Annotated in this window: 92 protein-coding genes, 3 tRNA genes and 1 pseudogene; 33 read left to right on the plus strand and 63 right to left on the minus strand. The window is 64.1% G+C overall.

Annotation, left to right across the window (positions count from 1 at the left end; translation table 11 throughout):
- Positions 1-346 precede the first annotated feature (346 nt).
- Positions 347-781, minus strand: a complete 435-nt coding sequence (locus IVA82_RS30345; protein WP_247382173.1) for a hypothetical protein — start codon at positions 779-781, stop codon at positions 347-349.
- Between the two features lie 1125 nt (positions 782-1906).
- Here IVA82_RS30345 and IVA82_RS30350 point away from each other — a divergent pair.
- The gene (locus tag IVA82_RS30350) at positions 1907-2491 is read left to right on the plus strand and encodes a hypothetical protein (protein WP_247382176.1); all 585 of its coding nucleotides are present in this window, start codon (positions 1907-1909) and stop codon (positions 2489-2491) included.
- Positions 2492-2699: 208 nt separating this feature from the next.
- Positions 2700-3482 (plus strand): response regulator transcription factor, encoded by a 783-nt coding sequence (locus IVA82_RS30355; protein WP_247493670.1) that lies wholly within the window; start codon positions 2700-2702, stop codon positions 3480-3482.
- A 97-nt stretch (positions 3483-3579) separates the two neighbouring features.
- On the opposite strand, the gene IVA82_RS30360 is transcribed toward IVA82_RS30355, so the two are convergent.
- From IVA82_RS30360 to IVA82_RS30375, 4 genes are all read right to left on the minus strand, one after another.
- The gene (locus IVA82_RS30360; protein WP_247493671.1) at positions 3580-4809 is read right to left on the minus strand and encodes an HlyD family type I secretion periplasmic adaptor subunit; all 1230 of its coding nucleotides are present in this window, start codon (positions 4807-4809) and stop codon (positions 3580-3582) included.
- Positions 4810-5048: 239 nt separating this feature from the next.
- Positions 5049-6785 (minus strand): ATP-binding cassette domain-containing protein, encoded by a 1737-nt coding sequence (locus IVA82_RS30365; RefSeq protein WP_247382185.1) that lies wholly within the window; start codon positions 6783-6785, stop codon positions 5049-5051.
- A gap of 140 nt (positions 6786-6925) precedes the next feature.
- The gene (locus IVA82_RS30370) at positions 6926-7384 is read right to left on the minus strand and encodes a hypothetical protein (protein WP_247382188.1); all 459 of its coding nucleotides are present in this window, start codon (positions 7382-7384) and stop codon (positions 6926-6928) included.
- A gap of 265 nt (positions 7385-7649) precedes the next feature.
- Entirely contained in the window at positions 7650-9077 is a 1428-nt protein-coding gene (locus tag IVA82_RS30375; protein ID WP_247493672.1) for a hypothetical protein, read from the minus strand.
- 469 nt (positions 9078-9546) lie between these two features.
- Between IVA82_RS30375 and IVA82_RS30380 the strand changes: the two genes are divergently transcribed.
- The 3 genes from IVA82_RS30380 (at position 9547) to IVA82_RS30390 (ending at position 12045) form a co-directional block, all read left to right on the plus strand.
- On the plus strand, positions 9547-10293 hold the full coding sequence (locus tag IVA82_RS30380) for a hypothetical protein (RefSeq protein ID WP_247382192.1): 747 nt from the start codon (positions 9547-9549) through the stop codon (positions 10291-10293).
- Between the two features lie 86 nt (positions 10294-10379).
- A complete protein-coding gene (locus IVA82_RS30385) occupies positions 10380-10646 on the plus strand; it encodes a transglycosylase SLT domain-containing protein (RefSeq protein ID WP_346658678.1) in 267 nt (88 codons plus the stop codon).
- Positions 10647-11856: 1210 nt separating this feature from the next.
- Positions 11857-12045, plus strand: coding sequence for a hypothetical protein (locus tag IVA82_RS30390; RefSeq protein ID WP_247382325.1), 189 nt, complete (start codon positions 11857-11859; stop codon positions 12043-12045).
- Between the two features lie 9 nt (positions 12046-12054).
- On the opposite strand, the gene IVA82_RS30395 is transcribed toward IVA82_RS30390, so the two are convergent.
- Together IVA82_RS30395 and IVA82_RS30400 are read right to left on the minus strand one after the other, a co-directional pair.
- The gene (locus IVA82_RS30395) at positions 12055-12282 is read right to left on the minus strand and encodes a hypothetical protein (protein ID WP_247382195.1); all 228 of its coding nucleotides are present in this window, start codon (positions 12280-12282) and stop codon (positions 12055-12057) included.
- Positions 12283-12410: 128 nt separating this feature from the next.
- A pseudogene (locus IVA82_RS30400) lies at positions 12411-12641 on the minus strand (TIGR00645 family protein); the annotation flags it as partial.
- A gap of 827 nt (positions 12642-13468) precedes the next feature.
- On the opposite strand from IVA82_RS30400, the gene IVA82_RS30405 reads away from it, so the two are divergent.
- Positions 13469-14407: a septal ring lytic transglycosylase RlpA family protein gene (locus IVA82_RS30405; protein WP_247382197.1), complete on the plus strand. Its 939-nt coding sequence runs from the start codon at positions 13469-13471 to the stop codon at positions 14405-14407.
- On the opposite strand, the gene IVA82_RS30410 is transcribed toward IVA82_RS30405, so the two are convergent.
- Positions 14404-15360, minus strand: a complete 957-nt coding sequence (locus IVA82_RS30410; RefSeq protein WP_247382199.1) for an alpha/beta hydrolase — start codon at positions 15358-15360, stop codon at positions 14404-14406. The genes IVA82_RS30405 and IVA82_RS30410 overlap by 4 nt on opposite strands.
- 153 nt (positions 15361-15513) lie before the next feature.
- Between IVA82_RS30410 and IVA82_RS30415 the strand changes: the two genes are divergently transcribed.
- The 9 genes from IVA82_RS30415 (at position 15514) to IVA82_RS30455 (ending at position 25195) form a co-directional block, all read left to right on the plus strand.
- The gene (locus IVA82_RS30415; protein WP_247382201.1) at positions 15514-16776 is read left to right on the plus strand and encodes a D-alanyl-D-alanine carboxypeptidase family protein; all 1263 of its coding nucleotides are present in this window, start codon (positions 15514-15516) and stop codon (positions 16774-16776) included.
- A gap of 2 nt (positions 16777-16778) precedes the next feature.
- Positions 16779-17465, plus strand: coding sequence for a dTMP kinase (tmk, locus tag IVA82_RS30420; RefSeq protein ID WP_247382204.1), 687 nt, complete (start codon positions 16779-16781; stop codon positions 17463-17465).
- On the plus strand, positions 17462-18508 hold the full coding sequence (locus IVA82_RS30425; RefSeq protein WP_247382206.1) for a DNA polymerase III subunit delta': 1047 nt from the start codon (positions 17462-17464) through the stop codon (positions 18506-18508). Before tmk ends, IVA82_RS30425 begins: the two co-directional genes overlap by 4 nt.
- Positions 18509-18556: 48 nt before the next feature.
- The gene (metG, locus tag IVA82_RS30430; RefSeq protein WP_247382208.1) at positions 18557-20512 is read left to right on the plus strand and encodes a methionine--tRNA ligase; all 1956 of its coding nucleotides are present in this window, start codon (positions 18557-18559) and stop codon (positions 20510-20512) included.
- A 10-nt stretch (positions 20513-20522) separates the two neighbouring features.
- Positions 20523-21299 (plus strand): TatD family hydrolase, encoded by a 777-nt coding sequence (locus tag IVA82_RS30435; protein ID WP_247382209.1) that lies wholly within the window; start codon positions 20523-20525, stop codon positions 21297-21299.
- A 13-nt stretch (positions 21300-21312) separates the two neighbouring features.
- Positions 21313-22110 (plus strand): MBL fold metallo-hydrolase, encoded by a 798-nt coding sequence (locus IVA82_RS30440; protein WP_247382211.1) that lies wholly within the window; start codon positions 21313-21315, stop codon positions 22108-22110.
- Between the two features lie 152 nt (positions 22111-22262).
- Positions 22263-22862 (plus strand): TRAP transporter small permease, encoded by a 600-nt coding sequence (locus IVA82_RS30445; protein WP_247382213.1) that lies wholly within the window; start codon positions 22263-22265, stop codon positions 22860-22862.
- A 2-nt stretch (positions 22863-22864) separates the two neighbouring features.
- Positions 22865-24178 carry a TRAP transporter large permease subunit gene (locus IVA82_RS30450; protein WP_247382215.1) on the plus strand — a complete coding sequence of 438 codons (1314 nt, stop codon included), beginning with the start codon at positions 22865-22867 and terminating at the stop codon, positions 24176-24178.
- 39 nt (positions 24179-24217) lie between these two features.
- Positions 24218-25195: a TRAP transporter substrate-binding protein gene (locus tag IVA82_RS30455; protein ID WP_247382217.1), complete on the plus strand. Its 978-nt coding sequence runs from the start codon at positions 24218-24220 to the stop codon at positions 25193-25195.
- 72 nt (positions 25196-25267) lie between these two features.
- Here the strand turns inward: IVA82_RS30455 and IVA82_RS30460 are convergent, their stop codons facing one another.
- From IVA82_RS30460 to IVA82_RS30480, 5 genes are all read right to left on the minus strand, one after another.
- The gene (locus IVA82_RS30460; protein WP_247382219.1) at positions 25268-26917 is read right to left on the minus strand and encodes an acyl-CoA synthetase; all 1650 of its coding nucleotides are present in this window, start codon (positions 26915-26917) and stop codon (positions 25268-25270) included.
- A gap of 22 nt (positions 26918-26939) precedes the next feature.
- The gene (locus IVA82_RS30465) at positions 26940-28829 is read right to left on the minus strand and encodes a TRAP transporter large permease subunit (RefSeq protein WP_247382221.1); all 1890 of its coding nucleotides are present in this window, start codon (positions 28827-28829) and stop codon (positions 26940-26942) included.
- A gap of 15 nt (positions 28830-28844) precedes the next feature.
- Positions 28845-29864, minus strand: coding sequence for a TRAP transporter substrate-binding protein (locus IVA82_RS30470; RefSeq protein WP_247382232.1), 1020 nt, complete (start codon positions 29862-29864; stop codon positions 28845-28847).
- A 434-nt stretch (positions 29865-30298) separates the two neighbouring features.
- The gene (mdoH, locus tag IVA82_RS30475) at positions 30299-32419 is read right to left on the minus strand and encodes a glucans biosynthesis glucosyltransferase MdoH (protein ID WP_256469739.1); all 2121 of its coding nucleotides are present in this window, start codon (positions 32417-32419) and stop codon (positions 30299-30301) included.
- On the minus strand, positions 32407-33879 hold the full coding sequence (locus tag IVA82_RS30480) for a glucan biosynthesis protein G (protein WP_247382327.1): 1473 nt from the start codon (positions 33877-33879) through the stop codon (positions 32407-32409). Before IVA82_RS30480 ends, mdoH begins: the two co-directional genes overlap by 13 nt.
- A gap of 304 nt (positions 33880-34183) precedes the next feature.
- On the opposite strand from IVA82_RS30480, the gene IVA82_RS30485 reads away from it, so the two are divergent.
- The gene (locus tag IVA82_RS30485) at positions 34184-35380 is read left to right on the plus strand and encodes a Xaa-Pro peptidase family protein (RefSeq protein WP_247382234.1); all 1197 of its coding nucleotides are present in this window, start codon (positions 34184-34186) and stop codon (positions 35378-35380) included.
- Here the strand turns inward: IVA82_RS30485 and IVA82_RS30490 are convergent.
- From IVA82_RS30490 to IVA82_RS30520, 7 genes are all read right to left on the minus strand, one after another.
- On the minus strand, positions 35377-36204 hold the full coding sequence (locus tag IVA82_RS30490) for a hypothetical protein (protein ID WP_247382236.1): 828 nt from the start codon (positions 36202-36204) through the stop codon (positions 35377-35379). The two genes, IVA82_RS30485 and IVA82_RS30490, sit on opposite strands and share 4 nt — an antisense overlap.
- 86 nt (positions 36205-36290) lie before the next feature.
- A complete protein-coding gene (fsrB, locus tag IVA82_RS30495) occupies positions 36291-37580 on the minus strand; it encodes a siderophore utilization protein FsrB (protein ID WP_247382238.1) in 1290 nt (429 codons plus the stop codon).
- Between the two features lie 215 nt (positions 37581-37795).
- Positions 37796-39784 carry a TonB-dependent siderophore receptor gene (locus IVA82_RS30500; protein WP_247382328.1) on the minus strand — a complete coding sequence of 663 codons (1989 nt, stop codon included), beginning with the start codon at positions 39782-39784 and terminating at the stop codon, positions 37796-37798.
- Between the two features lie 583 nt (positions 39785-40367).
- Complete coding sequence (locus IVA82_RS30505; protein WP_247382240.1) at positions 40368-41033, minus strand: methionine ABC transporter permease; 666 nt, start codon at positions 41031-41033, stop codon at positions 40368-40370.
- Positions 41023-42075 carry a methionine ABC transporter ATP-binding protein gene (locus tag IVA82_RS30510; protein WP_247493673.1) on the minus strand — a complete coding sequence of 351 codons (1053 nt, stop codon included), beginning with the start codon at positions 42073-42075 and terminating at the stop codon, positions 41023-41025. The genes IVA82_RS30505 and IVA82_RS30510 overlap by 11 nt, the downstream gene beginning before the upstream one ends.
- Positions 42076-42396: 321 nt before the next feature.
- Positions 42397-43872, minus strand: a complete 1476-nt coding sequence (locus IVA82_RS30515) for a DASS family sodium-coupled anion symporter (protein ID WP_148738466.1) — start codon at positions 43870-43872, stop codon at positions 42397-42399.
- 166 nt (positions 43873-44038) lie between these two features.
- Positions 44039-44800, minus strand: a complete 762-nt coding sequence (locus IVA82_RS30520; protein ID WP_247493674.1) for a hypothetical protein — start codon at positions 44798-44800, stop codon at positions 44039-44041.
- 62 nt (positions 44801-44862) lie between these two features.
- Between IVA82_RS30520 and nthA the strand changes: the two genes are divergently transcribed.
- Genes nthA through IVA82_RS30535 form a run of 3 tightly spaced genes read left to right on the plus strand, consistent with a single transcriptional unit; the run spans position 44863 to position 46522 of the window.
- The gene (nthA, locus tag IVA82_RS30525) at positions 44863-45486 is read left to right on the plus strand and encodes a nitrile hydratase subunit alpha (RefSeq protein ID WP_247382247.1); all 624 of its coding nucleotides are present in this window, start codon (positions 44863-44865) and stop codon (positions 45484-45486) included.
- Positions 45483-46142, plus strand: a complete 660-nt coding sequence (nthB, locus tag IVA82_RS30530) for a nitrile hydratase subunit beta (RefSeq protein WP_247382249.1) — start codon at positions 45483-45485, stop codon at positions 46140-46142. Before nthA ends, nthB begins: the two co-directional genes overlap by 4 nt.
- Entirely contained in the window at positions 46142-46522 is a 381-nt protein-coding gene (locus IVA82_RS30535) for a nitrile hydratase accessory protein (protein ID WP_247382250.1), read from the plus strand. The genes nthB and IVA82_RS30535 overlap by 1 nt, the downstream gene beginning before the upstream one ends.
- A 186-nt stretch (positions 46523-46708) precedes the next feature.
- Here IVA82_RS30535 and queC read toward each other — a convergent pair whose 3' ends face one another.
- Positions 46709-47422, minus strand: a complete 714-nt coding sequence (gene queC, locus IVA82_RS30540; RefSeq protein ID WP_247382252.1) for a 7-cyano-7-deazaguanine synthase QueC — start codon at positions 47420-47422, stop codon at positions 46709-46711.
- 140 nt (positions 47423-47562) lie between these two features.
- Here queC and mazG point away from each other — a divergent pair, with 140 nt between their 5' ends.
- Complete coding sequence (mazG, locus tag IVA82_RS30545) at positions 47563-48414, plus strand: nucleoside triphosphate pyrophosphohydrolase (RefSeq protein WP_247382254.1); 852 nt, start codon at positions 47563-47565, stop codon at positions 48412-48414.
- A 152-nt stretch (positions 48415-48566) separates the two neighbouring features.
- On the opposite strand, the gene hflX is transcribed toward mazG, so the two are convergent.
- The 7 genes from hflX to dusB all read right to left on the minus strand — a co-directional run bounded on the left by hflX (position 48567) and on the right by dusB (position 58354).
- Positions 48567-49946 (minus strand): GTPase HflX, encoded by a 1380-nt coding sequence (hflX, locus tag IVA82_RS30550; RefSeq protein WP_247382256.1) that lies wholly within the window; start codon positions 49944-49946, stop codon positions 48567-48569.
- Positions 49947-49957: 11 nt separating this feature from the next.
- Positions 49958-50206 carry an RNA chaperone Hfq gene (gene hfq, locus IVA82_RS30555; protein ID WP_007591126.1) on the minus strand — a complete coding sequence of 83 codons (249 nt, stop codon included), beginning with the start codon at positions 50204-50206 and terminating at the stop codon, positions 49958-49960.
- A 251-nt stretch (positions 50207-50457) separates the two neighbouring features.
- Positions 50458-51828, minus strand: a complete 1371-nt coding sequence (locus tag IVA82_RS30560) for a sigma-54 dependent transcriptional regulator (RefSeq protein WP_247382257.1) — start codon at positions 51826-51828, stop codon at positions 50458-50460.
- A gap of 17 nt (positions 51829-51845) precedes the next feature.
- A complete protein-coding gene (locus IVA82_RS30565) occupies positions 51846-54254 on the minus strand; it encodes a PAS domain-containing sensor histidine kinase (protein WP_247382259.1) in 2409 nt (802 codons plus the stop codon).
- A 474-nt stretch (positions 54255-54728) separates the two neighbouring features.
- On the minus strand, positions 54729-56171 hold the full coding sequence (gene ntrC / locus IVA82_RS30570; RefSeq protein WP_148738455.1) for a nitrogen regulation protein NR(I): 1443 nt from the start codon (positions 56169-56171) through the stop codon (positions 54729-54731).
- A gap of 9 nt (positions 56172-56180) precedes the next feature.
- Positions 56181-57356 carry a nitrogen regulation protein NR(II) gene (locus IVA82_RS30575; RefSeq protein ID WP_247382265.1) on the minus strand — a complete coding sequence of 392 codons (1176 nt, stop codon included), beginning with the start codon at positions 57354-57356 and terminating at the stop codon, positions 56181-56183.
- Positions 57353-58354 carry a tRNA dihydrouridine synthase DusB gene (gene dusB, locus IVA82_RS30580; RefSeq protein ID WP_247382266.1) on the minus strand — a complete coding sequence of 334 codons (1002 nt, stop codon included), beginning with the start codon at positions 58352-58354 and terminating at the stop codon, positions 57353-57355. Before dusB ends, IVA82_RS30575 begins: the two co-directional genes overlap by 4 nt.
- Positions 58355-58631: 277 nt before the next feature.
- On the opposite strand from dusB, the gene IVA82_RS30585 reads away from it, so the two are divergent.
- Together IVA82_RS30585 and IVA82_RS30590 are read left to right on the plus strand one after the other, a co-directional pair.
- Positions 58632-59813: a bifunctional 2-C-methyl-D-erythritol 4-phosphate cytidylyltransferase/2-C-methyl-D-erythritol 2,4-cyclodiphosphate synthase gene (locus IVA82_RS30585; protein WP_247382267.1), complete on the plus strand. Its 1182-nt coding sequence runs from the start codon at positions 58632-58634 to the stop codon at positions 59811-59813.
- Between the two features lie 4 nt (positions 59814-59817).
- On the plus strand, positions 59818-60429 hold the full coding sequence (locus IVA82_RS30590; protein ID WP_247382268.1) for a CinA family protein: 612 nt from the start codon (positions 59818-59820) through the stop codon (positions 60427-60429).
- A gap of 14 nt (positions 60430-60443) precedes the next feature.
- Here IVA82_RS30590 and IVA82_RS30595 read toward each other — a convergent pair whose 3' ends face one another.
- Both IVA82_RS30595 and lipA read right to left on the minus strand, forming a co-directional pair.
- Positions 60444-60914 (minus strand): SRPBCC family protein, encoded by a 471-nt coding sequence (locus IVA82_RS30595; protein ID WP_247382269.1) that lies wholly within the window; start codon positions 60912-60914, stop codon positions 60444-60446.
- 6 nt (positions 60915-60920) lie between these two features.
- Positions 60921-61877, minus strand: a complete 957-nt coding sequence (gene lipA, locus IVA82_RS30600) for a lipoyl synthase (RefSeq protein ID WP_247382270.1) — start codon at positions 61875-61877, stop codon at positions 60921-60923.
- Positions 61878-62021: 144 nt separating this feature from the next.
- On the opposite strand from lipA, the gene IVA82_RS30605 reads away from it, so the two are divergent.
- On the plus strand, positions 62022-62636 hold the full coding sequence (locus tag IVA82_RS30605) for a DNA-3-methyladenine glycosylase (protein ID WP_247382271.1): 615 nt from the start codon (positions 62022-62024) through the stop codon (positions 62634-62636).
- A gap of 21 nt (positions 62637-62657) precedes the next feature.
- Here the strand turns inward: IVA82_RS30605 and IVA82_RS30610 are convergent, their stop codons facing one another.
- From IVA82_RS30610 to IVA82_RS30665, 12 genes are all read right to left on the minus strand, one after another.
- The gene (locus IVA82_RS30610) at positions 62658-65534 is read right to left on the minus strand and encodes a valine--tRNA ligase (RefSeq protein ID WP_247382272.1); all 2877 of its coding nucleotides are present in this window, start codon (positions 65532-65534) and stop codon (positions 62658-62660) included.
- 46 nt (positions 65535-65580) lie between these two features.
- Positions 65581-66351 (minus strand): DUF2497 domain-containing protein, encoded by a 771-nt coding sequence (locus IVA82_RS30615; RefSeq protein WP_247382273.1) that lies wholly within the window; start codon positions 66349-66351, stop codon positions 65581-65583.
- A 299-nt stretch (positions 66352-66650) separates the two neighbouring features.
- Positions 66651-68036 carry a TolC family outer membrane protein gene (locus IVA82_RS30620; RefSeq protein ID WP_247382329.1) on the minus strand — a complete coding sequence of 462 codons (1386 nt, stop codon included), beginning with the start codon at positions 68034-68036 and terminating at the stop codon, positions 66651-66653.
- 204 nt (positions 68037-68240) lie between these two features.
- A complete protein-coding gene (locus IVA82_RS30625) occupies positions 68241-68903 on the minus strand; it encodes a protein-L-isoaspartate O-methyltransferase (RefSeq protein WP_247382274.1) in 663 nt (220 codons plus the stop codon).
- Between the two features lie 137 nt (positions 68904-69040).
- The gene (locus IVA82_RS30630; protein ID WP_247382275.1) at positions 69041-69220 is read right to left on the minus strand and encodes a hypothetical protein; all 180 of its coding nucleotides are present in this window, start codon (positions 69218-69220) and stop codon (positions 69041-69043) included.
- Between the two features lie 217 nt (positions 69221-69437).
- Positions 69438-69512: transfer RNA gene (locus IVA82_RS30635), tRNA-Asn, on the minus strand.
- Between the two features lie 914 nt (positions 69513-70426).
- Positions 70427-70810 carry a RidA family protein gene (locus tag IVA82_RS30640; protein WP_247382276.1) on the minus strand — a complete coding sequence of 128 codons (384 nt, stop codon included), beginning with the start codon at positions 70808-70810 and terminating at the stop codon, positions 70427-70429.
- A 32-nt stretch (positions 70811-70842) separates the two neighbouring features.
- On the minus strand, positions 70843-73176 hold the full coding sequence (locus IVA82_RS30645; RefSeq protein WP_247382330.1) for an acetamidase/formamidase family protein: 2334 nt from the start codon (positions 73174-73176) through the stop codon (positions 70843-70845).
- 134 nt (positions 73177-73310) lie between these two features.
- A complete protein-coding gene (locus IVA82_RS30650; RefSeq protein WP_247382277.1) occupies positions 73311-74552 on the minus strand; it encodes an acetamidase/formamidase family protein in 1242 nt (413 codons plus the stop codon).
- Positions 74553-74682: 130 nt separating this feature from the next.
- The gene (locus IVA82_RS30655) at positions 74683-76305 is read right to left on the minus strand and encodes an amino acid ABC transporter permease/ATP-binding protein (RefSeq protein ID WP_247382278.1); all 1623 of its coding nucleotides are present in this window, start codon (positions 76303-76305) and stop codon (positions 74683-74685) included.
- Positions 76305-77222 carry an ABC transporter substrate-binding protein gene (locus tag IVA82_RS30660; RefSeq protein ID WP_247382279.1) on the minus strand — a complete coding sequence of 306 codons (918 nt, stop codon included), beginning with the start codon at positions 77220-77222 and terminating at the stop codon, positions 76305-76307. Before IVA82_RS30660 ends, IVA82_RS30655 begins: the two co-directional genes overlap by 1 nt.
- 408 nt (positions 77223-77630) lie before the next feature.
- Entirely contained in the window at positions 77631-77891 is a 261-nt protein-coding gene (locus tag IVA82_RS30665) for a hypothetical protein (RefSeq protein WP_247382280.1), read from the minus strand.
- Positions 77892-78152: 261 nt separating this feature from the next.
- Between IVA82_RS30665 and IVA82_RS30670 the strand changes: the two genes are divergently transcribed.
- Positions 78153-78347 (plus strand): hypothetical protein, encoded by a 195-nt coding sequence (locus IVA82_RS30670; RefSeq protein ID WP_247382281.1) that lies wholly within the window; start codon positions 78153-78155, stop codon positions 78345-78347.
- A gap of 94 nt (positions 78348-78441) precedes the next feature.
- Here the strand turns inward: IVA82_RS30670 and IVA82_RS30675 are convergent, their stop codons facing one another.
- The 8 genes from IVA82_RS30675 to IVA82_RS30710 form a co-directional block, all read right to left on the minus strand.
- The gene (locus IVA82_RS30675) at positions 78442-78588 is read right to left on the minus strand and encodes a hypothetical protein (RefSeq protein WP_247382282.1); all 147 of its coding nucleotides are present in this window, start codon (positions 78586-78588) and stop codon (positions 78442-78444) included.
- 185 nt (positions 78589-78773) lie between these two features.
- Positions 78774-78847, minus strand: a tRNA-Cys gene (locus IVA82_RS30680).
- Between the two features lie 53 nt (positions 78848-78900).
- The gene (locus tag IVA82_RS30685) at positions 78901-79110 is read right to left on the minus strand and encodes a hypothetical protein (RefSeq protein ID WP_247382283.1); all 210 of its coding nucleotides are present in this window, start codon (positions 79108-79110) and stop codon (positions 78901-78903) included.
- A gap of 28 nt (positions 79111-79138) precedes the next feature.
- Complete coding sequence (locus tag IVA82_RS30690; RefSeq protein ID WP_247382284.1) at positions 79139-79879, minus strand: tRNA-uridine aminocarboxypropyltransferase; 741 nt, start codon at positions 79877-79879, stop codon at positions 79139-79141.
- Positions 79880-79920: 41 nt separating this feature from the next.
- The gene (locus IVA82_RS30695) at positions 79921-83025 is read right to left on the minus strand and encodes an efflux RND transporter permease subunit (protein ID WP_247382285.1); all 3105 of its coding nucleotides are present in this window, start codon (positions 83023-83025) and stop codon (positions 79921-79923) included.
- Positions 83025-86174, minus strand: coding sequence for an efflux RND transporter permease subunit (locus tag IVA82_RS30700; protein ID WP_247382286.1), 3150 nt, complete (start codon positions 86172-86174; stop codon positions 83025-83027). The genes IVA82_RS30695 and IVA82_RS30700 overlap by 1 nt, the downstream gene beginning before the upstream one ends.
- Positions 86175-86210: 36 nt before the next feature.
- Positions 86211-87638: an efflux RND transporter periplasmic adaptor subunit gene (locus tag IVA82_RS30705; RefSeq protein WP_247382287.1), complete on the minus strand. Its 1428-nt coding sequence runs from the start codon at positions 87636-87638 to the stop codon at positions 86211-86213.
- On the minus strand, positions 87628-89079 hold the full coding sequence (locus IVA82_RS30710; protein ID WP_247382288.1) for an efflux transporter outer membrane subunit: 1452 nt from the start codon (positions 89077-89079) through the stop codon (positions 87628-87630). The genes IVA82_RS30705 and IVA82_RS30710 overlap by 11 nt, the downstream gene beginning before the upstream one ends.
- 630 nt (positions 89080-89709) lie before the next feature.
- Between IVA82_RS30710 and IVA82_RS30715 the strand changes: the two genes are divergently transcribed.
- Positions 89710-90939 carry a cyclopropane-fatty-acyl-phospholipid synthase family protein gene (locus IVA82_RS30715; protein WP_247382289.1) on the plus strand — a complete coding sequence of 410 codons (1230 nt, stop codon included), beginning with the start codon at positions 89710-89712 and terminating at the stop codon, positions 90937-90939.
- 84 nt (positions 90940-91023) lie between these two features.
- Positions 91024-92058: a cysteine synthase A gene (locus tag IVA82_RS30720; protein WP_247493675.1), complete on the plus strand. Its 1035-nt coding sequence runs from the start codon at positions 91024-91026 to the stop codon at positions 92056-92058.
- Positions 92059-92266: 208 nt separating this feature from the next.
- On the opposite strand, the gene IVA82_RS30725 is transcribed toward IVA82_RS30720, so the two are convergent.
- From IVA82_RS30725 to IVA82_RS30740, 4 genes are read right to left on the minus strand one after another with little or no spacing between them, the layout of a single operon-like run.
- Entirely contained in the window at positions 92267-93007 is a 741-nt protein-coding gene (locus IVA82_RS30725; protein ID WP_247382291.1) for an amino acid ABC transporter ATP-binding protein, read from the minus strand.
- A gap of 11 nt (positions 93008-93018) precedes the next feature.
- Positions 93019-94539 (minus strand): amino acid ABC transporter permease, encoded by a 1521-nt coding sequence (locus tag IVA82_RS30730; protein ID WP_247382292.1) that lies wholly within the window; start codon positions 94537-94539, stop codon positions 93019-93021.
- Positions 94536-95741 carry an ABC transporter permease subunit gene (locus tag IVA82_RS30735; RefSeq protein ID WP_247493676.1) on the minus strand — a complete coding sequence of 402 codons (1206 nt, stop codon included), beginning with the start codon at positions 95739-95741 and terminating at the stop codon, positions 94536-94538. Before IVA82_RS30735 ends, IVA82_RS30730 begins: the two co-directional genes overlap by 4 nt.
- A gap of 22 nt (positions 95742-95763) precedes the next feature.
- Positions 95764-96780 (minus strand): amino acid ABC transporter substrate-binding protein, encoded by a 1017-nt coding sequence (locus IVA82_RS30740; protein WP_247493677.1) that lies wholly within the window; start codon positions 96778-96780, stop codon positions 95764-95766.
- A gap of 393 nt (positions 96781-97173) precedes the next feature.
- Between IVA82_RS30740 and metC the strand changes: the two genes are divergently transcribed.
- A complete protein-coding gene (metC, locus tag IVA82_RS30745) occupies positions 97174-98358 on the plus strand; it encodes a cystathionine beta-lyase (protein WP_247382295.1) in 1185 nt (394 codons plus the stop codon).
- A gap of 154 nt (positions 98359-98512) precedes the next feature.
- Complete coding sequence (locus IVA82_RS30750; protein WP_247382296.1) at positions 98513-100204, plus strand: Na/Pi cotransporter family protein; 1692 nt, start codon at positions 98513-98515, stop codon at positions 100202-100204.
- 11 nt (positions 100205-100215) lie between these two features.
- On the opposite strand, the gene IVA82_RS30755 is transcribed toward IVA82_RS30750, so the two are convergent.
- From IVA82_RS30755 to IVA82_RS30780, 6 genes are all read right to left on the minus strand, one after another.
- The gene (locus IVA82_RS30755; RefSeq protein ID WP_148738423.1) at positions 100216-100554 is read right to left on the minus strand and encodes a lipid-A-disaccharide synthase N-terminal domain-containing protein; all 339 of its coding nucleotides are present in this window, start codon (positions 100552-100554) and stop codon (positions 100216-100218) included.
- The gene (locus IVA82_RS30760; protein WP_247382297.1) at positions 100551-101288 is read right to left on the minus strand and encodes a glycosyltransferase family 2 protein; all 738 of its coding nucleotides are present in this window, start codon (positions 101286-101288) and stop codon (positions 100551-100553) included. Before IVA82_RS30760 ends, IVA82_RS30755 begins: the two co-directional genes overlap by 4 nt.
- A 64-nt stretch (positions 101289-101352) precedes the next feature.
- Positions 101353-102198, minus strand: coding sequence for a phosphatase PAP2 family protein (locus IVA82_RS30765; RefSeq protein WP_247382298.1), 846 nt, complete (start codon positions 102196-102198; stop codon positions 101353-101355).
- Between the two features lies 1 nt (position 102199).
- Positions 102200-103942 carry a glycosyltransferase family 39 protein gene (locus IVA82_RS30770; protein ID WP_247382299.1) on the minus strand — a complete coding sequence of 581 codons (1743 nt, stop codon included), beginning with the start codon at positions 103940-103942 and terminating at the stop codon, positions 102200-102202.
- A gap of 50 nt (positions 103943-103992) precedes the next feature.
- On the minus strand, positions 103993-106143 hold the full coding sequence (pbpC, locus tag IVA82_RS30775; protein ID WP_247382331.1) for a penicillin-binding protein 1C: 2151 nt from the start codon (positions 106141-106143) through the stop codon (positions 103993-103995).
- 84 nt (positions 106144-106227) lie between these two features.
- Positions 106228-111432 carry an alpha-2-macroglobulin gene (locus IVA82_RS30780; RefSeq protein ID WP_247382300.1) on the minus strand — a complete coding sequence of 1735 codons (5205 nt, stop codon included), beginning with the start codon at positions 111430-111432 and terminating at the stop codon, positions 106228-106230.
- Positions 111433-111819: 387 nt separating this feature from the next.
- Between IVA82_RS30780 and IVA82_RS30785 the strand changes: the two genes are divergently transcribed.
- Positions 111820-111896 (plus strand) — tRNA-Arg (locus tag IVA82_RS30785).
- Between the two features lie 76 nt (positions 111897-111972).
- Here the strand turns inward: IVA82_RS30785 and IVA82_RS30790 are convergent.
- Complete coding sequence (locus tag IVA82_RS30790; protein WP_247382332.1) at positions 111973-113259, minus strand: hypothetical protein; 1287 nt, start codon at positions 113257-113259, stop codon at positions 111973-111975.
- A 124-nt stretch (positions 113260-113383) separates the two neighbouring features.
- Between IVA82_RS30790 and IVA82_RS30795 the strand changes: the two genes are divergently transcribed.
- The gene (locus tag IVA82_RS30795; protein ID WP_247382301.1) at positions 113384-113611 is read left to right on the plus strand and encodes a DUF2171 domain-containing protein; all 228 of its coding nucleotides are present in this window, start codon (positions 113384-113386) and stop codon (positions 113609-113611) included.
- Positions 113612-113737: 126 nt separating this feature from the next.
- Here the strand turns inward: IVA82_RS30795 and IVA82_RS30800 are convergent, their stop codons facing one another.
- Entirely contained in the window at positions 113738-113956 is a 219-nt protein-coding gene (locus IVA82_RS30800; protein WP_247382302.1) for a hypothetical protein, read from the minus strand.
- A gap of 230 nt (positions 113957-114186) precedes the next feature.
- Here IVA82_RS30800 and IVA82_RS30805 point away from each other — a divergent pair, with 230 nt between their 5' ends.
- Together IVA82_RS30805 and IVA82_RS30810 are read left to right on the plus strand one after the other, a co-directional pair.
- Positions 114187-114324, plus strand: coding sequence for a hypothetical protein (locus IVA82_RS30805; protein ID WP_247382303.1), 138 nt, complete (start codon positions 114187-114189; stop codon positions 114322-114324).
- 21 nt (positions 114325-114345) lie between these two features.
- Positions 114346-114504 (plus strand): hypothetical protein, encoded by a 159-nt coding sequence (locus IVA82_RS30810; RefSeq protein ID WP_247382304.1) that lies wholly within the window; start codon positions 114346-114348, stop codon positions 114502-114504.
- A 247-nt stretch (positions 114505-114751) separates the two neighbouring features.
- Here the strand turns inward: IVA82_RS30810 and IVA82_RS30815 are convergent, their stop codons facing one another.
- Positions 114752-114901 carry a hypothetical protein gene (locus tag IVA82_RS30815; RefSeq protein ID WP_187435713.1) on the minus strand — a complete coding sequence of 50 codons (150 nt, stop codon included), beginning with the start codon at positions 114899-114901 and terminating at the stop codon, positions 114752-114754.
- Positions 114902-115169: 268 nt separating this feature from the next.
- On the opposite strand from IVA82_RS30815, the gene IVA82_RS30820 reads away from it, so the two are divergent.
- Positions 115170-115331: a hypothetical protein gene (locus IVA82_RS30820; RefSeq protein ID WP_247382305.1), complete on the plus strand. Its 162-nt coding sequence runs from the start codon at positions 115170-115172 to the stop codon at positions 115329-115331.
- Positions 115332-115343 lie beyond the last annotated feature (12 nt).

A 115343-nucleotide genomic window follows, 5' to 3' on the forward strand; every position in this document is an offset into this window, starting at 1 on the left:
CGCACCGAGAAGGAATATCGACATCTCCTGAACGAAAACGGATTCCGTCCCGAAGCGATCTATCCTGCAGGCCGCTTTAGTGTGATCGAGGCGCGCGTTAGTTGAGAGCTATCTGACGGCCTGCAACCTGCTGCCGAATCTCAAAAGTCGCGAGAGCCGTCGATCCCCACATTCTACCTACCGGTTTTGCTAAAGCCGGCTTGATCACTTTCGTTGCTGGCACTTTCGGAGGTGACAGGCCGGACTGACGAAGTCCGTTTCTCGCCCCAATGCGAAGTGCACGATGTCCGCTATTTGGGTCGCTATCGAGGGAAAAGCGGACGTCGCACACAATCCGCGGGCGGTCTTACTGCGCTAAAAATCTGAATGCGACAATCAGTGCCACTATGCTCGCGAAAATCAGCAGTGCCGGGAGGGATTTTCGGGTCATTGGCCTCGTCGAATGGCGCGCAGCCGATTGACCGGGTTGAGGTCTAGGCGGTCTCTGGGACCGCACGACTTTGCCCTCTGTCGTTGGCGTCCGAGCCTTTGGTTCCGGCGCTGCGCCTACGCCTCCCATCTCGCTGTAATAAGTGCTGTAGACCTCGCGAACGGCTAGGGCCGTGGACTCGGCCTCGCTCATTGTCTCGAGCCGAGTTCGATAGTTAGTCAGAAAGCTTTGGGCGCTGGACGGCAGGTCATCGAAACCACCGAGCTTGGCCATCATGAGCCAGGTGGCAAAATCCGCCTCAGCCTTCATGCGCGCTTTCTTGGCGATACTGGCGTTGGAGCTAGAGGACATGGTGGTCCGATTGGTTTGAACCCGGCCGCGAAGCTGTTCATCGACACCATCCGCGCGGCGGGAAAGGCGATTGGCAATCCAATCACAGTAACGACGGCGCGGGAGAGTTCAAACGCGAGCCTTACCAACTAGTCGGCTCCTGGCCCAGGTTGAAGCGGACTGAGCAGGCTAACTAGGTAGGGCTCACCTCTGCTGATCCCCAACGGCAGTAGCCAACATGACTCGTGGTCCAGTTTGACTCCCAATTAGCACGCTCTGGATGCATGCTCTGCGACGCACCAGACGAACAGTGAGCGCGGAAACAGCGTCTGCAGGCCGATGCTTTAACGTCTGCGGATATCCACTCCTCCAAACTCGATCGACGAACGTATTGATGCCGCAGGCACTCCTCGTGGAGTCTTTCAACCAATGCTGGGACCCGATTGGCAATGCAGCCGAACTGTGCTGGTCGTGACGACTTGTTCTCACTCGACCGTTAGACCGGAATAGACGGCGGCCGCTTGCTGCACATAAGTGCGGTGGCTGTTGGTGTAGCCCGACGACCTGCGTGTTCGGGTTCATGCCAGTGCCGAGGTATTGCGCCTGGGCGGCCGTTGGAGGCGGGGTGTCGCAAATTCGGTTAGCGGACAGGTCTATGCGCGCGAATGCCTCCAGAACTTATGGGATTCACGGGATCGAGCTGCGTCTGGTGCGGTGATCCTAACCGGCGTCCGACAGTTCGCCGATTTCACCAGTGAGCCAGCGGGCTCGATCCTGTAACCACACCGTTATGAGCAGCAGAATTGGTCAACTCCGTTGATCTTCCTGCGTTGTTTACTGGTGCGGTGCTGCGAAACTGGCCTGAGAGCGGCAGCTTTTGATGGCGCAAAGCGGACCTCCGGACGGACACACAAGTTGCAGAAGGGCCTAAGAGCGGACCAAATCGGCCATGATTGCTTGCACGATTGGCCTTTTGCGGTAATTCGGCACGTGTCTAGGGCCCGATCTGATCCGCTCGTCCAGGTACGTGCGGGACAACTGCGCGCGCTTAATGGGCGTTTAACGCTTTTGCGCAACATATAGATCACCAGCGCGGAATTGGTCCTAGTTACGAGTGCGAGCCGAGCTCCCGAGGAGGGGAATCGGATGGGACTGCTTTTTGTTGGAGTGCTGGCAGGAGTGCTGATCAGCTTTGGCTGGTTCGCGCCTTCCCGAGGGTATTTCCTTGGCTGTGCGTCACGACCCTGTTTCGACAGGGTTGCAGTCGCCCGACCCGCGCAGCCAATGCCAACGGCATTGGCGCCAGATCCTGCGGTCGTCAAATCGAATTCTGCAACGCCGGCAAGGCCCGGCAGGAAATCATCGCCGAAGAAACGCGGATCGGCCGACCTCGCCAAAGCGACGTCCCCGCGGACGAGGATCAGCGTCCCGGCTTCCGAACGGCCCGCGGAAATATCAGATCCTTCCCTGGACAAGGCGAAGGTCGCGATCGCGACGAAGATGGAGGACCCAGAATCGGCCGAATTCAGTGACATGAAGCGCGCAATGCGAAAGAACATGCTTGGACGCCGAGTGGATACGATTTGCGGGCGTGTGAAAGGAAGAATCGCGTCAGGCGGCGAGACTGGAGAGAGGCCGTTTCTGTATCTCGTGAAGGAGGATGAAGCATATGTCGTCGATGGCAAGTCAGGGTCGGCGGCGTCAACCGCGTATCGAAATATCTGCAACTAACCGACTGCGTCGACTACGCCACGGCGTAGCACGTGCCCAAATGATTTGAGCGGAAAGAATTTCCACCAGGCGCCAGGCGATCCCGCAGTGGATGCCATCTAACGCCGGCGCTGCGCCGCTCTCGTAGCATTCAGGATGAATGCAGCAGCGGGGGAGACGCAATACGGAATGGGAATATCGTGGAAATTCTTTTCATCTCGAGGAAATCATGTACGACATAACCAACACCTCAAAACGGCTCAATGAATCGCTTCACTTCCCGGTTCTGGTGATCATCGAGCCGCTCGTGTTGCCTCGCACATGCATTCTGAACGTCCTCAGGCGGGAATTCGACGAACTTGAGATCCTTGACATGGCAACGGTCCAAAGCCTGGACTGCACGTCGGCCCGCGATGTTCGTCTGGTGGTGCTGAGTATCGCGGACAAGCCGATCGGCGATCCCTCGGTTGAGGACGATCTCGCCTTCGTTGCGGAGTGTTGTCCCAACGCCGCCGTTGCAGTCCTGTCAAACCATGAAGACGAGCCGACCGTTCAGGCCGCGATGCAGCGGGGCGTGCGCGGCTTTCTTTCCACCTCGCTACCGATCGAGATCGCCATAGCTGGCCTGCGCCTTGTTCTTGTCGGCGGCGTCTACAGGCCGCTGCCTGTGGCCGGGATGAACAGGATACCGGATTTCGAGCCGCCGGATGCGCGCGGGCTTGCGTCCGCATATCTGGTGAACGAGGGAGCCAAAGTGGCTATCGACAGGAGCGTGACCGATCTCACGCCTCGTGAGCAACAGGTTCTGGCGGAATTGGAGCTCGGCCTGCCCAACAAGCTGATCGCCGCCAAATTGATCCTCTCGGAAAGCACAGTCAAAATGCACATCCAGCATATCATGAGGAAATGTGCTGCGCACAATCGCACAGAAGCCGTCCTCCGCTGGCGCGGCCGGTTGCCCGCGCGGAGTCTCGATCACGACCCAGGCGCAGCTCTAATGCCGGAGACCTAAAGCATGATCCGGAAAAGTGCGCAGCGGTTTTCCGAAAAGATCATGCTCAAACAACAACCTAAAGCGCGATGACGATTCATGCCAATCTCGTCGCGCTTTAGTCCTCTCTGAATGCACCGCGGAAGCTGTCGAGCAGGGGCCTGAGCGCGTAGAGAGCCACGGTACCGCGCCCTGTCGTGATGAACACTTGAACCGGCATACCGGGGACGATCTGGATGTCGTTTACAACGATCTGCGCGTCGTCGATCCGGATTTTGGTCGCGTAGTATGGCTGGTCGGTACGCTTGTCGAGGAGCCGGTCTGCGGATACGTGCACGACGGTTCCCTTCAGGCGAGGCACGCGACGCTGATTGTACGGTACGAGATGAACCTCGGCATCGAGGCCGGGATGAACCACATCGATGTCCTCGGGCCTCAGGCGCGCGGTCACGATGAGGCGGTCTTGCCGGGGCACGAGGTCCATGAGCGGAGCACCCGCTCCGATGACGCCGCCGGCTGTATGAATCCGCAGATCGGTTATCACGCCGTCCTCGGGCGCCTTGACCTCCGTTCGCGCTAGCTGATCTCTGGCCGCAAGCAACCGCTCGCGGAGCTGGAATATCTGGTTCTGTGCTTCACGAAGCGACTGTGCGATCTCGCTCTGCCTCTCGCTCTCGAGCTTGAATAATGTGGCCTGCTGTTCACTGATGACCTGCCCAGCGCGGGAAATCTGCGCGGCGATCTCGCCGCGGCGGCCCTCAACGTCGGCCAGCTCCCGCTGCAGGTTCAGAAGCCGCGGCCGCCGTTCGAGTCCCTTGTTGACAAGGGTCGCGACCATATCCAGTTCCTCCCGGACGATGTCGATCCGCTGCCCGGCGGCGTTTTCCTGAGCCTTGAGACCTTCGATCTCCTTCTCGACTTGACGCCTTCGTTCGCGAATGACCGCAAGCTGCGACTCATGAACCTGCAGGCGTGCCAGAAAAATGAACTGCTGCGCCGACACCGCAGCGGCGGCCACCCCGTTTTGCTTGCTGTCCTGTTCCAGCGCGTCCGGGATTGCGATCCTCTCAAATCTCTGCTGCTCGGCCTGAAGCCGTGCGGCACGCGCAACTGCATCCCACAATTGGCCTTGAAGGCTTTGCATCTCCGAGCCGGCCCGGGTGTCGTCCAGCGCGATCAGCGTTTGGCCGCTTCGCACGATATCGCCATCCGAAACCAAGATCTTCCTGACGATACCGCCTTCCAGATGTTGAATCGTCTTGCGGCTCGATTCCGATTCCACGACGCCGGACGCGATCGCGGCGCTCTCGAGAGGCGCGAGGCTCGCCCATGTACCAAGCCCCAGCATGAAGCAGAGCACCAGCAGATTGCCCGCGACGGTGATACCGCGAAGCCTTCCGCGCGGAGAGGTCGGCGTGGGCGTCGAGCACCATGGAAATTCCAGAGGCTCGAAATCGTCGATTGCGGTCACCACGACGCCAAATCGCCGGGCGGGCGGGGGGCTCGCCGGCGTTCGCATGAGCTGGTCCCAGATCATGGGAAGTCTCGAGACGGCGGGAAGCTTCCAGATGGTGGGAGAATTCCAGATCATGGCGCAATCTGCGAAGTAACCTGGGGTCGGCTCAGGTGCCGTTCAAAGATGTCCTCGCTGTCGCCGAACGCGGCGACCGCACCGTCTTCCATGATGGCAATTTTGTCCGTGGCGGCGAGGAGACCCATCCTGTGAGTGACGACGACAAGGATGACGCCTGCGAGCTTCATGCGCTCGATGGCATCCAGGAGCATTCGCTCGCCCCCGTAGTCGAGGCTGGCGTTGGGTTCGTCGAGAACGATGAGGCGCGGACTGCCGAAGAAGGCGCGGGCAAGACCGAGGCGCTGCCGATACCCGCGTGAGAAGGTTGTTTCACTGTGAACCACCGTGTCGTAACCCCGCGGCAGGCGCATGATCGCCCCATGGATTCCGACGAGCTTGGCCGCTTCGACGACCTTCCGCCGGTCGGCATCTTCAAGGCGTGCGATGATGTCGTTGATCGTGTCGCCGAGCAGGTTGATGTCCTGGGGGAGATATCCGAGGCGGTCGCCGTTTCGGCCCTCGCGAAGCAGCGCGACATCGGTATTGTCGAGGAGGACACGGCCATGCGTTGGCATCGACAGCCCGGCGATCACCTGGCCGAGCAAGGACTTGCCTGACCCGGACGGACCGATAATGCCAAGGCATTCTCCGGGCATGAGGTTGAACGAGACGTCGTTCAGCAGAAGATGCTTGGTCCCCGCAAGCCTCACGCCGACATTGTCGACGACGAGGCCGCTTGGCGCCTGCAGCGGAGAAACCTCCGCGCTCTGCTGCCGGGCGACGGGGAATGCGGCGAGAAGTGCGCCGAGCCGCTGACAGGCGCTCACGGCCGTCACGAGTGATTTCCAGCCTGCGACCGCACTTTCGACCGGCGCGAGCGCCCGGCTGAACATCAACGTAGAAGCAAAGATGATTGCCGGGCTCTTCCCGTGATCGAGGACGAGCCATGCGGCAGCCCCCATGATCAAGACCTGCGACAGCGCGCGAACCGGCTTGGTGGCCAGTGAGACGATCTCGCCTCGCCGGAGTGCCACATCGTGCTCTCTGCGCGCGTGTTGCGCGTCACGGTGGATCATGCGCGCGGCGCTATCGAACATTCCCATGGCGCGGATCATGTGGATGTTGCCCGCGGCAGTCTGGAGGCGGCCGCAGCTTCTGGACAGCGCGGCGCCGGATCTGAGCAGAACGTCTTCCGTGACCAGCTCTCCCGCAACCGTGAGCGCGAACAGGAGGGCGACGCAGCAGGCGCCCACCACGCCAAGCAGGGGATGGATCAGAAAGAGGACAAGGAGGAACAAGGGCGCCCAGAGCGCGTCGAACAGCATCGGACATGCGCCGGACTCGACGAACTGGCGCAACGCGGTGAGATCCCGATATGCGCCCGACGCTTGCGTCCAATCGCTGCGAAGCGCCGATTCGAGGCCGGCCGAAAGCACGCAAGGACGAAGGCGATCATCGAGCCAGGCGCCAAGGCGTCCAAGGACGGCGCGCCGCAATGCATCGAACACGCCGCCGACGACCACTGTGATCGCGACAATGAGCGTGAGCAGGAGCAACGTGTCACCGCTCCGGCTCGACAACACCCGGTCATAGATCTGAAGAAGATAGATGGAGGGCGCAAACAGAAGCAGGTTGTAGCTGCAGCTATACGCGAATACGAGACCGAGCGGTCCCGCGCAGGACCGGAGGGCTGCGTGCAGTGGCGTCCGGATCTGCGGCAGGATAGGCAACCGAATGGGCGGCATCAGCATGATCGTCACCGCCTGAAATCGAGGTCCGGCGCACTTGACCGATGGCCAACGTCATCTGCCAACGGTATCGGCGGGGTATTGGCTCGGACTTCAGGACCGGTGGCGGCGGCACCGGTCCTGCCAGTCGGACGAGCCGGCGGTCAGAACGTATCGAGATGGAAGCTCACTTCTCCGCCCAGCGCGGCGTTGCCGTCTCCGCCATTGCCGCCGATGCCGGCCACGACCTCCTGGTGCTGGTCCACCGAGACCTTGTTGATCTGGGTCGCATCCGTATTGGCGTATACCTTGGAGGTATCGTGACCGCTGTAGGATTTCTGGCTTCCGTTCGACTCGGCGTCTCCGCCATGGGCCTTCGAGAACAACGAGGCCTTCGCGTTGGCGCCGCCGGCATCCCAATCCGCCGTCTGCTTGACGTAATCGCCGGTGTTCACGTGCACGTCGGCACCTTCCGCCTTGTTGGTTGGATCGAAGTTGAGCGTCGGCTTGCTGATGATGGCGCCCTTGAAGGTGCCGTCGCCGCCATTTCCGACGTTTTGACCACCGGTGTTGATCGATTTGAATTCGATCGAGTCCGAGATGTTGATCGCTTTGGGCAACATTTGAGCCTCCCTGTTTCTGTTGGCTTTCGTGCATCATCCATCCCGATCAGGCGGACGCGCGCGGCAAGTCTGATCCGCCCACGCGCGATGGCGATAGATGTCAATTCGGACACCATCGGGTTTGGTCGATCTAGGTACGAAAGTATGACATTCGTCGCGCAACATCGGAGCTTGAAACTTCCGGGAGGGCCCGCAGGGCGAGCTTGCATGCGCAGAGTCTCGACGCAGCTCGCGATCGGGCTTGTGCGAGCGGCGCGATGTTTCGCTAACCCATCAGGTGAAGATCCGACAGAAGATGGGAAAGATCGCCACCCAGCGCGAGATTGCCGTTACCGCCGTCCCCGCCAACTCCGGCGATCTGGACCGCACTCTGGTCGATGTGCACGTTATTGACCTGATCGGCTACGGCCGTCGAATGGGGACCTGCGATTGCGATATTGATCGGTGCATAGATCGCGACGCTGACATCGATCAGGCTGCCGGCAAAATATCCGTTGCCGCCATTGCCTGCGCCGTTCGAACCAGTGGCGATCGTGTCGGAGTCGCCCCACAGGCGGTGGGAAAGAAGGCTTGCATGGCCGCCCGCCGCGGCGTTGGCGTTGCCGCCGTGCCCGCCAATGCCGGCGATCTGAATGATGGATTGATCCACGTAGGCGTCATTTGTCTGGACCGAATGAACGTTGGAGCCATAGCCCGTGACTACGATGTTGATCGGGTCGTACAGTACGAAGGAGGTATGGACGAGCCCGCCGTAGAACGCGCCGTCGCCGCCATTGCCGGCCTGGCTTCCGCCCGTTTGAACGTCCCAGACGCTCCCTCCATTGCTTGATCCCCAGCTGGGGTCCAGCGTCATGACGCTGCCGCCGGCGGTCGCGTTGCCATTTCCGCCACTTCCGCCGATGCCCGCGATCTGAGTGGCCGATTGATCGATGTCGACCGTGTTCGATTGACTTGCATGCGCAGTACCGCCTGAGCCCGCCACCGCAATATTGATCGGATGATAGATCACCACGGGAGCGTCCACTAGCGCACCCGAGAAATAGCCGCTGCCGCCGTTTCCGGCGCCGTTGTCGCCACTCGCGATCACGCCGGCGCCCAAGGAAGTACTGATGCTGCCTCCAGATACAATGTTGTCATTGCCGCCATGTCCGCCGACGCCGGCCATCTGAAAGGCGGATTGATCGACATTCAAATTGGTGGACTGGTTGGCCAGGGCGACCGAGCCGTATCCCAGGCTCACCGAGATGTTGATCGGTTCATAGATCAACAGGGACGCGTGAATGATACTTCCGTAAAAGTGGCCATTTCCGCCGTTCCCGGCCGTGTTCGCCCCACTCTCGACCGAAGCAATGCCCATCCCGGGATAGGATGCGCCGGCAGCAGGCTTCGTGGCCGAAGCATCCAGGCCCGCCGCAGTGTGATTGCCGACGTGGCCGCCCATGCCGACCCCCGATGCGGTAGGATGGTCGGATTGAACCGGATCGGAGTCATTATGCTGGGTATTCGCGCTCGCGGGGTGCGCTCCAGGACCTGCAAATGGGCCGGGACGATGGACCAGGGCGCCACCGCCGACCGCGTCAGCCACGAACGGGGCACTCGGCGCAGGGCCCGGTTCGCCCTGGCCGTCGTACCCTTCGTGGTGATGAGAGGCGTGATGCAGCCGGATTCCATCCGACATCCGCGAAAAATCCATCTTAGCCTCCCTCATCGCAATCGCTCCGCGCGATCGGACGGGTTCTGCACTCCGGACAGAATGTCATCCTGGGAAGGTCGAATGCCCAGTCGTCAGTTCGGATATAGCGCTTCGTATGGCAGCCGTAACATCGGCTACGTCCATTCGGGTACAGTTACAGCCTTTGCAACCTTGCACCGGCGATGCTTGAAAGTGCGACCTTGAGGGGATGCGGAAAATGGACAATCGAGCTGATGGCCAGGTCGTCGTAGAGCCAGTAGCGATCAATCCCCTCAAAACCGAGGACGAGCTTAGATGGGCGCCCCTCCTTCTGCGTCGGTCCGCCCGACTGCAGAATTGGTGCGGAATTCGTGCCTGCATCTCCCCTACGGCCAAAATGAATCCATCGCGTTGCCGGATTTAAGTCGCATTGCGACCTAGGTCACGGCCAAAGCTCTTACCCGGGCAGGGCGCAACACCGGGGGTTTCCATGTCCGGTCATTTGCGATTTTGTTTCGCCGCTTTTGTACTTCTTGCAGGTCTCTCGACGTCGTCTGCGTCTTCGAACCCATTTTCCGAATTCTTCAATGCCGGTCCTGTGACAGCCCCTGCGTCCACTTCCGCGGAAGTGGAGTGCTTGCCGCGGCCCGGCAAGTCGACCGCCGACGGCCAGCACTGGGTCTATCGGGTGGAAGGCCGGCGCAGATGCTGGTTCCAGGTCGCCGAAGGGACTGAGACGGTGAGAAAGCGGGTTCAGCATCGCAGCGCCAAACATCGTGTCGCCACGGCCGAAGAGAACAAGACCGCAGCGCGCAAGCGGAAGGCGGTGGTGGATGCGCGCGCGGAGCTGCAGCGCTCCGCACCCGAGGATACGTCTCGGCTGAGCCCGTCCGCGCTCGTGCAGGTGGTTGATGCCGGTCCCGCCCTTGCTACGGGGATCGCGACCCGCGCGTCGCCGCCCCCTCTTTCCAAACGCGCGAACGACCGGCTCACGCCTGACGAGATCACGCCGCGCCAAGTCGACGTGGAGGCACTTCTGGCAGCCGCGCCGGCCGCCAGTGACGTGGTTGCCTCGGCGCCTTCGGCGGCACCGCTCGCCTTTTCCACCGCCGAGGCGGGCGATTACGGGCGGGGCTGGACCTGGCTTGGCATGCTGCTGATGGCTTTGGGGCTTCTCTCCGTCTTAAGCGTGAGCCGAACCATTCGGTGGGCCGTGCTGCTGCCCCAGCTGAGGTAATCTTTCGCTTGTCAGAGGCTGCTGCTGGTCAAAACGCGACCTCGCGGGCAGGTGGGGCAAAGCGACCATTCGGCTACGATGCCGCCGTGGCCGGTCGCGTCGGCGAGGTTGGGCTGATGCAGGTCAGGCCGGCGACCGCTGCCATCTTCGGTTTCAAGGCACCAAGGCCGAACCAGCAAAGCCCGAGTCCAACATCCACTATGGGCGTTACGTATCTTGCTAGGGCTTGGCGTTTGACGCAGGTCGATCTGTGTCGTGCGCTGATGAAATACCGGGCCGGGCACAGCGACGAGGAGACCACGACGGCGCGCTCCACAATTTACTGCAATCGCGCGCCCAGCCGCCTCTCATGAATTCGCCTTTCGCGACCCCGGGCGCGGTGGCGGCAGTCGCGCCGGATCCCGAGCTCGCGCGCGTATGTGGGTACTGACGCGCTTATCTCGATGCCAACTGTCGTAACGAAGCCGATCAATGAACCGTGGTTTGGACCGTAGATTGCCCGCAGCCGAAGCGAAAAAACCGAGCACTTCTAAGAGGGATTGACAGACACCCCTTCCGCTAGCTTCAAGCTCTCCTGAACCGTGAGAGCCAGGCTTTGCATGCCGCGACGCATGTCGGTGGCCAGTGGCGATCCAGACCCTGACGCCGCTCGGGATCGGGATCATCGTCGTCGCAAAAGTTCAACAACCCGCTGCAGTGCCTCGGTATCTACGTCCCGGTCAACGCACGCGACAGCTGCCGCCAAACTCGATCTCGATGATTCCAGTCCTTGCGCGCTGCGCAGGCGGGGAAGACGCCGGTTGTGGCGCGTCGCTCGAGATCGGAGCCGCCACCGGCGTGATCTCGACGGGAACGAGAGCTGGCCCAGCATCTCCGCCCAGTCGCCCCTGGCGCGCTTGTCGACGCCACGTGAACAGCAGGCTGTGAGCCACCCCGTGCCGGCGCGCGACGCCGCAGACCGTCTCGCCAGCCTGCAAGCTCTCTTCGACAAGGCGAACCTTCTCGTCGTAACTCCATCGCCGCCGACGCTCGGCGCCCAACACATTGACCTGCATTCGCCAGTGACCTTAAAGCTAGACTTAAGGTCAAATCCTCGGGCCACCTCTCAAACTAAACAAGGCGGCCGACGCCGGAGGGATACGGATCAATAACGCTTGGCGGAGGGTAGATCCGTCGTTGGCCTCCAGCGACGCTCCCAGGGCGGCTCGCATCTCTGCGCCCCTTGTCGATGACGTCCGCCTGATGTCTATCTCAGGATCGTCCGTCCTACGAGCGGCGCGCCGGTGACATTTTGACGGATTTTCCGAAGCTACCAGAATGCCCCTGTTTTGCCCGACGAGTCAAAGACGGCATCGTCACACAACATAAGTCATTGATCCCGCTGGTCCCCGCTACTGTGCATGGGGTTGTTTTCGACTTTTGGATTTGGCGCTGACGCGAAGACTTTAGGTCCGGATTCGCTCGCCCAATAAGATGCTGATTGCTCAGCTCTTTCGGTTGGGTCCAAATGCACCTTCGGGTGCATGGCGCGGAACTCTTCCGGCGCTCCCGCGTTGCCTCGTCATGACTGAAGACCTTTCCTTCCGACGCAAACCTCTGACCCCCGAACAGCGCCAGGCGCGTGATGCGACGCGCCGGATCGAGGCGGAAAAAGCCATGCGCGATCATGAGGAGGCGCAGAAGGCGTTTTACGCCAATCGCGAGCGGCTGAGAGCCGAGCGGCTGGCGCGCGAAGCGCGCGGCAAGAGCTGATCGGCGCTTCTACGACCTGGCGCCAACCCGCCATGCGAGTGGCGCTCGCTTGAGCGCCTCAACGGCGCCGGCGAATGCGCCGCGCGGCGGCGATCGCGCTTCGATCGCTTCAGCCGCGGCGCGGCAATCGTCGGCCACCTTCAAGAGGCCGGTCCGCGCAAGGTCCATGGTTGAGAGCGCCGCCTGCTCCAGGCAGAGCCGCTCAAGCCGTCGAAATTCCCGCAAGTCTCTGTTCATGCGTCGGCCTCGATATCCCCCAAGCGCCATGCGGCCGTGAGTCTCGTTAACAAGCGATAAACGAGCCCGCATAGCCGATCAGGCTGGTCCGGACCCGACGCCCGCGATCGGGGGGCGGTCCGACTTATTCAGCCCTGCTTGCGCATGCCGGAATCGCTGAGCTTGTCGACGAAGGCAATTCCGATCGCCGAGACCACAAAGGTGAGGTGGATCAGGACCTGCCACATCACGCCCTGCTCGGTAAAGCTGGCGCGGCCAGAGCCGAGATTGCCGGCCTCGATGAAGGTGCGCAGCAGTGCAATTGAAGAGATGCCGATGATTGCCATCGCGAGCTTGATCTTCAAGACGCTCGCATTGATGCTCGGCGAGCATTTGCGTCACCCTCGTTGGTGATGGCCTCTTGATAATGAGTGGAGGCAACGAGGGCGGAAATTCAATCAGCTAAACGGGAGCGGGGTCATCCTGGGCAAACACGACTGTTGAGTCGCGGTATGGCCATGGTCTGAAAGCAACGGAGTTGTCGTTGGTGCTCAGCCGAAGGCGAGTGCCACGAGGCTTGAGCAGAGCAGAACCAAGCCGCCGGCGGTCAATGCCAGAAAGCCATCGGATACGAAATCATGGTTGCGCATGGACCACCTGCCGCTCTCGTTTTCGATGCTCGATCGGATCGAATAAAAAATGTCCGAACGCGCCGCCGTGAAAGAGGTGATGCAATGTCTCCCGCGCGAGCGCCTCAGGCCCTCGTGCGGTAACCTTCAAACGCATGGGCCAGGAAAATCCCCGCGCTTACCAGACCCATCAGTGCCGAAACCGTCTCGATCATCGTGAAATTCCATTCGCCCTGCACCCGAGAGAACGCGTGCGGCCTTGCACAGTCAAAAGAATTCCAGTGAAAGTCGCGACAATGGGGGTGGAGTGAGGATTCGGCGCAACAGCCTGTTCAGGAGTGGCACAGAGAATTTCCGCCATGAAACCGCCCGCGATCAGTAGATAAACGGGGAAGGCAAACGTCCCATTTACCATCCCGGCGCGAACCTCGCGCGCTCCCCATTTCCGCCGTGTTCAGGTTGCGATATCGTGGCGACTTCCGATGCGGTGGTGGGCCGCCTCGGAAAAGGGGCCGGAAGGCGCTTCCTGCAGCCAAAGCGGGTTGGGTAAGTCTCCGGCGAAATGGTATTTGGGGCGAATGGGGATCCGACGGTCAGATTCGGTTTTGCGGGCCGCACGTGGCGTTGCGGCGGCCGCGACCTGCCTCGCGCTCGCCAGTTGCGCCTCGTCGGGCAAGTTCGCCAGCCGCGTCGATCCGAAATACGGCGTCTCCTCGAGCCCGCGGGTCGTGGCCCTGGGTGATCCCGTCCCGAAAGGCGGCGGCACTTATCGCATCGGCAAACCCTATGTCGTGGCAGGCCGGACCTACGTGCCCGAGGAGGACGTCAACTACCGTGCCGAGGGCATGGCGTCCTGGTACGGCGACGATTTCCACGGCCGCCTGACCGCCAATGGCGAAGTGTTCGACATGAGCTCGCTGACGGCGGCGCATCCGACCCTGCCGATGCCGTGCTACGCGCGGGTGACCAACGTCTCGAACGGCAAATCGCTGATCGTCCGCGTCAACGACCGTGGCCCGTATCACGGCAATCGGCTCATCGACGTGTCGAACAAAGCCGCCGAACTGCTTGAATTCAAAGGCAATGGCGTCGCCAGGGTCCGTGTCGAATATGTCGGCCGGGCGCCCCTGGAAGGCTCCGACGACCGCCAGCTCATGGCGACCTTGCGCACCGGCGTTCCGGCGCCGAGCCCCTCCATGGTTCGCGTCGCCTCGGCAAGACCGTTCGTGCCGGAGCTTGCGTCCCCGGGGCGGGGAGCAATCCGCGGTGAGGTCCCAATGCCGGAGGGGCGGCCCTACAACCTCGGCAACAGTTCCGCCGATGTCGCCTCGATCGGCGCAACCTCGGAGATGTCGGCCTCGAGCCGCAGCCGGGGCCGGGCGCTCCAGAACGCCCGCGCCGTGTCCTATGACGAAGATGGCCGCTACGCGACCGAGGGCGCTCGGTCCTCCGCCTATGTCTCCGACGGAGGCGCCGCCGAGGCGCGCGGCATCCTGAGCGGCCGCGGCCTGTACTAGCGCGTCGATGCCTCGCGCAGGAACGTGAGCAGCGCGTCGTTCACCTCGTCGGGCCGCTCCTGCTGCACCCAATGGCCGGCGCCCTCGATGATCAGCTTCCGCGTGAGGTTGGGCAGCACGCGCTCCAGCTCGTTGACGCGCTTGGCGCCGATCAGGCCGGTGATGACGGCGTCCTTGGAGCCGGCGATAAAGAGGGAGGGCTGGTGGATCTGCGCATCCTGCCAGGGCGCCGTCAGCTCCCAGTTGCGGTCGATGTTGCGATACCAGTTCAGCCCGCCGCGAAAGCCGGACTTGCGGAAGGTTTCGGTGAAATAAGCCAGATCAGTCTGGCTCAGCCAGCCCGGCAGCGGCTCCTCGGAGGTCGCATGGCTGAGGAAGCCCTTACCCTCCGGCACGAACATCGCGGCACTGGGGTCGGCAAGGCCGCGTCCGCCGAGCACGATGCGCATGGTGCGGGCGACATCGCGCTCGAGTTCGGCTTCGGCGACCCCGGGCGTCTGGAAATACTGCCAGTAGAAATTGGTGACGCCGCCTTGGCGGAGCAGGTCGAGCGGCTTGCCGCGGCCGCGGAACGGCGGCGGCACGCTCAGGCCCGCGACCGCCGTGAAGATGTCGGGCCGGAACAGTGCCGCATGCCACGCGACCGGCGCACCCCAGTCGTGGCCGACCACCATGGCCTTGCTCTCGCCGAGCGCCTGCACCAAGCCGACCACGTCACCGACGGTATCGAAGATCGAGTAGGCGGCGACATCAGGCGGCGCCGCACTCTGGCCGTAGCCGCGCATGTCGGGCGCGACGACGTGAAAGCCGGCGGCTGCGAGCGCCGGGATCTGATGCCGCCAGGAGTAGGAGAGTTCCGGCCAGCCATGGCACAGCACGACCAGCGGTCCCTCGCCGGCTTCGCGGATGAACAGGTCGATCCCGTTGGCCTTGATCACGCGGGTGGAAGACATCGCTTTTCCGCCTTGTTTCAGGGGTTTGGTCGCGAAACATGAGGTGGCACGATAGGGGCGCGACGAGAATCGTGCAATCTCACGAACAGGCGGCCAACCTCGTGTTGTTCGCACTGGTTCCAACTGTTAGAACGCCGCTCTCAGGGCTTGACCATGGCATGTCGTGTTTCTTCGCTTTGTCGCCCCCGGCTCACGGCTGGAGCGCTGGCGCGCGGGCTGTTCGCGGCGGTTCTGATGGCGAGCGTCGGCTGGGGCGGGGTGCTCCAGGCCGCCAACCAGAGCGTCCAGGGCGCCAAGAAAGCGGAAGAGTCCGGCTTTGACGGAGATGCCCCTACCGCGATCCTGACCGAGGCCTCCAGCGGCAGCGTGCTGTTCGAGAAGAACGCCGACGAGCTGCGCGCGCCGTCCAGCATGATGAAGCTGATGACGGCGGAGGTCGTCTTCAATGCCATCAAGAAAGGCGACATCAAGCCCACCGACGAGTACCGGATCAGCGAGAACGCCTGGCGCAAGGGCGGGGCGCCCTCGGGCGGCTCGACCATGTTTGCCGCCATCAACAGCAAGGTCTCTGTCGACGATCTCCTGCATGGCGCGATCATCCAGAGCGGCAACGACGCCTGCATTGCGCTGGCCGAAGGCATCGCCGGCAACGAGCGGATCTTTGCCGCCGACTTCATGACCAAGCGCGCCCGCGAACTCGGCATGACCAAGTCGACCTTCGGCAACTCCAACGGTCTGCCCGATCCCGGCAACAAGATGACGGTGCGCGAGCTCGCCATCCTTGCCCGCCACATCATCCTGGACTTCCCCGAATTCTACAAACTGTTCGGCGAGAAGGAGTTCACCTGGAACAAGATCCGCCAGCCCAACCGCAATCCGCTGCTCAACGCGCTCGAAGGCGCCGACGGCCTCAAGACCGGCTACACCAAGGAGGGCGGCTACGGCATGGTCGGCTCGGCGGTGCAGAACGGCACGCGGCTGATCGTCGTCGTCAACGGGCTGGAGGATCCCGAGGACCGTGCGACCGAAGCCAAGAAGATGCTGGAATGGGGCTTTCGCAATTTCGAGACCCGCACGCTGATCGCGGCCGACCAGCCCGTCGGATATGCCAAGGTGTTCGGTGGGGAGAGCCGTTCGGTGAAACTCGTCGCCAAGACGCCCGTGAAGGTGATGGTACACAAGAACGGCAGCGACAAGCTGATCGCGCGCGTCGTCTATAGTGGCCCAGTGCGCGCGCCGGTCGAGGCCGGCCAGAAGGTCGGGGTGGTGCGGGTCTGGCGCAGCGGCAACATCGCGGTGGAGACGCCGGTCTATGCGGCCGAAGCAATCGGCACCGGCTCGACCATGCGCCGCGCAATCGACGGCGCCAGCGAGCTCGTGATCGGGATGTTCCGCGCGGGCGCCGAGAAGCTCTGATCATGAGTGAAAGCGCGCTACAGCGGGCGCCCGGACGCGGACGCTTCATCACGTTTGAAGGCGGCGAGGGGACGGGCAAGTCGACCCAGATCAAGAAGCTCGCCGGCCGTCTCAGTGCGGCGAAGCTCCGCACATTGGTTACGCGCGAGCCGGGCGGCTCGCCCGGCGCCGAGATCATGCGCTATCTGGTTTTGTCGGGCATGGGCAAGCTGCTTGGCCCTGAAGCCGAGACGCTGCTGTTTGCTGCCGCGCGCGATGACCATGTCCGCACGGTGATCGAACCCGCGCTCAAACAAGGCACTTGGGTCCTGTGCGATCGTTTCGCCGACTCGACACGCGCCTATCAGGGCAGCCTCGGCAGCGTGCCGGCCGGGCTGATCAACGCGATGCAGCGGGTCACGATCGGCGATCTCAAGCCGGATCTCACAATCATCCTCGACCTACCGGTCGAGATCGGCTTGCAGCGCGCCGCCGCACGGCGCGGCAGCGACACGCCTGATAGGTTCGAGAGTGAGAACCTCAAGTTCCACGAGGGACTGCGCGATGCCTATCGCAAGATCGCTGCGGAGGAACCCGCACGCTGCGTGCTGATCGATGCCAATTCCGACCCAGACACGGTCGCCGGGCGCGTTTGGGCGGCACTGCGCGATCGCCTCCTCCCCACGCCGGCATCGGTGGTCTCAGCATGAGCCGGCGTCAGACCGAGCGCGAGACGCCCATACCGCATCCGCGCGAGACCAACCGGCTGTTCGGCCATCGCGAGGCGGAGACAGCGCTACTGGCCGCCTATCGCAGCGGGCGGATCCCGCATGCCTGGCTGATTGGCGGGCCGCTGGGAATCGGCAAGGCGACGCTCGCCTATCGCATGGCGCGCTTCGTGCTCGCTCACGGCCAACCGCTGGTGCCGACCGTGCAGCGCGCCGAGAACCTCGCGATCGATCCGAACGACGCCGTGGCGCGACAGGTGGCCGCCGAATCCCATGGCGGGTTGTTGACGTTGGAGCGCACCGCGAACGATCGCGGCGTGATGCGCACGGTGATCACCGTCGACGAGACACGCGAGACCATCTCGTTCTTCGGCTCGACCGCGGCGGCCGAGGGCTGGCGCGTCTGCATCGTCGACACCGTCGACGAGCTCAATCCGAATGCGGCCAACGCGCTTCTCAAGATTTTGGAGGAGCCGCCGCAGCAATCGCTGTTCCTGCTGGTGAGCCACGCACCTGCGCGCGTGCTCGCAACGATCCAGTCGCGCTGCCGCAAGCTGCGCCTGCGTCCGCTCACGACCGACGAGGTGATTGCCGCTGCGGCCGCAGCCGCCGATCTCGATCCGAACGACCCAGCGCTGCGTGAGGCGGCGGAGGCCTGCGAGGGCAGCGTCGCGCGAGCGCTGACCCTGCTTGGCGGCGACGCCCTGAAACTTCAGCAGCGTACGGCCGCGTTGCTCGCACGGCTTCCACAGGTCGATCCGCGTGAATTGCACACACTCGGCGATTCGCTCGGCACCAGCGACCGCGTCGCGCTTGCGGCGTTCATCGACGGCATCGACCGCTGGATCGCTGAACGCCTGCACGCGGACGAGGCCAATGCCAACCAGAACCTGCCGCGTCTTGCGCGCCTTGCGGAGGTATGGGAAAAGATCGTCCGCGCCGCACGCGACACCGAAACCTATAATCTGGAGCGCAAGCCCCTGGTTTTCTCGGTGTTCGGTTGGCTGGCGGACGCAACGCGCTAGGCGCAGGTTTGTTTCCAAATTTTCGAGAAGCCGGTAAAGGAATTCGTGGTGGCCACGCGAGCTAAGAAAACCGTCAAACACAAGAGCGGCAAGAAGGCTGTTAAGAAAGCCACGAAGAAGCTCGCGAAGGCGCGCGCCCGCAAAGCCGTGAAGAAGACCAACAAGACCAAGTCGGCCGCCAAAAAGCGCGCGAAGAAGACCGCAGCGAAACCTGCAAAGAAGGCAAAGAAGGCTGCGAAGAAGCAGGTCGCCGCCAAGAAGGCCGTGACGAAGAAGGTTGCCGAGAAGACTGCCAAGAAACCGGCGAAGGCCCCGACAAAGACGGCGGCCAGGAAGGCGGGGACGACCGCTGCCGTGGCGCCGGCTCCCGTCGCTGCACCCCGAGCCGCCAGGCCGAACGCGCCGCGCGCGCCGAAGGCAGTTGCCGCGCCGCAAGCCGCACCGCCCGTTGCGACACCTGCACGCGACAACGTCTTCTACATCACGACTGCAATCGCCTATCCCAATGGCACCCCGCATATCGGCCACGCCTATGAGGCGATCGCGACCGATGTATTGGCGCGCTTCGCGCGGCTCGACGGCAAAGACGTGTTCTTTCTGACCGGTACCGACGAGCACGGCCTGAAGATGATCCAGACCGCGCAGAACGAGGGGCTCGCCCCGGCCGCGCTCGCCGCTCGCAACGCCGGCCGTTTCAAGGCGATGGACCAGCGTCTGAACGTGTCGTTCGATCGCTTCATCCGCACCACCGAAGAGCAGCACCATCGCTCCAGCCAGGAGATCTGGCGGCGCATGGCTGCGAACGGCGACATCTATGCCGATACCTATGCCGGCTGGTACTCGGTGCGGGACGAGGCGTATTACGCCGAGGATGAGACGCGCGTAAACGACGACGGGGTGCGCCTTGGGCCGCAGAGCACGCCGGTCGAGTGGGTCGAGGAGAAGAGCTACTTCTTCCGCCTGTCGGCCTATCAGGACAAACTTCTGAAGCTCTACGAAGACCATCCCGAATTCATCGGCCCGGACTCGCGCCGGAACGAGGTGGTGAGCTTCGTACGAGGCGGCCTGCGCGATCTCTCGATCTCGCGCACCACCTTCGACTGGGGCGTCAAGGTGCCCGGCGACGAAGAGCACGTGATGTATGTCTGGGTCGACGCGCTGACCAACTACATCACCGGTGTCGGCTTTCCCGACGAGAACGACAAGAACTGGCGCTACTGGCCGGCCGACGTGCACATCATCGGCAAGGACATCATCCGCTTCCACGCGGTCTACTGGCCGGCGTTCCTACTGTCAGCCGGCATTCCGCTGCCGAAGCGGGTCTATGCCCACGGCTTCCTGTTCAGCAGGGGCGAGAAGATGTCGAAGTCGGTCGGCAACGTCGTTGATCCCTTCAACCTCGCCGACCTGTATGGCGTCGATCAGATGCGCTATTTCTTCCTGCGCGAGGTGCCGTTCGGCCAGGACGGCAGCTACAGCCACGAGGCCATCGTCGCGCGCATCAATGCCGATCTCGCCAACGATCTCGGCAACCTCGCGCAGCGCTCGCTGTCGATGATCGCCAAGCAGTTCGCTGGCGTGCTGCCGGAGCCAGGTGCGTTTAGCGACAACGACAAGGCGATCCTGTCGCAGGCCGACGGCATGCTGGCGGTGTCCCGCGAGGCAATGGCGACGCAGCAGATCCACCACTGGCTTAACGCCGTATGGGCCGTAGTGGCGGAAGCCAACCGCTACTTTGCGGGCGAAGCGCCGTGGGCGCTCGCCAAGACCGATCCTGTCAGGCAGAAGACCGTGCTCTACGTCACCGCGGAAGTCGTGCGCCAGATCGCGATCCTGACCCAGCCGGCGATGCCGACCGCTTCGGGCTTGCTGCTCGACAGCCTCGGCATCCCGGAAGGAGAGCGCAACTTTGCCGCGCTCGGCGGCACGAAGCGGATTGCGCCCGGCACGACGTTGCCGGCGCCGAGGCCGGCTTTCCCGCGCTATGTTGAGCCGGCGGCCTGAGGTTCGCGCGATGTTGGTCGACAGCCACTGCCATCTGGATTTTCCGGATTTTGCGGATGATCTCGACGGAATCGTGTCGCGTGCGCGTGCGGCTGGCGTCGGCCGCATGGTCACGATCTCGACGCGGGTGCGCAAGCTGAAGGAGCTGCTTGCCATCGCTGAGCGCTACGACGACGTCTATTGCTCGGTTGGCACTCATCCGCACAACGCGGATGAGGAGGACAGTACTTCGCCGGACGAGCTGATCGCGCTGACGCAGCATCCCAAGGTCGTCGCGCTCGGGGAAGCCGGGCTTGACTATTTCTACGACAATGGCGCGCCAGAGGCGCAGGCGAGGGGCTTTCGCAGCCACATAGCGGCCGCCCGCGCGACCGGCCTGCCGCTCGTGATCCACACCCGCGAGGCAGACGAGGATTGCGCCCGCATCCTGGAAGAGGAGGCAGCAAGCGGATCGTTTCGCGCGGTGCTGCATTGCTACACGGGCGGTCGCGAACTTGCGCTGAAGGCAGTATCGCTCGGGCTGTATATCGGCTTCACGGGCATCCTGACCTTCAAGAAGTCGGAAGCGCTGCGCGCGCTCGCGGCCGAAGTGCCGTCCGATCGTATTCTGGTTGAGACGGATTCTCCCTACCTTGCGCCCGGCAAGTTCCGGGGAAAACGCAACGAGCCGGCCTATGTGGTCGAGGTCGCCAAGGTGCTCGCCGAAACGCGCGGCGTGTCGCTCGAGGAGATCTCGCGCCAGACCACCGAAAACTTCTTCCGCCTGTTCTCCAAGGTGAAAGCTTAAGACCGGGAGCCGCATGACACTGACGCTGACGATCCTGGGTTGCGGCTCCTCGGCCGGCGTGCCGCGCCCGGCGCTCGGCTGGGGCGCGTGTGATCCTGCAAACCCGAAGAACCGCCGCCGCCGCTGCTCGCTGCTGGTCGAGCAGGCCGCCGAGCACGGCACCACGCGGATCGTCATCGACACCTCGCCCGATTTGCGCGAGCAATTGATCGATACCAATGTCGATCACATTGACGCGGTGTTCCTGACCCATGAGCATGCCGACCAGACCCATGGCATGGACGATCTGCGCTCGGTCGTGCTGCACATGCGCCGGCGCATTCCGACCTATTTCAACCAGTCGACCGCCAAGGATATTATGGCGCGGTTCTCCTATTGCTTTATCTCGCCCGAGGGTAGCGACTATCCGCCCATCCTGACCCGCCATTCGATCGAGGCGGGCGAGAGCCAGACCATCCTGGGAAAGGGCGGCGCGGTGACGCTGACGGCCTTCCTGGTCCAGCACGGCCAGATCCCCGCACTCGGCTTTCGCATCGGCAACGCTGCCTATACGCCCGACCTCAACGACATCCCGCGCGAGAGCTGGGGCGCGCTGGAAAATCTCGATCTCTGGATCGTCGACGGCCTGCGCTACACTGGCCATTCCAGCCATTTCAGCATCAACGATGCATTGTCCTGGATCGAGCGCTTCAAGCCGAAGCGCGCCATCATCACCAATATGACGGCCGACGTCGACTATGAGGTGATCCGGCAATCGCTGCCGGCAGGCGTGGTGCCGGCCTATGACGGCCTACGGCTGGAGACGCACTGAGCGTATCCGGCAGAAATTGTGCCGCAGGCCGGCATGCTCCTTGCTTTCGCTAGCCCCATCGTGTTGGTCTAACGTCTCAAAGACAGACGTTGGATGGTGGCGATAATCAAGCAGAACCTGCAATAACGCCGGGTTCGATTGAGCCGCAGAGGATGGGGACCACGTTGGCAGGGCACGGCAACGATGCGGCGGCTGTTGGATTGGTCCGACGCGCTCTGGACCTTCTCTATCTTGGCGCGGGCTACGCGGCCGGCGTCTTCCTGGTCGCGATCTTCGCGATCATGATGATCATGTCGATCGGGCGGCAGTTTGCCCTCAACATTCCAGCCGGTGACGATTTCGCGTCGTGGTGCATGGCTGCGATGGCTTTCCTCGGACTCGCCCACACCTTCAAGCGCGGCGAGATGATCCGCGTCGGTCTGCTGTTGGAGAAGTTGCACGGGCGAACCAAGCAGACCGCGGAGATCGTGGCGCTCGGTATTGCGACGGCCTTCATTCTCTACTTCACCCGGCACGCGGTGCAGATGACCTACGACTCCTGGCGCTTCAACGATGTGGCGCAGGGCGTGGTCGCGCTCCCGCTCTGGATTCCGCAGCTCGGCTTTGCCGGCGGCCTCGTCATCCTCTCCATTGCGCTCATCGATGAGTTGGTCAGCGTCATCCGCGGGGGGCGGCCCAGCTATGAGAAGGGCTCTCCGGACGAAACGCCGGACGAATTCATCGAGCGCATCTCGCAGGGCGGCGGAGGTTGACGATGGCCAATCTCGGCATGATCGAACTGTCGTTCATTCTGCTCGGCGTCATGATCCTGTTCCTGGCGAGCGGTGTCTGGATCGCGGTATCGCTCGGGCTCGTCGGCTTCGTCGCGATGGCGCTGACCACGAGCCTGCCGCTCGGCACGGTGCTTGCGACAACCACCTGGAGCGCGAGCGCGTCCTGGACTTTGGCCGCCTTGCCGCTGTTCATCTGGATGGGAGAGATTCTGTTCCGCACCAAATTATCGGAGGAGATGTTCCGCGGCCTGTCGCCCTGGGTTCAGTGGCTGCCGGGACGGCTGACGCATGTGAACGTGATCGGCTGCGGTATCTTCGCGGCGGTGTCGGGTTCTTCGGCTGCGACCTGCGCGACCATCGGCAAGATTGCGTTGCCCGAGCTCGACAAGCGCGGCTACGACAAGGGCCTCAGCCTCGGTTCGCTGGCAGGCTCCGGCACCCTTGGCCTGTTGATTCCGCCGTCGATCCCGATGGTGGTCTACGCGGTCACGGCGAACGTATCCGTGCTGCAAGTGTTTTTGGGCGGCTTCCTGCCGGGGGTGCTCGTGATGGCGCTCTATTCCGGCTACATCATCATCTGGTCAGTGCTCAATCCCAAGAAGATTCCGCCCCGCGATCCTCCGATGCCATTCCGGCAGAAGCTGCGCGAGTCGGCGCGGCTCGCGCCCTGCCTGCTGCTGATCCTCGCCGTCTTCCTCTCGCTCGTGCTCGGCTTTGCAACGGCGACCGAGTGCGCGGCCTGGGGCGTTACGGGCGCGCTGCTGCTGGCGTGGTGGAGCGGCACGCTCACGCGCAGGAACTTCCTCGAAAGCATCATGAGCGCGACGCGCCTGACCTGCATGATCATGCTGATCCTGGCAGGTGCCGCCTATACCACGGCGGCAATGGCCTATACCGGTATCCCGGCGGCGCTCGCCACCTGGGTCCAGGGGCAGGAGCTGACACCCGGCATGCTCGCGCTGTATCTGAGCATCATGTACATCATTCTCGGATGCCTGATCGACGGCATCTCGATGATCGTGCTGACCGCCGTCATCGTGCTGCCCATGGTCAGGCAGGCCGGGCTCGACCTGGTCTGGTTTGGAGTCTACCTCATCATTCACGTCGAGATGGCGCAGATCACCCCGCCCGTTGGCTTCAACCTGTTCGTGCTACAGAACATGAGCGGTCGTGATACCTTCACCGTCGCGCGGGCGGCGTTCCCGTTCTTTGTCCTGCTGCTCGCCGCGGTGTTCATCATCACGGAATATCCGCAGATCGTGCTGTTTCTGCCCAAGCTCGCGTTTCCCGACTGATCGCGCCAGGCTATCAATTTGACCGTGAGGAGAAGTCCGATGAAGTCTCGTTTATTTCGCGCAAGTTTGATCGCCGGCGTCTTGTTGGCCGCGACACCGGCGTTGGCCCAGACCAAATGGAATCTGCCGGCGGCATACCCGGCCGACAATCCGCACTCGGAAAATCTGGTCGCCTTCGCCAAGGACGTCGAAGCCGCCACCTCGGGTAAGCTCGTGATCACCGTTCATCCGGGCGCCTCGCTGTTCAAGGCGCCCGACATCAAGCGCGCAGTGATGACCGGGCAGACCCAGATGGGTGAAGTGCTGCTGTCGATCCACGAGAACGAGGATCCGGTCTTCGGGATCGACGTCGTGCCGTTCCTTGCGACGAGCTTCCCGGAGGCGATGAAGCTGTATCAGGCCTCCAAGCCCGCGATTGCAAAGAAGCTCGACGCGCAGGGCGTGAAACTCCTGTTCGCCGTGCCGTGGGCGCCGCAGGGCGTCTACGTCAACAAGCCGCTCGCCACGATCGAGGACATGAAGGGCCTGAAATGGCGCGCCTACAATGTGGGAACGGCGCGGATCGGCGAACTGGTCGGCGCCCAGTCGGTAACGATCCAGGCCGCCGAGCTGCCGCAGGCGCTCGCCACCGGCGTGGTGAATTCCTTCATGTCGTCGGGCGGCACAGGCTATGATGCAAAGGCCTGGGAGTCCTTGAAATATTTCTACGACGTGCAGGCATGGATCCCGAAGGACTACACCTTCGTCAACAAGGCCGCGTTCGAGGCGCTCGATAAGTCGACCCAGGAGGCCATCCTCAAGGCCGCAGCAACCGCGGAAACGCGCGGCTGGAAGGCTTGGGAAGAGAAGGCCAATTGGTACATCGATCAGCTTAAGGCCAAGGGCATGACGGTCGAGCCGCCGAGCCCGGCGCTGAAGGCGGGCTTTCAGAAGGTTGGCGAGCAGCTCACCGCCGACTGGCTCAAGAAGGCCGGAGCCGACGGCCAGGCGTTGATCGAGGCGTATAAGAAGATGTGAATCGGGACAGCACCTAGCAGCGCGGCGTCTATCCGGGCTTCTAGGTGAAGGCGCTCGCGACTGATGCTCGGCTCACGCCGAAATCGCCTTCGCCGATCCCACCTCGTTGCGCAGCAGGAATTTCTGGATCTTGCCGGTCGAGGTCTTCGGGATAGGCCCGAACACCACGGCCTTGGGTGTCTTGAAGCCCGACATCTGGCTGCGGCAGAAGGCGATGATGTCGGCCTCCGTTGCGCTGGCGCCGGCCTTCAACTCGACGAAGGCGCAGGGCACCTCGCCCCATTTCGGATCGGGCTTTGCGACCACGGCGGCAAACAGCACGGCGGGATGCTTGTAGAGGATGTCCTCCACCTCGACCGAAGAGATGTTCTCGCCGCCGGAAATGATGATGTCCTTGGAGCGGTCCTTGATGATGACATAGCCGTGCTCGTCGAGCACGCCGAGATCGCCGGTGTGAAACCAGCCGCCTTCGAAAGCTTCCTTCGTCGCCTTCTCGTTTTTCAGGTAACCCTTCATCACGATGTTGCCGCGGAACATGACTTCGCCAATGGTCTCACCGTCGCGCGGCACCTCCTGCATGGTCTGCGGATTGATGACGGTGACGGCTTCCTCGAGCGGGTAGGGCACGCCCTGCCGGCGCTTCATCCGGGCGCGCTCGGCGGCAGGCAGCTCATCCCAGCCTGGCTGCTCGGCGCAGACGGAGGCGGGGCCGTAGACTTCGGTCAGCCCATAGACATGCGTGAGCTTGATGCCGATGTTTTCCGCGCCTTCGAGCACGGCGACCGGCGGTGCGGCGCCGGCGATCAGGCCGACGACGCGGCGGGCCGCATCGCCTTTGGGAGCATCGGGCGCGTTGATCAGCGTGTTGTAGACGATCGGTGCCCCGCACATGTGGGTGACGCCGTGATTTTTGATCAGCTCGAAGATCTTCGTGGGCTCGACCTTGCGCAGGCACACATTGATGCCGGCAGCCGCCGCAATGGTCCAGGGGAAGCACCAGCCGTTGCAGTGGAACATCGGCAGCGTCCACAGATAGACCGGATGCTGGCCGAGTTGGCCGGCGAGGATATTGCTGACGGCGTTCAGATAGGCGCCGCGATGATGGGTGACGACACCCTTGGGATTTCCGGTTGTGCCCGAAGTGTAGCTCAGCGCAATCGCATCCCATTCGTCGTTCGGTGGGATTGCAGTGAAGGTCGGATCGCCCTGCGCGACGGCCGCCTCATATTCGATCTCACCGATGCGTCCGCCGCCCGTGAAAGCGGCGTCGTCGACGTCGATCACGAACGGTTTTGGTCCGCTCATCTGCGACAGCGCATCAGTGATAACGGCGGCAAATTCGGGATCGACCAGGATGATCTTGGCGCCGCCATGATCAAGCTGAAACGCGATCGAGGCCGCATCGAGGCGGATGTTGAGCGCGTTGAGCACGGCGCCGGTCATCGGCACCGCGAAATGAGCTTCGTTCATCGCCGGGATGTTCGGCAGCATCGCCGCGACGGTGTCGCCGACACCGATGCCCTTGCCGGCGAGGTAAGACGCAAAGCGCCGGCAGCGCGCGTAGGCCTGCGCCCAGGTAAAGCTGCGACCCTCATAGACGGCGCTGACGTGGTCGGGATAGACGGCCGCGCTGCGCGCGAGGAAGCTCAGCGGGCTCAGCGGGACGTAGTTGGCGGGGGTCTTGTCCAGGCCGACATTGTACTGGTTCTGCCGCTTACTCATCGACACCCTCCTTCACGCCGCGTCAAAGGAATCCAATCGAGATCCAGGGGAAGATCGCGACGATGATCAATCCCACCAGCAGCGCCAGCAGATAGCCCCAGATCGGCCTGATGCCCTCGGCCGGATCGACGCGTCCGATAGCGCAGGCGGCATAATAGCCGACGCCGAAGGGCGGGGCGAATAGCCCGATACCCATCGCCAGAATGATCACCATGGCGTAGTGCACCTCATGCACGCCGACGGCGCGCGCGATCGGAAACAACAACGGTCCGAACAGCACGATCGCCGGAATGCCCTCCAGCACGCTGCCGAGGATGGTGAAGGCCAGGATCGAGACGGCGATGAAGGTGGCCGACCCGCCCGGCAATCCGGTCATGGCCGCCGCCAGCGAGCGCGAGAAGCCGGATTGGGTCAGGCCCCAGGCCATGCCGGTCGCCGTGCCGATGATCAGGAGGATGGCACCGGACAGCGCCGCGGTCTCGACCAGCATCGGAAACAGCCGTCGCCAGTCGAAGCGGCGATAGACCAGGAGGCCGACGAGGGTGCCGTAGACGATGCCGATGGTGGAAACTTCGGTCGCCGTCGCGATGCCCTCGACCACGGCGTAGCGGATCACGAAGGGCAGCGCGAGTGCGGGCAGGGCGATGATGAAGGTCTTACCGATCTCGGAAGCCTTGGCGCGGCGGACGTGGCTCATGTCCTCGCGGCGGTACCGCCACCGCACCAGCATGCAGAGCGTGATCGCGAGCACCACGCCGGGCAATAGGCCGCCGGTGAACAGTGCGGCGATCGAGACGCCCGTTACCGAGCCAATGGTAATCAGCACCAGGCTCGGCGGGATGGTCTCAGTTTGGGCACCTGTAGCCGCAAGAAGCGCGACGAGATCGCCGGGGCGCGCGCCGCGCTGCTTCATTTCCGGGAACAATACAGGGGCAACGGCGGCCATGTCGGCAGCCTTGGCGCCGGAGATGCCAGAGACCAAGTACATGGCCCCGACCAGGACATAATGCAGGCCGCCGCGGACATGGCCGAGCAAGCTCGCCAGGAATGCCACCATGGCGCGGGCCATGCCGGTCATCTCGATTAGCAGCCCCAAAAACACGAATAGTGGCACCGAGAGCAGAATGAGGTGGCTCATGCCCTCGTCCATCCGCCCGACCAGCACCATCACCGGCGTCCGCGTTGTCAGCGCCAGATATCCGAAGATGGCCAGGCCAAAGCCGAACGCAATGGGAACCCCGGCAAAGACGCAGAAGCCGGCGACACCGACGAAGAAGATGACGAGGTTGAGATTGCCGAGCGGCCGCAAGGCCGGCTCCGCCAGCCAGAACAGGCCGATCACGACGGCAACCGACACCACGGCGGCCGCAACGATCTGGTAATCGGCCGCGCGCATCAGTCGCAACAGCGCAAACGCCGCCATTAGGCAGATGCCGGCCGGGAGCGCGGCGGCCCGCCACATATTCGAGATCTGGAGCGCCGGCGTGGTGATGTAGCTTTCTTCGTAGGCGTAGTCCCAGGACGGCCAGACGACCAGCGCCAGGAAGGCCAGCGCGGCGCAGGTTGCGACCAGATCGAGCCAGGCCCGCATCGCCGGCCTTGCGCTGGCGACGATCGCGGTCATGCGCATGTGCTCCGAGCGACGGAACGCCACGGCCGCGCCCAGCATGGCCAGCCACAGGAACAGGATCGAGGCGAGCTCGTCCGACCAGATCAGCGGTCGGTGCAGGCCGTAGCGCGCCACCACGCCGGCAAACAGGATCACGATCTCGGCGACCACCAGGATCGCCGCCGGGATTTCGACGATGAGGCCGAGCGCGCGTTCCAGCGAAGCCAGCAGCGTAGGTCGGCGAGGGGACTGAACAGCCGCCTCGCCCGCCACTGCGGTCACTTCAACCTCGATATGAGCCATGACGGCCCCGACGCGTTACGACAGCTTGCCGACAGCCTTCTCCAGAAGGTCCCAGGCCTGCTCGCCATATTTGCCTTTCCACTCGGCATAGAAACCCGCCGTGCGCAGCTTGTCGCGGAACGGCGCAACCGTGGGCTGGTTGAAGGTCAGGCCCTTGGCGGCCAGCTCCTGCTGCAGATTGGCGTTCAGCTTGGCCGTGTCAGCGCGCTCATTGATGGCGGCGGCATTGATGTTCTTGGCGATGACCTTGCGGATATCCTCCGGCAGCTTTTCCCAGGCGCGGCGGTTGGCCAGGAACCAGAAGCCGTCCCACATGTGGTTGGTCAGCGAGCAGTATTTCTGCACCTCGTAGAGTTTTGCGGTCGAGATGATCGCCAGCGGGTTCTCCTGGCCCTCGACGATCTTGGTCTGGAGCGCGGAATAGACCTCGCTGAAATTGATCGAGGCGGGCGCGGCGTCGAACGCCTTGAACATCGAGGTCCACAGCGGCGACACCGGCACGCGGATCTTGAAGCTCTTCAGATCGTCCGGAGCGGCGATCGGCTTGCTCGACGACGTGATCTGGCGGAAGCCGTTGTCCCAGATCTTGTCCATGACCTCGAGACCCGCCTTCTTGATCTCGCCGCGGACATAGCCGCCGAGGTCGCCGTCCATGGCCTTCCAGACCGTGTCGTAGTCCGGGAATGCGAAACCGATGCCGTTGATCGAAGCCGCCGGCACCAAGGTCGCCAGGATCAGGCCGGACAGCGTGAAGAATTCGACCCCGCCGGAGCGGATCTGGCTCAACATGTCGGTGTCGGAGCCGAGCTGGTTGTTCGGGAAGATCTGAAGGTCGAACTTGCCGCCTGTCTCGCTCTTGATCGCCGCCGCCATCTCCTTGGCGCGCACGTTCAAAGGATGGGTGTCCGGCAGGTTGTTGGCGTATTTGTAGGTGAACTCGGCGCTCTGGGCGCGTGCCACATGGGGCGCGCCGATGCCACCCAGGACCGCAGTCGCGGCGGAGGCCTTGAGAAGCGTGCGTCGGGAAAAGCTCATGGGTCTGCTTCCTCGGAAGGTTTGTTTTTGTTGTGAGACGCAAACCTATACGAACGTCGGGTCAGAAGGTCATCTGCGATCTCGCGAGGCTTCGCTTATTGCAGCCGGACAACGTCACGGCAATATCGGCTTTCGCAGCGATGGGCCGGGATTCAAAATGTGAAAAACAACCCCTGCACAGTAGCCGTCAAGAGCTGGGGGCCGATCGAGGCGCAGCGCGAAACCGGCATCCGAGCGAAGGTACGGTAGCAGGAACTTTGGCTAAATTATTGATCTGATTGTATATAAATATATTCCATAATATACCTTATGCGAATCATAGGTTAGGATGCGCAGACCAGATCCAAGTGCCGCGAATTTGCGCCCGCCCCCGCAAAACGCTGCCCTCGTGCATTCAGGCACCGGCCGACAAAATGGCGTGCGGGCGCAGCAGCTCACTGCAGTTTCATGACCTGCTCAAGGGCGACCCGGTGCTTCAGCACGGCAAATGTCTCGCGTGCGCTGAGGCTGGCTACGACCTCCTGGAAACTGTCGCTTTGCTCAATCTTCGCACGGGCAATCGCGAGGTCCACGTCGATCCCTCGCGATTTGCGCGGCGGCGGCTCCAGTGACTCCATGTGCGCTCTCAGCAGCCCGGGGTTTTGCCAGAGCGCCAACAGAGCTCCGGGAACCTCGATCCGGGGCAAGCAGGCAAGCTCTCTCGCCCGTGTCAACACTGCCGGCGAGAGATTATCCTCAGGGGTCGCAAACAGGCGCGCCATTCTCGTTGGTGCCGACGTGACGAGGCCGATCGGAATGGCAAGAGCGAGGCCAATGATCACCGGCGACATCCAGAGCAGCAGCGGCAGCGAAACGGCGTAGGCACTTGCCGCCATCGCCATCCCGCACAAACTCGGGACGGCGAATTTGCGATAGACCTCCTCGCGTCTGATCCCGCCGTCGCTTCGCCGTTGGACCTGCCAGCCGGCATCACGCCCAAGCAGGATCTCCGCCACGGCGGTCGATTGAAAGATCATCATGGACGGAGCAATCAGTGCTGCAAGCAGGCTCTCGGCGATGACCGCCGCCAGGACGCGAAATCCGCCACCAAAGGCCTGCCGTTCCGCACGTTTCGTGAGCAGAACAAGATATGCCAATAGCTTCGGCAGAATGAGGAGCCCCATGGTCGCGGCAAAGACCCAGGCGGCAAGCACGGGATCCTGTGCGGGCCACGTCGGAAACAATGCAAAACCTTTGGGAAAGTATTCTGGCTTGACGAAGTAGGCCTGCAGAGAGATGAGAATTCCGAGCAATAGAAACAGCAGCCACAGCGGGGCGGTCAAGTAAGAGCCGATCCCGGTCAACAGGTGAAGCCTGGATACCCAGTGCAAACCACGGGCCGGCAGAACGGCGAGATGTTGGAGATTGCCCTGACACCAGCGACGGTCTCTGGCGGCAAAATCCAGCAATGACGGCGGCACCTCCTCGAAGCTGCCGCCCAGTGCGGGGGCCATGAAGATCCCCCACCCGGCCCGTCGCATCAGTGCCGCTTCGACAAAATCGTGACTGAGGATGTGCCCACCGAACGGCTTCCTCCCGCGCAGTTCGGGTAAGCCCGCCTCCTGCGCGAAAGCCTTCATCCGGATGATGGCATTGTGTCCCCAATAGTTGCCCTCGGAGACGTGCCACCAGGCGTTCCCAGCAGCGATCAACGGGCCGTACAGACGACTGGAGAACTGCTGAAGCCGGCTGAACAGGGTGCGCGCATTGACGACGATGGGAAGCGTCTGGATTAGCGCGGCTTGCGGGTTTGTTTCCATCGCGTGCACCAGCCGAACGATGGTATCTCCGCTCATCAGGCTGTCCGCGTCGAGAATGATCATGCAGTCGTAAGCGCCGCCGAAGCGCCTCACCCATTCGGCGATGTTGCCGGACTTCCGAGCGGTGTTGTCGGATCGGTGCCGATAGTAGAGACGGCCGGAACCACAGTTCCGCTGCAATTCCAGGAATGCAAGCTCCTCACTGATCCAGATGTCCGGGTCCGTCGTGTCACTGAGAAGAAACCAATCGAACAACGCGGCATGTCCGGTCTCGCCGATCGACTCGTGCATGGCGCGGAGCCGGGCCGTGAGATGATGGGGATCCTCGTTATAGGTCGGCAACAGCATGGCCGTTCGGCCGGTGATCGCTGGCAGCGGACCGTGGCTGTCGATTGGCAGCACATCCTGTCGGCGTCGCAGCAGCACAACGAAGCCGGCCAGTGAAGACATGAATGAAAACGCGATCCAGGCGAGCAACACGAGGAATAGCGCAAGCACAATCCCTTCGAGCACCGTGACGCCGCCAACTTTGAGAACATCGTACATCTCAAAGGCGCCCCCAGCGGTAATCGCGATCGTTCCGCCAAAAATGAACAGGCGCCGCGCTGCAACCGCTCCGCTGGCCCGCTGTCGCGCCGGCTTTGCATCGGTGCTCCCGTCCAATTGACATGGCGGCATCGGGAGAGGCGTTTCATCCGGGAGATACCGAACGCTATGGTCAGACCCGAGCGCAGGCGAGGTCGTCAGGGCGCCCATCGGTAAACCCAAACTTCGGATAGGGGTTGATCGCCCTGCATCAAGACCGCCCTCAACTCGATCGGTGCATCCTTGACTGCGCATTGAAAGCTCAGGCGCCAGCCGCCGGTTTCGGGATTTGGCTGTGTGACCACATTGCTGATCTCGGATTTGCCCGCGCTGACGGCGCCCTTCACCTTGTCAGGATCGAGCTCCTTCAGCCTGTCGCCGCCAAGTTCGAGCACGAACAGCTTGCTGTCATCGCCTCGCGTGCCGACGCCTGTGCGGGTGAACCGGGCCAGCGAATTGGGTTTCGGCACATCGGAACCCCAGTGCAGTCGATAGGTGTAATTGTTCTCGCTTTTGGCCGGAATGGCCGCTTTCGGACGCCAGAATGCCGCGATGTTGTCGTGAATTTCCTCCTTGGTCGGGATCTCGAAAAGGACCATGCTGCCCTCGCCCCAATCTCCTATCGGTTCGACCCAGAGGCTTGGCCGACGCTCAAAGCGCGATTCGATGTCCTCGTAGGCAAAGAAGTTCTTCTCCCGCTGCATCAGGCCGAAGCCCCGAGGGTTGAGATCATTGAACGTGCTGGCCTGCAGGTCGCGTGGATTGTTGAGTGGACGCCAGAGCTGCTCGCCCTTTCCGTTGAAAATCGCAAGGCCATCGGAGTCGTGCACCGCGGGGCGGAAGTCGTCGACATTCTGCCGATCGTTCGGACCGAAAAAGAACATGCTCGTCATCGGCGCAAGTCCAGCATGTTGCAGGTCGACCCGCGGATAGAGCGCCATCTCGACGTCGAAGACCGTGGTTGCGCCAGGCCTGATCGTGAATCGGTAGCTTGCCGTTGCGCTCTTGCTATCGAGCAGCGCGTGAACCACGATGGATGTGGCACCGGATGCTGGCTTCTCCAGCCAGAAGGCCTTGAAGAAGGGAAACTCCTCTCCCTTGGCCTCGCCGGTGTCGATCGCAAGACCGCGCGCGGACAGCCCATAGGTCTCGCCTTTAGCAACGGCGCGGAAGTAGCTGGCGCCGAGAAAAACGCAAACCTCATCATAGTAGTCGGCCCGGTTCATCGGGGTGTGAATGCGAAAGCCGGCAAATCCAAGATCGACATCCGGCACCGGGCCGATCTTGTCGCCGAACGCAAAATCGTCTCGCCGGTACCGGATCGGCGCAGCTCGTCCACCCGAGACCTCGTAAAAGTCGACCCTGTTCTTGTAGAAAAAGCCGCGGTGGAAAAACTGGACCTCGAAAGGCAGTTTCTCGCTGCGCCAAAGCGCCCGCTCCGGCAGGAAGCGAATTGACCGATACTGATCGTAGTTGAGATCCTTGATCGCGTCCGGGAGCTTTTCCTCCGGTGCCTCAAACGGCTTACTCGCCATATTGCGGGCTAGCTCGCGCACATAGGAGGCCCCGAACGGGACCTCCAGCGCCAATGCCGCAGAGAATGCACCAGGTAGAGATGTCGCCAATGGCATCAGTGCCGAGGCTTCCAAGAAATGGCGGCGGTTCAATTGTTCTTCCCGTTCAGTTTCGGACCGGCAAGGCAACCGTCTCGACACGTCCGAGTTCCATCGACGCCGTCGAATCGACGCGCGCGGCGGCGATCAAGATCAAATATCGTGTGCGTGCACATTCACCGGTCCAAGGCCGGAATGCGCTGGGATCTCGCCAGGCCGGCTGAATTCACGATGCCCAAACCCTTGCCGTCGACCTACAATCAGCGTCTCACAGGAAAACAGGCCGTTCAAACCGGCCGCCATCGAGAAACGGAGGTACGTCATGCAGGAGCACGCCGCCTGCGGAGCCGAGTCCCGCGCCATTCCGTTCGACGCCGCCAAGCTCGATCGCCTGATGGAGGCCGCCGGCCTAGACGTCCTGATCGCGACCTCCAAGCACAATGTGCAGTACCTGTTAGGGGCCGAGCGCGCGATCTTCTTCGACTACATGGACGCACTGGGCGTCAGCCGCTATCTGCCGGTGCTGGTCTATCCCAAGGGCGCGCCCGGCAAATCCGTCTACGTCGGCCACCGCCTCGAGACCCATCAGCGCGCCGTGGCGCCGCCCTGGGTGCCGCAAGTCCGGACCGAGTCCAATGGCTCCGTCGACGCCGTCACGCGGGCCGTGAGCGCCTTAAAGGACGCAGGCGTGCCTATGCGGCGCGTCGGGGTCGAGATGGCGTTCCTGCCGATGGATGCGGGCCGGGCGCTTGCCGACGCCCTGCCCGGCGCCGAGCTCAAGGACGCCCTCCTAGTGCTGGAGCGGTTGCGCGCGGTCAAGTCCGCGGACGAACTGGCCAAGCTGAAGACCGCATCAGAATTGGTGATCGCCTCGATGCTGGCGGTGATCGCCGGGCACGGCCCCGGCACCACCAAGCAGCAACTGTCCGACGCTCTGCGCGTCGCCGAGGTCAACCGCGGGCTCACCTTCGAATATTGCCTGCTGGCCTGCGGCAGCAGCCACAACCGGGCGCCGTCGGCGCAGCGCTGGGAGCAAGGCGATGTGCTGTCGCTGGATTCCGGCGGCAACTATCACGGCTATATCGGTGACCTCGCACGGATGGCCGTGCTCGGCGAGCCGGACGCCGAGCTGAAGGATCTGCTGGCGGAGATCGAGGCTGTCCAGCGCGCCGCCTTCGCCGCGGTTCGGCCCGGCGCCCTTGGCGGCGACATCTACGTGTCGGCTGAGCGCCAGCTCGCCCGGATCAGCCAGCGCGACTGCACCGATTTCCTCGCCCACGGCATGGGCCTGGTCAGCCACGAGGCCCCTCGCCTGACCGCCAAGGGTCCCGTTCCCTATGACGACGTCGATGCCCGGCAGCCGCTGGAAGCCGGCATGGTGGTGTCGATCGAGACCACGATGAAGCATCCGAAGCGCGGCTTCATCAAGCTCGAGGACACTGTGGCCGTGACGCCGACGGGGTGCGAGATTTTTGGTGAGGGCGGCCGTGGGTGGAATCGCGGCGGCAGTGCGCTTTAGGGCAGCGGCAGCAGATCGAGCTGGCTCTGCGCTCTCTTGACGGCCGCCGCGAACCAGCTCTGGCTTGGCGCCGCCTTGGCGAAGCATTGGGTGTAGGCGGTCATCGCGTTGTCTTCGCGGGTCATGTCGCCGCGCGGGTCCTTCTTGTCGATGGGTTTGGCCATCATCTGATTCCAGACCTTCTCGCAAGCCGGGATCGGCGCCGTCTTCACGGCGTCCCGTGCTGCCATGAAGAAGACCTTCTCGCGCTGGATCGCGACGACGTCGATTTCGTCCGGCGGCCCCTTCAGATCGCCATTGCCGCGCACGCCCAGCACGGCGACCGCGACGCTTGCCCCCGCGGGCTTGGTGATCGGCAGCTCGGCATATTTGGCGAAAGCCGCGTCCTGGATCGCATTGTAGTAGAAGCGGTCCGACTTGAAGGCGACGCCGATCTCCTGCGGCATGCCGTCCTCGCGATGCTCGCGCAGCCAGTGCCTGAGCAGCGCAATGGTCGTCACCACGGCTTGGGTCTTGTCGGCTTGGGATGCGAAACCGAGCCCGTCGAGATGGCCGAAGCCGGAGTCACCCTTGTACAGCGTGTCCGCGTTGGACGTCCCTTCCGCCGAAAGCCCCTTGATCGTGACTGGCCCGATCAGGCCGCGCAACACGCCTGCGAGCTCCTTCAGCGCCGCATCGTGCTGCTTGTAGTTTTCGTCATTCTCCGCAGCCATCGAGAATTTTGCGATGTAGCGATCGCGTAGATCGAGATAGTGCTGCTCGGGCGCGGCTGCATTTGCGTCGGTGGCGAATACGAGCAGGCAGAGCAAGGTAAGCCACTTCATTACGATCCCACGAGGCAAGGGCCGTCTCCAGTCTTTGTGCCTTTGTCCCGCGTGAAGGTTCATCCAGGTCGGGCAGGCCCAGGCCCCTACCCCGCCGGCGTGAGCTGCCGGTTCAGGCGTACCGCGGCGCCCTCACGTACGTGGACACGCGCGCGGCGCTTGCGCCACCAGATCACGACGCCGGTGACCGAGAGCGCCGCCACCACCAGGCCCATGATTGAGATCAGGATGCGGCCGAGCAGCCCGACGATGCGGCCCGAATGCAGCGGAAATTGCGCCTGCACGAAGAGATCGGCGGCGGTGCCGACCCAGGGCAGCTTTTCGCCGATCGGGCGCCCGTCCTCGCTGTCGTAGTAGAGCTGCGCCGGGCCGACGCCGCCGGCGCCGTGGTCGTCGCCGGGATGGAAGAAGGCCGCCGCATAGACGCCATGGGCGGGGCCGTAATTGATCGAGCCGACCGGAGTGGTCCACCCGCGCGCCTTGCCGTCGGCGGCGGCGCGCGCCGCGATGTCGGCAAAGGTGACTTTTGGCTCGATGGGGTCGTCGAGATCGCGGTACGGCCGCTGCTCATACGGCGTCGGCGTGTAGTTCGACACCATCTTCATCAGCGGCGAAAACACCTCGAAATAGAGGTTTAGCGAGAACGCCGTAAAGGCAATGACGAACAGCAGCCCCCAGGTCCAGAGGCTGAAAGCGCGGTGGATGTCGAAATTGATCCGGTAGGCGCTGCCGCTTGTCTTGATGGTCCAGGCCGGCGCCCAGCGCGCCCAGAAACCGCGATCAAGCTGACGTGTGACCTCAGGCGCCCGCGCCGCCTTAGCCCTGCGCCGGGACGGCAGCGTGAGATAGAAGCCAACGAAGCAGTCAATAGTCCAGATGATGGCGATCACGCCGAGCACGCGCATGCCCCAGCGGTCGCTGCCCCAGAACTCCGGAATGTGCATCGTGTAGTGCAGCTTGTAGAGGAACGAGACGAAGTTCTCCCGCGTCACCGGCCACACCGCGCCCCAATAGCGCCGGCCGAGCTCCACGCCCGTGTTGGGATCGAGGAAGATCTGGTTGTAATCGAGCGCGTAGCGCTTGCCGGTCACCGGGTCGATCCGCGGCATCACGAAGAACCACAGCGACTCGCCCTGCTCTGGCGTCATGAAGAGATAGACCACACGCGCCCTCGGATCGCGCTGCTCGATCAGCCTGGCGAGCTCGATGGAAGGAATCGCCGCGCCATTGCTCGTGACGTCGAACAGGCGCCGGTTCAGAACGTCGTCGATCTCATGATCCCAGGAGATGATCGCCCCGGTGATGCCGGAGAAGAACAGGAATCCTGCCGTGAGCAGTCCCGCCCAGCGATGCAACCTGCCGAATGTCGCTCTCATCGTCCTAATCCCGACTCAGACTCATGGTTCGAGACGCCCGCTTTGGGCAGGCTCCTCACCATGAGGGGCTGCGATCTGACCGCGAAGAACGACCTCATCCTGAGGAACCCGCCGATAGCGGGCGTCTCGAAGGATGTGCCGCGCGAAAGCCGTCTGCCGAATTGTCTTCCATATGCGATTGCTCTGCCCATTGACGGACCATCCTCACATCGCACTTACCAGCGGTAGGTCAGCTTACCGATCGCCTTGCGGCCCTCGGCGTAGTAGCAGCCCGACAGGCTGTAGCAGGCGGCGACGTAGCGCGTGTCGGCGAGATTGGTGACGTTCAGCGACAAGCGCCAGTTGTCCCTGGTGTAGGCCAGCAGCGCATCCAGCACGGTCGCGGATCCCACCTTGAACGTGTTGGCGTCATCGCCCCAGGTCGCGCCGACATAGCGGATGCCGCCGCCGAACTGGACGCCGGCGAGCGGCCCGCCCTGGAGCGTGTAGTCGCTCCATAGCGAGGCGCGGTTGAGCGGCACGGTGACCGGCGCCTTGCCGACATTGACCGGATCCTGCGTCAGCATGGCATCGACATAGGCGTAGGCGCCACGCAGGTTCCAGCCGTCGGCGAGCGACATCGTACCTTCGAGCTCGACGCCGCGCGATTTCACCTGGCCGATCTGCTCGGCGACGTTGGTTGCCGGCAGATAGACGACGACGTTGTCGCGCGTCAGATCGAAGGCGGCCAACGTGAACAGCGCATTCCAGCCGAGCGGCTGGTACTTGACGCCGACCTCGTACTGGACGCCGGTTTCGGGATTAAGCAACTCGCCGCCCGGGCCGGTCGCAAGGACCGGCAGGAACGACTCGGAATAGCTGAAATATGGCGCGATGCCGTTGTCGAAATTGTACATCACGGCGGCGCGGCCGGTGAACGCCGAGACATCCTTCGAGACGGACGTGTTGGAGACACCGCTGTCGACCTGCGTCGTCACGAAATCCTGGCGGCCGGCGAGCTGGAACGACAGCCGTCCGAGCCTGATCTGGTCCTGCGCATAAAGTCCGAGCTGCGATTGCTTGACACCGGTGTTGTCGCTCATGGCGCCGATGGTCCAGTCGTAACCGTAGACCGGGTTGAAGACGTTGATTTCAGGGGCCGAGGTGGTGACGCCAAACGCGGTGTCGCGGAACCTGGTGTTGCGATAGTCGATCCCGACCAGCGTGGTGTGGCTGAAAATGCCGGTGTTGAACTTGCCTTGCAGCTGATTGTCCACCGCGAAGGAGTTGATGTACGAGTTGCTATAGCTGCCGAAACGCGCAAGCTGGCCCGCGGCCTCGTTGGTATAGCCGGCACCGTAGAACACCTTCTCCTCGTTGTGCTGATAGGCGTAGCGCAGGTTCTGCCGGAACGTGATGTTGTCGGTGAAGTTGTGCGCGAGCTGGTAGCCGACGGTCGCGATCTCGGTGTTGAAGGCGTCGAAGCTCGGCACGCCGGCGAAGAACGAGACCGGGATGGTGCGGCCGTTGTTCGGCCACACCGTGCCTGATGCCGGCAGGAACTGTAGGCCCCACCCTGCCCGGTCCCGCTGGTAATTGGCCAGGAGCGTGATGGTCGTATCCTCGTTCGGCTTGATGGTGATGGCGGGCGCGATGAAGACGCGGTTGTCCTTGGTGAAGTCGACCTGGGTCTCGCCGTCGCGAACTACGCCGGTCAGGCGCCACAGCACGGTTCCTTCCTTGTTGGCGGGGCCGCCCATGTCGAACTGGCCCTGATAGCGGTTGAAGCTGCCGCCTGAGATCGAGGCTTCGCCGAACTGCTGCGCGGTCGGCAGCTTGGTGACGTAGTTGAGGATACCGCCGGTGCCGCTGCCGCCGTACATCGCCGATGACGGCCCCTTGAGAACCTCGAGGCGCTCGGCACCATAGGGATCGAGGCCGTTGAAGTGCACGTAGTTGCTGGATGGAATCCGCAAGCCGTCGACGTAGAGGCCTGACATGGTCGTGTCGAAGCCGCGGATCTGAAGGGCGCCGAAGCGCGTATCCGAACCGCCATTGACGTCGCCGCTGACGCCGGCGGTGTAGCGCAAGGCCTCGCCGATCGAGACCGCTCCCTGGTTTCGCACCTGGTCGGTGGTAACGACCGAAACCGACTGCGGGGTTTCGATCAGTGGCGTATCGGTCTTGGTGGCGGTGCCGCTCCGCGTCGCGACGAAACCGCGCACCGGACCATTGGCGCGTTCGCCGGTGCCGGAATTGGCTGTGGTCGCGCTGGGCGCGACTTGTTGCGCTGGAGCACGGCGGTTGGCGCGCGAGGTGCGTGTCGTCGCGCTCCGTCGCGACGAAGCAACCGCCGCCGGACGGGTGCGCTCACTCGGCGCATCGACGGTGACGGAGGGAAGCTGCGTCTGGGCCTGCGCGGAACCGACGGGGGCGCCGAGAGCAAGTACACCGACCGCTCCGAATAAAATCACCTGAAGCGGTCGAAGTCGCGTGTCGGAACGCGAAGGAAATTGCAAGTCTGTCACGTCTGCGAGGCCCCGCACTCTGCCGGCTTTGCCGGTATCGTTTTTGATGCCTCGGCCCTAACGCAGGCGTTTTCGGAGCGCGATAGGAACGGCGTTAGAATTTCTCCAGACATGTGCGCAGCATGTGCGACCAATGCGCCCATCGGCGAGCAACGCGCATCGCGCACCGCCGAGCGCTCTATCGGAGCTTAGTGTGTCCTGAATTTGGAATACCTCTAGACGGACAAGAGCCGTCGCACGTTCGCAACGTTGGACGCATTCCCAGGTGTTGGTCGTGCTGTCAGCGATGCCGGAGCCGGCGATTGACCCGGTGCGCCAGATAGTCGCCGGCGCTCTGGACCAGCTGCACCAGGGCAATCAGCACGACGACGACGGCCAGCATCATCTCCGGCATGAAGCGCTGGTAGCCGTAGCGGATGCCGAGATCGCCGAGCCCCCCGCCCCCGACGGCGCCGACCATGGCGGAGTAGCCGAGCAGGCTGACCACCGCGAGCGTCAGTGCCAGCAGCAGGCCCGGCAACGCTTCGGGGATTAGGACCTTGAAGACGATCTGAATCGGTGAGGCGCCGAATGAGGACGCGGTTTCGATCAGGCCGGCGTCGACCTCGCGGATCGCACCTTCGACCAGGCGTGCGATGAACGGCGTCGAGGCGATCGTCAGCGGCACGATCGCCGCCGTCGATCCGATCGAGGTGCCGGCAACGAGCCGCGTGAACGGGATGATAGCGACCACCAAGATGATGAAGGGCGTGGAGCGCGTCGCATTGACGACGATGCCGAGCGCGGCATTGACGACGGGTGCCGCGAACAGCTCGCCTTTGCGGCTGGTCGCGAGAAAGACACCGATCGGCAGGCCGAAGACGGTGCCGAGCAGCGCCGCGACCCCGACCATGAACAGGCTTTCGCCGGTGGCCTGGATGATCAGATTGATGAGTTCAGGCGACATGGCCGAGACACTCCGCCGAGAATTGATGTTGAGACAGCCAGGTGAGGGTCCGGCTCGCAGCGCCCTCGCCGCCGGGAATGCCAAGAGGAATTCCAAGAACCAGCGACCCCACATGCTGGCCGCCAATCTCGTCGATGCGAGCCGCCAGCAGCGACACGTCGAGGCCGAGCTCGCGGGCCAGCCGCGCAACCAGGGTGTCGCCGGCGCCTGCGCCGCGAACCTGGACGCGGATCACGGCCTGCCCGCCGGCAACCGGCTCCGGCACGATACGGCTCGCCAGCGACACCGGCAGGCTGTCGCCGATCGCCTCGGCCAGGAAGGATTGCGTGATCGGATGCTTGGGATGGGTGAAGATATCGGCGACATGGCCGCTTTCGACGGCATGGCCGGCGTCGAGCACCACGACTTCCTTCGCAAGCTGACGCACCACGGACATTTCATGCGTGATCAGCACGATGGTCACGCCAAGTTCGCGGTTGATGTTGGCGAGCAGATCGAGGATCGCGCGCGTGGTCTGCGGGTCGAGCGCCGAGGTCGCCTCGTCCGACAGCAGCACGCTCGGCCGCGTTGCGAGCGCACGGGCGATGCCGACCCGCTGCTTCTGGCCGCCCGAGAGTTCCGACGGATAGCGGTCGTGCTTGTCGGCGATTCCGACGAGGTCGAGCAATTCGGCCACCCGCGCGCGGATGTCGGCTTTGGCCCAGCCGGCGATCTCCAGCGGCAGTGCGACGTTGTCGGCCGCCGTGCGCGACGACAGCAGGTTGAAATGCTGGAAGATCATGCCGATGGAACGCTGCGCCAGCCGCAGCTCACGGCCGGCCAACGCCGAGATGTCACGGCCGTCGACGACGACGCGCCCCGTGGTTGGCTTCTCCAGCCCGTTGATCAGCCGAACCAGGCTCGACTTGCCTGCGCCGGAGCGGCCGATCACGCCGGTGATGGACCCGCGCGGAATCGCGAAGTCGATGCCTTGCAGCGCATTGACGCCGGGCTTGCCGCGATAGGCGGGATAGGTTTTTGAGATGCCAGCGAAACGGACCATTGCATCCGGCCGGGCGGCGGGTGAAATCGCCTCATGAGGTTCGACCGGCCGTCCGATCGCGACTGATTGGTGTGCGTTCATCTCTTTCACAGGGATCGCTGCTCGCACGCCGTGGCGGACGTAAGCAAGTCGCATCAGCGACGGAAGGAAGCGACAAGGCAGGCCGTTCCAGGGGAACGTTGCACCGCAGCATGCACTATCGCCCGATGCGGTCTCTCTTGCAATTTCAGATATTTGCGAGGAGTTGGACGAAGTTTTCCAAATCCCTCCCCGGCGAAGAAAATTCATCCGCCGGGGAGATGAGCCTACGGTCCGGCCTAGCTAGCGGACCATCTGCAACCACGGCAGCACGATCAGCAGCAGCCCGCCGAAATAAAGCAGCCCGAAGATCAGGCCAAAGCCCCAGAACTGCCCCTTCCCGATATAGCCGCTGCCGAAATACATCGGCGCCGGCCCGGTCGCGTAGGGCGAGATCACGCCCATCAGGCCGAGCGAATACATGCAGAGCATGGCGAGCGTCGTGACCGGCAGATCGGGGATGCCCGACCCGACCGCAAGCACCACCGGCAGCACGGCTGCGGCGTGCGAGGTGATGCTCGAGAAGAAATAATGGATCCAGAAGAACAGCGCGACCAGGAGGATCATCGCGGTCGACGGAGCGAGCCCGGCGAGCGGCTTTGCGTATTCGGTAGCGAACCACTTGATGAAGCCGATCTCGTTCAGGCCCGAGGCCAGCGTCAGCAGCGAGGTGAAGTAGAAGAACACCTCCCAGGCGCTCTTCTCGCTGACGATGTCGGCGAACTCGATCACTCCGGTCACCAGCATCAGCGAGATCACGATGAACACGACGGTAGTGGCATTGACGAAGTTCGAGCCGAGCACGGGTACACGGATGTCCGGGCTCGAGCCCGCAATCCACAGGAACATCGCCAGCGCGATCAGGCCCAGCATGATCCACTCGTTGCGCGACATCGGCCCCATCACCCCGAGCTCCTTGCCCGCCCATTCGGAGATTTCGGGGCTGCGCTTCACCTCCGGCCGGCACACCGCGTAGCTCAGCAGCGGCACCAGCACCATCAGAAGCAAGCCGAATGGCGCAAAGCCCATGAACCATTGGCCCCAGCTCACCTCGACGCCGACCGTCTTCTTGGCGATCGCGAGCGCGGCCGCATTGGGCGCGAGCGCGGTAAAGAACAGCGAGCTGGTGACCGCGGTCGACGCGAACGCGGTCCACATCACATAGGTGCCGATCCTGCCTGCGGTTGGTCCGGGCTCGGATCCGTAGATGCGCGGAATGTTGCTGATGATGGGATAGACGATGCCGCCGCTGCGCGCGGTGTTCGAGGGTGTTGCCGGTGCCAGCAGGAAGTCCGACATCGCCACCGCATAACCGAGGCCGAGCGTGTTGCCGCCGAGCTTTTGCACCAGCACCAGCGCGATGCGCCGGCCAAGCTGGCTCTTGCGATAGCCGATCGAGAACACGAAGGCGCCGACGATCAGCCAGACCGTGCTTTCGGCAAAGCCCGCCAGCATCCAGCGCAGCGACTTGGTCGGATCGGGGTCGATATAGCCACTGATGCCGGCGACCGTGAGCCCGATCAGGCCGACCGCGCCGACCGGCATCGATTCCAGAATGAGCCCGGTGATGACCGCGGCAAAGATGGCAAAATAGTGCCACTGGTTGGCATTGAGCCCGGCGGGCACGGGCCACAGAAAGATCGCCAGCCACACCGCCAGCGGCGCAATCAGCTTCCAGCGGAACCCTTTCGCCTCAGGCGCGGTTGAACTCGCCGTCATGGGCCTTCCCCCTCAATTTCAATGGCGTTTGACCGGCTCGTTGACGGGCCGCTTTTTGTCCCAGCGCCGCGTATACGGACTGTCCGGGGCGCGATCAATGGCTGGCTTGGCATTGATGCCGTCATAGCCGGCCAAGGCAATCTCCCAGTTCTTGCCGGTCTTGTCGCTACAGATGGCCCGTTCGCCGATGCTCCGGTTGCGCACCGGGCGCCGGAAAGCGGATCGTGGTTCCGAGCGTGATCCAGTTGGAATTCGCGCCGGTGATGTTCCGGCCATAGATCAGATCGATGGAGAAGATCTCGTTGGGCCGGTAGCGCACGCCGCTCTGAAATCGCGGCTGCACCACGCTTGCGATCTCCGACGCTCCGGCCTGGCCGTACCCCTCGATCGTCCACTGCAACGTGTCGGTGAATTTCCAGTCGAAGCTGATGCCGTAGGTCAGGTAGTGACGATCGACCGTGCGATCCCAGAGCCAGCCGCCATTGATATTGACGCGCATGGTTTCGGACAGGCGAAAGGTCGCGGGAATGACGGCAAAGGCGGACAGGTTTTCGCCGGTCGCCGCATCGAAGGAGCCGCCGGCATAGGCGGACAATCCCCACCTGCCGATCCCCGTTGGAACGAAATTCGTTTTGGCCTTGGGAGCAACCGTCGTGCTCCAGTCACCATCGCTGCGGGCGCGGTTGGTGTTGAGGCTGAGCTCGATCGGCCTAAAGGGATCGACGACGCAGGACGGGTTGGCAACGGCCGAAAAGTCAGTGTTTGTGGCCGCCGACATCCAGCTTTCGACCTTGCACGAGCCGACCTCGGAAATATCCGCCGCATCGACCGCATAGGCGCCATTCGCAGCATGCGCCGCTTGAGCGGCAAGCCACGTCATTGCCGCGCAAGCTGCAGCCAATCCGATCCGTCCAGCCTCGAAGCCCATGTGACCATGCTAGCAGAGTCTTCGCCTCGACAACGCCTGGATTCTGGGACTATCTTCGCCGCATGAGCGACCATCATCATCACGACCACGATCATTCCGACCTGTCCGAGACCGAGCTGCGCGTGCGCGCGCTCGAGACGATCCTGACCGAAAAAGGCTACGTCGAGCCGGCCGCGCTTGATGCCATCATCCAGGCTTATGAGACCAAGATCGGTCCGCACAACGGCGCGCGCGTCGTTGCCAGGGCCTGGAGCGATCCGGCCTTCAAGGCAGCGTTGCTGGAGGATGGCTCCAAGGCGATCGGCACGCTCGGCCATGTCAGCCGCGTCGGCGACCATCTCGTCGTGATCGAGAACACGCCGCAGCGGCATAACATGGTCGTGTGCACGCTGTGCTCCTGCTACCCCTGGGAAATGCTCGGGCTGCCGCCGGTCTGGTACAAAGCCGCGCCCTACCGCTCGCGCGCGGTGAAGGACCCGCGCGGCGTGCTCGCCGATTTCGGCGTCACGGTGCCGAAGGATACGGAAATCCGGGTGTGGGATTCGACCGCTGAGACGCGCTTTTTGGTGCTGCCGATGCGGCCCGAAGGCACCGAAGGCTGGAGCGAGGAGCAGCTCGCCCAGCTCGTCACCCGCGATTCCATGATCGGGACCGGCTTTCCCAAGAAGCCCGGAGCGCCGTCGTGAACGGCGTGCACGACATGGGCGGCATGGACGGGTTCGGCAAGGTCGAGCCCGAGCCCAACGAGCCGACCTTCCACGCCGACTGGGAAGCACGCGTGCTGGCGATGGTGCGTGCGATGGGCGCCGCCGGGGCATTCAACATCGACACCTCGCGGTTCTATCGCGAGACGCTGCCGCCGCATGTCTATCTGTCGAGCTCCTATTACCAGAAATGGTTCCTCGGGCTTGAGGAGATGCTGCTCGCCAAGGGTTACCTCGCCAAGGAGGACGTCGCGGCTGGCCACGCAGTGCAGCCGGCGAAGCCGCTCAAGCACGGCAAGTTAAATGTCGAGGACGTCGAGCGCACAATGGTGCGCGGAAAATTCGCGCGGCCTGCCCCGGCGCCCGCCAAATTCAAGATCGGCGACCGCGTGCGCGCCAGGAACATTCACCCAGCGACGCACACCCGGCTGCCGCGCTATGTGCGCGGCCATGTCGGCGTGGTCGAGCTGAACCACGGCTGTCACGTCTTTCCGGATTCGGCGGCGATGGAGCTCGGCGAAAATCCGCAATGGCTTTACACGGTCGTGTTCGAAGGCCGCGATCTCTGGGGCGCGGACGGTGATCCGACCTCGAAAATATCGATCGACGCGTTCGAGCCGTATCTGGATCTGGCGTGATGAGCGGCATACTTGCCGCCGCTGCGACGGCGGCCATACCGAGCATTCCGCGCGACGACGACGGCCCGGTGTTCCGCGCGCCCTGGGAGGCCCACGCGTTCGCGATGGCGCTGACGCTGCACGAGAGCGGCGTGTTCACCTGGACCGAATGGGCCGCGGCTCTCGCCGACGAGATCAAGCGCGCGCAGGCCGCCGGCGATCCCGACACCGGCGAGACCTATTATCTGCACTGGCTCGCCACGCTGGAAGGACTGGTTGCACGTAAGGGCGTTGCCTCATCGGAAACGCTGCACCGCTACCGCGACGCCTGGGACCACGCTGCCGACCGCACCCCGCACGGCAAGCCGATCGAGCTGCGGCCGGAAGATTTTGCGAGGTAGTCTTTCGCGTGCGCGCCGTGTTGTGTGGGCGCTGTCGCCTCAACCAACGCTGTCATTCCCCCGCGAAGGCGGGGAATCCAGTACGCCGCGGCCTCTCCGTATCCTCGCACCGTCTCTGGAATACTGGATCACCCGCCTTCGCGGGTGATGACGGCGGAGATGGCAGGAACAGCGGAGGCAAACGCACTACGTCCGCGCCACATACTCCCGCCACCCCTTCGCCCGCAGGCTGCACGCCGGGCACTCCCCGCAGCCATAGCCCCACTCATGCTGGGCGCCGCGTTCGCCGAGATAGCAGGTGTGCGACCGCTCGCGGATGAGATCGACCAGTCCGTCGCCGCCGAGGTCATGCGCGAGCTTCCAGGTCGCGGCCTTGTCGATCCACATCAACGGCGTGTGCAGCTCGAATTGTCTCGCCATCCCGAGCGAGAGCGCGGTCTGCATGGCCCGGATGGTCTCGTCGCGGCAATCGGGATAGCCGGAATAATCGGTCTCGCACATGCCGCCGACGATATGGGTGATGCCGCGCCGGTAGGCCAGCGCCGCGGCGAAGGTCAGGAACACCAGATTGCGGCCGGGTACGAAGGTGTTGGGCAGGCCGTCGGCGCCCATCGCGATCGCGACATCCCGCGTCAACGCCGTATCGGAGATCGCGGCCAGTGTCGGGATCGACAGCGTGTGGCTCTCGCCGAGCTTGTCCGCCCAATCGGCGCGCAGCGTCTTGACGCCTGCGAACAGGCTGTCACGGCAAGCGAGCTCGATCGCATGGCGCTGGCCGTAGTCGAACCCCAGTGTTTCCACGCGCGCGAAGCGGCTCAAGGCCCAGGCGAGGCAGGTGGTGGAGTCCTGGCCGCCGGAAAACAGCACCAGCGCGGTTTCGGATGAAAATGCGTCACTCATGGCCCCGCGCTTTAGCACTGCGGACGCTGCTCGCCAATCTGACCCGCCAATCGGTGGAAATCGGTCCGTTCCGCCGGCTTGCGCTGGGAACGGCGGACCGCTTTTGGCATAAGTCTCAAGACCCAGGAGACCACCCCGCAATGACCCCTTCCCGCGACATTTCCCGCTTGATCGAGATCATGGCGGCGCTGCGCACGCCGGTGACCGGCTGCCCCTGGGACCTCGAGCAGAACTTTTCGACGATCGCGCCCTACACCATCGAGGAAGCCCATGAAGTGGTCGACGCGATCGACCGCGGCGATCTCGACGATTTGCGCGAGGAGCTTGGCGATCTGCTGCTCCAGGTCGTGTTCCATGCCCAGATGGCGGAGGAGCAGAACGCGTTCGCCTTCGGCGACGTCGTCGAGGCCATCACCCGCAAGATGATCCGGCGCCACCCCCACGTCTTCGCCGACAAGGATGGCAATCTCGCCTCCTCCCACGTCAAGGAAGTCTGGGACCGCATCAAGGCCGAGGAAAAGGCCGAGCGCGCCGCGCGCCGGCCGCCGGAGCAGACCTCGCACAAATCGCTGCTTTCGGGCGTGAAGGCCGGCCAGCCGGCGCTGACCCGCGCCATGGAGCTCCAGCGCAAGGCCTCGAGCGTCGGCTTCGACTGGAACGATCCGCGCGCGGTGCTGCAAAAGATCCGCGAGGAAGCCGACGAGATCGAGGCGGCGCTCGACCGCAACGACAAGCAGGAGCTGGCGGAAGAGACCGGCGACCTGATATTCGCGCTGGTCAACCTCGCCCGCCACGTCGACGCGGATCCGGAAGCCGCGCTGCGCGCGACCAACGCGAAATTCGAACGCCGCTTTGCGTTTATCGAACGGGCGCTGGAGGCGCAGGGTCGAACGCTGGATCAGGCGTCGCTGGCGGAGATGGATGCGCTGTGGAACGCGGCGAAGGGGAACGAGAAGCCGGCGTCAGAAGGGTGCACGGAACCTCCCCGCTAACTCAGTTGTCGTCCTGGCGAAAGCCAGGATCCATTACCCCGGCTGCATATCGTTGAAGTACGTCGGAGCCACAAGCGTGCCAATTTCTTGCCACTTGTGGCAATGGATCCCGGATCTGCGCTTACGCTTGTCCGGGACGACGTGGGGAGAGATCACGCCACGCGCGGCACGGCGTCGAACCGGTTGACCACGATATCCCGCTTGGTCTCATCCACCCGCACCGTCATGTCGAAGCGGCCGTCGTGCAGCTCTTTCGCCAGGACCTCGGCATTGCGATGCAGCCAGCTGATGCCGGCCCCGTCGGCGGCATCGATCGACAGATCGAGCGTGGTGCGTTTGGCGGCGAGCCGCTCCTCGATCGCGGCAAGCAGCGCATCGATCCCCTCGCCTGACACGGCGGAGACCAGCATCGCCGGATGATCCTCCGGCCTGCGCGCGGCGATGTTCAGGAGCTCCTCGCGCTGCTCCGCGCCATAACGATCGATTTTGTTCCAGACCTCGATGATACGGCCGGAATCGTCGGGGTTAATACCGAGCTGGCGCAGCACCGCATCGACGTCGCTCTGCTGCGCCTCGGCGTCCTCATGCGAGATGTCGCGAACATGCAGGATGACGTCGGCCTCTAGCACCTCCTCCAGCGTGGCGCGGAACGCAGCGACGAGTTGCGTCGGCAGATTGGAGATGAAGCCGACGGTGTCTGACAGCATCGCCTTGCCACCATGCGGCAGGCTGAGCGCGCGCAGGGTCGGATCGAGGGTTGCGAACAGCATGTCGGCAGCCTGCACGTCGGCGCGCGTCAGGCGGTTGAACAGCGTCGACTTGCCGGCATTGGTGTAGCCAACCAGCGCCACGACGCGATAAGGCACGCGCTGACGCCCGGCGCGGTGCAGGCGCCGTGTGGCCTGAACCTTCTTCAGTTCGCCTTCGAGTTTGGAGATGCGCTCTTGGATCAGGCGGCGGTCGGCTTCGATCTGGGTCTCGCCGGGACCGCCCATGAATCCGAAGCCGCCACGCTGGCGTTCGAGATGGGTCCAGGAGCGTACGAGCCGCGAGCGCTGGTAGTTGAGGTGCGCGAGCTCGACCTGGAGCGAGCCTTCCTTGGTCTTGGCGCGGCGGCCGAAGATTTCGAGGATCAGGCCGGTGCGGTCGAGCACCTTTGCTTGCAACTCCTTCTCGAGATTGCGCTGCTGGATCGGCGCAAGCGCGCAATCCATCACCACGAGCTCGACATCGAGGCTCTTGGCAAGCGCCGCGATCTCCTCGACCTTGCCCTTGCCGATATAGGTGGCGGGGCGGATCTGGCTGATCGGCGCGATAATGGCATCCGCGATGACGAGATCGATGGCGCGCGCAAGGCCGGCGGCTTCGTCGAGCCGGGCCTGGGCGTCGCGCAGCACGTGACTCTCCGTTTGCGTGTCGGCACTGCCCGCGCGCACCCGCAAATAGGGGCCGATGACAAGCACCCGCCTCGTCTGCTTAGCCCCGGCCGACCGTGGACGGTCGGCCTCCCCGTCGAAATTCCGGGGTTCCAATCAGATCACTCTCAAGCCGGCTGATCCTCGCCACCTTCGAACAACTGGATCGGAGCGCCAGGCATGATGGTCGAGATCGCATGCTTGTAGACCAGCTGCGAGTGACCGTCACGCCGAAGCAGCAAACAGAAATTGTCGAACCAGGTCACGATGCCCTGGAGCTTCACTCCGTTGACCAGAAAGATCGTCAGTGGCGTCTTGGTTTTGCGAACGTGATTAAGGAAGGTGTCCTGCAGGTTTTGTGCGCGGTCTGCCGCCATTGTTTTTTTCTCGCTTTGAGTTTCTTTTTATTGCGCCGGTTGCGGCCCTCTCTTGCAAATTGTGGGGCCTCGTCCGGTTGCCGTTCCTCATGAGATCCCCCTCGGAGGGACAGCATCACGATTAGAGGACAGGTCAGGTTATTAGGCAAGCTGCTTCACGTGCCAGCCCACGTCGTATTGCCCCGAAAAACTACGGAAATCGATGATTTTTCCCGCTTAATGCTCAGCTGTGGGCTGCAGCGTGGCGTCCTTCAACCGACGCCAAGCGCTTTTAGCTTCCGGTGCAACGCCGAGCGTTCCATGCCAACGAACTCCGCCGTGCGAGAAATATTTCCTGAAAAACGGCTGATCTGGGCAATCAAATAGTCGCGCTCGAACACTTCGCGCGCCTCGCGAAGCGGCAGGCCCATGATGTGCTCGCCATTGTTGCTGGTCGGCATCGCCGGCACCATCGAGCCGACGTCCTGCGGCAGCATGTCCGCGGTGATGATCACCTCCGGCCCGCCGGCGGCGAGAATCATGACTCTCTCAACATTGTTGCGGAGCTGGCGCACATTGCCCGGCCAGACATGGGATTGCAGCACTGCCATCGCATCCTGCCCGATCTGGCGCCTGGGCAGGCCGCTGCCGGCCGAAATCTGCTCCATGAAATAGTCGATCAGTTCCGGAATGTCCTCGCGCCGCTCCGACAGCGCCGGCACGCGGATCGGCACGACCGAAAGGCGATGGTAGAGGTCCTCGCGGAAATGACCCGCCGCGATCTCCTCCTCCAGGTTGCGCGCGGTGGACGAGATGATGCGCACGTCGACCTGGACCTTGCCGGCGCCGCCGACACGCTGGAACGACTGCTCGACCAGCACGCGCAGGATCTTGTTCTGGGTCTCACGCGGCATGTCCGCGATCTCGTCGATGAACAACGTGCCGCCATGGGCTTCCTCGAGCGCGCCCGGCTTTCGCGGGTGCTCGCCGTTGGACTGCTCGATGCCGAACAACTCGTGCTCCATGCGCTCGGGCGTGATCGCGGCGGCGTTGATCACGACGAACGGGCCATCGGCGCGGCCCGAGGCCATATGCAGCGTACGGGCGGTTAATTCCTTGCCGGCGCCGGCAGGGCCGACGATCAGGATGCGGCTGTTGGCCTTGGCCGCGCGTTCGATGGTCTGGCGCAGCTGGTTCATGCTGGGCGAGCGGCCGACGAGCGAGCTTGCGCTCGGTGCGAGCTGCTTCAGTTCCTTGACCTCGCGCTTGAGCCGCGAGTTCTCCAGCGCCCTCGTCGCGACCAGGATCAGCCGGTCGGCCTTGAACGGCTTCTCAATGAAATCGTAGGCGCCGCGCTTGATTGCAGCGACCGCGGTCTCGATGTTGCCGTGACCGGAGATCATCACCACCGGCAGATCGGCATTGTCCTTCTTGACCTGCTCCAGCAGTTGCAAGCCGTCGAGCTTGGAGCCCTGGAGCCAGATGTCGAGGAACACCAGATGCGGCCTGCGGTTCGCGATCTCGGCCAGCGCCGTGTCGCTGTCGCGCGCGGTCCGCGTGACGAACCCCTCGTCTTCGAGAATGCCCGCAACGAGATCCCGAATATCGGCCTCATCGTCGACAATCAGAATTTCACTAGCCATGGGTCGCGCCTGTCTTGTCAGAGGCCTGTTGAGGCTTCGATCTTCGTTGAATCATTGGTCTTTTCTTCCGGCTCTTTGGTTCCGGCAGCCGTCTGTTTTGTTTCCGGGTCCTTGGCGATCTCCGTGACCGCTTCCGTCGTTTCCTTGGTCATTTCTCCGGCGGCCGGCGCCTGCTCGGCCGCTTCGGCCTTGGCGGGATGGCCGGAGATCGCAAAGCGCATCCGCATCCAGGCGCCGCGCTGGCCTTCGCGGAAGTCGGAGGCGTCCTTCAACTCGATGCGGCCGCCATGGTCTTCCAGCACGCGGCCGACGATTGCAAGCCCGAGGCCCGTGCCCTTGGCGCGCGTCGTGACATACGGCTCGAGCAGACGCGAACGCGCGACCTTGGGCAGGCCGATACCATTGTCGATGACGTCGATCAGCACGTCCTCGCCTTGGCGCGACACCACGACGTCGATGCGGCCCTTGCCATTGTCCCTGCCGAGTTCCTCCGGCGGGACCTGCTCGATCGCCTCGGTGGCGTTCTTGACGATGTTGGTGACCGCCTGCGAGATCAGCCGCCGGTCGAACTGGGCGCGCAGCGGATCCTCCTTGAATTCAGCCTCGATATCGATCTCGGGATGGGCGACCTTCATCAGGAACACCGCCTGCCGTACGGTGTCGGCGACGTCCTCGCCCTCCATCACCGGCTTCGGCATGCGCGCAAAGCGCGAGAACTCGTCGACCATGCGCCGGATGTCGTCGACCTGGCGCACGATGGTGTCGGTGCACTGCTCGAAGATCTGCTTGTCCTTCTCCTCGGTGATGGACTTGCCGAACTTGCGGCGGATGCGCTCGGCCGAGAGCTGGATCGGGGTCAGCGGGTTCTTGATCTCGTGCGCGATGCGGCGCGCCACGTCGCCCCAGGCCGAGGTCCGCTGTGCCGAGACGAGGTCGGTGATGTCGTCGAGCGTGATGATGTAGCTGTCGTGCGGCTGGCTGGTCTTCTCGGCGCTGACACGGACCGACAGATTGCGCTCCTGCCCGTCGCGCGTGATCGTGATCTGGCCCTGCACAAGGCGCTGGGTCCCTTCCCGCGCCGCCTTCATCATCTCGTCGAGCTCGGGCAGGACGTCGGAGAGCGGATGGCCGAGCGTCTCTGCTTCGGAGTGCCCGATCAGCTTCTCGGCGGATCGGTTGAGGATTCCGACGCTGCCCGACGTGTCGACACCGATGATGCCGGCGCTCGCCGAGGACAGCACGGCCTCGATGAAGCGGCGTCGGCTGTCGATGAGATCGCTGGCATTGACGAGCTCGTCGCGCTGGCTGCGCAACTCCTGCGTCATCTTGTTGAAGGTCTCACCCAGCTGCGCGAGGTCCCCTTCCGACTGGTGCACCGGCACCTTGACGTTGAGGTCGCCGGTCGAGACCGTGTGGGCCGCGTTCATCAGCCGCCGGATCGGCGCCACCAGCGAGTTGGCGAAGTTCAGGCCGATCAGCACCGAAGCCATCAGGATGGTCAGCGCGATCACCGCGAACATCAGCGCAAAGGCAACCTGGATGCCGAGCCTGCGCGACTCGATCTGGGCATATTCGGCGACGCTGACCTCGGTCTGCTTGAGCTGATTGACGACGTTCGGATCAAGCGGCCGCGCCACATAGAGGAAAGTGTCGCTGAACGCCCGCAGCCGGATCACCGCGGCGACGAAGCTGGCGTCCGGCAGCACGGCGATCTCGGGCTCGGACTCGTTGACGTTGCTGAGGAAGTCCGGTGCAGGCGGCGAATAGGCTAGCCGCATGCCGGTGTCGGCGGATTCCAGGATGTTGGTGTTCTTGTCGATGATCATCGCCCCCGGCAGGTTGCGGGAGCTGGCGCTGGCCGCCAACATTTCGCGAAACGACCGGCGATCCTGGTCGTAGAGCGGCCGGGCATGGGCGATGTCGTTGGCCATGCCGAGAATGTCGCCGCGGATCAGCTGCGCATGATCCTGCATGTAGGCCCGCGCGATCGTCAGCGAATTCTGGATCACCTCCTTGGTCGGTCCGGAGAACAGCCGGTCGAGGCCGCGCTCGAGGGTGACGTTGGCAACGACCGCGACCATCACCGCCGGCAGCACCGCCACGATCGAGAACAGGCTGACGATCTGGACATGCAGGCGTGCCGCCGCCCTGCCCCGCCGTCGCGCCAAGATCAGCTGCCAGAGTTCGCGGACGATGATCCCAACCAGGAGGAGGATCGTGGCCGCATTGACCAGATAGAAGGTCCGAACGACCTCCGGCGTAGGCTCGATGTTCGTCAGTCCGGTCAGGACCAGGAAGGTCAGGAACGCCGACAGCAGCGCCAGCGCCACGGCAAAAGGCGCCAGCCAGCGCCGCAGCGACCAGCGCCGGGGCTCTTCGGCTGGGGCCGTGTCAAAGGATGCGGCCGAGGGATCTGCGCTGGTCATTCCGGCAATGAGGTGCTGAAAACGGGGATCCGCAAGCGGCGGATACTGATGTATTCCTACCACAATGTTGCCAAATTGCGACAATTCCGCGGCACCTCCATCGCGACGGACCGGCGCATCCACAAGGAGTTCACCGGTCACCGGGAACGGTTTTCCGCCGTTACGGCTTACTCCTTATGCAGAGGTTCTTCCTTGCGATGATGGTCTTTGCCGTTCTGCTGCTGATCGTGGCCGCGGACCTCCTGGTCAACGGGCCCGTCCTGCATCAACCATCTGTGGACGTGGCCTACGTCCCGCCGCCGTCAGGCCGGCTTGTCCGATGAGTTCGAGGCCGGCGGCCGATTGAGCCATTCGCACGGAACGTTTCGGCCCGTCCGGACTTGGGTTCACCGCGTCAGCCACAACGGCCAGCGCATCCGGACAGGCTCAGCTCCGCTTTGGTAGGGGGAGCTGAGCCACCGTTTTCCGGGACAGCTAGCCCCCGCTCCGGTACACCTGGATATCGAGATCCCGGATCTTCTTCCGCAGCGTGTTGCGGTTGAGGCCGAGCAGGTCGGCGGCGCGGATCTGGTTGCCGCGGGTCGCGGCGAGAGCTGCCGTGAGCAGCGGCACCTCGATCTCCTTGAGGATGCGGTGATAGAGCCCGGGCGGCGGCACGCCGTTCGGAAAGCCCTGGAAGTGCGAGGACAGGTACGCCTCCACCGCGCCGCCGAGATTGTCGACGCCCTGCTGAACCGCGGCTCCCGGGCTGACCGAGGGCGGCGCCAGTTCGCCGTCGATCACCGAGGCGGTGATCACGTCCTGCGGGTAGAGTGCCGCGAGGCGCCGCGCCAGGTTTTCGAGCTCGCGCACGTTGCCCGGCCAGCGATGCTGCTTCAGCCGCTCCAGTGCCAGCGAGTCGAGCTTCTTCGGTGGCAGGCCGTCCTTCTCGGCCAGTGCGAAGAAGTGACGGATGAGATCCGGCAGGTCCTCGATGCGTTCGCGCAGCGGCGGCAGCCGCAGCGGCACGACGTTGAGGCGGAAGAACAAATCCTCGCGGAACAGACCCTGCTGGATCAGGACGCGCAGATCCTTGTTGGAAGCCGCGACGATGCGCACGTCGGTCTTGATCGGGGTGCGGCCGCCGACGGTGGTGTATTCGCCCTGCTGGAGAACGCGCAGCAGGCGTGTCTGCGCCTCCATCGGCATGTCGCCGATTTCGTCGAGGAACAGCGTGCCGCCTTCGGCCTGCTCGAACCGTCCGGAGGCGCGGGTGTTGGCGCCGGTGAAGGCGCCGCGCTCATGGCCGAACAGCTCGGATTCGATCAGGTCACGCGGGATCGCCGCCATGTTGACCGCAACGAACGGACCGTTACGGCGCTTGCCGTAATCGTGCAGCGCGCGCGCCACCAGTTCCTTGCCAGTGCCGGACTCGCCCGTGATCATCACGGTGAGGTCGGTCTGCATCAGGCGCGCCAGCACGCGGTAGATTTCCTGCATCGCCGGCGAACGGCCGACTAGCGGGATTGCTTCCATCTCGGCGTCTTCGTCCGGCGTCGAGGTGCGCTCCTTCGGCTCGGCGAGCGCGCGGCCGACGATGGCGATCAACTCCTTCAGGTCGAAGGGCTTCGGCAAGTATTCGTACGCGCCGCGCTCGGAAGCGCGGATCGCTGTCATGAAGGTGTTTTGCGCGCTCATGACGATGACCGGCAAGTTCGGCCGCATCTTCTTGATCCGCGGCAGCAGATCGAAGGCATTTTCATCCGGCATTACCACGTCAGTGATGACCAGATCGCCTTCCCCCTGGCTGACCCAGCGCCAGAGCGTTGCGGCATTGCCGGTGAGCCTGACTTCATAGCCGGCGCGGGAAAGCGCCTGATTGAGAACCGTGCGGATGGCGGTGTCGTCATCTGCAACGAGAATGCTACCTGCGGGCATTGTTAATCCTCATTTTGCCCCCTGTGATGCAGACGACGACTTCCCGGCAGAGCCGTCGCGACTGCTATGATCGGCATGTTTCACCGATGTGGAATACATCGGCATCAGCACGCGGAAGGTGGTCTTGCGCGGCTGAGATTCGCATTCGATGATGCCCCCGTGATCGCCGACGATTTTTGCGACCAGCGCCAGGCCGAGACCGCTGCCTGTCTGCTTGGTGGTCACGAAGGGATCGAATAGGTTGGACAGAAGATCGTCGGGCACACCTGGTCCGTTGTCCTTGACGCAGAATTCGAGCGGCAGGGATACCCTGGATTTTTGACCGGGGACTGACAGGCGCACGCCGGGACGGAACGCGGTGGTGAGCTGGATCTCGCCATCGGGAACGTCGATCAGTGCTTCGGCGGCGTTCTTGACGAGATTGAGGAATACCTGGATCAGCTGATCCTGATTCGCCAGCACCGGCGGCAGCGAGGGATCGTAGTCCTCGACGAAACGGATGTTGCGGGCAAAACCGGATTGCGCCAGCCGCTTGACGTGATCGAGCACTGAATGGATGTTGACGGGACCGCGCACCACCGGACGTTCGTCGCCGAACACCTCCATGCGGTCGACCAGCGTCACGATGCGGTCGGCCTCGTCACAGATCAGCCGCGTCAGCATGCGATCTTCAGACGAAGCTTGCTGTTCGAGCAGCTGGGCCGCGCCGCGGATGCCGGACAACGGATTCTTGATCTCATGCGCCAGCATCGCGGCAAGCGCGATCACCGAGCGCGCGGCGCTGCGATGGGTGAGCTGGCGGTCCATCTTGTCGGCGATGGTGCGCTCCTGGAGCATCACCACGATGTGGCCCGGCCGCTCGGTCAGCGGCGCCACATGCAGATCGACCTGGCGGTCGCCGCCCATGCGCGGTGTGCCGAGATCGACCTTGTATTCGTTGACCGGAGAATTCGACGAACGCACCTGATCGATCAGGGCCAGCAAGGGGCTGCCGAATGGCACCAGCTCCTTCAGCGACTGCCGCTTCAGGAATTGCGTCGATATCTCAAAAAAGGCTTCGGTCGCGATATTGGCGGCGACGATCTTGCCGTCCGGCCCAATCAGGAGCACGGGATTGGGAAGAGCGTCCAGGATCGCCTCGCTGTCAGACGGAAGCGGCCGACGATGTTCAGCAGCCGAGCTCATGCAGCAGCGCTCCATGCGAAGTCGTCGAAGGCATCTTGCAGTGACCGGTGAACGAGGCGCGGATCCTCGGAGGTGAGAATCTTATGGCGCCAGGCTTTCAGCTTCTCCGCCGGAGCGCGGCTCGCGTCGGCCGCGACGTCGAGCGCCCAGCCGAGATGCTTTCGCGCATGCCGCAGCCCGATGCGCAGGCCGTAGAGCGCGCAGACACCCTCATAAAGCGTGCGGACATAGCCAAGCTGCGCCTCGAGTGACGGCGCGGCTTCGGCCGCCCCGCCCTTCAGGCGCCGGCCGATCTGGCCGGGCAACCAGGGCTGGCCTTGCGCGCCGCGGCCGATCATCACGGCGTCGGCGCCAGAAGCATCGAGCGCGGCGAGCGCTTTCTCATAAGACGTGATGTCGCCGTTGACGACGAGCGGAACGGAGATCGCCTCGCGGACCACGCGGATCGCGTCCCAATTGGCCTCGCCCTTGTAGAACTGGCAGCGGGTGCGGCCGTGCACGGTGACGAGCTTGACGCCGGCGGCTTCCGCGCGCCGCGCCAGTTCCGGCGCGTTGCGGCGGCGGTCGTCCCAGCCGAGCCGCATCTTCAGCGTCACCGGCACTTTCACCGCTGCGATGGTCGCGTCGATCAGGCTGACGGCATGGTCGAGATCGCGCATCAACGCCGAGCCGGACTGGCCGCCGGTGACATGACGGGCCGGACAACCCATGTTGATGTCGATGATGTCGGCGCCTTCGGCTTCCGCGATCCGCGCGCCCTCTGCCATCCAGTGCGCCTCACAGCCGGCCAGCTGGACCACATGCGCACCAACGCCGGTCGCTTCGCAGCGCAAACGCGACATCGCGCGGCCGTTGACGAGTTCGTCGCTGGCGGTCATTTCGGAGACGACCAGACCAGCCCCCAGTTCGGCGGTCAGCCGCCGGACGGGCGAGTCAGTCACTCCCGACATCGGCGCCAGGAAGACCGGGGTGGCGACATAAATATCGCCTATTTTCAACGGCTTAGAGCCTGATCTTGCCGAGCCGGTCACAATGATCTCGTTAATAGGCAGGGCCTCATCGCGTCTGCCATGACCTATCTTGCGCACAATTCTTGTGCAGTCAAGCGTCATGCCTACAGTTTAGACAGTTCTGTAAATCTTTCAAGTGCAGTGCAACAAAATGCTGTTTCCCACAATCCGGGGAAACCCCTTTTATTGCGGGCCTGCCGTGCTAGAGGCTTGCCGGCAATCACCCACTCCCGACTCTTCATCACGAACTGAGTATTTGAGTCCTATGGCGAAATCACAACGCACCGCAGTTGTCCTCGTCGCAGCCGGACGCGGCCTGCGCGCAGGTGCCGGCGGGCCGAAGCAGTATCGCTCGATCGGCGGCCAGCCCGTGATCTATCGTGCCATGGAAGCCTTCAGCCGTCATCCCGACGTGTCAGTGGTGCAGCCGGTGGTGAATCCCGATGACAGCGTCATGTTCACGGCAGCGGTCGCGGGATTGAAGCACGAACCGCCGACCGGTGGTGGCGCGACTCGTCAGGCGTCGGTGCTCGCCGGTCTCGAAGCGCTGGCCAGGCACAAGCCCGACATCGTCCTGATCCACGACGCTGCGCGGCCCTTCGTCTCGGAAGGCCTGATTTCGCGCGCGATCGAAGCGGCCAGCCGTACCGGCGCCGCGATCCCCGCCATTGCCGTCACCGACACCATCAAGCTCATCGGCGAGGGCGGCAACGTCGAGGACACGCCGGACCGGGCGCGGCTGCGAATCGCGCAGACGCCGCAATCCTTTCGTTTCGACGTCATCCTCGAGGCGCATCGTCGCGCGGCGATGGACAGACGCAGCGATTTCACCGATGACGCGGCGATCGCCGAATGGGCGGGATTGACGGTTGCAACCTTTGAAGGCGATGTTGCCAATATGAAACTCACCACTCCCGAGGACTTCGTGCGCGAGGAAGCGCGCCTGGCCAGCCTGCTCGGCGACATCCGGACGGGCACCGGCTACGACGTGCACGCCTTCGGCGAAGGCGACCACGTCATGATCTGCGGCGTGCGCGTGCCGCACACCAAGGGTTTCCTCGCCCATTCAGACGGCGATGTCGGCCTGCATGCGCTGGTCGACGCGATCCTCGGCGCGCTCGCCGATGGCGACATCGGATCGCACTTCCCGCCGAGCGACGTGAAGTGGAAGGGCGCATCCTCCGACCAGTTCCTGAAATACGCCATCGATCGCGTCGCGCAGCGCGGCGGCCGCGTCGCCAATCTCGAGGTGACGCTGATCTGTGAGCGGCCGAAGATCGGCCCGCTCCGCGACACCATGCGCGCGCGCATCGCCGAGATCTCCGGCGTCGACATCTCTCGCGTCGCGGTGAAGGCGACCACCAGCGAACGGCTCGGCTTCACCGGCCGCGAGGAAGGTATCGCGGCCACCGCGAGCGCCACCATTCGCCTGCCCTGGGAGGTGTAAAGCCATGGGCGGCAGCGACGCACGCGCCCTCTCCCGCTCGCTGCTCGATCTGTGCCGAATGCGCAAGCTGACGATCGCGACGGCCGAGTCCTGCACCGGCGGCCTCGTTGCCGGCGCGCTGACCGACATCCCCGGATCTTCCGACGTGATCGATCGCGGCTTCGTCACCTATTCCAATGATGCCAAGCGCGCGATGTTAGGGGTCGAGGCGAGCACGCTGGCGAATTTCGGCGCGGTCAGCAAGGAGACCGCGATCGCGATGGCGGTCGGCGCACTCGAGCGCGCCGGCGTCGACCTTGCGGTTGCCATCACCGGCATTGCCGGTCCCGGCGGCGCCACGCCCGGCAAGCCGGTCGGCCTCGTCCATTTCGCCGTCGCCGCCCGCGACGGCCGCATCGCCCACCGCGAACATCGTTTTGGGGCGATCGGCCGCAGCGCCGTGCGCGCCCGCTCCGTAGCCGAGGCGCTGCGCATGCTGATGGATCTCGCCCGCGGCCCGCAAGTCTCGGTCAAACCGCGTCGTGAAGCCGCCAGCCGCCTGCGTCCGCGCGTAGCGCGCTCCTCGCCGCGCCGGCACGCCGTGAAGCGGAGGCCGCCGCGGTCGCCGCGGGGGTGAAGTCCCGTCGCCGGCTACGACGATGCCAGCTTCCGTCGCCCGTAGATCGCATCTGCCCGCTTCTCGAAGGCCGCGGAAAAGCGCGCAAACGCGGCGTCGAACATCGAGCCCATCAGCAGCGCCAGCATGCGGCTCCTGAATTCATAAGCGAGGAAAAAGCCGACGTCGCAAACCCCCTCGCCCTTGGGCTCGAAGGTCCAGCGGTTTTCGAGATTGCTGAACGGGCCTTGCAGATATTCGACCAGGATCTTGAGATTGGCCCGGTCGAGCGTCACCCGGCTGGTGAAGGATTCCTTGACCAGTTTGAACGACACCGTCATGTCGGCGATCAGCACCTCGGTGCCGTCAGGCTTCGCCATCCGCTGCCGGACCTTCAGCGCGCTGCACAGCGGTACGAATTCCGGGTAGCGCTCGACGTCGGCGACCAGATCAAACATCTCGGACGCGCTGTGGTTGACGCGGTGCTTGCTCGAAACTCGGTGCATGTGAGTTCAGCGCGCGACCGCGGCCCGCGCTGCCTTTAGTCTCGCAAAGTCCTCGCCGGCATGATGCGACGAGCGGGTGAGCGGGCTCGCCGACACCATCAGGAAGCCCTTGGTGTAGGCGACCTTTTCGTAGGACGAAAACTCGTCCGGTGGCACGTAGCGCATCACGGCGTGATGCTTGCGGGTCGGCTGGAGATACTGGCCGATGGTCAGGAAGTCGACGTCGGCCGAACGCAGATCGTCCATCACCTGCTGCACCTCGTGGCGCTCCTCGCCGAGGCCAACCATGATGCCGGACTTGGTGAAGATCGTGGGGTCGAGCTCCTTGACCCGCTGCAGCAGCCGGATCGAATGGAAATAGCGCGCACCGGGCCGCACGGTGAGATAGCGCGACGGGACGGTTTCCAGATTGTGGTTGAAGACGTCCGGCTTGGCCGACACGACGACCTCCAGCGCGCCCTCCTTGCGCAGGAAGTCGGGCGTCAAAATCTCGATCGTGGTCGAGGGGCACGCGACGCGGATCGCGCGGATGGTCTGGGCGAAATGCTCGGCGCCGCCATCGGCAAGATCGTCACGATCGACCGAGGTGACGACGACGTGGGCGAGGCCGAGCTTGGCGACGGCCTCGGCGACGTTCTGCGGCTCGGCCGCATCCAGCGCGTTGGGCAGGCCGGTCTTGACGTTGCAGAAGGCGCAGGCGCGGGTGCAGGTGTCACCCATGATCATAAAGGTCGCGTGCTTCTTGTCCCAGCACTCGCCAATGTTCGGGCAGCCCGCCTCCTCGCACACCGTATGCAGGCCGTTGGCCCGCACGATGTTGCGGGTGTCGGCATAGCCACGGGTGTTCGGCGCGCGTACGCGGATCCAGTCCGGCTTCGGCGGCGAAGCGGAATCAGGCCGATTCACCTTTTCGGGGTGGCGCGGGCGCAACGGGTTCGAGATGGTATCGACAATAACGACCATGGGGTGTCCGGTCTGTTCAGGTCCTACCTAGTCGGTCTCGCCAAGCACCGCAACCCGGCTCGCCCTGCTTCGGGGAACATGGCAGATATGGGCAATATCCTGCTCTGTTCTCTGGCGATTCTCACCTCGCGATTCTCACCTCGAATGACTCCAAGAAAGCCGTCAATCTCGAATGCTTCCACACCACGGCTCGGCAAGCCGCTGAAGCGCGCCTTTTTCGCGCGCAGCGTCCACGAGGTCGCGCCCGACTTGATCGGCGCGACCATGCTGGTCGACGGTATCGGCGGCCTCATCGTCGAGGTCGAGGCCTATCATCATACCGACCCGGCGGCGCACTCTTATCGCGGGCCGACGCTGCGGAACCAGGTGATGTTCGGCCCGCCGGGCTTTGCCTATGTCTACCGCTCCTACGGCATCCATTGGTGCGTGAATTTCGTCTGCGAGGAGGAAGGCTCGGCGAGCGCGGTGCTGATCCGTGCGCTGGAGCCGACCCATGGCCTCGCCGCGATGCGCCGCCGCCGCCATGCTGCCGATGTGCACGCGCTGTGCTCGGGCCCGGGCAAACTGACGGAAGCACTCGGCATCACCGTCGCCCACAATGCCCTGCCCTTGGACCGGCCGCCGATTGCGCTGCATGCGCGGACGGTGGAGGTCGAGGTGGCTTTCGGCATCCGGATCGGCATTACCAAGGCGGTCGAACTGCCCTGGCGCTACGGCGTCAAAGGCTCGAAATTCCTCAGCAAGCCGTTTCCGAAGTGAGCGTCTGCGAAGTGAGCGTCACTACGACGCCTGCTTCAGCCGCTCCAGCGCCTCCAGCAGCTTCGTTTTGCGCGCCAGTGCCGCCTCGCGCTTTTCGCGCTCCTCCTCGACGACCTCTTCGGCCGCGTTGGCGACGAATTTTTCATTGGCCAGCTTGGATTCGGCGCGCTTGATGTCGGCGTCGGCCTTGGCGATCTCCTTGTCGAGGCGCGCGCGCTCGGCGGCGACGTCGATCACACCCTTCAGCGGCAGCGCGGCGACTTCGCCGCGCACCAGGAGCTGAACCGCGCCGTCAGGGGCGCGATCGGCGAAGGAGATGTCGGACAGGCGCGCCATGCGCTTGATGACGTCAGTCCAGCGCGGCGCGCGCTCTTTGGTTTTGGCGGAAGCGCCGACGAGCACCAGCGCCGTCAGCGTTGCCGGAGCAATGTTCATCTCGGCGCGCACCGAACGGATTTGCGTGATCAGGTCGATCACCCAGCCGATCTCGGCTTCCGCCTTCGGATCCGTGAAGTCGGCATGGTCGAAGACGGGCAGCACCCAGGCCGGCGAAACCAGTGCATCAGTCGGCCCCGTTGTCACCGCGAGCATCGCAAGCTGCTCCGGCGTCGGCCCGGTCGGCTTCAGCGGCCACGGTGCCAGCGCGAGCAGCCCTTCACGTTTGGCCGTCACCTCCCACAACTCTTCGGTGATGAAGGGCATGAAGGGGTGCAGGAGCTTCAAGATCTCGTCGCGGGCCCAGGCGACCATGGCCCGGGTCTCGGCCTTGGCCGGACCGTCCGGGCCGAGCAGCACGGGCTTTGCGAGTTCGACATACCAGTCACAATAGACGTTCCAGACGAATCGGTAGATCGCACCGGCAGCATCGTTGAAGCGGTAGGCTTCGATCGCCTCGGTCACCTCGCGCGTAGTGTGCGCGCTCTCATGCGCGATCCAGCGGTTCAGCGTCTCCTTCGTCTTCGCCGGCTCGAAGCCATCGGGCACCGCGCAGTGATTCATCTCCGCGAACCGGCAGGCGTTCCAGAGCTTGGTCGCGAAATTGCGGTAGCCCTCGACGCGGCTGGTGGCGAGCTTGATGTCGCGCCCTTGCGCCGCCATCGCCGCCAGCGTGAAGCGCAGCGCGTCGGCGCCGTATTCATCGATCAGGTGCAGCGGATCGATCACGTTGCCCTTCGACTTCGACATCTTGGCGCCCTTCTCGTCACGGACGAGGGCGTGGATGTAGATGGTCGAGAACGGCACCTCCTTCATGAAGTGCAGTCCCATCATCATCATGCGGGCGACCCAGAAGAAGATGATGTCGAAACCGGTGACGAGCGCATTGGTCGGATAGTAACGCTGCACCTCCGGCGTATCGTCGGGCCAGCCCAGCGTGGAGAACGGCCATAGCGCCGAGGAGAACCAGGTGTCGAGCACGTCCTCGTCGCGGGTGATGAAGCCCTCGCGCTTGTCGCGATCGAGCGCCATCTCGCGGCCCTGCTCGACCGTGATGACCTCCTGCTCGACGTAATAGCCGAGCGCGTGGCTGACGGCCTCTTCCTCGGTCTCGGCGACGAAGACCTTGCCGTCTGGACCATACCAGGCCGGAATCTGATGGCCCCACCAAAGCTGGCGCGAGATGCACCAGGGCTGGATGTTCTCCATCCACTCGAAATAGGTCTTTTCCCAGTTCTTCGGCACGAAGCTGGTTTCGCCTGAACGCACCGCCGCCATCGCCGGCTTTGCCAGCGTCTTGGCGTCGACATACCACTGGTCGGTGAGATACGGCTCGATCACGCTGTTGGAGCGGTCGCCGTGCGGCACCATGTGGGTGTGCGGCTCGATCCGCTCGAGGAAGCCGAACGAATCCAGCCGCTCGACGATGCGCTTGCGCGCCACGAAGCGGTCGACTTTGTGAAACTCCTCGGCGAATTGCGCGGCGCCCTCCGGCAGGCCGTGCAGGTAGTCCTCGTTGTCGAGGAGATCGAGGCAGCCTTCCTTGTCGAGCACGCTGATCTGGCGCAGGCCGTGGCGCTTGCCGACTTCGAAATCGTTGAAGTCGTGCGCCGGTGTCACCTTGACCGCGCCCGAACCCTTTTCCGGATCGGAATAGTCGTCGGCGACGATCTGCACCTTGCGGCCGACCAGCGGCAGGATGATGTGCCTGCCGACGAGCTTCTGATAGCGTTCGTCGTCGGGATGCACGGCAACGCCGGTATCGCCGAGCATGGTCTCGGGCCGCGTGGTGGCGACCACGATGAAGCTCGCCGGATCGTCCGGGCTGAATGACTTCCCCTCGATCGGATAGCGCAGATACCACAGGTGGCCCTTGACCTCGGTTTGCTGCACCTCGAGATCGGAGATCGCGGTGAGCAGCTTGGTGTCCCAGTTCACCAGCCGCTTGTCCTTGTAGATCAGGCCGTCGCGATGAAGTTCGACGAACACCTTGACGACGGCCTTCGACAGGCCCTCGTCCATGGTGAAACGCTCGCGCGACCAATCGCAGGAGGCGCCGAGCCGCTTGAGCTGGTTGATAATGGTGTCGCCGCTCTCGGCCTTCCACTGCCAGACCTGCTCGAGAAACTTCTCGCGGCCCATCTCGCGGCGGCCGGGCTGCTGCCGCTCCATCAACTGCCGCTCGACCACCATCTGGGTGGCGATGCCGGCATGGTCGGTGCCGGGCTGCCACAGCACGTCGCGCCCGCGCATCCGCTCGAACCGGCACAGGATGTCCTGGAGGGTATTGTTGAGGGCGTGCCCCATATGCAGCGAGCCCGTCACGTTCGGCGGCGGGATCACGATGGTGAAGGGCACCGCATCGCGGCGGTCGGGGCGGCCGGCCTTGAACGCAAGGCTGTCCTCCCAAACGACGGACATGCGCGATTCGATATCGGCGGGCTGGTAATTTTTCTCGATCATGGGGCTGCTAGAAAGCCGCGCGCGGGGGGCAAGTCAAACGAAAAGGTCAACGGCCGCCGCGCGAGACCCGCTCGATTTCGGCCTTCACAATGCGTTCAACGAGCCCCGGTAGGTTGTCGTCGAGCCAGGACTTCAGCATCGGGCGCAGCATCTCCTTGACCAGGTCCTCCAGCGTCCGCGCGTTGCTGCTAAGCACCGTGTGGGCCAGGGAGTTGAAGGCGGATTCGACCGCCGAGACCGTCGTTTGCGCCAGGATCGGCTGCTGCGGCGGCAGCGGTGGCGCGTCGAAGTCCACCGGCGCGTATGACGGCGGCGGCGCAGGACGAGATGGCGGCGCCGATTCGGCGAATTCGAGATCATCGCGCGGCTCGACCCTGCGAAAGCTCGGCGGAGGCGGTGTCGGCTCGGGAACCTCGACCGCCATCTCGTCAGTCAGTTCGAGAATGTCAGCTTCGGGCTCAGGCTCCGGTTCGGGCGCGCGCATCTCGGGTGCGGCGGTCGCACTATCGAGCCCGGCCAGCAGCGCGTCGATATCGTCCTGGTTGTTGGATTCGGCCGCCGCAGGCGGCGGAGGCGGCGCCGGCTTGGCGGCGGGCGGCGGCGCGGGTTTCTCGGCGGCCGGCTTCGCCGGCGGCGCGACCTTCGATGGCGGAATGTCGTTCATCGCCTGCGGCCTTGGTGCAGGCGCTGCGGGCGCAAGCGCGGGCTTCGCGGCCTCGGCCGGCGGCGGCTTGGCCTCATCGTCGGCAATGATGCGCCGGATCGAGGCCAGAATCTCCTCCATCGAGGGTTCTGTGACCTTTGCAGGCTGCGTCATCTCCGACTCCACATCCTCAACGCCCTCGCATGCGCTATTTTACACCAAGCGCGCCAGGATTGGCCGGTTCCGGACCGGCGGCTCGACATTTTCATCGTGACAGCCAGACTTGTCCCCAGATCACGGCGCAACGTACGGCCGTGCGCCCTATCCCCGGCACCCGACCTTTGCGCAAACGACGTCGGGTACGGGCGAATCGACCCGCAACTTGTTGGCAAGGCTATGTCAGGGAATTTGACGATTGCAAGCAAACCGCCGGTCGGCCTCGGCTATTCGCGAGGCCGACCTGATTGCGGCAATCAGCGTCCGTCGGGCGTGCGCACGCCGGCCCAGCTGTCGCGGACCTGGTGGTAGTGCACGCTGGGATCGTAAACCGAGGTCCCAAGGCCAAGCACCTGCGGCGACAGACGGCCGACGGCGGACAGAACGTTATAAGATGCAACGACCCGGTCATGCTGCGCGGTAACCAATGCGACTCGCGCATTGACCAGCGCCTGCTGCGCGTTGAGCACGTCGAGGGTGGTGCGCTGACCGGCCTTGGCTTCTTCGCGCACGCCGTTCAGCGCGATCTCGGACGCCGTCACCTGCGCCTGCGCGGATTGCACCTGCGCCTTGCCGGCCTGCAACGAGCCCCACCACTGCACGACGGTCGCACGAGCCTGATCGCGAGTCGTTTCGAGATTGAGACGCTGCTGCGCCAGGTTTTCCTTGGACTGGCGGATCAGCGAATATTGATTGCCGCCGTCATAGAGCTGCCAATTGGCCTGCGCGATAGCGGATGCGCTGTTTGCCCTGAATTGAATCAGGGACTGCTCGTCCGCACGCGTGGCGTTAACCTGCAGCGTGACCGTCGGCAGCAGCGCACCTTCGGCGACCTTGACCTGCAAATAATTGACGTCGATGCCAAACATTGCGGCCGTGACGTTGGGATTCTCGATCAGGCCGAGCTCGACGGCTGCAGCGAGCGTCGGAGGCAGGTACCGGTCGACCGGCGAGCCCGGCGCGAGGTTCACCGGCTCGTTGCCGATGACGCGGCGGAAGTTCGCACGCGTCGTGTTGAGATTCGCTTCGGCGGTGAGTGCCTGCGTCCTGCCGGCAGCCAGCTGCGCTTCCGATTGCGCGACGTCGGTCCGCGTCACTTCGCCGACGTTGAAGCGGTCGCGCGTCTGCTTCAGCGTCTGCTCGAGCACGCGCACGTTGCTGCGCTGGACTTCGAGCGTCGCAGCATCGCGAAGATAGTCCATGTAGGTCGTGGCTGCCTGGAGCAGCACGCCCTGATCGAGGCTGCGCAGCGCTTCGCGGGCACCGGAAACCTGGCTCTCCGCGGCGCGCGTCCGGTTGCCGGTGATGTTGCCGTTATAGAGCGTCTGCGAAGCGGTCACGCCGACGCTGCGGGGCGCCGTGGGCCCGTGGAACGGGGCACTCCCCACCGAGCTCTGCTGATCCTGGTATTGATAGCCGCCACTCGCCGTCAGCGAAACTTTGGGCCGGTAGCCCGACAAGGCCTGTGGCACGTTTTCGTCGGTTGAGCGCACCTGGGCGCGCTGCGCGTTGAGCTGCGGATTGTTCTGATAGGCGCGCACCAACGCGCCCTCGATCGTGTCCGCCAAGGCAGGCGTCGGCGCAGCCAATGCCAGCAGCAGGACCGAAACCGCAGCTCCGGTGAAGAGCTTCACCCCATGCATCCGTGAAATTCCGTTCATTCTAACGCCAAGCTCGTGCCCGCGAGCCTGGTTACCGTATCCGAGTGGAGTCGTTGCCCCGTAGCAACATAGGACGGGGTCAAGCGCGACGGAACCACCTAAGGGTGGTTCTCAGTGGAAACTCTTCACGTGCAGCATCCCGGCCACACTTCTGATTCAGAACGGGATTTTTGCACGGTTTGGCGGTCAGAAGACGAAGGAAGCGGCCCGTTCCAGCCCTGGAAGGACCGGGGCTGCGGCATCGAACAGCGCCCGATAGCCGAATTCGCCGTGGGAACGGGTGACAATCACGGCCCGTGGCGGCTTGGATTCGGCAGAGACCCCTACCAGACGCCCGCCCTCCTTCAGCTGACCGAACAGCCCTTCGGGCGTTACTTCGGTGGCACCATTGAGGACGATCACGTCATAGGGAGCAGCAGCCGCATCCCCGTCGGCGCAGGCTGCAGCCTTGCAGGTCACGTTGGCAAGCCCGAGGGTGGCAAAGGCATCCTTGGCCTTCGCGGCAAGGGCCGAATCGCATTCGGTGGCAGTGACTTGGCGCGCGAGCTTGGCGGCCAGCGCGGCGAGGTAGCCAGTGGCGCAGCCGACGACCAGCACGTTGTCGCCCTCGCCGATCTCGGCGGCCTGGAGCAGCTTGCCGGTCAGCGCCGGCTTGATCAGGAACCGCTTGGCGGCGCCTTCGCTCACGTCGAGGTCGAGATCGAGATAGGCCAGGGCTTGTCGGCCAGCGGGCACGAAGGCCTCGCGGGGAACTGCGATCATGGCATCAAGAATGCGGCGATCGGTGACGTCACTGGTGCGCACCTGGCCATCGACCATTTTTAGGCGCGCGGTCGAGAAACCGGACATTTGCGGACCCTGCAATGCGGACAATGCCGCGGACGAAATTTGGCGGCATCTTTGGAACAGGCTCCACGAAAACGCAACACGTCCGTTGCCTCGCAAGACGAGGTCGGCGCGGCTCACGGCATGAGGGGCCGGAACGCCTATTCGATCGCGACGGCGAGGCGGCCGATCAGGGCGGCGACCTCGTCCAGCCGTGTCGAATCGGGTGTCTCGACGGCACGCGCAAGGCGCGCGACGCATTCATCGTCACTGAGCTCAGGAATGCCGGACGGCAGGATCGAGGGGGCAAACTGGAAGCGGTCGACCTGGATGTCTCGCATGCGGAATCAGCTCCGTTTGGGTCCGGCACCGCAACGCTCGATCTGAATTGAGTCGATTTGGCGCCGGCCTCATGGCGCGACGGCGCCACCACACACATCTGTTTGATGCGCGATTCCAGAGCCAATTCGGTACGATGCACCATTCAGACAGTGCTGCAGCAGCATCGCTGCATCGCACCAAAATGCAACGGCAACCCATTGAAATAACGGTAAAATTTGGCTCCCCGGGCTGGATTCGAACCAGCGACCATCCGATTAACAGTCGGATGCTCTACCGCTGAGCTACCGAGGAAAAGGGCGAACCGACGTTCGCGCGCGGCTGCGTATAACAAAGCCGCTTGCGCTTGCAAAGGACGAATTCGTCATCTTCCGCAACGCGTCGAGGAAGAGACTGAGCGGCCCCTTCTCCCGGCCATCGAGGGCAGCTATTCGGCGATGAAAGACGTAGTCTTGGTATCACGGCGCGATTGCGAGGAGCTCTTGCGACGAAGCAATCCAGAATCTTTCCGCGGAGGGATTCTGGATTTGGTTCGCTGCGCTCGCAACGACGGAGTGTGGGCACGAGCATGACTATCATTCCGTGCTGCGCATCCAGGGGCATAGGTCCGCATCCTCGCGGCGAATCTCGCCCGAGCTTTGCTTGATCTCGGCTCCCTCTTGTCAGAGGACGCAGGGAAGACCGGGTGCCGGCTGGCACCCGCGGTCCACTGTGCGAAAACGCGCTACAAAAAAATTGCACAGCGGCATACAGGTAAAGCCTGGAAAACCGGCCTTCCCTGCGCAGTGGTTTTACGGCTTATGCCGAACTCTCCCCGGGGAGCGATGCACTATTGCCCCCGTCGCCTTGCAGATGGCCGATGTGCGCACCCGGTCGGGCAGCACGCATCACCGCAAGACTTGACGCACAGACCCCGGGCGCCAGGACGACACGGTTTTACCGTACGCTGACCGCACCGGTCGTGCGCGCGATGCTATCGATCACGGTTTCCCGCCCTGCGATGCCTATCGCGCCGACGCGGTCAGCGTCCACCGCCACCCATCCCACGTTTCGTGACGATCGCGATACGCCCCTCTGACTGGGGATGAGGTGCAGCCACAAATACGTCAAAGCCGAATTTCGGTAAAGCGGAATGTTTTTGCGCAAGCGGATTGACCCGCAGTTTGGGTGTTTTGCACGCTCTGCAGCACAAGGGATTGTAGCCCGCCTCACGGCCGCCGGCACACCAGGTCGATCTCGATCAGCGCATCATAGGCAAGCCCGGTGACGCCGACGCAGGTGCGGGCCGGGAGCCGGCCGGGTGCGAAGAACGCGCGGTAGGTCTCGTTCATCTCGGCGTAGTCTTCCTTGAAGCGCGTCAGATAGATGCGCGCCATCACGACGTGCTCGAGGCCGAGATCGAGGCCGGCGAGAACCACCTTCAGGTTCTCCATCACCGCGCGCGTCTGCGCGACGATGCCGTCGGGCAGCACGCCCGGCGTTTGCGGCGTATCCGGCATCTGGCCGGTGACGAAGACAAAACCATCGGTCTCGACAGCGTGGCTGAAGGGCGCGACCGGCTTCGGTCCGCCGCTGATGATGTGGAATTTCACGTTGGTTATCCCTTGGTTCTAAGGCGCGCTCTTCAAGGGGCGTCCTGGAAGATGCGCTTGCTGATGATCGCGTGCACGCCCCAATTACCGTCGACCACCTGGGTCACCCCGAAATCGACCGCCGCCGACATCAACGCAATCGCTTCATCCTCACTCAGGCCCTTCACGTTCATCAGGAAGCGTCGCATTTTCCGGAACGCGTCCTTCATGGCGAGATCCAGTGAAGATTTGGCGTAGACCTCGCTTTGGCCCTGCGCGCCGAACTCGGCGAGATAGTTCGGATGGCTGAATCCGGTCAGCACCCAGTCTGTCGCGGTCTCGATCAGGGGATAGGAGAGATCGGCGAAGGGCCGGCCGGCGAGGTCGGCCTTCTTGTGCAGGATCACCTCGAAGGTGCCGGTCATCGAGCATTCGATCGCGGTGCCGCTGAGCTCGCCGTCGCCCTGCGTGGCATGGGGATCGCCAACCGACAAAAGTGCGCCGGGCACCGAGACCGGAAGATAGACGGCCGCACCCTTCCCCAGCCGCCAATTGTCGAGATTGCCGCCGAAATAGGACGGCGGCACCGAGTCGATGAAATCAACCTCGCGCGGCGCCACCGCGATCACGCCGAAATGCGGACGCAGGGGAATGCGGATGCCGTCGAGCACATCGTGGCGGCGCTTCACCGTCCCGGGCGCGACGGGAACGCCAGGATAGTCGTAAGTGGCGTGCACGACGCCGAAGGGATCGGTCTGCGGCTCCCAGCGGTAAGAATAGAGGGCGCGGGCATGCGGCGCGTCGGCATCGTCGAAGATCTCGTAGATCGTCACCGCCTCGCGGGGCTTCGGCCCTGAAAGGAACTCGTCGTAATGATAGCCCCACCAGGCGGCGACCGAGGAGCCGAACACGCGGCCTGAATGTTTCGGGTGGCGGCTTGCACGCGGCACGATATCGAGGATCCGCACCTCCAGCACGTCGCCGGGCTGGGCGTCCTTGACCGCCACCGGTCCGGTGCAGATGTGCACGCCGAACCCCTCCCCCGCGCCGCGGCCGAACACGCTGGCGTCCATCGGGCCGGCGCCGCGGCGATCCACGTTCTTCATGTCGGCTGTCCAGCCGAACACGCTTTCCGCCGCGGCATCGCCCGCAATCATCAGCTCGGGATCGTCGGAGGCATGCTGGGTCAGCGTCTCGATGGTGATGGTGTCGCCCGAGGCAATCTCGAGCTGCGGCGCCAGCGAGCGGCTGAAATAGCCCCAATGGATCCGGCTGGCCTCGATCGGAAGATGATAGTGCTGGCGTCCCGCCGTTCGCGGCTCATCGGAATCTGCACGGCAAACATTGCTGCGCGCCTCCGCACCCGCCTGATGTGCACGGAGCTGCGCCAGCGCCTCCTGCGGCCAGCCGCGCTGACCGGTGACCCCGTGCTGCAGGGTCGCCCGCTCCGCCTCCTGCTGGCGAAATTCGCGCGGCGGCAGGCCGAAGCGGTGGCGGAAGGCGCGGCTGAAATGCGCGGAATCACCAAAGCCATAGGCGTAGGCGATCTCCGAGATCGAGCGATGCGCCTCGGACGGATTGGACAAATCGGCCCAGGCGCGCTGCAGCCGGCGTTCGCGGACATAGTGGGTGAAATTGTCGCCGACCGTCTCGAACAGCTTTTGCAAGTAGCGCTCGGAGATCCCCTCGGCCTGCGCGACGCGCGCCGGCACCAGTTCGGGATCGTCGAGCCCGCGTTCGATGGTCTGGCAGATCCGGTGCAGCAGCGCCGCCTGTGTCGCGCTCGATCCGGCATCGGACGTCGAGGCCGCCAGTTGATGCGCGAGCGTCAAAAGCAGATCGACCAGACTTTGCGCAACCGCATTCCATTCGGCATCGCCCAAGGTGTCGAGCGTGCGCGCGGTGGCATCGAGCAGGCGCGCAAACACATCGGCGAAACCACTTGGCGGAACGACCCGCGGCTCGCCGAGCCGCGGCTTACCCGAGAGCCGCCCGTGCAACGCCTCCAACGTAACCGACAGCACGATCGCGCGCATGTCGCGCTGGAAAACGATGCTCCAGTCCCCGCTGCGCGGCAGCAGCACGAGATGGCCGACAGGGACGATGCGATGACCGCCGGCGCTCTTCAGCACCATGCCGTCCTCGACCGGCATCAGGGCGATCGGAAGGTCTTCGTGCGATTGCGCAAGTGGACCGATACTCTGCGCGCCCGCAGCCATACGCGTCAGCGCGACGCCCGCGGCCTGGCGATGCGACGCCGTGGCGTGCCCGTCAAGGAAGGAATGGCCGGTCGCGGGTTGCAGGCCGACGGCGGCCAGCACGTCCCGCCAGGCTTCGGGGCGGTCGTCTTGCGCGTAGGACTCGCTCGTGAAGGGACGGAAGCTCATTGGATCGACCCAGATTGCAGTCGATCGAAGCAACCTCTGTGCCAGACGCGCGCGGTCGTCCGTCGCAGCGACGGGCCGCAAATGACGATCGCTGCTCATCCTCTCATCCCGAAAACAGCCTGCGCCTCAACGCATTAGTCGCACCGGAAGATGTTCTTGCGGATCGTGCCATGGACGCCCCAATTGGCATCAACCACCTGGGTCACGCCAAAATCGGCGCCGACCGACAGCAACGAAATCGCTTCGTCCTCGCTCAGGTGATGCACGGTCATCAGGAAGCGCCGGAGCTTACGGAATGCATCGCGCATCGCACGGTCGAGGCTGGAGTGGTTGGCAATCTCGGTTTGTGCTTCGGCGCCGAGCGCGGCGAGATAGTTCGGATAGGTGAAGCCGTAGAACGACCAGGCCTGACCGGTCTCCAGCATCGGATGATCGAGGCCTTCGAGGCTGGTGCCGGCGAGGTCCGCCTTCTTGTGCAGGATAAACTCGAAATCGCCCGTCAGCGAGGTCTCGATCGCGGTGCCGCCGAGCTCGCTGTCGCCTTGCGCGGCATGGGGATCGCCAACCGAGAAATAGGCGCCGGGGACTGCGACCGGATAGAACATTCGCGCGCCCCTGCCGATGCGCCAGTCGTCGATGTTGCCGCCGGTATAGCTTGGCGGGATCGAGCTGACGAAGTCGGCTTCCGATGGCGCCAACCCCATGGTGCCGAAGTGCAATCGTGCGGGCACCTTCACGCTGGCGAGGATGTTCTCGCGCTTCTTGATGGTGGCGTGGTCGACGCGGACACCGGGATAGTCGATGGTCGGATGCACGATGCCTTCGGGGTCGGTCTGCGGCGTCCAGACGTAGTTGTAGACCGCCTTGGCGTACGGCTCACCCGAGGTGTCGAGCTCGAAGATCGTGATGACTTCGCGCGGCTTCGGCTCCTCGATCAGATCGTGATAGTGAAAGCCCCAGTTCGCGGCGACGTTGGAACCGAAGCAGCGGCCGGCATGGCAGGCGCTGCAACTCGGCCGCGGCCGGACGTCGAGGATGCGCACCTCCAGGATGTCGCCGGGCTCGGCGCCTTCGATCGCGACCGGTCCGGTCAGAAGATGCACGCCGATCCCCTCGCCTGCACCGCGGATGAAGGGCCCTTCGACCGGGCCTGAGCCGCGGCGCGCCACTGCCTTGTGCTCGCGCGTCCACTGGAACACGCTCTCGGCGCCGGCATCGCCCTCGATCATGCGCTCGTAATCGTCGTTGGCGTGATGGGTCAGCGTCTCGATGGTGGCGCGATCGCCGGAGCGCAGCGTCAGGGCCGGGCTGACCTTCTTCGAGAAATAGCCCCAGTGGACGGTTTTCGGCGATACCGGCAACGTGACATGCTTCATGAGATGGTCTCTTTTGATTTGGTCTCTTTTGATTTGGTCTGTTTTGACTTGGTCTGCTTTGACCTGGTCTGCTTTGACCTGGCCTCTTCGGGGAATGTGCTCGTCAGTCTTGCGACGCCGGACGGCAGGCTCATCGCACCGCCTCCGGAATCTTGTCGGCTTCCATCACGCTGAGGAAACGGGCGGTCAGCGGATTGCGGGGATTGGTGAGCACCTCATGCGCCGGCCCCTCCTCGATGATCGTGCCGCCGCTCAGGAAAGCGACGCGGTCGGCGACCTCATCCGCAAAACGGATCTGGTGCGTCGAGATGATCATGGTCAGCCCGTCGTCGACGGCGAGACGGCGGATCACCTCCAGCACCTCGTTGACGAGCTCGGGATCGAGCGCCGAGGTCGGCTCGTCCAGCAGCAGCACGCTCGGATTCGGGGCCAGCGCACGCGCGATGGCAACGCGCTGCTGCTGACCGCCGGACAGATGCCGCGGCAGCGCGTCCGCGCGATGCGACAGCCCGACCCGGTCGAGCAACTCGGTGGCGCGGCGCTCGGCATCGATCCGGGTCATGCCGTGGACCCAGCGCAGGGGACCGGCGATATTCTCCCTGGCCGAGAGATGGGCGAACAGGTTGAACTGCTGGAACACCATGCCGACGCCGACGGTCGCCCGTTCATTGGCGATCGCCCGCGGCGACAGCAACTTGCCGTCATCATCAAAACCGAGGCGGCGGCCGCCGACGCGCACGGTGCCTGCGTCCCAGCTTTCGAGGTGATTGATGCAGCGGAGCAGCGTGCTCTTGCCGGAGCCGCTAGGACCCAGCAGCGCGACGACCTCGCCGACACGAACGGTCAGATTAAGGCCGCCGAGCACTTTTTGCGCGCCGTAGCTCTTGGCGAGGTCCCTGGTCTCGACCGCGACGTTGTTGCGCGCGATCGTCGCGGCACGCCGGGTGCGTTCTTCGCGGGTCAACGCCAGCGGCGGCGCTTCAGCGGGCTCCGCCTGCACAGGGTTGGGATCGTGCGCCGTGGCTGTGGCGAGTTCGAGTTTCGTGGCGAGATCGACACGGCGCCACGGCAGATAATCGGCAAGCTTGCGCTGGCGGCTCTTGGCGCGGTCGAGATCAAGCAGCCATTCGACGAACAGCTGGATCACGCTGATGGCAAAGGTCAGCACGAGGTACAAGAGGCCCGAGGCGAAGAAGATCGAGAAGAAGTCGAACGTCGAGGACGCAAGCTGGGTCGAGCGTAGCGTCAGCTCCTGAACCGCGACGACGGAGGCGAGCGAGGAATTCTTCAGCGCGCTGACCGCCTCGTTGCCGAAAGCCGGGATCATGGTGCGGATCGCCTGCGGCGCGATCACCCGCCACATCAGGACCCGCGGGGTCATGCCGAGCGCCTGGCCCGCCGTCACCTGCCCGCGATCGACCCCGAGCACGCCGGCACGCAGCATCTCGGCGATGAACGGCGCCTCGTTGCAGGCAAGCGCGAGACCCGCGGCAAGAACTGCCGGCAGCTTGATGCCGATATGCGGGAGCGCATCGTAGGCGAACACCATTTGCAGGATCAACGGCGTGCCGCGGAAGATCACAGTGTAGGCCCGGGCGATCGCCGCCAGCAGCCAGAAGCGCGACAGCTGCATGCCGGCGAGGATCAACCCGAGGATCAGTCCGCCGCCGAGCCCGAGGGCGGTCACCTCAAGGGTGAGTTCGATGCCTTCGAGCAGGTACGGCAGACTGAGATAGTGTAGGAACAAGGCCATCAATCAGCCGTCAGGACGTCCGGCTCCTTGAAGTTGTTCACGTCGAGCCCCCACTTCTTCAGAAGCTCCATGTGCGTGCCGGCCTTCTGCACCTCGATCAGCCCGGCAAGCACGGCGTCACGGAATTTCGGCTTGTCCTTCGGCACGGCGATGCCGACCGAATACGGGATCGTCACCGCGATCGCCTTCTCCAGCTTGTCCGGATAGGCCTTCACCGCGCTGTCGACGGTGTTGACGTCGTTGACATAGGTGTCGGCGCGGCCTGCGAGGATCGCCTGGATGCAGTTGGCGTTGTTGTCGTAGAGCTGCACGGTCGGCTCGGGCTTGCCGGCCTTCTTGCACTCCGGCATCAGGGCCTGGATCAGGGGCACCTCGACATAGCCGGTGTTTTCGGCGGCAGCCGCGCCGCACATCGACATGTTGATGCCGTTGATGCCTTTCGGATTGCCCTTGGCGACCAGCACGCCGTCGAACACCTTCGAATAGGTGATGAAGTCGGCCGCCTTGGCGCGTTCCTTGGTCGCGTAGATGTCGGAGATGACGATGTCGGCTTGTCCCGCGGCGAGCGTGGTCAGGAGTGCCGCAAACGTCACCGGTTTGTAGGTCAGCTTGAAGCCTAGGCATTCGCCGATGGCCTCGCCGAGATCGATGTCGAAGCCGATATATTTGTTGGGATCTTTCGGATCGATCGTCTCATAGCCCGGGGTGTGCGGGTTGATGGCGTTGACGAGCGTCTTGCCCTTCCAGTCCGGATATTTGTCCTGGAGCGCGGCGCAGGCGGCGGGCGCCGCGGCTTGCGCGCTGGGTGGTGCTGCGGCAACGACGCCGAGCGCGATGGCCGCGCCGAGCGCAACCTTGCGCCATGGCAACGATGCGCGCGCCGTTCCCCGCGCCTGGGGCAAAACCCGTCTCTCCATGTCCAGCTCCTTCGAATTCTCATGGCGGCTGCCATGTTCCAAAACTCGGGACCCAGTCTAGGAGGAAGGCGAACGAGAAAGCTTGTCCGCGGGCGTACAAAAAATTGGATGGTTCGGCCTGTGAATTGGGCAAGCCGCTGCACAAAATCCGTTCGCAGGCGGGGAACACTGCGTCCAGAATTCCGAATTGGACGAAATCAGATGGTTTCGATATGCGCGATGATATGTCCGATCCTAGAATCATTCGATGTGCCGATTTGACAGATATGTGACGCCTGGAAGACGGACCCCAGCGACCACCTCGCTGCGGCGACCGTCATCCACGGCCTGTCCGCAGCATATCCACAGAGCGGCTACGGCGAATTCTCAAGGCCGCGCGTGCTACTTGCTGCGCACGAATCCACAGGGCTAGCCGCCGGCCTGATCGAACAAGGAGCGGCAAGCCTCGCTCAAACTGGCCCGCTTGCGGCGCAGGCACGCCGTGATGGCGCGGACGTTGGGAATTTCGCCGGTGCAGAGCCGATAGACGTCTGGCGTACAGGCTCGGCGCTGCTCCTGCGTCCCCTGCGCGTGGGCGGCGGACGCAAACAGCGTCAGAAACAGCCCCACCGTCGAGGCGCGCCGCGCCCGGCTCCTGACACCCGCACACCGCAAGAACCTTGCCTTCATGACCAAAGTCTCTCTCGCTGCCCTGCCTACCTCCGGCCCGCGTTGGCCGGTGCCTGCCAGAGGTAGGAGAAATAAGCCGGGGAGAATGTGATCTCTTTCACGCTTGCGGAGGCCGGCGGGAACCTAGGGTTCCCCGGCACTTTTCAGAAATCGTTAACCGATCGGGGCCCGATCGCCGGATCGCTAAAATGCGAACGAACGGCTCAATCCGGAAACAAGCCGGCTTTGCGACATTGTGCCGTCCGCGTTCCGGAGGGTGCGATGAGCGAAGCCGAATTCAACTTGCTGCTGGATACCGTCCGTGACGCCATGATCCATGAAGAATTGGCGTCCGTGCCCGAGGAGGAGTTCATGCCGCGATCGTGGAGCTTCGACGCAACGCCCAAGGCCGCCAACGACAACGAAGGCGCCTGGCCCCTCCTTCCCTTTCCCGAAGGCTGGTACGCGGCCTGCTGAGCCCGACGCGAACCCTCTAGCCACACATCGAGACCCGGCGCGCGGCCTGATCAGGTCTTGGTGCTGTCAAGTCTTGGCGTTCAAGTCTTGGCGTTCAAGTCTTGGCGCTCTCCTCGCCGCCCTGCGGTGCCCGGTTGGCATCGGCCGGGGGAAAGATGCTGTCGTAGATCGCACGGGCCTCGCGAATGAGACGAGCCCGCTCCAGCTCAGATTTCGGAACAAATCGGACGACCTCGCTCACGTGCTCTCCAGCTTTCGATTGGTCGGGAATGCATCACCCAGCCAATGCGAACTCTATGCCAAGCAGCTGAATCGGAGTTTCCGGCAAGCCCCGTGCAAACCCGGGGTGGGCCGGCAAGGGCCGCCCGCGGGTCTGGCGCAGAATGCCGAGAATCGAATTTGTGCTATTATATCATGAGCTTGTGATGGAGGCCACGTCGGGACTCGAACCCGAGTAAACGGTTTTGCAGACCGGCGCGTAACCACTCCGCCACGTGGCCCCAACGAGGGCGGATCAATATAGGGGATCAATGGTTTAGGCAACCCCGAGCGGCTATCGCTGTACCTCCGCCGTAGCGGCGAGATATCGGCCCAGAATCTCCTCGGCCGTGCCGGCGGCGGCGATCCGGCCCTCTTCGAGCAGGATCGCACGATTGCAGGTGCTCTCGATGAGGTCGACGTCTTCCGAGGCCAGCACCAGAGCGGGCCGATCACGGTGCGCCGGTAGCGCAGCGAAATATCCATCAGAGCGAGTGCGCCCCAACGATCAATCCCGGGATGAGCGGCTAGAGTCAGGCCCGTTTGCCGCGCCGGACACCGCGACGGCGGTCCTTGGCTGCAGGTTTTGGCGCCAGTTCCGGCATCTCGGCCTGGACCTCGCGGTAGCGTGTCAACAGCCGTTCAAAACTGGCGTGCAGCGTGTCGGCGATATCGGGGCGCCGCTCCAGGCCGGCCAGAACGGTCGCGGCGGCTTCGATGGTCGAGAGCCCGTCTTTGCGCGGCTCGCGGCGCAGGCGGCCGTAGCGCGAGGGGTGCGCCGGGTTGAGGATCACACGCTGGCATTTCAGCATCCAGGGATTGCGCCACCACAGCGCCTTTGCCTGGCTCCAGGTTCCATCGAGCAGCACCACGCCTTCGAGCTTGCCCAGGATGGCGCGCTGGTTCTCCGCGACCTCGCCCTTGCGGGTGAGTGCCAGTATCTCGCCTTCGGCCTCGAGATCGGCTGCGCGCGCCGAGCCCAGATAGAGCACGGCCCAGCGGGCGGCATTCTCGATCGGCCGTCCCAGCGCCTTGGACAGGCTCGGCCAGGACAGGCCGACCCGAACTACCGCCTTGGGGAAGTGTCTTGCCGTCAGCCGCGCGGTGCCGAGTGCCCTGTCCTGCTCCTGCGGATGCTGCAGGATCAGGAGCCCCAGACGATTCTCAATTGGCGTGACGCTGTCGCAGATGCACAGCGGCATCGGCTTCTGGCAGTGCGGGCATTCGGGAATCGGCTCGAGGGCTGCGGCCGCCGTCTCTGCTGGGTTCGACATGACCGCCGCTATACGCTCCGCGCGGCGCTTCAACAACCCGCCTATTCCGCCGGCGCGCCGACGACGCGCGGCTCGGAGCGCCGCCGCAGGCGGTCGATCAGGAGGTAGATCACCGGCGTGGTGTAGAGCGTGAGGATCTGCGAGACGAACAGGCCGCCGATGATGGTGATCCCGAGCGGGCGCCGCAACTCCGTGCCGGGGCCGGTCGCAACGACCAGCGGGATGCCGGCGAACAGCGCCGCCATCGTCGTCATCAGGATGGGACGGAAGCGCGCCTGGCAGGCCTCGAAGATCGCCTCCGCCGAGGACAGGCCACGCTGGCGCTCGGCGTCGAGCGCGAAGTCGACCATCATGATGCCGTTCTTCTTGACGATGCCGATCAAGAGGATGATGCCGACGAAGGCGATCACCGTCAGCGGCGTGTTGGTGAGCTGGAGCGCAAGCAGCGCACCGAGCCCGGCCGAAGGCAGCGTCGAGATGATGGTCAGGGGATGGGCGAGGCTCTCATAGAGCACCCCGAGCACGATATACATCGCCACCAGCGCACCGAGGATCAGCAGCGGCTGGCGGCCGCTGGTTTTGGCGAAATCGCCGGCGTTGCCGTCAAAGCTGCCGCGGATGCCTTCCGGCATATGCAATTCGTCGACCGCCCGCTGAATGCTTTGCGTCGCGGTCTGAAGCGGCACGTCCGGCAACAGGTTGAACGACACCGTGGTCGAGGGAAACGACTGCGAATGATAGACCGCAAGCGCGGCGAGCCCGCGCGTCGCATGCACCACGGCTGACAGAGGCACCTGTGTGTCGCCCGCGCCGGCGACATAGATGCGATCGAGGTTGGAGGGATCGACCTGGAATTTCGGGTCGATCTCCAGCACGATCATGTACTGGTTGCGCTGGGTGTAGATGATCGAGATCTGCCGCTGCGAGAAGGCGTTGTTCAGCGCGTTGTTGATGTCCTGGACGCGGACGCCAAGCGCCGATGCCTTCTGTCGGTCGATGCTCAGCGTCAGCTGCAGCCCGCCGGGGTCGCGGTCGCTGGAGATGTCGGTGATGCCCTCGACGCTCTCCATGCGCTTGGCCACGATCGGCGCCCATTGCTGCAACAGGCCGAGATCGGTGCTGGAGAGCGTGTACTGGTAGTCGGAATCGCTCTGGCGCCCTCCGGCGCGCACGTCCTGGGCGGCGAACATGAACAGGCGGATGCCCGGCACCGGGTACAAAGCGCGCCTGAGACGGTCGATCACCACTTCAGTCGAGACGTGGTCGCGCGCCTCCGGCGGCTTCAGGCTGATGAACATGGTGCCGCGATTGGAGGTCGCCGGCCCCGGACCTCCGCCGCTCCCGACGGTCGAGCCGATCCCGGCCACGGCCGGATCCTGCATCACGATTTCGGCGAGCCGCTGCTGAAGGCCCAGCATCGACTGGAACGAGATGTCGGCCGAGGCCCGCGTCGCCCCGATGACGAAGCCGGAATCGTCCGTCGGGAAATAGCCCTTGGGCACCTTGATGTAGAGCGTCACCGTCAGGGCGATGGTGGCGAAGAACACCAGTAGCGTCAGCAGCGGAAAGTCCAGCGCCGCGCGCAAGCTGCGGGCATAGAACGCGACGATGCGCGACAGCGAGCCTTCGATGACGCGATCGAACAGCGTTGCGGTGCCGGATGTGGTCTGCCGGATGTAATGGGCGCAGATCATCGGCGTGACCGTGAGCGACACTAGCGTCGAGACCACGATCGCGAAGGTCAGCGTCAGCGAGAACTCGCGCAAGAGACGGCCGACGATGCCGTCCATGAAGATCAGCGGCGTGAAGGCCGCAATCAGCGACAGGCTGATCGCGACCACGGTGAAGCCGATCTGCCGGGCGCCCTCCAGCGCCGCCTGCATCGGCCGCATGCCATGCTCGAGATTGCGGAACATGTTCTCGATCATGACGATGGCGTCGTCGACCACGAAGCCGACCGAGATCGCGAGCGCCATCAGTGACAGATTGTCGATGGAAAAGCCCGCGATCCACATGCCGGCGCAGGTCCCGGCCAGCGCCAACGGCACCGAGATGCCGGCCGCAATCGTCGGAGTCACGCGCCGCAGGAAGACGAACACCACAACCATGACCAGGACGGCTGTCGCCAGCAGGGTCCACTGCATGTCCAGCACGCTGGCGCGGATCGTGCTTGTGCGGTCGACCAGAGTGGAGACCTCGACGCCGGCCGGGATCCATTGCTTCAACTCCGGGATCAGTGCCTTGACCCGGTCGACGGTATCGATGACGTTGGCATCGCCCTGCTTGGTGATCTGAATCAGCACCGCCGGCTGCTTGTTGAACCAGGCAATCGAGCGGGAGTTGCGGACGGAATCATCGATGTCCGCGATGTCGGACAGCCGCACGAAATTGCCCTTCGTGCTCTTGATAACGATGTCGCGGAACTCTTTGGCCGTACGCATCTGCCGGTTGAGCGAAAGGGTCTCGCTCTGGCGCTCGCCGTTGAAGATGCCGGCGGGACCGAGCGGGTTCGCGTTGACGATCGCAGTACGGACGTCGTCGGTCGCGATGCCAGCATTCGACAGCGCAACCGGATTGAGCTGGACGCGCACCGCCGGCTGGTCCGCGCCACTGATCGTCACATTGCCCACGCCCGGGACCTGCGAGATGCGTTGCGCCAGGACTGTATCGGCGACGTCGTAAATTGCGCTCGCGGCAAGGGTCTTGGAAGTCAGCGCCAGCACGAAGACGGGAGCGCCGGCGGTATTGGCCTTGCGGAAGCGCGGCAGCGTCGGCAGATCGCTCGGCAGGTCGACCAACGACGCGTTGATGGCCGCCTGGACGTCGCGGGCGGCCTTATCGATGTTGCGGCCGATGTCGAACTGGAGCTGAATGCTGGTCGTGCCCAGCGAACTGGTCGAGGTGATCTGGTTGAGGCCAGCGATTTCCCCGAGCCGCCGCTCCAGCGGCGAAGCCACCGTCGCCGCCATCACTGAAGGGTCGGCGCCGGGCCGGCTCGCCGAGACGAAGATGGCGGGGAAGTCGACGTTCGGCACCGAGGCGACGGGCAAGAACTCGTAGGCCACGACACCCAGCAGGAACAGCCCGATCGACAGCAGCGTGGTCGCGACCGGCCGGCGGATGAAGGGCTCCGAGATCGATGGCATCACTGCATCCCCTCGGTAGCCCCCGCCACCGGCGGTCCACCCGGCTCGACCGGCGGAAGCGCGCGCTCGAGGCGGCGGTTGATGCGGTCGAGCGCCAGGTAGATCACCGGCGTGGTGTAGAGCGTCAGCAGCTGGCTCAGCAGCAGGCCGCCGATGATGGAGATGCCGAGCGGAAAGCGCAGCTCGGCGCCGGTGCCGCTTTCGATCGCGAGCGGCAGCGCACCGAACAGCGCGGCCAGCGTCGTCATCATGATCGGGCGGAAGCGCAACAGGCAGGCCTGCACGATCGCTTCGGTCGCCGGCATGCCTTGCCCGCGCTCGGCCTCGAGCGCGAAGTCGATCATCATGATCGCGTTCTTCTTGACGATGCCCATCAAAAGGATGATGCCGATCAATCCGATCACCGAGAGGTCCTGTCCGCACAGCATCAGCGCCAGGATCGCGCCGACGCCGGCCGAGGGCAGCGTCGACAGGATCGTGATCGGGTGGATGTAGCTCTCATAGAGCACGCCGAGCACGATATAGATCGTGATCACCGCGGCGAGCAGCAGCCAGGGCTGGCCCGCGAGCGCCTTGGCGAATTCAGCGGCGTCGCCGGCGTAGACGCCGACGATGCTGTTGGGCATGGCGATGCGGGTCTCGATCGCCTTCACCGCCTCGACCGCGTCACCGAGCGCCGCGCCGGGCGCGAGATTGAAGCTGAGCGAGATCGCGGGGAATTGTGCCTGATGCGAGATCGCGAGCGGGGCCGTCGTGCGCTTCAGCGTCGCGACCGCCGACAGCGGCACCTGCGCGTTCGGCGCGCCGACGGTGGTGCTCGCGCCGCCCGGCAAATAGAGCTTGGAAAGGATCGAGGGATCGCGCTGATACATCGGCAACGCCTCCAGCACCACGCGGTACTGGTTGGCCTGGCCGTAGATGGTCGAGATCTGGCGCTGCGCAAACGCGTCGTTGAGCGTATCGGTGATGCCCTGGAGGCTGACGCCGAGCTGGCCGGCGCGGGTGCGGTCGACGTCGAGCTGCGCCCGCAGGCCACCCTCCTGCGCCTCCGAGGAGACGTCGCGGAATAGCGGATCGCGCCGCATCTCATCAACCAGCTTGCGCGCCCATTCCGATACCAGCGTCGCGTCGGTGCCGGTCAGCGTGTACTGGTATTGCGAACGGCTGGACTGGGTGGAGATCTGCACGTCCTGCACCGGCTGGAAATACACGGTCATGCCGGGGATGCCGGCCACCCTCTGCTTCAGCCGGGCGATCACCACGCTGACATCGTCGCGCCGCTCGCCGCGCGGTTTGAGCGTCATGACGAGGCGACCGACATTGGTGGTCGGGTTGACCGAGCCCGCGCCGATCACCGAGACCACGCCGGTGACGTCGGAATCGGCCGTGATGGCGTCGGCGGCCTCGGCCTGCCGCTTTTGCATTTCCACGAATGACACGTCCGCCCCCGCCTCCGTCACCGCTGTGATCGAGGCAGTGTCCTGGAGCGGTAGGAAGCCTTTCGGCGCGACGACGTAGAGCACGAGGGTCGCAGCCAGCGTGGCGAAGGTCACGACCAGCGTGGCGCGCTGACGCTCCAGCACCCAGAGCAGTGTCCGGTGATAGAACTCGACGGTGCGGTCGATGAAACGGCTGACGGCCGCGAGCCCCGGCACCGCCAGCTCCTCATGGGCATGCCTGAGCAGGCGCGAGCACATCATCGGCGTCAATGTCAGCGAGACCACCGCCGAGGTCACGACCGCGATCGTCAGCGTCAGCGCGAATTCGCGAAACATCCGTCCGACCAGGCCGGACATGAACAGCAGCGGGATGAACACGGCGATCAGCGACACCGTCAGCGAGATCACGGTGAAGCCGATTTCGCTGGCCCCCTTCAGCGAGGCCTCCATCGCGCTCTCGCCGTTCTCCATGTGGCGGACGATGTTCTCGATCATGACGATAGCGTCGTCGACGACGAAGCCGGTGCCGATCGTGAGCGCCATCAGCGACAGATTGTCGAGGCTGAAGCCGGCGAAATACATGATTCCGAAGCTGGTGATCAGCGACAGCGGCAGCGCCACGCCCGCGATCAGCGTCGCGCGCAGCGAGCGCAGGAACAGCAGCACCACCAGCGTCACCAGCACGACGCTCAGGATCAGCGTGAACTGGACGTCGTGGACGGAGGCGCGAATGGTGACGGTTCGATCAGAGACGATGGTGAGGTTCACGCCGGCCGGAATCGTGCGCTGAACTTTCGGGATTTCGGCGCGGATCTGGCTGACGACGTCGATCACATTGGCGCCGGGCTGGCGCTGGATATCGATGATGACGGCCGGCGTGCCCTGATACCAACCGCCGGTGCGGTCGTTTTCCAGGCCGTCGACGATCTGCGCGACATCGGCGATCGTGACCGGCGAGCCGTTGCGATAGGCGATGATGATCGGCTTGTAGGCCTCGGCCGCGGCGATCTGGTCGTTGGCCGCGATAATGTAGGATTGCTGCGCGCCGTCGAGCGAGCCCTTCGGCCCGGAGACGTTGGCGTTGGCGATCGCGGTGCGCAGATCCTCCATGGCGATGCCGTAGGCCGCGAGCCGCGCCAGATCCGCCTGGATGCGCACGGCGGGTTTCAGCCCGCCGAGCACGGAGACGCGCCCCACCCCGGAGATCTGGCTCAGCCGTTGCGCCAAAATGGTATCTGCGATGTCGCTCATCGCCCGCAGCGAGATAGTCTCCGAGCGCAGCGCCAGCGTCATCACCGGCGCATCCGCCGGGTTCACTTTGGCATAGGTCGGCGGATAGGGCAGCGTCTTTGGCAGGACGCCGGCCGCGGCATTGATGGCGGCCTGCACGTCCTGGGTCGCGCCGTCGATGTCGCGGTTGAGGTCGAACTGAAGCGAGATCTGGCTGACGCCGAACGAGCTGGTCGAGTTCATTGCCGTCAGCGACGGAATCTGCCCGAGCTGCCGCTCCAGCGGCGCGGTGATCAACGAGGCAATCACGTCGGGGCTTGCACCGGGCAATTGCGTCGTCACCTGCACGGTCGGGAAGTCGACCTGCGGCAGCGCCGACACCGGCAATGCGAAATAGCCCAGCAGTCCGCCGATCAGCAAAGCGATGCCGAGCAACGAAGTCGCGATTGGCCGGCGGATGAAGGGTTCGGAGACGCCCATGAGCTGCGCCTTGCGCTCAGGCGGCTGTTGTCGGAATCATGGCTGCTTTGCTCCGCTGCTCGCTGCCCCCGGACTTGGCGGAGGTCCCGGCGCCGGCCCGGTCTGTCCCTTCTGGTCGCCTTCGCTGCTGTTTCGCTTGGCGCGGAGTTCGCCGCCCTTGCCTTGTCCGTCCTTTTGCCCCTCGTCCTGGCCTTCTTTGACACCCTCCTTGGGGCCATCCTTCTTCTGAGCGTCGGGCCCACGCGAGCGCTTGCGTGGCGCCAGATCGGCCGATGGCGTTTGATCGCTGCGACCCACGATCACCTTGGAACCGTCGGACAGATTGGCAAAGCCCGTCGTCACCACCTTGTCGTTCGCCGACAGGCCGCTGGCGATGACGGCGTCATGCTCGTTCTGCTGCGTCACCGTCACGGGTTTGGCCGAGACGATGTCGCCCTCGCCGATGACGTAGCTGAATGTCCCGATCGGGCCGCGTTGCACCGCCGAGGTCGGCACCACCAGCGCCTGCGTCAGCGTCTCGACCTTGAGGCGGACATTGACGAACTGGCCGGGCCAGAGCTGGTAATTGACGTTGGGGAATTCCGCCTTGAGCCTGAGCGTGCCGGTGGTCTGGTCGACCTGGTTGTCGATGCCGGTGAGCTTGCCGGTGTCGATCACGGTGACGCCGTCATTGCCGAACACGTCGACGGCGAGCGCGCCCTTGGCGGCGGCCGCATTGACTCGCATGATCTGCTGTTGCGGCAGGCTGAACCACACAGCGATCGGCTGCAACTGCGTGATCACCACGAGGCCGGTGGTGTCTGAGGCGTGGATGATGTTGCCCTGGTCGACCTGGCGCAGGCCGGCGCGCCCCGAGATCGGCGCAACGATCTTGGTGTAGCTAAGCGTCGCCGCCGCATTGTCGATCGCGGCCTGATCTGCCTTAACGAGCGCCTCGGTCTGCGCGACCAGCGCGCGCTGCGTATCGGCCTGCTGCTTGGAGCCGGCGTTCGACGCGGCGAGCTGCTCATAGCGGGTCAGGTCGATGCGCTGGTTGGCGAGCTGCGCCTGATCCTGCGCCTTCTTGGCGACGGCCTGATCATACGCCGCCTGGTAGATCGCAGGATCGATCTCGCCGACCACGTCGCCCTTCTTGACGTCCTGGCCTTCGGTGAAATTGACCGCGATCAGCTTGCCGTCGACCTGCGAGCGCACGGTCACGGTGTTGAGCGCGCGGATCGCGCCGACGCCGTCAAGATAGACCGGCACGTCCTGGACGCGTGGGGTCGCCGCCAGCACCGGCACCGGCAGGTCCGGGCGTTGGTTGCGGTTGTTTGCCGGCTGTTGATGCATGGCGGTCCAGCCGAGATAGCCGAGACCGCCGAGGATCGCGAGTGTGATCAGCGTCATGACGAAGCCGCGGCGGCGCGATCTTTTCGCGCCTGCCGGCTTCGCATCGTCCTTGGCGTCCGGCTTAAAGAGCATTGACCGGTTTCTCCATTCGCGGCTCCCAACCGCCGCCGAGCGCCTGATACAGGCTGACGATGGCCAGAAGCCGTGCGAGTTGTGCTTGGGATAGCGCGTCTTCGGCCTGGAACAGGGTCAGTTGCGTGTTGAGCACGGTGACGATATCGGCCGTACCGGCGTGCAACTGCTGCTCGGAGAGATCGAAGGCGCGGCGCGAGGCGGCAAGAACGTCGCGCTGCAATTGCAGCTTGATCGTGGTCTGCTTGATCGAGAACAGCGCATTGTCGACATCGGCAAAGGACTGGATGATGGTCTTGCGGTAGGTCTGGAGCAACTCGTCCTGCCGCGCCTTGGCGAATTCGAAATTGCCGAGGATCCTGCCGCCGTCGAAGATCGGCTGGGTTGCGCTGCCGACGAGCTGGAAGAACGCCGCGTGCGGCTGGAACAGCGACACCAGCGCCGAGCTCTGATAGCCGCCGTTGCCGGTCAACTGGATGCTCGGAAAGAACTGCGCGCGGGCATTGCCGATGTTCGCCGTGGCGGAAGCGAGCTGCGCCTCCTGCCTGCGGATGTCTGGCCGCTGTGTCAAAAGCTCCGACGGCAGGCCCGGCGTCACGCGCGGGATCGCGATCCGCTCCAGCGAGCCGCCGAGCACGCGCACGCTCTCGGGTGGGCGCGACACCAGCACGGCGAGCGCGTTGGCGTTCTGGTCGAGCGTCTGGCGCAGCGGCGGCACCAGCGCCTTCTGGTTGGCCAGCACGCTCTCCTGCTGGGCGACATCGAGGTCAGTACCGGTGCCGGCCTTGCGGCGATCGCGGATGGCATCGAGGATGCGCTGCGCGCTCGCGATGTTGCCCTGTGCTGTCTTCAGGCGATCCTGCGAGGCCAGCACCTGGAAATAGGCGTTGGCGACGCTCGCGAGCGTCGTCAGCGCAACCACATCACGATCGAAGCGGTTGGCATTGGCGGTCTCTTCCGCCGTTTGCAGCGCGTCGCGGTTTTGGCCCCAGAAATCGAGCTGGTAACTCGCGCTCAGTGAGGCCGAATAGTTGACGACCTCCCGGCCACCAATGGAAAGACCGGACGCGCTTGCACCTGAGGTGCGCGAATAGGTTTCCGACCCGCTGCCCGACAGGCTCGGCAGCAGTGCCGCGCCCGCCTGCCGCGCCTGGGCGTCGGCCTCGACGATGCGCGAGACCGCAGCCGCGATGTCGAGGTTGACGGTCTGCGCCTCCGCCATCAGTTGCGTCAGCTCCGCGGAGCGGAAGCCGCGCCACCAATCCAGCGTCGGCCGGGCGTCTGGCTTGCCCGCATATTTGTACTGCGCGGGAACATCGAGTGCGGGATCGGGGAGATCCTGGGTCAGGACGCAGGCTCCCGAACTTGCGGCGAGGCAAACCGCGATCAACCCGCGCGCCGCGCGCAGCGTCCGGGAAGCAGACCCAAGAGATCGCCGCATTGCGACCGCCGGAACTTGCCGTGTCACATCCACCCCCTGCCGGCCAGGTCCAGCCGCCACCGCGCAAACGGGTTAACCGATTCGCGGCGAAACAGGTGGGGGCCTTTGGGCAACTCGCTCACAGGTGATGCTTTCTGCGGAACCTGAAATCCATTCTAGCCGGGTGCGGAACTGCGGGACAGTCCCGCACCTGCGAAACGGTCACGTGAACGCGTCGATATCCGGTGCGGGAGAATGCCAAATAATCCTGTCTCGCAAGGACTTTTTGCACTCGCGCCGCATTTCGAAGCGCCTTCAAGCTTACCAAGATTTCATGTGATATTGGCGCCACATCAGCGCCCGGCCAACGAAGCCGGCCCCGTGCGCCTGGGAATCCCGGCCGAAGCGCACCCTTGCTTGCATCGTGATCATCGAAACGGGATCGCCAGACCGTCAACCTTGAGCTTCGGGGCACGCGCCGGTCGCTGTCGGAGGTGGATGGCAGACGGCAAAATCATGGCAGCTGACAAAATGCGCGGCTATATTCCCGGTGCTGACCGCATGCGGGGCGCGCTCAGGTCTGGCGAAATGAAGAGTTAGGCGCGCCTGGCTCGCGGTCGGACCGTACCCGTTCAGGTGATGGATCCGCCAATGCCGAATGTCGTCTCGGTGACGCCCGAAAATGTGGAAACAGTACTCGCCGACCTGCCGCGCATCGTTCGCATGGCGCTCTACTTCGGCTCGAGGCTGCGGCGCGGGACGCTGGACATCACCCTGCCCGACGGACGCGTGATCCGCCTTGGCGGCCGGGAGCCGGGCCCGAATGCGGCGATGCGGCTGCACAATTATGGCTTTGCCTCGCGCCTGATCAACGGCGGCGATATCGGGATTGCTGAAGCCTATCTCGCCGGCGACTGGGATACGCCGGACCTCACCCAGTTCCTCTATCTGTTCTGCGTCAACCATGACCTGATCGAAGCCATGCTGCGCGACAAGCCACTGATGCGGTTTGTCCAGCTGGTGCGGCACTGGTTCAGGCGCAACACCCGCCGCCAGGCGCGGCGCAACATCCACGCCCATTACGACATCGGCAATGCGTTCTATTCGGCTTGGCTCGACCCCACCATGACTTACTCCTCGGCCCTGTTCGAGGAGAGCTCATCGGACCTCACGGCGGCGCAGGCCAACAAATACCGCAGGCTGGCCGAGGCGCTCGACTTGAAATCCGGCCAGAAGCTGCTGGAGATCGGCTGCGGCTGGGGCGGCTTTGCCGAATTTGCCGCGAAGACGTACGGCACAAGCGTGGTCGGCCTGACAATATCGACCGAGCAGCGCGATTTTGCGCAAAAGCGCATCCACGAGGCGGGCCTTGCAGAGCAGGTCGAGATCCGCCTCCAGGACTATCGCGACGAGCGCGACCGCTACGACCGGATCGCCTCGATCGAGATGATCGAGGCGGTCGGCGAGCAGTTCTGGCCGAAATATTTCGCACAGTTGCGTGACCGGCTGCTGCCCGGCGGGCTTGCCGGCATCCAGGCCATCACCATCCAGGACAGACTGTTCCAGAGCTACCGGCGGGAGGTCGACTTCATCCAGCACTACGTCTTTCCCGGCGGCATGCTGCCCTCGCCCGCCGTGCTCAAGTCGCTCGGGCACCGGTTCGGCATTCCCGTTATCGGCGAGCGCATCTTCGGACAGGATTATGCCAAGACGCTTGCCAGTTGGCGAAATAACTTCCGTGCCGCCTGGCCTGGCCTCATCCCGCTAGGCTTTGATGACCGCTTCCGGCGGCTGTGGGAGTATTATCTGTCCTATTGCGAGGCAGGATTCCTGTCCGGGAATATCGATGTCCGGCACGTCATCTTCGCAAAGCAGCAATAAGAGTTTGCAGGGCCGGCTTGTATGGCCGGTGGCCCTACTTTAGGGTCAGCGCCCACGTCATAAACCAGCCGGTAATTGCCTGACATGACCATCAAAAATGACGTTGTCGAAGCCATCGGCAACACCCCGCTCATCAAGCTGAAGCGCGCCTCGGAATTGACCGGCTGCACCATTCTCGGCAAGGCCGAGTTCATGAATCCCGGCCAGTCCGTGAAGGACCGCGCCGGCAAATGGATGATCCTGGAGGCCGAGAAGCGCGGTGAGCTGAAGCCCGGCGGGCTCGTGGTGGAATCGACCGCCGGCAATACCGGCATCGGCCTTGCGGTCGTCGCAAGCGCGCGCGGCTACCGCACGCTGATCGTGATCCCGGAGACGCAGAGCCAGGAGAAGAAGGAATTTCTCAAGCTGTGCGGCGCCGAGCTGATCGAGGTGCCGGCCCTGCCCTATGCCAATCCCAACAACTACCAGCATGTCGGCCGCCGCCTCGCCGATGAGTTGCGCAAGACCGAGCCGAACGGCGTGTTGTTCGCCGACCAGTGGAATAATCTCGACAACGCGAAGGCGCACTACGAATCCACCGGCCCCGAGATCTGGGAGCAAACCGGCGGCAAGGTCGACGGCTTCGTCTGCTCGGTAGGCACTGGCGGCACGCTCGCTGGCGTCAGCCGGTACCTCAAGGAAAAGAACAAGGACATTGTCACCGCCTGTGCCGATCCGCACGGCTTCGGGATGTACGAGCTTTTCAAGAATGGTGAGGTGAAATCGACGCCGGGCGACTCGATCACCGAAGGCATCGGGCTCGGACGCAAGACACCAGTCATCGAGACCGCGAATGTCGATGATGCCTATCTCATTTCCGACACTGAGGCCGTCAGCGTGATCTACGAGCTGCTCCAGCACGAAGGCCTCTGCCTCGGCGGCTCGACCGGCATCAACATCGCCGGTGCCGTGCGCCTCGGAAAACAGCTCGGGCCGGGCAAGACGATCGTGACCGTGCTGTGCGATTCCGGCAGCCGCTACCAGTCGAAGCTGTTCAATGCGGACTTCATGCGCGCCAAGAATCTCCCCGTGCCGGAGTGGCTGGAGAAGCGCAGCAACATCAAGCCACCGTTCGTCTAGCGCCTGGTGCGCCTAGCTCCAGGTCGAACGCGGCGTTTCGCAGAACTTACGAATTCCCGATCAAGTTGAGCAACGAAAAGCCGAGTCCTATTGCCTATCCAGAGGCGCGGCGCTCGGCGCCGCGTCTCGATGGATCGCCGCGGCAAGCGGCCGGGCCGTCATGGTTCGAGACGCGTGCCTGGCACGCGCCTCACCATGAGGAATCACGTCACCGCAGGATCTGGCTCAAGAACAGCTTCGAGCGCGCATGCTGCGGGTTGGCGAAGAATTCGTTCGGCGTATTGGCCTCGATGATCTGGCCGGCATCCATGAACACGACGCGGTTGGCGACTTCCCTGGCAAAGCCCATCTCGTGGGTGACCACCAGCATAGTCATGCCTTCCCGGGCGAGGTCGACCATGGTGTCGAGCACTTCCTTGACCATTTCGGGATCGAGCGCCGAGGTCGGCTCGTCGAACAGCATCACCTTCGGGTTCATGGTCAGCGCACGGGCGATCGCGACGCGCTGCTGCTGGCCGCCGGACATCTGCCCCGGAAATTTGTTGGCCTGATGCGGGATCTTGACCCGCTCCAGGAATTTCATCGCGTTGATTTCGGCGTCCTTCTTCGGGATGTTGCGCACCCAGATCGGCGCCAGCGTGCAGTTCTCCAGCACGGTCAGGTGCGGAAACAGGTTGAAGCTCTGGAACACCATGCCGACCTCGCGGCGCACCGCATCGACGTGCTTGAGATTCGGTCCGAGCTCGATGCCGTCGACGACGATCTCGCCCTCCTGGAACTCCTCGAGCGCATTGATGCAGCGGATCAGCGTCGACTTGCCCGAACCGGAGGGGCCGCAGATCACGATGCGTTCGCCCTTCTCGACCGAAAGATCGATGTCGCGCAGCACGTGGAATTCGCCGTACCATTTGTTGAGGCCGGAAATCTTGACGATGGGGCTATCGGACATGGTGAGCTCGATCAGTTGCGGCGGTGGGCGTTGAGGCGGTGCTCGACGAACAGCGAATAGCGCGACATTCCAAAGCAGAAGATGAAGTAGATGATGCCGGCGAAGGCAAAGCCGGTGAACGCGGTCGATGGCGTCGACCATTTCGGGTCCGAGAATGACGCCCTGAGCGAGCCGAGGAGGTCGAACAGCGCCACGATCGAGACCAGCGAGGTATCCTTGAACAACGAGATGAAGCTGTTGACGAGGTTGGGGATGACGTGGCGCAGCGCCTGTGGCAACACGATCAGCGAGGTCATCTTCCACCAGGACAGCCCCAGGGCGGCTGCCGCCTCGCCCTGCCCGCGCGGGATCGCAGCTAACCCGCCGCGGACGTTCTCAGCCTGATAGGCGCCCGTAAACAGCGAAATTCCAATCAACGCGCGCACCAGACCGTCGACCGTGAAATTGCCGGGCAAGAACAAGGGCAGCATGTAGGTGGCAAAGAACAGCACGGTGATCAGCGGCACGCCGCGCCAGAACTCGATGAAGGCGATCGAGAATATCCGGATCAGGGGAATGGTGGAGCGGCGGCCGAGCGCCAGCGCAATGCCGATCGGCAGCGAGGTGACGATGCCGGTCACGGAGACCACCAGCGTCACCAGCAGCCCGCCCCACAGATTCGTCTGCACGATGGGCAGTCCGCCGCGATCGAGCCCCATCAGCTTGATGATGATCGCAACGGCGACGAAGGCGGCGATGCTCGATGCGAGGGCGCGCCAGCCGGCGCGTATGCCGCCGCCGAGGAAGAAGGCGATCAGGATGACGACGACAGCCGTGATGGCGAAATCGGTCCACACCGACTGCCCCGTCCCCTGGAGCTGGTCGCGCAGCCAGGTCAGCGGATAGATCAGCCAGTAGATCGCGGTGCCCACCAGCAGGATGAGGTTGCCGACGACCCACAATAGCGGTCCGATTGGCGAGCTCTTGCTGAGGCTGAGCACGGCCTGTCCGGCGCCGATGATGCTGTCGTCGAACAATTGCAGCAGGCCGGCCGTCCAGCTCAGGCCGAAGCCGCCGAGACCGCCACCGTGCAGCAGGAAGAACGCGACCACCGGAAAGGCGAAGAAAAACAGGCCGGCGTTGAACCCCTTCGCCGGCAGGCGCGGAATCAGCAGCGGCAACAGCAGAACCACTGCCAGGACGAGAGTAAGGTTGACCCGCCAGCGTTCGGCCTCGGGATAGAAACCGTAGATCAACTGCGGAAGCTTGGCCTGGATGTAGGGCCAGCAGGCACCAACGGCAAATCCTGCAGTCTCTGCAAGACAAGAGGTCCGATCGTTGCCCGACCAGACCGCATCGACCACCAGGAACTTGACGGAGGGAACGATGGTGAACCAGAGCAGCAAGGCGCCGACGATCGTGAGCAGGATATTGGTCGGCGAATTGAACAGGCGGGTGCGCACCAGGCCGATGAAGCCCGTGGTCTTCACCGGCGCCGGACGTTCGGCGACCAGATCTTCACGGATGAAGGCGGACGAGGTGATATCGCTCATGCGCCGAGGCTCCGGCTGATGCGCCAACCGTAGATGCTCATGACGGCGCTGGTGATGAGCGAGATCAGGAGGTAGACGCCCATCGTCATGGCGATGATCTCGATCGCCTGACCGGTCTGGCTCAGCGACGTGCCGGCGAATACCGACACCAGGTCGGGATAGCCAATCGCGACCGCCAGCGAAGAATTCTTGGTGAGGTTAAGATACTGGTTGGTCAGCGGCGGCACGATGACGCGCATGGCCTGCGGCACGACGATGAGCCGGAGCGTGGTGCCGCGGCTCAGCCCCAGTGACGCTCCCGCCTCCATCTGTCCGCTGTGCACGGAGAGAATGCCGGCGCGCACGATCTCAGCGATGAAGGCGGCCGTGTATGTCGACAAGGCCAGCGCCAGCGCTACGAACTCCGGGATGATCCGCGATCCGCCGGCGAAATTGAAACCCTTGAGCTGCGGCAGCTCGAAGCTGAAGGGCGGACCGAACACCAGCATCGTGAGCAGCGGAAGCCCGAACAGGAGCCCCAATACATAGGGCCAGATGCGGATCATTTGGCCGCGCTGAAACAGCGCACGCCGCGCATAAAAGCGCAGCGCCAGCGAGGCAACGATGCCGAAGACGAGTACCGCCAGGAATGCCTCGAACCCGGATTCGCCGATCGGACGCGGAACGACCAGTCCGCGGTTGCTGACGAAGGAGATGCCCAAAAGAGATATGCTCTGCCGCGGGTTGGGCAATGCCGCAAGCACCGCCAGGTACCAGAATAGGATCTGAAACAGAAGCGGCAGGTTGCGGATGATCTCGACATAGAGCTCGCCGATGCGCGACAGGAGCCAATTGGGCGACAACCTGCATAGCGCGACGATGAAGCCGATCAGCGTGGCGAAGACGATGCCCACCACCGAGACGATAAGCGTGTTCAGGAGCCCGACTATGAACACGCGCAAGAACGTGTCGGACCCCGTGTACGAGATCAGGGTCTGATTGACGTCGAAGCCTGCATTGTTCCTGAGGAAGCCGAAGCCGGCGGCAATGTGCTGGTTCTCGAGGTTGGCCCGGGCGTTGGAGACGATTTCATAAGCAATCCAGCCCAGGATCGCCGCGAACGCAAACTGAACTGCGATGCCGTTCCAACCGGTCTTGCCGCCCAGCACGCGCCTGATCTTCAGCGCGATCTGGGCTGGCGGTTTGCGGGCCTCGGTGCTCATCGCCGCGGGCGGAGCGCGCGGATCAGCGGATCGGCGGCGCGTACTGGAGACCGCCCTTGTTCCAGAGATTGTTCAGACCGCGATTGATGGCGAGCGGCGAGCCCGCGCCGACGTTGCGATCGAACACCTCGCCGTAATTGCCGACGGCCTTCACGATCCGTACCACCCAGTCCTTGGTCACGCCGAGCTGTTCACCGAAATTACCGTCGCTGCCGATGACACGTTTCAACTCCGGATTCTCCAGTTTGGCTTTCTCGTCGACATTCTTCGAGGTCACGCCGAGCTCTTCGGCGGTGATCATGGCAAACAGCGTCCATTTGACGAGGTCGAACCACTGGTCATCGCCGTGGCGCACCATCGGTCCGAGCGGCTCCTTCGAAATGATTTCGGGGAGCACCATGTGATCGCCGGGATTGGCAAGCTTCAGACGATTGGCGTACAGGCCCGACTGGTCGGTGGTGAAGACATCGCAACGCCCGGCTTCATAGGCCTTGACGGTTTCGTCATTGGTGCCGAACGCGATCACCTCGTACTTCATGTTGTTGGCCTTGAAGTAGTCCGCGAGATTTTGTTCGGTGGTGGTGCCGGTCTGGACGCAGACCGAGGCGCTGTTGAGCTCGAGCGCCGAATTCACCTTGAGCGACTTCTTCACCATGAAGCCCTGCCCGTCATAATAGGTCACGCCGGTAAAGTTGGCGCCGAGTGAGGTGTCGCGCGAGATGGTCCAGGTGGTGTTGCGCGAGAGCACGTCGATTTCGCCGGATTGCAGCGCCGTGAAGCGGTCTTTGGCGGACAGCGGCACGAACTTGATCTTGGTTGGATCGTTGAAGATTGCCGCGGCGATCGCGCGGCAGACGTCGACGTCAAGCCCGGTCCAGTTGCCCTTGTCGTCGGGCGAGGAGAAGCCCGGCAGGCCCTGGCTGACGCCACAGGACAGCATGCCCCGGTCCTTGACGGTCTTGAGCGTTTGCGCATCTGCGGCCTGGGCGGTGAGGCCGGCGGCGAAAGCGAGGGTGAGAGCCAGGGTTACGCGTTTCATGGGCTTTGGGCCTTTCAAAGTCGTCTCAATATCTGGAACGTTGTCTCAGGATCGTCTCCGCCCGGGCCAGCCGTATCAAGACTGGCCTTGCAAGAGTCATGCTGAAAAACTCGCCGAACATTCGCCCATCCCGGGAGGCCATACCTTCATCCCTGCCGCACGCGCCCGCCACGATGATTATGGGCGCATGGTCCGGTCAGACGATGGATCGAAGGTCGCGGCAGGCCCCTCAACATGCGGCGACTGAATAGCACCTGCGCATCTGAGAGCGACTGGCGAGCCGGGTCAAGGGGTTGACGGGACTCTTCTGTGTTCTGTTATTAACGACAGCGGCCTCCGGCTGGCCCGTGGGCGCGACGTGCCCGGCGGAAACGCGGTTTTGAAAGCAGACGCATGGATTCCTCAGACCCCCTCCAGCAGCACGCCGAGACCCGGCTGGTCACCTCCGGCCGCGACACCAAAGCGCAGAAGGGGTTCGTCAATCCGCCGGTCTTTCACGGCTCGACCGTGCTCTATCCGACCGCCGAGGACCTGCACGCCCATCGCGGCGAGTTCCAGTATGGCCGCCATGGCACCCCAACCACCAGGGCGTTCCAGGAGACGCTGATGGCGCTGGAGGGGCCCCAATGCGCCGGTGTCGGCATTGCGCCGTCCGGGCTGGCGGCGATCTCCACCACTCTGCTTTCCGTGCTGAAAGCCGGCGACCATCTGCTGGTCTGCGACAACGTCTACCGCCCTACGCGCAATTTCTGCAACGGCCTGCTCGCCCGTTACGGCATCGAGACCAGCTATTTCGACCCGCTGATCGGCGCGGGCATCGAAAAGCTGTTCAAGCCCAACACAGGCGCGGTGCTGGTCGAGGCACCAGGCTCGCAATCGTTCGAGATGCCCGACATCCGCGCCATTGCCGATGTCGCGCATGCGCACGGCGCGCTCGTCATCGACGACAACACCTGGGCAACCCCGCTCTATCACCGCTCGCTCGAACAGGGCGTCGACATCAGCATGCAGGCTGCCACCAAATATATCGGCGGTCATTCCGACATTATGTTCGGCACCATCTCCGCCAATGCCAAGGCCTGGCCGCAGATTGCCGAAGGCGTCCGCCTGCTCGGCGTCTGCGCCGGCCCAGACGACGTCTTCCTCGCGCTGCGCGGCCTGCGCACATTGTCGGTTCGGCTCGCGCAACATCATCGTTCCGGCCTCGATATGGCGCGCTGGCTCGCGACCCGGCCCGAGGTCGCGCGCGTGCTGCATCCGGCGCTCGAAGCCGATCCGGGCCATACGATCTGGAAGCGCGACTTCACCGGCGCATCGGGCCTGTTCAGCATCGTGCTGAAGCCTGCGCCGCAGAAAGCCGTCGATGTCATGCTCGACACGCTCAAGCTGTTCGGCATGGGCTTCTCCTGGGGCGGCTTCGAGAGCCTCGTGATTCCCTTCGATTGCGACAGCTATCGCACCGCGACCAAGTGGGCGCCGGGCGGCCCGACGCTGCGTCTGCATATCGGGCTCGAAAGCGTCGACGACCTCAAGGCCGATCTCGACCGCGGCTTCGCTGCCCTCAAGGCTGCAATGTGAGCCTGCTCACTGGGCATCACGCCTGAGGACGCGGCACCGCGCCTTTGGGAACGCGCGGCTGCCGTAGACGTTAACGCCGACGCGCCAACAAATGATTTGATCCGTTGTGGTTTGGCGCTAGCCTCAGCACTCGACTCCAATCCGGACACGGAGCATGGGAACGTTGGTTCTGCTCGATCTGATGGGCGGCGTGGCACTGTTGCTATGGGGCCTGCACATGGTCCACAGCGGGATTCTGCGCGCTTTCGGTCCCGACCTGCGGCGGCTGCTCGGCAAGGCGCTGAGCAACCGCTTCAGCGCCTTTGCCGCCGGCCTCGGGCTGACGGCGCTGCTTCAGAGCAGCACCGCGACTGCGCTGCTCACGAGTTCCTTCGCCGCCGAGGGCCTGCTCAGCCTCGTCGCCGCGCTCGCCATCATGTTAGGGGCCAATGTCGGCACGACGCTGATCGTGCAGGTGTTGTCGTTCAACATCGCAGCTGTCGCGCCGGTCCTGTTTGTGCTCGGGCTCGTCGCCTTCCGCTTGGGCCCGCGCTCGCGCATCAAGGACATCGGCCGCGTCCTGATCGGCCTCGGCCTGATGCTGCTGTCGCTGCATATCCTGCTCGACACGCTGGCGCCGGCGGAGAATGCGCCGAGCGTCCGTGTCGCGATGTCGGCGATCACCGGCGATCCCGTGCTGTGCATCGTCATTGCCGCGCTCGTCACCTGGGCGGTGCATTCGAGCGTCGCCAGCGTGCTGCTGATCATGTCGCTGGCCTATTCGCAGTTCATCTCGCCTTACGCCGCGCTCGCGCTGGTGCTCGGGGCCAATCTCGGCAGCGCCATCAATCCCGTGTTCGAAGGCGCCAAGCGTGACGATCCTGCGAGCTATCGCCTGCCGGTGGGCAATCTCATCAACCGCGTGATCGGGATCGTCCTGGTCCTGCCGTTCCTGGGCACGATCGCCGAGCACATGCAGGCCTGGCAACCCGATCTCGCCAGAATGACGGCGGCCTTCCACATTGCGTTCAACGTCGGCACCGCTGTCATCTTCATCGGCCTGCTCGACGCCATGTCGCGCCTGTTGACCCGGATCCTGCCCGATCGCGTCCAGGAGGCCGATCCGGCCCGGCCGCGCTATCTGGACGAGACCGCGCTGGAGACACCGTCACTGGCACTCGCCGATGCCGCCCGCGAGACCCTGCGCATGGGCGACCTCGTCGAAATCATGCTGCGCAAGGTGATGGCCGCCATGATGACGGGCGACCGGGCGCTGGTCGACCAGGTCTCGAAAATGGACAATTTCGTCGATGGCCTCGACGAAGCCATCAAACTCTATGTGACGAAGCTGATGCGGGGCAGCCTCGACGAGAGCGAGGGCCGGCGCGCGATGGAGATCATCTCCTTCGCCATCAACCTCGAACATATCGGCGACATCATCGACAAGAGTCTCAGCGAACTCGCGACCAAGAAGATCAAGCGGCGCTTCCAATTCTCGGCGGAGGGCGCCGAGGAACTCGCCGCCTTCCACAAGCGCACAATGGATTCGCTGCGGATTGCCTTCGGCGTGTTCATGGCGGGCGACGCCAACGAGGCCCGCAAGCTGCTGGTCGAGAAGACGGCGTTGCGCAACACCGAGCTTGCAGCGGTCGAACGCCATCTCGAGCGCCTGCGCGAAGGCCGCCCCGAGACCATCGAGACCACGTCGCTGCATCTCGACGTGCTGCGCGATTTGCGCCGCATCCATTCGCATATCTGCTCGGTGGCCTATCCCGTGCTGGACACAGCGGGCGAGCCTTACCGCAAGAGCGAGGCGGATGCGGCCGCCCTGCCCGCGTCAGGCGCGGCGTCAGCGCTGCCGCGCTAGTCCCGGCCGCATTAGCGATCGAGCGTCTTCGAAGCAGTGCCGTGGTTCTTCCAGATCAGCATGATGTTGCGAACATAGATGATGGTGGCGAAGACCTGTCCGAGGATGATGACGGGCTCACGCTTCACGATGCCGTAGATCAGCGTCATCAGGCCGCCGCCCATGGAGCAGAACCAGAACGCCATCGGCACCACGCTGTTTCCGGCGCGCTCACTCGCGATCCATTGCACCAGGAAACGCGCGGTGAAGAACAGCTGCGCAATCAAGCCGAACGCGAGCCAGAAGTCGAACTTGGCGATGAAGACGTCATAGAAATAATTGCTCAGCGCCTGGCCGTATTGGATGATCATGCCTTCACCTCAGTCACATCCGGTGTCGGCTTCTTGCGGCGGATCAGCCACCACACGCCGGCGAGATCCATGATCCCGATCCACAGCCGGTCGAAGAAGCCGTAATTTGAGACGCCGGAATGGCGCGGCCGGTCGATCACGTCGACATAAGCGATCTCGTAACCTTCACGGCGAACCAGTGCCGGAAGGAAGCGATGCAGCCCGTCGAAATAGGGCATTGTCACGAAGACCTCGCGCGGGAACGCCTTCAGCCCGCAGCCGGTGTCGCGCGTGCCGTCCTTCAGGATCGCGTTGCGGATGCCATTCGCCACCCGCGACTGGAATTTCTTGAAGCCGGTATCCTTGCGCCCGACGCGTTGTCCGGCAGCGAGACCGACGCGCCCCGCTCCCTGCTCGACCGCAGCGATCAGGTCCGGCAGGAAGGCCGGATCGTTCTGGCCGTCGCCGTCGAGCGTGGCCACGATCGTGCCGCGCGCTGCGCGCACGCCACTGCGTACCGCGGCGGACTGGCCGGTCGATCTGGCGTGGCGAAGCTGACGCAGATTGTCCCGCTGCTGCATGATCCCGGCGAGACGTTCGCCGGTCGCATCGGTCGAGCCGTCGTTGACGTAGATGATCTCGTAGGCCCAGCGGCCGTCGAGCGCCGCACCGATCTCCGCGATCAGAGGCGCGATGTTATCGGCTTCGTTGCGCACGGGAACGACGATGGAAACCGAAGGCTGGGACGACGACAAATCGAAAGCTCGTGGTTGGAATTGGTCTGCCCCGGGGAACCGGGGCCCCGGCAGGCAGCCGCTTTTATGGGGCCGATGCCCCGTGGGCAACCCTTTTGAGGCGGCCCGCGAGCGGCCCCGGAAGCGCCACGATGGTGCCGTCGGCGCGGATGGCAAAGCCGAGCCTTCGGGCCGCAAACCAGTACCGGACCGCCATGGCACCGACCAGGCCGACCAGGGCGCCGGCCACCACGTCGCTCGGATGGTGCGCAAGCAGCACCAGCCGCGTCAGCAGGATCACGATTGCGTAGGTGAACATGAACACGCGCAGGCGCGGCCATAGTGCGGACACCGCAAACGCCAGTGCGAAGGCTGTCACCGCGTGTCCGGACGGCAGACTGGCATAAGCTCCCGTTCCCTCGAACGGTATGAAGTTGAACGGATTGGCCTGGCCGCCGACGAAAGGACGCCCGCGGCCGATGAGAAATTTCAGGATCTCGGCGACGAACACGGGGACGGCAACGGACAGAAACATGAATTGCAGCCGGGTGCCGAGGCCGAGCAGCAGCGTGCGGCGGGTGCCATGCAGGCCGGCCGCAACGAGGGCCACGGTCACGAGCGCTATGGCCAGCACGGAGAGCACGTACTCGTCCTTGCCGAAATCGGTGAGGATGCGGATCGGCCACAGCCCAGGCGTGCCACGCGCCGGCATCAACTGGATCTCGGTGCGGTCGAACGCGACCATGAGCGCGATGACCAGCGCCGCGCCCGCCATGCTGAGCCACAGCGAATGCCGCGCCAGCTTCCGCGCGGCCTCGGCACGGCGCGAATGCGATGGCGTGCGCACCAGCTGCGCGAGCGCACTCCAGGATACCGCGAGCAATTGCGCGGGATAGCTCGCGCGCGGCGCGATGTCGCTGGATGCCGACATCCTACTCGGTACCTTCCGAGCGGAAGATCGAGATCGAGATCGCGCGCCCTTGCGAGAAATTATAGCCATCGATGCGCGCGCCGACCTTGTAGCGCAGCCCGGTCGCCTCGGCGCGCTGCACAAAGCTGCGCTCCGAGCGCTGCTCGATCAGCGCGAAGCGGCAGCTTCCTTGCCGCAGGAAGTCCGCTGCGCCCGACCCGTCGGTGAGCAGCGTCGAGGTGCCGGTCAGGAACACGAGGCTCGGCTCGTGATAACCGGCCGATGCCGCCTTCGGCCCGACGCAGGTGACGCTGCGCAGGGCGCGCGCGATCTCGATGCTCGGAAACAGCGGGATCAACGAGGGCAGCACGATTCCGTAGATCGCCACCGCCAGCATCAGGGCAGCGACCAGCGCGTTGAGCAGCGAGCGCTCGGCGCGGTTGTTGTCGTGGAGCCACCAGGCGAACAGCCCGAAGATCAGCGCAGCCGCGATGAACGGCCAGGCCACGAAAGCTGGCTGCCGCGTCAGCATGACGGCGCCCACCACCGCGATGATCGAGCCGCCCGCGGGGATCGCGAACCACCAGGCCGAGCCGCGCATCAGCCAGGACCACGACAGCACGCGCCGCTCCAGCGCGCCGGCGGTGAGGATCGCGATCGCCGGATAGAGCGGCAGCACGTAATGCGGCAGCTTGGTCAGCACCGCCTCGAACACGATCCAGGACGGGATCAGCCACGCCAGCAGGAATTGCGCGCCGGGCTCGCGCCGCGCCCGCCACACCGCCGGCGCCGCCATCGCCGCAAGCGGCGCGCCGGGCCAGAACGTGATCCAGAACAACGCCAGGTAAAGTCCGGGCGGCGCGCCGTGGGATTCCTGGGCCCCTAACTTGCTCAGCATGTCGCCGCCGACGGAATCGGCGAAGAAGGCATCGCCCGCGCGCCAGAAGATCGCGACGAACCAGGGCAGCACCAGCACCAGCATCCACATCAGGCCCCAGACCGGGCGCAGCTTCCACAGCCAGGACGCATCGCGGTCCTGGATTGCGAGCGCGACGATGGTCAGGCCTGCGAACATCAGGATCAGCGGTCCCTTGATCAGGATGCCGACGGCCAGCGCAGTCCAGAAGATCGCGGGCCGGCTCCAAGGCGGATGCGTCTCGTCCTCGGCACGCTGCCAGGACAAATAGGCCCGCGCCATCGCGCCCATCGCCGCGACCACGCAGAACAGCAACATCGCATCGGTCTTGGCGAGCCGTGCCTCGACGCCGAGCAGCACGGAAGCAGACATCATCAGCGCCGCCAGCACCGCGGCGCGGCGCGTGACGAAGCCGAGCGCGGCCCAATAGGTCATGAGCACGGCGCCGGTCGCACCAATCAGCGACGGCAGCCGATAGACCCAGATTCGCAATTCGGCTCGCGGCAGCCCGAGCGCCGAAGCGGCTTCGACGGCAGCCGATTGCAGCCAGTAGATGCCGACCGGCTTCTTGTAGCGGACGTCCTCCTGGAAGCGGATGTCGACATAGTCGCCGCTCTCGACCATCTGCTTGGTAGCCTGCGCAAAGCGCGCCTCGTCGCGGTCGATCGGCGGGATGGTGAAGAAGCCCGGCAGGAACAGCAGCAGCGCACAGAGCATCAGAAAGCCGATGGCGCGGGCGTGGCTGGCCGTGACGAAGTCGAGCATGAGCACGAGCCGGCTACCCGGATTCACGGGCGATTTCGGCTCTCGCGGCGCGCCAAAACGGGGGCTTGGGTAGGTCTCGACCATCGGTTCCGCTTACGCTGAAACCGCTATCGCCACAACCGCTTGAGAGAAGGTCATTGAATTCGAATGACGACTGTGTCCGCGGCGCCCGTGGCGTCGATCACGGTCAGGCGGGCAAAGCCGGGTCCGGGCGGATCGATCAAGCGCTGGCGGCGTCCGTCGATCTCGCCGAGCGACATGCCGTTAACCAGAATGGTCATGGGCAATACCCCGCCGGCGACCTTGACGGGCATGGCGGTCGCGTCTGGCCCACTTGCGCGGTCGACTTCGATCCGGGAACCGTTCAGCGGGAACTGAATGTGCGGGGCCTGCTCGGCCCCAGTCCTGACCAGCTCGCCCACCGGACGGAACCGCCTCAGGGGCAACGGCAGCTTCGCATTGCTGGCGACCAGAGTGCCCTTCGGCGGCTTCGGCAGCGGCACGAGCGTTTTGCCGGACCGGGCAAAGGCATCGAACAGAATGGGTGCGGCGGCCACGCGGCCGATCAAGCCCGGAACCGGCGCACCGTCGGGCCGGCCGACCCAGACGCCGATGGTCATGCGGCCGTCGAACCCGACCGACCAGGCGTCACGGTAGCCGTAGGAGGTACCGGTCTTGAAGGCGATGCGGTTATGCGCAGCGTTTTCCGGCGGCGGTGTGCCGAGCAGCACGTTGCCGACCTGCCAGGCCGCGACCTGATCGAGCAGCCGCAGCGGCTCGCGCGCGTCCATGTCCGTCATGACCTCGCGCAGCGGCTTCGTGGTGCCGAGCCGGGCGAAACCGGTATAGAGCTGAACCAGGTCCTGGAGGCTCACGCCGACGCCGCCAAGCCCCATGGCGAGCCCCGGCGCCTCGTCCTTCGGCAAGACCAGATTCCCGCCCGCCTGCCGCAGCCGCGATGCCAGCCGGCTCGAGCCGACGCGGTCGAGCAGCACGATGGCGGGCACGTTCAGCGACATCCGCAGCGCCTTCTTCACCGGCACCGTGCCCTGGAACGTCATGTCGAAATTCTCCGGCGCGTAGGAGCCGAAGCGGACCGGTCGGTCGTCGATCAGGCTTTCGGGGTGGACAAAGCCGTCCTCGAAGGCCAACCCGTAGATAAAGGGCTTCAGGGTCGAACCCGGCGAGCGGATGGCGCGGGTCATGTCGACCTGTCCTGCCCGGTGCTCGTCGAAATAATCGGCCGAGCCGACGCGGGCCAGCACGTCGCAGCTCTCATTGTCCACCACAATGATGCCGACCGAGATGTTTTGCCCGAGCGCGATGGCGCGGTCGCGCGCCAGCGGCTCCAGCACCTTCTGCAAATTCGCATCCAGCGTCAGCTTGATGACCGGCGTGTCCTTGACGGTCGAAAGGGCGCTGTCGGAAGCATGCGGCGCCAGGATCGGCATCGGCTTGCGCAACTTCGGCACCGGAACGGCCTTGGCCTGCCTCGCGTCTTCAAGACCGACCTGATGCTCCTCGACCATGCGGTCGAGCACGCGGTCACGCGCCTTGCGCGCGGCGTCGGGATAACGATCGAGCCTGCGCGTCTCCGGCGATTGCGGCAGCGCGACCAACAGCGCGGCCTCGGCCAGCGACAGCCGCTTCGGCTCCTTGCCGAGATAAGCGATCGAGGCGGCGCGGATGCCTTCGAGATTGCCGCCGTAAGGCGCGAGCGCAAGATAGAGGTTGAGGATCTGCTCCTTGCTCAGCTTTCGCTCGATCTCGATCGCACGCACAATCTGCCGCAGCTTTGCATAGAGCGAGCGCTGCTGCCGCGGCTCCATCAGCCGCGCGAGCTGCATGGTGATGGTCGAGCCGCCGGAGACGATATGGCCGCGTGTTGTGAGGTGCAATGCGGCGCGGCCGAGCGCCAGCGGATCGATGCCGTCATGGGTGTAGAAGTGCTGATCCTCATAGGCGAGCAGCAGCTTCAGATAGGTCGGATCGACGTTCGCCTTGGCATCGACCGGCAGCCGCCAGCGGCCGTCCGCCATGGCGTAAGCGCGCAGCAGCTTGCCATTGCGGTCGACGATGGTCGTGGAGACCTGGCGCGCCTCGTCGAGTGGCAGCGGGCCGAGGGAGTAGACCCAACCGACGAAGGCAATGATGGCGAGGATAAACGTCAGCGCAGCGGCCGAGAGGACACGACGGCCCCTGCCCCTTGCTCCGTCACGGCCGGGCTTGTCCCGGCCATCCACATTCTTCTCCAAGGCACCAAAGTCCGTGGATGCCCGGGACATCTGCGCGAAGACGCGCTTCGCGCTTTTGCCCGGGAATGACTGCGGAGTTGGTGGCCGCTTCGGAGCGTCACTCATCCTCGTTGCTCACTTCGCCGCTCGCACCTCGACAGTGCCGGTCCCGGTGCGGCCGTAGCGCGAGGGGTTGTACATGTCCTCGACATAGGCCTGCGGCAGCACATATTTGCCGGGCGAGACTGCACGCACGACATAGGCGACGGTGAACACCGACTTGGAGTCCGAGGCACGGTCGACCGCCGCGGTGAAGCGGTCGTCGCGGAATTCGGTATCCTCCGGCTCCTCGCCATCCTCGATCCAGTCCAGCGTACCGCTATCCCCGGACGAGACCAGCTTTGGATTGTCGATCTCGAGGCCGGCCGGCAGATAATCGGACACCATGATGTGCCCGTACTCCGGCTTTGCCTCGGTGATCTTCAGCACCACCGCAAAACGGTCGTTCTGCTTGACCTTGCTGATGTCGGCCGGCTTGCCGCCGAGCGTGAAATAGCTACGCTCGATCTTGAAGCCATTCGAGGCAGCCGGCTCCGGGGTGACCGGCGAGCCCGAGACCGAGACCACCGCCTGCACCGGTGCATCACCGCTGTTGGTGATCTTCAGCGGTTTACCGTCCAGCGTTACCGCCTTGTAGCTGCGGTAGAGCGCGGTCTTGACCGGCTGGCCGTCGACCTCCATGGACAGGTTCTCCTTGGCGAGCGCGCGTGCGGCCAGCACCAGCCACGCATTCTCCTGCGTGGAGGTGTAGGGCGTCAGCCCGCGCGCGGTTTCCACCCGCGACACGGCCTGCGTCAGCGTTGCCCTCGGCGCATTGCCTTCGCTGGCGAGCGACACCAGTGCTGCGGCGTCGCGCAGCTGCGAGCCGTAATCGGTGCGGCCGAACTCAAGTACCGGTTTGGGTGCGAGCGAGTCGAGGGCCGCACCATAGACGCGTTCGGCGCGGTTGCGGTCGCCGACCAACGCGAGCGCCGCCGCGAGCTGCGATTTGGCGATCGGCGTTGCGAGATTGGAGAGCTTGGTGTCGGCGAGATAGCGGAGGTCGCCGATTGGCGCTGCGCCATTGCGGGCGAGCACGTAGAGGCCGTAGGCGAGATCGCGGCCGCCGTCCTTCTCCGGCTCGTTGCCGTTGACGACCGAGTTGCGGATGCGGTCGAGCGCGTTCTTGAACAGCACGTCCGGCACCACAAAGCCCTTTTCACGGGCACGGGTCAAAAAGTCCGTGACGTAGGCATCCAGCCAGGCGTCGTCGCCGCCGGCCGACCACAGGCCGAACGAGCCGTTCGAACCCTGGCGCGCCAGAAGCCGATCGATCGCATCGCGGATGCGCTGGTCCACCTCGCTGTCCATCGCCAGATGCGCGCCGGCCGCGAGCTCGTTGACATAGAGCAGCGGCATGGCGCGGCTGGTGATCTGCTCTGAGCAGCCATAGGGATAGCGGTCGAGCGCTTTCAGGATCGTCGCGGCATCGAGCGCGGTCGAGAGGCTGGCCGAGACCGAGACGCTGCCGGTGCCCGGCACGAGGTCAGAGAACATGTCCGAGGTCAGCGTCAGGCTCTCACCCTTTGCCAACGTCCGGATCGAGCGGCGCGCCAGCACCTGCGTCGCCGCCTTGACGTCGAGCGCATAGTGCCGGGCGAGCGTAAGGCCGTTCGGTCCTTTGATGTCGACGTCGAGCGTCGCCTGTCCCGCCGCGGTCGCATCGATTGCGAGCGAGAACGAGTTGCGCTGCTTGGCGGCTAGTTTGACGGTGGTCGCGGGATTGCCGGTCATCTTCACCGGGCCGCCCGCCTTCACGTTGATGACGTAATCGCCGGCCTGCCCCTCGACATTGTCGATCTCGAGATTGACCGTGCCGCGGTCGCCGTTGAGCAGGAACCGCGGCAAGGTCGTGGTCAGCACCACGGGATCGCGGATCACGACATCAGTGTTGGCGCGGCCGAGCTTGGTGGCGGTCCACGCCACCGCCATCACGCGCGCGGTGCCGGCAAACTCCGGAATGTCGAAGCTCACCTCCGCGGTGCCGTCGGCGGCGACGGTGACGATGCCCGAATAGAGCGCTAGCGGCTTTTGCGCGGGCGGCGAGCCCTGCAATTCGCCGGCACCCGCATCGCCGCCGGACTTGATCTGGCCGCGCGTGCCAGACATGCCGTCGATGAGTTGCCCATAGAGATCGCGGATCTCCGCGCTGAGGCGGCGCTGGCCGAGGTAATAGTCATCCGGCGCTGGCGGCTTGTAGTTGGTAAGGTTGAGGATGCCGACATCGACCGCGGCGATCACGATCTTGGCGTCTTCGCCCGGATTGAGCCCGTCGATCTTGACCGGGATCTTCAGCATCGCGTTCGGCCGGACCAGCGCCGGCGGCGTCAGCCTCACGGCCAGCGTGCGCGTCTGCTTGTCGATGCCGAACCATTTCAGTCCGATCGCCCGGCCCGGCATGCGTTGCGCGGCGGCATCGAGCGGACGGCGCAAGGTCGCCAATACATAGGCGCCGGTGCCCCAGTCCTTGCCGACGGGGATCTTGACCTGCGCGGTGCCTTCCTTGACGTCTATGGTCTGTGTCGTGAGCAGACGATCGCCCAGCACGTTAATGGTGAGCTTGCCGGGGTTACGGACATTGACCGACACCGTCATGGTATCGCCGGAGGCGTATTGCGGCTTGTCGATCGAGGTCTCCAGCAAGTCCGGCGTATCGGCGCTGCCGTCGGAATACCAGCCGACGTCGAACTGCACCGAGGTCACCGGGCCGTCCGCATCGTTCGACTTGACGTCGAGCCGGTAGCGGCCGGGCCGCGGCGTCAGCGAAATGCGCGCCGGCTTGTCGGCGGCGACCGTGACGTCGCCGTCCGAGACGCGCGAGGTCGACTTGACCGGCTCGTACTCCCAGTAATTGTTCTGGCGATACCATTGGTAGCGCGACTCCATCTTCAGGAGCTCGTAGGGCAGGCCGTCGCGGGGAAGCGTCTTGCCCTCAGGGGAGACGAACAGGACGTCGAACTCCGCCTTGTCGCCTTCTGCAACGTTCTTGTCGCCGAATAACGGCTTGATGCCGATCATGGCGTTGGCGGGCGCGACCGGCAGCACCAGCTTGCGCTCGACGGCGCGGCCTCCCGTCTCGACCATGCGGATGAATATCTGCGCCTCCTGCGGACGCGTCGAGGCCGGCTGTTTGTCCAGTGTCACCGGGAAGGTCGCAACGCCGTTCGCGTCCGCCTCAGGGAGGTTCTCCAGCGGCGTGCGCTCGTTCGAGGTGGTCTCCTCGTCTGCAACGCCGAACTGGTAGTCGGCAAAACCCGGCCGCTCGGTGGCCGGCGCGACCAGCATGTCGCCTTCGAGCTGGAGGCCGGAGGCTGGCGCGCCATAGAGGAAGTGACCGTCGGCCTTGAGCTCCACTGGAGCATTAGCTTTGATCAGCTTGTCCTTGGCGGACAAGTCGAATTCGATCCGGTCCGGAACGTAGTCCTCGACCATGAAAGTGGTCTCGCCGACGGAAGAGCCCTTCGGATCGGTGAAAGCGCGCACCCGCCACGTCCCGGTCGGGACTGCCGAGTTGAGCGGCACGGACAGCGTGCGGCCGCCGGCGCCCTGGTCGGCCAGCACGGCCCGGCGGAATTCGACGCCATCGGGACGTTCGATCACCAAGGTCAGCGGCCCGCCGGTGACGGCATTGCCCTGCCCGTCGCGGAGCAGCGCGGTGAGATAGACCGTCTCGCTGGAGCGGTAGACGCCGCGCTCGGCATAGACGAAGGCATCGGCGCCGGCTGGAACAGCACGACCCGCGACGCCGCGGTCGGACAGATCGAAGGCAGAGGTCTTCAGGCTGAGGAAGGCGTAGTCGACCTTTTCGCCCGTGACCGTCAGCAGCGCCGGCGACAGGCCGCCCTCGCCGCGCGCAAGGCCCGCCTCGAACAGGACGTGGCCGCTGTCGTCGGTCTTGCGGGTGGCCAAAATCTCGTTGTTGCGCGCGACCAGCCGCACTTCGGCCTTGCCGACCGGATCGGTCGAAGCCAGAGAATTGACGAAGACATGAATGCCGTCATTGCCGGAATAGGCCGACACGCCGAGGTCGGAGACGATGAACCATTGGGTCGCGAGCTGGTAGTCGTCGTCAGAGCCCGGGCCTTTGGCGGCCGCCGCCATCACGTAGACGCCCGGCTGGAGCTCGCCAAGCGCCTGGTCGACCGGGAATGCGGTGGTGACGTCCTGGTTCAGCGTCGTCGCAGTCGCAAGCTCGCCGGACCAGACTTTTACGCCGCGCTCGCCGCCGAGATCGGTGAGCTGGTAGCGCGACAACGTCTTCTGGAAATCGCTGTCGACCACCGTGTTGATGAGGTTACGGTCGCCGATCCGGAACACGCTGATGTTGACCGCGGGCGTGTTGACGCTGACCACGGGAATGCCGCGCTGACCGGTCCTGGGCAGCACATAGGCGCGGCTGGTGAAGCGCACGAACGGCTTGCGGTCGCGCACATAGATGTTGAACTCGGCCGATTTCGGCAGGCCTTCCTTGACCGTGGACGGCAGGCCGGCGCGCAGATTGACGTTGTAGCGCTCGCCGTGCTTGAGCCCGTCGACGCAGAGCTGCTTGCCTTCGGCCGACAGCGCCGGCTTGTCCTGGCCCGCCAGCGCCAGGAACGGCGCGAAGTCGGTGCGCTTGGCGAGTTCTTCCGAGAACTGGAAGCAGGCGCGCGGGCTGGCCGAGTCCGAATCCACGGTATAGTCGAGCAGCCGGAAGCCGTACTCGTCGCGCAGCTTCTCGTATTGGCCGCGGACGTCGGCGACCTCGCGCATGTCGAGCGACAGCCGCAGTGCATCCAGCGCCGGCCGCCACAGCTTGCGTTCGGCCAGCGACTTGCCGAGCACGGCGAGCGCGTCGGCCTCCTCTCCGGGGTTACCGGCGCGCATGTAAGCGATGTAGGACGCGGTCGAGGCGCGCTCCAGCAGGAAGGTCTGTTCGCTCGAGCTCTTCGGTGTGATCTGGAAAATGACCTTGGCCAGCCGCAGCCAGTTGCCGGCATCCTCGGGCGCGGTCGCGGCGATCTGACCGAGGACCGACAGGCCGCTGCGGACATCGTTGCGCCGGAAGGCGGCATCGGCGTCGTTGCGCAGCGTCGCGTTGGTCTTGGCGACCGGCCCCGCCTCGCTCTTGATCTGCGCCTCCAGCTTGATCGCGGAATCGGCAAGATCATCGCGCTTGAAGGCCTTGTCCGCGCCTTGCGCGGCCGCAAGGCCGAACGCCAGCGTGGCGCAGAATGTGAGGGCGCGGATCAGACCGATCATGATGGACTCCCGGGATCGCGGACGAGGGCCGCGGTGGCATGAAGTGCGCGGAAAGGTGACGGACTCAAGGCGATGGAACCAAACGTGCAATTCGTCGCATTCGCCATGGCAAGGCAAGCCCAGAGCTGCCAAAACACCGCCGCAGGGACGCGGCGGCAGCGGAAAAGATCACGGGCAGAGCTTGTCTTGGACCCGACTCCTGGGCGCAACGCGGCTTGCCGCCACGTCGCAGAGCCGACCAACCGCACTCCGCCGCTCCGCTTTGTCGCTTTCGGGGTGAAAACGGTTCGGTTCAGGCTTGGCGGGATCGGGGATTTTTCATATGAGCCATGGTAGAAGCCCGCCAGGCCTCACAAGAGAAGCCTCGCCAGAGGCCGGCCTAGGAACGGTCCCGTAGCTCAACTGGATAGAGCATCAGATTTCTACTCTGAGGGTTGCAGGTTCGATTCCTGCCGGGATCGCCAGCTTTGCTGGCTCAGGGTTGAAATCGTTCCCAAACGTGCAATTCGCCGCACCGCCTCTTGGAGACTGAAGACGCGTTCAACTGTGGCCGAAGTTGGCCTGACGCCTCCCCCACCACCGCGCAATTGCCGCGGTGAGATCCTCCCACATGTCGCTCGGGAGATCCGGCGCCGCCACCCGGACGCTGTACTCACCCGTCGTCGCGTCGTGAAACCATTCCGTCGCTGCGAAATCGAAACCAAAGCTGCCGGCGTGGCGGATGGGGAAGCCTTCGCAGCTAAGATCGCGGCTCATGTCTTCGGCGGCCTGCCGCGCGGTCGCCTCATCGAGAGCCCGCCTGGCGCGAAGCGTGACGTAGAGGCCGTGGGTGAAACGCAATTCGGCCGAGAGCGGGGCGAGTTCGGAGGCGAAATACCGCGCCGTGTGCCGGCCGTTGCGCAAGATCGCTGCGACGCGTTTCTGCATGAGCGCCCAATAGGCGTCTGAGCCAACGAACGGCGGAAAATGCGCCGGCAGCGCCGCGCCGCCGAGAAGCCGCACGGCGTTGCGGGTTTCCGCCGCCAGGCATTCGGACATCAAACGGCTTGCGTTGAGGTCCTTGCCCCTCCAGCGCACGAAGACCGCAGAGCCGAGCCGGCCGTATTCCACTCCGAGCGAATCCAGCTTGTTGTGACTGCGCACCATCACGACGGGAATTCCCCATCGCCCGGCCCATCTCAGCACACGCCGGATGCGGCCCGATCTGCCGGCGAAACACGTCGTGTCGAAGATCAACAGATCGAGCGCCGCGCAGTCGCAGCGCAGGGCCGCCTCGAACGCTCCCGCAGAGGCGCAGGAATCCAGCAGGAGAATTCGAGGCAGGTCGGCCGGAGCAGGCGCGTCGCCCAGCGGCAGCCGGGGGGTGACAAGCCGCAAGTGAGGGACGAAGCGCTCGACCAGCTCCAGTGTCTCTCCGTAGGTGCCCGGCAGCACCAGAATGTCGGCTTTATCGATGATTTCTGCTGAGGCGAGCAGCAGCGCCGAGATCGCGGCCATGCCGGATGCGGTATAGATCGTCTCGCTGGTGCTGCCGGTTGTGTGTTCATAGAACGAGGGACCGCTCACCTTCAGATCCGCGCGCTGGTAGTCGTAGCTGAACATGAACGGGCCACTCGCGGGACACGCCGCGTGCGACCAGGCCGTCTCGGTCGCCTTCCAATCCTGCAGCGCATGCTCCGCGCGCAGCGCCGCGGCGATCTGGAATTTGGATTTGACGACCTCGTCGACGGATCGCGGACGCGGCAGATGCAACGGGCTTCTCAGGCAATCATTCAGCAGCCCGATTTCCCTGTGCTTTCGTTCCAGATAGGCGTGAATAGTCTCCATGCGGATCTTGGTCACTGCGCCTGCCGTTCAACGTTTGGCGCGTGAATTGGCTCCAAAAACCGGCTCCGGCCTGCCCTGCAACCAAGACCGGTTCGCGAAGTTGAGACAGCACAAGGAGGACCTCATGAGCGAAATCAGAGAGCACATGAAGATCATCGGCAAGGACGGCGTTCATGTCGGCACTGTCGATCGCATCGAGGGGCAGCGTATCAAGCTGACCAAGAAGGACAGCCCGGAAGGTCACAAGGACCATCACCACTACATCGACAGGAAGTATGTCGGTGCGGTCGAAGGCGATGTCGTCAAACTCTCGCTGAACGCGGACGCCGTCCCGAAAACGGAAGCTGCGTAACATCAAGCCCCTTCGGGGGCTTTTGTTTGTTCACGATCCGACTCCGCTTCGTTCCCGAAGCACGAATCGTGGTCGCGGAAATGGACCCTGCGGATGTCCTAAGACTTGGTTGCGACGGCGCATCAATCATGCGTCGAGGGTCACGAGCATCGGCCGAAACCGGTAGGCATCGATCGCAGCGTTCGACAGCAGCAGCCGGCACCGCTCGCCGCGCAGCACCATGCGGTCGATCCGGTTCAGGATGAACCGGGCTGAATCCCTGCGCTCGCCGGTGAGCAGGCCGGACTGATCGAGATATTTCCAGGCAATTTCGAACGATTGCGCGCGCAACTCGGGATCGGTCATAGCCGCCCAACGTCGGCAAGGATCGGAAGTTCCCGGTTGCCAACCCGGCCAAGGCAGGTGCGCCGAATTGGTCAAAATTCATGCGGGGCGGAACAACTCCCCGGCGCGCAGGTAATCTGGCAGAGGAAGATTGCCATGAAACAGATCATCGCCCTCGCCGCATTCGCCGCCACGTGCGTCATGTGCGGCTCCGCTCTCGCCCAAAACACAGGCCTGCCCCGCAGACAGGTATGGAGAGGCCAGAGAACACCAACGGGGCCACGCCCAAGGGCGCTATGGACACCACCGGCATGAACGTGGATCGCGCCAACCAGTCCGAGACCAAGGATAAGAAGGCTCCAGCCAGGCAGGATCCCAGGAGCAAATAGCAAGACCGATGCGAGGGCTTCATGAAGCCGGCAAAGTCGCTCAAGCAGCAGGCGCGTATGGCCGAGAAGGCTGCCCAGCAAGCCGCCGACGAGTTCGTCGCAGGCCAGATGAAGGCGCTGGCCTCCGCGTTCCGGGCCCAGGCAAAAATCCTCAAGAAGAAAAAGAAGAAGCCGTCGTAATGCGCATGCCTTGCGTGGCAATTTGGAGGTCACGAAAGGTTGGGCGATTTCCGATTGAAGAGTTGGGGGAACGAACGCGCGACCGGCGCGTTGAACACAGGAACTGAGTGCTGCCGACTTGCCAGCCCCGGTCGGCTCTGAAGAACCCCGCGCTTGCCCCCCGAGCACGGGGTTTTTCTTATGCGGCGGTCCGAAGAGTGCCGGCTTACCAGGTATCACAGATGCGGCCGCTGCCGGCCAGTCGGGATCAATCCGTCCGGTCGTCGCGCGGATCGCGCGCGAGCAGATGCCAGGCGACAGCCAGCTGGATGAGCTTTTGCCGATCGTCGCCCTCGGACGCCGCCGCCCGTTTCATTGCCGCCTCGGCCTCGCGCTGTGGATCGTAGTTATTACTCATGCGCCCGACTCTAGCCGGCAGATCTGGACAAGGGCGTGGCAGTTTTGTCCGTATGATTCCGGTCTTGTCGCCGGCGAGCCGGCGCGGGCTGCGCCGCACAAAGCGGCGGGCCTAGCTACTTTCCGGCGCAATTGCGCCGGAAAGTAGCTAGCTTCAATTCAACGGAGCTGTGAACTGCGTCACAGTCCAAGCGCCGTGCCTCAGCTAAACGTCATGACAATCCGCGGAGCACGGCAAAGTCTGACACGATATGGGTGGTCTTTCCGTCATGACAGAAGAAGCAGCAGCAACGGCTGAGATCGCCACGCAACGACAAAGGCCCGACCTGCTCGGCATGACCTTTCTCGGGACCATCGCCATCGTCATGCTGGCCTGGATCGCCGCCCTGATCTGGGCCGCAATGGCCATACTGAATTGGCTTGTATCTTAGGACAGGTCACCC

Origin of the sequence: Bradyrhizobium sp. 142 (assembly GCF_023074015.1) — a bacterium.
In the GTDB taxonomy this organism is placed as follows: Bacteria; Pseudomonadota; Alphaproteobacteria; order Rhizobiales; family Xanthobacteraceae; genus Bradyrhizobium.

Bases quoted from the DNA above. Each gene is read 5' to 3' on its own strand.
- IVA82_RS30790 (WP_247382332.1), bottom strand. From the start codon at position 113,259: ATGGAGACTATTCACGCCTATCTGGAACGAAAGCACAGGGAAATCGGG.
- IVA82_RS30725 (WP_247382291.1), bottom strand. From the start codon at position 93,007: ATGTCCGATAGCCCCATCGTCAAGATTTCCGGCCTCAACAAATGGTAC.
- mazG (WP_247382254.1), top strand. From the start codon at position 47,563: ATGACCCCTTCCCGCGACATTTCCCGCTTGATCGAGATCATGGCGGCG.
- IVA82_RS30695 (WP_247382285.1), bottom strand. From the start codon at position 83,025: ATGCCATCGATCTCGGAGCCCTTCATCCGCCGGCCGGTCGCGACCACG.
- IVA82_RS30815 (WP_187435713.1), bottom strand. From the start codon at position 114,901: ATGAGTAATAACTACGATCCACAGCGCGAGGCCGAGGCGGCAATGAAA.
- IVA82_RS30750 (WP_247382296.1), top strand. From the start codon at position 98,513: ATGGGAACGTTGGTTCTGCTCGATCTGATGGGCGGCGTGGCACTGTTG.
- nthA (WP_247382247.1), top strand. From the start codon at position 44,863: ATGAGCGACCATCATCATCACGACCACGATCATTCCGACCTGTCCGAG.
- IVA82_RS30565 (WP_247382259.1), bottom strand. From the start codon at position 54,254: ATGACCAGCGCAGATCCCTCGGCCGCATCCTTTGACACGGCCCCAGCC.
- IVA82_RS30480 (WP_247382327.1), bottom strand. From the start codon at position 33,879: ATGCCATTGGCGACATCTCTACCTGGTGCATTCTCTGCGGCATTGGCG.
- IVA82_RS30515 (WP_148738466.1), bottom strand. From the start codon at position 43,872: ATGACGGCGAGTTCAACCGCGCCTGAGGCGAAAGGGTTCCGCTGGAAG.
- IVA82_RS30345 (WP_247382173.1), bottom strand. From the start codon at position 781: ATGTCCTCTAGCTCCAACGCCAGTATCGCCAAGAAAGCGCGCATGAAG.
- fsrB (WP_247382238.1), bottom strand. From the start codon at position 37,580: ATGAGAGCGACATTCGGCAGGTTGCATCGCTGGGCGGGACTGCTCACG.
- IVA82_RS30715 (WP_247382289.1), top strand. From the start codon at position 89,710: ATGCCGAATGTCGTCTCGGTGACGCCCGAAAATGTGGAAACAGTACTC.
- IVA82_RS30465 (WP_247382221.1), bottom strand. From the start codon at position 28,829: ATGGCTCATATCGAGGTTGAAGTGACCGCAGTGGCGGGCGAGGCGGCT.
- IVA82_RS30590 (WP_247382268.1), top strand. From the start codon at position 59,818: ATGGGCGGCAGCGACGCACGCGCCCTCTCCCGCTCGCTGCTCGATCTG.
- IVA82_RS30810 (WP_247382304.1), top strand. From the start codon at position 114,346: ATGAAGCCGGCAAAGTCGCTCAAGCAGCAGGCGCGTATGGCCGAGAAG.
- IVA82_RS30605 (WP_247382271.1), top strand. From the start codon at position 62,022: ATGACTCCAAGAAAGCCGTCAATCTCGAATGCTTCCACACCACGGCTC.
- IVA82_RS30365 (WP_247382185.1), bottom strand. From the start codon at position 6,785: ATGCTGATGCCGCCCATTCGGTTGCCTATCCTGCCGCAGATCCGGACG.
- IVA82_RS30800 (WP_247382302.1), bottom strand. From the start codon at position 113,956: ATGACCGATCCCGAGTTGCGCGCGCAATCGTTCGAAATTGCCTGGAAA.
- IVA82_RS30610 (WP_247382272.1), bottom strand. From the start codon at position 65,534: ATGATCGAGAAAAATTACCAGCCCGCCGATATCGAATCGCGCATGTCC.
- mdoH (WP_256469739.1), bottom strand. From the start codon at position 32,419: ATGGGCGCCCTGACGACCTCGCCTGCGCTCGGGTCTGACCATAGCGTT.
- IVA82_RS30560 (WP_247382257.1), bottom strand. From the start codon at position 51,828: ATGGCTAGTGAAATTCTGATTGTCGACGATGAGGCCGATATTCGGGAT.
- tmk (WP_247382204.1), top strand. From the start codon at position 16,779: ATGAGTGAAAGCGCGCTACAGCGGGCGCCCGGACGCGGACGCTTCATC.
- queC (WP_247382252.1), bottom strand. From the start codon at position 47,422: ATGAGTGACGCATTTTCATCCGAAACCGCGCTGGTGCTGTTTTCCGGC.
- IVA82_RS30720 (WP_247493675.1), top strand. From the start codon at position 91,024: ATGACCATCAAAAATGACGTTGTCGAAGCCATCGGCAACACCCCGCTC.
- IVA82_RS30770 (WP_247382299.1), bottom strand. From the start codon at position 103,942: ATGGTCGAGACCTACCCAAGCCCCCGTTTTGGCGCGCCGCGAGAGCCG.
- IVA82_RS30410 (WP_247382199.1), bottom strand. From the start codon at position 15,360: ATGTCTTCCACCCGCGTGATCAAGGCCAACGGGATCGACCTGTTCATC.
- IVA82_RS30460 (WP_247382219.1), bottom strand. From the start codon at position 26,917: ATGAGTAAGCGGCAGAACCAGTACAATGTCGGCCTGGACAAGACCCCC.
- IVA82_RS30805 (WP_247382303.1), top strand. From the start codon at position 114,187: ATGGAGAGGCCAGAGAACACCAACGGGGCCACGCCCAAGGGCGCTATG.
- IVA82_RS30415 (WP_247382201.1), top strand. From the start codon at position 15,514: ATGGCATGTCGTGTTTCTTCGCTTTGTCGCCCCCGGCTCACGGCTGGA.
- IVA82_RS30705 (WP_247382287.1), bottom strand. From the start codon at position 87,638: ATGCTCTTTAAGCCGGACGCCAAGGACGATGCGAAGCCGGCAGGCGCG.
- IVA82_RS30615 (WP_247382273.1), bottom strand. From the start codon at position 66,351: ATGACGCAGCCTGCAAAGGTCACAGAACCCTCGATGGAGGAGATTCTG.
- IVA82_RS30655 (WP_247382278.1), bottom strand. From the start codon at position 76,305: ATGGCCTTGTTCCTACACTATCTCAGTCTGCCGTACCTGCTCGAAGGC.
- IVA82_RS30650 (WP_247382277.1), bottom strand. From the start codon at position 74,552: ATGAAGCATGTCACGTTGCCGGTATCGCCGAAAACCGTCCACTGGGGC.
- IVA82_RS30690 (WP_247382284.1), bottom strand. From the start codon at position 79,879: ATGTCGAACCCAGCAGAGACGGCGGCCGCAGCCCTCGAGCCGATTCCC.
- IVA82_RS30350 (WP_247382176.1), top strand. From the start codon at position 1,907: ATGGGACTGCTTTTTGTTGGAGTGCTGGCAGGAGTGCTGATCAGCTTT.
- lipA (WP_247382270.1), bottom strand. From the start codon at position 61,877: ATGGTCGTTATTGTCGATACCATCTCGAACCCGTTGCGCCCGCGCCAC.
- IVA82_RS30535 (WP_247382250.1), top strand. From the start codon at position 46,142: ATGAGCGGCATACTTGCCGCCGCTGCGACGGCGGCCATACCGAGCATT.
- IVA82_RS30735 (WP_247493676.1), bottom strand. From the start codon at position 95,741: ATGAGCACCGAGGCCCGCAAACCGCCAGCCCAGATCGCGCTGAAGATC.
- IVA82_RS30595 (WP_247382269.1), bottom strand. From the start codon at position 60,914: ATGCACCGAGTTTCGAGCAAGCACCGCGTCAACCACAGCGCGTCCGAG.
- IVA82_RS30795 (WP_247382301.1), top strand. From the start codon at position 113,384: ATGAGCGAAATCAGAGAGCACATGAAGATCATCGGCAAGGACGGCGTT.
- IVA82_RS30455 (WP_247382217.1), top strand. From the start codon at position 24,218: ATGAAGTCTCGTTTATTTCGCGCAAGTTTGATCGCCGGCGTCTTGTTG.
- IVA82_RS30700 (WP_247382286.1), bottom strand. From the start codon at position 86,174: ATGGGCGTCTCCGAACCCTTCATCCGCCGGCCAATCGCGACTTCGTTG.
- IVA82_RS30405 (WP_247382197.1), top strand. From the start codon at position 13,469: ATGGGGATCCGACGGTCAGATTCGGTTTTGCGGGCCGCACGTGGCGTT.
- IVA82_RS30510 (WP_247493673.1), bottom strand. From the start codon at position 42,075: ATGGTCCGTTTCGCTGGCATCTCAAAAACCTATCCCGCCTATCGCGGC.
- IVA82_RS30625 (WP_247382274.1), bottom strand. From the start codon at position 68,903: ATGTCCGGTTTCTCGACCGCGCGCCTAAAAATGGTCGATGGCCAGGTG.
- IVA82_RS30710 (WP_247382288.1), bottom strand. From the start codon at position 89,079: ATGCGGCGATCTCTTGGGTCTGCTTCCCGGACGCTGCGCGCGGCGCGC.
- IVA82_RS30620 (WP_247382329.1), bottom strand. From the start codon at position 68,036: ATGCATGGGGTGAAGCTCTTCACCGGAGCTGCGGTTTCGGTCCTGCTG.
- IVA82_RS30520 (WP_247493674.1), bottom strand. From the start codon at position 44,800: ATGGGCTTCGAGGCTGGACGGATCGGATTGGCTGCAGCTTGCGCGGCA.
- metC (WP_247382295.1), top strand. From the start codon at position 97,174: ATGGATTCCTCAGACCCCCTCCAGCAGCACGCCGAGACCCGGCTGGTC.
- IVA82_RS30380 (WP_247382192.1), top strand. From the start codon at position 9,547: ATGTCCGGTCATTTGCGATTTTGTTTCGCCGCTTTTGTACTTCTTGCA.
- ntrC (WP_148738455.1), bottom strand. From the start codon at position 56,171: ATGCCCGCAGGTAGCATTCTCGTTGCAGATGACGACACCGCCATCCGC.
- IVA82_RS30355 (WP_247493670.1), top strand. From the start codon at position 2,700: ATGTACGACATAACCAACACCTCAAAACGGCTCAATGAATCGCTTCAC.
- IVA82_RS30665 (WP_247382280.1), bottom strand. From the start codon at position 77,891: ATGAAGGCAAGGTTCTTGCGGTGTGCGGGTGTCAGGAGCCGGGCGCGG.
- IVA82_RS30630 (WP_247382275.1), bottom strand. From the start codon at position 69,220: ATGCGAGACATCCAGGTCGACCGCTTCCAGTTTGCCCCCTCGATCCTG.
- IVA82_RS30660 (WP_247382279.1), bottom strand. From the start codon at position 77,222: ATGGAGAGACGGGTTTTGCCCCAGGCGCGGGGAACGGCGCGCGCATCG.
- IVA82_RS30470 (WP_247382232.1), bottom strand. From the start codon at position 29,864: ATGAGCTTTTCCCGACGCACGCTTCTCAAGGCCTCCGCCGCGACTGCG.
- IVA82_RS30755 (WP_148738423.1), bottom strand. From the start codon at position 100,554: ATGATCATCCAATACGGCCAGGCGCTGAGCAATTATTTCTATGACGTC.
- IVA82_RS30575 (WP_247382265.1), bottom strand. From the start codon at position 57,356: ATGAGCTCGGCTGCTGAACATCGTCGGCCGCTTCCGTCTGACAGCGAG.
- IVA82_RS30740 (WP_247493677.1), bottom strand. From the start codon at position 96,780: ATGAAACGCGTAACCCTGGCTCTCACCCTCGCTTTCGCCGCCGGCCTC.
- hfq (WP_007591126.1), bottom strand. From the start codon at position 50,206: ATGGCGGCAGACCGCGCACAAAACCTGCAGGACACCTTCCTTAATCAC.
- IVA82_RS30375 (WP_247493672.1), bottom strand. From the start codon at position 9,077: ATGGATTTTTCGCGGATGTCGGATGGAATCCGGCTGCATCACGCCTCT.
- IVA82_RS30360 (WP_247493671.1), bottom strand. From the start codon at position 4,809: ATGCTGGGGCTTGGTACATGGGCGAGCCTCGCGCCTCTCGAGAGCGCC.
- IVA82_RS30390 (WP_247382325.1), top strand. From the start codon at position 11,857: ATGACTGAAGACCTTTCCTTCCGACGCAAACCTCTGACCCCCGAACAG.
- IVA82_RS30490 (WP_247382236.1), bottom strand. From the start codon at position 36,204: ATGAAGTGGCTTACCTTGCTCTGCCTGCTCGTATTCGCCACCGACGCA.
- IVA82_RS30820 (WP_247382305.1), top strand. From the start codon at position 115,170: ATGACAGAAGAAGCAGCAGCAACGGCTGAGATCGCCACGCAACGACAA.
- IVA82_RS30395 (WP_247382195.1), bottom strand. From the start codon at position 12,282: ATGAACAGAGACTTGCGGGAATTTCGACGGCTTGAGCGGCTCTGCCTG.
- IVA82_RS30645 (WP_247382330.1), bottom strand. From the start codon at position 73,176: ATGAGCTTCCGTCCCTTCACGAGCGAGTCCTACGCGCAAGACGACCGC.
- IVA82_RS30730 (WP_247382292.1), bottom strand. From the start codon at position 94,539: ATGAGCGATATCACCTCGTCCGCCTTCATCCGTGAAGATCTGGTCGCC.
- pbpC (WP_247382331.1), bottom strand. From the start codon at position 106,143: ATGTCCCGGGCATCCACGGACTTTGGTGCCTTGGAGAAGAATGTGGAT.
- IVA82_RS30485 (WP_247382234.1), top strand. From the start codon at position 34,184: ATGCAGGAGCACGCCGCCTGCGGAGCCGAGTCCCGCGCCATTCCGTTC.
- IVA82_RS30435 (WP_247382209.1), top strand. From the start codon at position 20,523: ATGTTGGTCGACAGCCACTGCCATCTGGATTTTCCGGATTTTGCGGAT.
- IVA82_RS30585 (WP_247382267.1), top strand. From the start codon at position 58,632: ATGGCGAAATCACAACGCACCGCAGTTGTCCTCGTCGCAGCCGGACGC.
- IVA82_RS30780 (WP_247382300.1), bottom strand. From the start codon at position 111,432: ATGATCGGTCTGATCCGCGCCCTCACATTCTGCGCCACGCTGGCGTTC.
- IVA82_RS30765 (WP_247382298.1), bottom strand. From the start codon at position 102,198: ATGTCGGCATCCAGCGACATCGCGCCGCGCGCGAGCTATCCCGCGCAA.
- IVA82_RS30440 (WP_247382211.1), top strand. From the start codon at position 21,313: ATGACACTGACGCTGACGATCCTGGGTTGCGGCTCCTCGGCCGGCGTG.
- IVA82_RS30450 (WP_247382215.1), top strand. From the start codon at position 22,865: ATGGCCAATCTCGGCATGATCGAACTGTCGTTCATTCTGCTCGGCGTC.
- IVA82_RS30505 (WP_247382240.1), bottom strand. From the start codon at position 41,033: ATGTCGCCTGAACTCATCAATCTGATCATCCAGGCCACCGGCGAAAGC.
- IVA82_RS30425 (WP_247382206.1), top strand. From the start codon at position 17,462: ATGAGCCGGCGTCAGACCGAGCGCGAGACGCCCATACCGCATCCGCGC.
- IVA82_RS30670 (WP_247382281.1), top strand. From the start codon at position 78,153: ATGAGCGAAGCCGAATTCAACTTGCTGCTGGATACCGTCCGTGACGCC.
- IVA82_RS30370 (WP_247382188.1), bottom strand. From the start codon at position 7,384: ATGTTGCCCAAAGCGATCAACATCTCGGACTCGATCGAATTCAAATCG.
- IVA82_RS30445 (WP_247382213.1), top strand. From the start codon at position 22,263: ATGGGGACCACGTTGGCAGGGCACGGCAACGATGCGGCGGCTGTTGGA.